Here is a 112,401-nt window from a genome sequence, read left to right on the forward strand (position 1 = left end):
GGCGCCGCTGGGATGCGCAGACACCGACATGGGACGTGCTGCATACCTACGGGTCGGACTACAAGTGCATCTTCGTGGGCGACGCCTCGATGAGCCCCTACGAGATCGCCTATCCCGGCGGAGCGAACGAGCACTGGAATGCCGAGGCGGGATCGGTCTGGTTGACGCGCGCACGCGAGCAATGGCCCGACAGCATCTGGATCAACCCCCTGCCCGAGCGGCACTGGCAATACACCCATTCGGTGCAGATGATCCGGGAAATATTTGCCGACCAGATGTTCCCGATGACGCTCGGGGGCATCGGCGCGGCGATGCGGGCACTGGGGCGCTGAGCCGCCCCGCAGCGCGTCAGGTGACCAGATGCGGCACGTTGTTGGGGCCGAAGACGATGCGCTGAGGCGCGGCTTCCATCCGCGCGAGCATCTCCTGAATTGGCAGGCGCACCGGGTTTTCCAGCACCAGTGTCGGCGGTTTCACCGGCTGCGTGCGCGCCTTGCTGCGCAGGATGATGGGCCCGTCCGCATTGGCATGGACGGGCGTGTTGCCCAGGCTCCGAAGCGCCCGCAACATCCGCCGCAACGCGGAAATCTCCCGCGTCATCTGCGCGAGCATATGGGAATATTCTTCCACTCGACCCTCTAAACGACAGCGCGGTTTCGCCGGCTTTGTATCGAATCTATCAACGATCGGCACTTTCGGCAACGGTTGCCCGCGCGGATCGGCGGGAGACAGCTTGCGCTTGCCGGGACGGACGCGCTGGCCCATATCTTTACCATGCTGAAATTGACCCCGATCCTGCTGGCGGTGCTCTACGGGCTGGCGATGTACGTGTTCTCGGCTTGGCGCACGACGCGCCAGCTCGACGCGCGGTCCACGGAACTGGCCGATGCGCGCCTGCGCGAGTTGTCGCTCGACATGGCCGCGGCGCTCGACCTGCCGACGATCAAGGTCAATATATACGAGATCGACCCGGTCAACGGCCTGGCATCGCCGGACGGGCGCATCTTCATCACCCGCGGATTCTACAACAAGTACCGCGTGGGCGAGGTCAGCGCCGAGGAGATGGCCAGCGTCATCGCGCATGAGCTGGGCCATGTCGCATTGGGCCACACCAAACGTCGGATGATCGACTTTTCCGGCCAGAACGCGATGCGCGTGGCACTTGGCGCGGTGCTCAGCCGCATCCTGCCCGGTGCGGGCGTCTGGATCGCCAATGCCCTGACCAGCCTGCTGGCCGCGCGGCTGTCGCGCCAGGACGAATACGAGGCCGACGCCTATGCCTCGGCGCTGCTGGTCAAGGCCGGGATCGGCACCGGGCCGCAAAAATCGCTATTCCGCAAACTCGACGGGCTGGCATCGGGCGGCGCACCGATGCCGGCCTGGCTGATGAGCCATCCCAGGACCGAGGACCGGATCGCCGCAATCGAGGCGCGCGAGGCGAAATGGCGGATCGGCGGCTGAGGCCGCTCAGCCCGCAAGCGCCTTGGCCAGCCGTGGCAGCCGCGCCTTCTTGAGAAGCGCGCGCAGAGGCTGGGGTTGTCCGGAAATGGCCTCGGCGCGGGCGCGCACGGCCGCGGCCACCTGTGCCATGCGATCGGGCGCGTCGTCGTGAAAACCGCGCAACAGCCCGTCAGGATCGCGCCGCATGAGCCTGTGCGCGGCCAGCGCGAGGGTGGGGAAATCCTGAAGGTTCAGCGTGCAGAGTATCTCCGCGCGTCCCGCGATGGCGGCGGCCAGAACATGAATGTCGTCGGGGTCGGGCAGGCTCAGCCCCAACGCCGCGCCATCCTGCGGCGTCACCTCCGCGTCGGGCCAGCGGTCGCGCAGCACCGCGATCTCGGCGCGGGCCACGGCCATGCCTTCCGGCCCCAACTTTGCCGTGGCGCGGGCCCATTCCTCCAGGATCCGCGGCGACCAGAGCGGCGTGAAGAACCCCGCCGCCGCCGCGCCCAACAGCACCTCGCGCATCACCGTGGGGTAAAGCACGCAGGCGTCCAGCAGCACCCGCATCAGCCGTCCCGACGGAAGAAGAGCGCCTTGAGATAGCCGGTCTCCGCCAGGGCGGGATGCTGCGGATGGTCCGGCCCGGCAAAGCCGGTATGCAGGAGTTGCGCGGCGCGCCCGGCCCGGCCGATGCCGCGCAGGCAGGCGGCGCGGAACTTGGCAAGCTCCGCCGCGTGCGAGCAGGAACAGAGCACCAGGAACCCGCCCGGCGCGACCAGCGGCGCGGCCATGAAGGCCACCCGTTCATAGGCGCGCAGGCCCTTTTCCAGCGCGGCGCGCGTGGGCGCGAAGGCCGGCGGATCCGCCACTACGAGGTCGAAATTCGCGCCCTCCTCCCGCAGCGCCGCAAGCGTATCGAAAGCGTCGCCCCGCCGGGTGGCGAAGCGAGCCGCCATTCCGCCTGCCTCGGCACCCTCCTGCGCCAGGGCCAGCGCGGCGGCGGAACTGTCCACCGAGAGCGCGCTTTCCGCCCCGCCCGCCAGCGCGGCCAGCGCGAAGCCACCCACATGCGAGAAGAGGTCGAGCACGCGCGCGCGCCCGGCGAGGCGCGCGGCGAAGGCGTGATTGGGGCGCTGGTCGTAGAAAAGTCCGGTCTTCTGCCCCCCGGTCACGTCGGCCATGTAGGTCGCGCCGTTCATCGTAACCGGCACCGGGCCGTCCACCGTGCCGCGGAGCAGCCGCGTTTCCTCGGCCAGGCCTTCCTGCACGCGGGCGCGGCCGGTGCCGTTCAGCACCACCACGCCGACGCCCGTGACCGCGACCAGCGCCTCGGCGATCTCCCCGGCGCGCAGATCCGCCCAGGCGGCGTTGGGCTGCATCACCGCGACATCGCCGAACCGGTCGATGACCAGCCCCGGCATCCCGTCGCCCTCGGCATGGACCAGCCGGTAGAAGGGTGCATCGTAGAGCCGCGCGCGCAGCCCCAGCGCCCGCTCCAGCCGCGCGGCCAACCAGTCGGGGCCGATCCGCGCCGCCGGATCGCGGTCGAGGATCCGCGCGACGATCCGGGAGGCCGGGTTGACCGCGACGACTCCCAGCGGGGCGCGGTCATTGTCCTCCAGAACCGCGACGGAGCCGGGGGCCAGGGCGCGGGTGCGGCGGTCGAGCACCAGTTCGTCGGCAAAGACCCAGGGCGCGCCATGCCGGATGCGGCGTGCATCGGCCTTGGGCTTCAGACGGATCACGGGCGGGGGCGCGGATATGTCGTTCATGCCGCCCTCCTAGCGCGAAACGCCGGGGCCGGAAAGCCCGTATCCCACGGTGCCGCGCATGGCAAAAGGGGGCGGCTTCGCACCGCCCCCTCGGACCGCTCCCGCCCCTCGCGCGGCTGTCTATTCCGCTTCGGCCGGCCGCGGCATGGCTCCACGCGCACCGGCATGGCCGAATTTCTGCTGCATCACCGCCGCAACATGGCGGGTGACGCGCCGTTTCTGCGTCTCGCCCGACTGCTCGGCCTCGATGGCCCGTTTGCCGCCATAGGCTTCCAGTTCCGTCTTGATAAGCGTCGGCCCGTTGAGAACCGCACCCGTGACGGCGTCCACCACGCGCATGCGGAACCGGATCGAATGGGTGCCGCCGACACTATAGCGGGTCTTTTCGGTCACGGAATGGAACCGCTCAACCTCCACATCGACGAAGACCGGCTGCGACCCGCGAAGATGCGCGGTGCCATCCGTCACGGCGGCGTCGATGATCGCGGCAACCTGCGCGTAACGGTCGCCGCGCGGCTCTCCCCGCCAGACGATATCGGCCAGGGGGTAAAAGAGATTCGCCTCGGACACACTCAGCGTCTTGGGCACGGTCACGCGCACGTCCTGCACCCGCCACATCGCGCTCTGGCTGTTAAGAACCGGTGCTTTGGCCGGCGTGTCGCGCGACACGGTGTCGGTGGAAGCGCAGGCTCCGAGCGCCGCGGCAAGCCCCAGCGCAATGGCGTTCTTCCAGATACCCATCCTTGAACCCTCCGGGCGGAGTCCGCCCTGCTGTTCTTGTTGCGGCGTTGATATCTAGGAACGAATTGGGACCGAAATGGGGTAATTACCGCGCCATTTAGGGATAATGCGCAGATCGTGAACAATCGGATTTGCCACAATCGCGGCCCCGCCGACTGGCGGGGCCGTTGATTTTTCAGGACAGATAGCCGGGCAGACTGTCTTTCGCACCGGCAGTGGAGAGCCAGGTGAACATGTATTCGCCGACCGACCGGAAGCACACGAGATCGAAACAATCGGTGTCCGAGAGCCAGAAGGCCGCCGCCACCTGCCCCACCCGGCTGCGCCGGATCGTCCCCGCGCCGAAGGCGTCGGGCGACAGGTCGACGGGCGCGCCCTTGGCCAGCACCTCCCGAACGCCAGCGCCGGAGATGCGGAAATGAGCGCGCGCATCCGACACGTTCACGACCAGCGCATGGGCCTTGCCCGGCGCCTTCTCCATCGCCGTGACGGCCTTTTCCGCCTCGGCATAGGGGACCAGGATCAGCAACTCGTCGGGCGACATCCAGGCCGCGCCCTTGTCCCCGTCGAGCCCGATCTCGCGTTCACCCGGCACGGCGCCGAGCCCGGTCGCCGCCTTGACCGCCTTGGCCACCGCGTCCGATCCCAGGTCGCCGCGCAGGGTGATCATGCCGGTCGGGCCGACCTCCCGCACCGTGACCGCTCCGCGAAATTCCGCGCCGCCCACGGCACTGACTGCATCTGCCATTGTTCCGCGCTCCTTATGTCTTCACGAAGACCGGCTCGACGATCTTCGCCTTGATCGTGTCGCCGCCCGTGGTGGTGAAGTTCAGCGTCTCGCCCATGCGCTCGGCCCCGCGCTCCACAAGGCCCATCGCGATGGAGCGGCCCAGCGTCGGCGAGAAATAGGTCGAGGTCACGCGCCCGGTGGTCCGCTTGATACCGGTGGGCAGGACGCGGCCATCGGCGGCATAGGCGCCGTCGGGCAGCACACGCTGCGGATCCTCGGTTTCCAGCCCCACGAGCGTCCAGCGGTCGGCCCGCGTCAGGTCGCTGCGTTCCTGCGCGCGCTTGCCGATGAAGTCGTCCTTCTTCTTGCTCACCGCCCAGTGCAGGTTGAGGTCCTGCGGCGTCACGGTGCCGTCGGTCTCGTCCCCGATCATGATGAAGCCGACCTCCGCGCGCATCACGTGCAGCGCCTCGGTGCCATAGGGCATGGCGTTGTATTCCTTGCCCGCGGCCAGCAGCATGTCCCAGAGTTCCCGTCCGTGCCCGGCGGGCACCGAAACCTCGTAACTGAGCTCGCCCGAGAAGGAGATGCGGAAGATGCGCGCCGGCAGCCCGCCCAGCTCGCCCGTGGCCCAGGACATGAAGGGCAGCGCCTCCTCCGAGACGTCCATGCCGCCCAGCTTCTCCAGCACATCGCGCGCGCGGGGGCCGACGACGGCGATCTGCGCCCATTGCTCGGTCACATTGGCGGTGTAGACCTTCCAGTCCCACCATTCGGTCTGGAGCCACTCCTCCATATGGCCGTGGACAGTGTCCGATCCGCCTGTGGTGGTGTGGCAAAGGAACGTGTCCTCGTCCAGCCGCGCCACGACGCCGTCATCCATCAGGAAGCCGTTCTCGTTGCACATCAGGCCATAGCGGCAGCGCCCCGGTTTCAGGCTGGACATCATGTTCGTGTACATCATGTCCAGGAAGCGGCCCGCATCCGGGCCCTTGACGATGATCTTGCCCAGCGTGGAGGCGTCCAGCAGACCCAGCCCGGTGCGCGCGTTGCGCACCTCGCGATGGACCGCATTCTCGATCGTCTCGCCCGCGCGCTGATAGCAATAGGGCCGCCGCCAGTCGCCCACCGGCTCCCAATAGGTGCCGTTGCCGGCGTGCCAGGCATCGACCGGCGTCTTGCGCGTCGGCTTGAAGAGCGCATCGCGCGCCTCGCCGGCCAGCGCGCCGATGGAGACCGGCGTGTAGGGCGGGCGGAAGGTCGTGGTGCCGACCTGCGGGATGGGGCTGGCCAGCGAATTGGCCAGAACGGCCAGGCCGTTGATATTGCTCAGCTTGCCCTGATCGGTGGCCATGCCCAGCGTGGTGTAGCGCTTGGTGTGCTCGACACTCTCGTAGCCCTCGCGCGCGGCAAGTTCCACGTCCGAGACTTTCACGTCATTCTGGTAGTCGAGCCACATCTTCATCTTCAACTCGACCGGCGCGCCCTGCGGCATGGTCCAGACTGGCTCCAGCGGTTTCTCCTCGGGCGCCTCGGCCTTGGCTGCGGCGAGCCTCCCGCCCGTCTTGCCCAGCGCCTTGGCCGCGGCCTTGCCCTGGGCATGCGCATCGGCCAGCACCTCGGCGGCGTGGAGCGCACCGTTCGCCGCGCCCGCGGCCAGCAGGAAACCCGCGCCATCCGTTCCGGTAGGCGCACGCTTGGGGTCGGGGCGGAACATCGCCCGCTCCTCGTCCCAGGTCAGCTTGCCCCCGCAATGGGACCACAGATGCACGACCGGCGACCAGCCGCCCGACATCGCCACCGCGTCGCAGGCGATCGTCTCCAGCACCGAGCCCTCGCCCGCTTGCGGGCAGACCGCGACACCCTCGACCTTGCGCGCGCCCTTGATCTTCGAGATGCCGTGGCCGGTTTCCACCCGGATGCCCAGCGCCCGCGCGCGTTCCGGCAACTCGCCGGTCGCAGCGGTGCGTGCGTCGATCACCGCCGGCACGTCGAGCCCGGCTTCCTTGAGCGCGATCGCGGTGCGGTAGGCATCGTCGTTATTGGTCACGACCACGGTGCGGTCGCCGGGGCTCACACCCCAGTTCACAACATAGTCGCGCACCGCCGAGGCCAGCATCACGCCCGGCACGTCGTTGCCCGCGAAGGCGATGGGACGCTCCAGCGCGCCGGTCGCCGTAATGGTCTGGCCCGCGCGAACCCGCCACAGCCGGTGGCGCGGCCGTCCGTCGCCCGGCGTATGGTCGGCCACCCGCTCGTAGACGGTGACATAGCCGTGGTCGTAGACGCCCGTGCCCATCATGCGCGGGCGCAGGGTGACGTTGTCCATCGCCTCCAGCTCGGCCACGGTTCCGGCCACCCAGTCCCCAGCCGGTTTGCCGTCGATCACGTCGCCATCGACCACGGCGCGGCCGCCCCAATGCGCGGTCTGCTCCACCACAAGCACCCTGGCGCCGCCGCGCGCCGCGGCACGTGCCGCCGCCAGGCCGGCGACACCGCCGCCGATCACCAGCACATCGACGAAGGCGTAGAAATACTCGTAGCGGTCGACATCCTTCTCGGTCGGCGCCTTGCCCAGACCGGCGGAATGCCGAATGAAGGGCTCGTAGACATGTTTCCAGAAGGCGCGCGGCTGGATGAAGGTCTTGTAGTAGAAGCCCGCCGGGAAGAACCGCGCGAGCTTGGCGTTGACCACGCCCACGTCGAATTCCAGGCTCGGCCAGTGGTTCTGGCTGGTGGCCTTGAGCCCGTCGAAAAGCTCGGTCGTGGTGGTGCGCTGGTTCGGCTCGAACCGCGCGCCTTCGCCCAGATTGACCAGCGCGTTCGGTTCTTCCGCGCCGCTGGCCACGATGCCGCGCGGACGGTGATACTTGAACGACCGGCCGACCAGCGTCTGACCATTGGCCAGCAGCGCCGAGGCCAGCGTGTCGCCGGCATGGCCGCGCATCCGCTTGCCGTTGAAGGTGAACTCGATCGGCGTGGAGCGGTCGATCAGCCGCCCGCCCTTGGCGAGACGTATGCTCATTCGTAGCCCTCCCAGTCGGGGCGTTTCGTCTTGATGGCGTCGATAATGTGCGCCGGCGGCTCGGTGGTCTGCGCGGAATAGGTGCCGAAGACCTCCAGCGTGACGGTGCAGCGCGCGGCGTGGAACCACTTGCCGCAGCCATAGGCATGGCGCCAGCGCTCGAAATGCACGCCTTTGGGGTTCTTGCGCTCGAAGAGATAGCCGGTGAAGGCCTCGTCATCGGAGCCCGGACCGAAACGCTTCAGATGCGCCTCGCCGCCGGGGGTGAACTCCGTCTCCTCGCCGGAGACGCCGCAATTCGGACAGGTCAGGATCAGCATGGGACGCTCCGGTTTTCAACGGGAGGGAAGAGGGGATTGCGGGCGGATGCCGTGGGCACGGTAAAGGCGGGCGCGCGAACGCGCCCGCCGCAAGCGCAATCTGCGAAATCCGGCCTACTGGCCGCCAGTCGCCTGGTTCTGTTCGGTCGCCGTACCGAGCGTTCCCGCCCCGAGGCCATCGGTTCCGGACATTCCGAGTTCGTTCGTGGCAGGGGCCGTGGTCTCCGCGGCCGGATCGACCGGCAGGGTAACAGGCGGGGCCCCGGCACCGCCAGGATGTGTGACGGTTGTCCTGCCAACGCCCGAGATGATGATGAACAGAAGCACACCGACGACAGCCGCGGCCGCAAGCAACCAGATGACTCCGCTACCAGTCCGGGGACTGCCGGCATATCTCGGGTAGTCGTGATGATGGGAATGCGAATGATCAGACATGGCGTGTCCTCCTCTCTGCAAGAGAAAGATATAGGGCACGCAGAAGACGTTTGCGCCGGTGCGCCTTCACCGCCGAGTGTCGGTCGGCCAAGTCTGGCGCATTGATATTTTGCTGTTCGGCCAGTTCCCGCCAAAACCTCGATGCCGTCATTGCTCTCTGTGACCTGCCGCACAATAGGGCGTGATATTGTGCGCTGATGCACCAAAGCCTCCATGGGAGAACCGGCGCGCCATACGCAACCGCCGTTCGGGCGGGATCCGACCGACGCAGCCCTGTGGCGCCGCCGTGCACGCAATGCATTCGGCCCAGCTGACCTGGCCCCCGCCGTCGGACGCCCCGGCCAGTCGCGTGCGGCCATCCGGATGTTTCGAATTCCGCCCATCAATGCGCCACCGCCGCGGCGACTGACTCGTCGATCATCCGGCCCTCGGCGAAACGGTCCAGCCCGAAGGGCGCGGCCAGGTCGCCCGGCTCGCCCTTGGCCACCATCTCGGCCGTGGCCCAGCCGGAGCCGGGGATGGACTTGAACCCGCCTGTCCCCCATCCGCAGTTCATGAAGACCCCCTCCACCGGGGTCTTCGAGATGATCGGCGAGCGGTCGCCGGTCATGTCCACGATTCCGCCCCATTGCCGCAGCATCTTCAGGCGCGAGATGACCGGGAAGGTTTCCACCAGGGCACGGATCGTCTCCTCCACATGCTGGAAGGAGCCGCGCTGTGTATAGTTGTTGAACCCGTCCGCGCCGCCGCCGATCACCATCTCGCCCTTGTCGGACTGGCTCATGTAGCCATGCACTGTGTTGGCCATCACCACGATGTCCATGCAGGGTTTGATCGGCTCGCTGACCAGCGCCTGGAGCGCCACCGATTCCACCGGCAGCCGGAAGCCCGCCATCTCGGCCAGTTGGCCGGAGTGGCCGGCGACCACGATGCAGACCTTCTTGGTCTCGACCGTGCCGCGCGTGGTCTCAACCCCGGTCACGCGCCCGGCCTCGCGGCGGATGCCCGTCACCTCGGTTCTCTGGATGATATCCATGCCCATGCCCGCGCAGGCCCGCGCATAGCCCCAGGCCACGGCGTCGTGTCGCGCGGTGCCGCCCCGCGCCTGCCAGAGCCCGCCCAGCACCGGGTAGCGCGGCCCGTCGATATTGATGATCGGGCAGATCTCCTTGACCCGGCCGGGGCCGACCCATTCGGTCTGGATGCCCTGCAGCGCATTCGCGTGCGCGGTGCGCTTATAGGCGCGGGCCTCGTGCTGGGTCTGGCCAAGCATCATCACGCCGCGCGGGCTGAACATGATGTTATAGTTCAGATCCTGGCTGAGGCTCTCGTAGAGCGACCGGGATTTCTCGTAGATCGCCGCCGAGGGGTCGCGCAGGTAGTTCGACCGGATGATCGTCGTATTGCGCCCGGTATTGCCGCCGCCCAGCCAGCCCTTCTCGATCACCGCGACATTGGTGATGCCGTGGTTCTTGCCCAGGTAATAGGCGGTGGCGAGCCCGTGACCACCCGCGCCGACGATCACGACGTCATAGGAGGATTTGAGTTCCGGCGAACCCCAGGCGCGCTCCCATCCGCTGTGATAGCGCAGGGCTTCGCGGGCGATGGCAAAGGCGGAATAGCGTTTCATGGATCTCCCGACTCGGTTCGGCTGCCGGCACGTCCCGCAGCAGGTTGCTTTTGCGCCCTCTGGCGGAAAAGAGGATACTCACGACGACCCAACTCATATCAATAGCGACATCCGCGTGTCCATGCGCCGCGCGCCCCTGTGACGGAATGTGGCTTTCCCCGGGGGAGCACAGGGATTACATGCCCCCTGACGGGTTTTCCAACCGAGGGCACATGGTTTTCTGGCTCACATCCATCGGACTTGCCGCGATCTGCGCCGGCTTCCTGGTGTATGCGCTGCTGCGCCCACGCGGCGGCGCCACGCCGGCGGCGGCCTATGACCTGCAGGTCTACCGCGACCAGTTGGCGGAGGTGGAGCGCGACGCAGCGCGCGGGCTGCTGGCCCCCGAGGATGCCGAGCGCGCCCGTATCGAGGTCAAGCGCCGCATCCTGGAGGCCGACCGCGTGCTCAGCGCCGCCGGTCCGCGCGGCGGCGCGCCCGCGGTCGGTTCGCGGGCGCTCGCGGGCCTGACAGCGCTGGCGGTGATCGGCGGCGCGGCGGTGCTCTACAGCGCCCTCGGCCAGCCCGGCGCGCGCGACCTTCCGCTCCAGACCCGGCTGGCCGCGATCGAGGCCGCCCGCGAGGGCCGCCCGACCCAGGCCGAGGCGGAGGCCGGCATCCCCGAAGCCCCGGCCGCCCCCGAAGGCGCGGATCCGGGCTATCTGGAACTGGTCGAACGGCTGCGCGAGACGGTCGCGAGCCGCCCAGCCGACATTCAGGGCAACGCTCTCCTGGCGCGTCACGAGGCCGCGCTGGGCCGCTACCGTGCGGCCTATGCCGCGCAGGAGCGCCTGATCGCGGCGCGCGGCGGGGATGCGGATGCGGCGGATTACGCGCAGCTTGCGGAACTGATGATCGCGGCGGCGCGCGGCTATGTCTCGCCGGAAGCCGAGGCCGCGCTGCGCGCCACGCTGGCCCGCGATCCCGCGAACGGCACCGCGCGCTACTATTCGGGCGTCATGTTCGCCCAGGCGGGCCGCTACGACCGCGCCTTCGAGCTTTGGCGCGGGCTTCTGGCCGAGGGCCGCGAAGGCGCGCCGTGGATGGAGCCCGTGCGCCGTCAGATCGGGCAGGTCGCGCAACTGGCCGGCCGGCGGCTCGACCCGGCCCTCCTGCGCCCGCGAACGGGCCCCACCGCCGGCGATGTCGCCGCCGCCGGGGAGATGAGCGCGGAGGACCGCACCGGGATGATCGGCGGCATGGTCGCCCGTCTGGCCGAACGCCTGGAACGCGAAGGCGGCAGCCCGGCCGAATGGGCGCAACTCATCAACGCCTATGGCGTGCTGGGGCGGACCGGCGAGGCCCGCGCGGCGCTGGCGCGCGCCGAGGCGGCCCATGCCGGCGACCGCGACGCGCTGGCGCACCTGCGCGACGCGGCCATCGAGGCGGGGATCGGCGAATGAACGCGGAGGCCGACGCCATCGCCGCTTTCCGTGACACGCTCGCGCCGATGCGCGCGGTGATGGGGCTCGACCTGGGCGAGAAGACCATCGGCATCGCCGTCTCCGACCGGATGCTGTCGGTCGCGACCCCGCTCGAGACGCTGCGGCGGCGCAAATTCGCGCAGGACGCGGCACGCCTGCTGGAGATCGCCACGGCGCGCGAGATCGGCGGCATCGTCCTGGGCCTGCCGCGCAACATGGACGGCTCCGAAGGCCCGCGCTGCCAGTCCACCCGCGCCTTCGCGCGCAATCTCTCCCGGCTGACCGACCTGCCGATCGCCTTCTGGGACGAGCGACTCTCGACAGTGGCCGCCGAACGCGCGCTGCTGGAGGCGGATGCGACACGCAAACGTCGCTCCGAGGTGATCGACCATGTCGCCGCTTCCTATATCCTCCAGGGCGTACTCGACCGTATCGCACATCTCAGGCAGGCCGACACATGAGCGACGAGATCTGGAAGCGCGAGGAGATCGAAAGCCCCTGCGTCAAGCTCTGCACGATCCACCCCGAGACCCGGCTCTGCATCGGCTGCCACCGCAGCATCGACGAGATCACCGCCTGGTCGCGGCTCTCGTCCGAGGCCCGGCGCGCCATCATGGCCGAACTTCCCGACCGCGCCGCCGCACAACGCAAACGCCGGGGCGGCCGCAAGGCCCGAGTCAACCGCTGACCCGTCGGGCACCCGCCCGAACGGCATTCTTCTTGCCACAAGTATCCCCGCCGGAGGCCCCGCGCCCGCCCCCGGGCGGGCGCAAACGCAAGGACCTGCGCCGCAGGCGCGCGATCAGGGATCGGTCAGCCAGGCGCGCGGCCCGCGTCCTGCATCGAGCCGGAAATAGGCGATCATGCGCCCCTCCGGCGGGGCTGCCGCCCCCGGCTGCCAGGGCGCCACGCCATGCAGCGCCAGCCGGTGCACGAGATAGGCCTCGCCCGGCCGCGCATGGAGCGCGATGCGCGGGCAGGTCTCGAAGATGCGCCGGCGCGTCTGCTGATAGATATCGGTCACGTCCACCCCGCCCCAGTCCTGCGGCGCGATCCCCTCGAACGCATCAGAAAATGCCGTGCGGATGATCTCATGGCTGCCCTCCCAGACCACCAGGGGTGCCGCCCCCGGCCCGGTCTCGCAAAGCGGCAGCCCGAGTATGAAGCCATGGTGCTCGCGCAGCCGGCGCCGGCGCCCCGGCGCCTCGCGCAGCAACCCGTCGAGATGCGCCGCATCGCGGTCTCGGCGAAAGCGGAAGGCGGCCTCGCTCTCGCCCGCCCAGGGTTGCGGATAGCCGGGATAGCAGACCGAGATCTGGCCCGCGTCCCAGGCGAACTCCTCCAGCCCCAGCCCGTCGCGGATGAAATCGACCGGCGCACCGGCAAGCGGGCCCGAGCCCGCCACCGATCCGTCCGCAGCGTTGTCCAGCATGTTGACCCCGGCGAACCAGGTCCCGCCGCAGCGCAGCCATGCCGCCTGTGCCTTGGGATCGGCGGCGATGGCGCGGGCCTTGGGCGCGGCATGGGCCACCCAGTCGGCAATGCGCGGATCGGTGGGAAATCGCAGCCAGCCCCGCCGGCGGTAGAGCGTCAGCGCCTCCGCTGCCTCATCCGCGCCGCCCTGCCCGGTCCCGCGCATCACGAGGCCCGCGCGTGCAAGGTTCCGGCGATCCCGGCCAGCGCCGCCGCTACCAGTTCCGGCCCCGCGCCAGGCCGTGCGGCCCCGTCCGAGAGCATCCGCCGCCACTGCCGCGCACCGGGACGGCCCGCGAATAGCCCCAGCATGTGGCGGGTGATCTGGTTGAGCCTGCCGCCCTGCGCGAGGTGATCCTCGATATAGGGCAGCATGGCGCGGACGGCATCTTCGGGCGTGCTGTCGGGTTCCATCGCGCCGAAAATCCGGCGATCCGCGGCGCACAGGATATCGGCGGGCCGGTGATAGGCCGCGCGCCCCACCATCACCCCGTCGAGCCCCGCGGCAAGAAAGCCCTCGGCCTCGTCGAGCGATTCGATGCCGCCATTCACGCTGATATGGAGCGCCGGGAACAGCCCTTTCATCCGCAGTACCAGATCATGGTCGAGCGGCGGGATATCGCGGTTTTCCTTCGGGCTGAGGCCCTCCAGCCAGGCCTTGCGCGCATGGATGGCGAAGCGGCCCACCCCCGTCGCGGCGACGCGCGCGATGAATTCGGGCAGCACCGTCTCGGGATCCTGGTCGTCAACCCCGATCCGGCATTTCACCGTCACCTCCACCGGCTGCGCCGCGATCATGGCCGCGCAGCATTCGGCCACCAGCCCCGGCTCCTTCATCAGCACCGCGCCGAACGTGCCCGACTGCACCCGGTCCGACGGGCAGCCGACATTAAGGTTGATCTCGTCATAGCCCGCCTCGGCCCCCAGCCGCGCCGCCTCCGCCAGCTCCGTCGGGTCCGAGCCGCCCAGTTGCAGAGCGACGGGATGTTCCCCCGGCGAGTGTTCGAGCAGATGCACGGCATGACCCCGCACCAGCGCCGGCGCCGTCACCATCTCGGTGTAGAGCAACGCCCGCCGGCTCAGGAGCCGGTGCAGAAGCCGGCAGTGCCTGTCCGTCCAGTCCATCATAGGCGCGACGCTTAAACGGGACGCATCGAGAATACTGTATTTTTTATCTTTATCAGCCATTTATCGCTCGGCCATCCAGCCCGTTCTTTTCTCATCGGTGCTCATTTGCGCCCGTGACCTGACGCGCAAGCGTCGAAACCGGCCGCTGCATCTGACGCCTCACGATATAGCCCAGCCCCGCCAGAATAAAGGTCGCAAGCGAGTTGCCCATGCAGAGAAACATCAGCGCACGGCGGCGTTCGCTTTGCAGGTCGGTCACATCGAGATCAGTGACGCATTACTCGACAGTCCGTCCCTGATAAACGAGGGGCGAAATGGAGACGGACGGCCTTGTCGGTTGCCCCGACCGATAGCTGACCGAGCGTCACAGCCCCCTCCGCCGTTTCCGCGATCGCGCGGTCAACCTGCGCAGAACGCGGAATCGTCGCGGCCGGTTCGCGCAGCCGGGCGTCCTGCACGCATTGCTGCGCTGCCGCCTTCCTTGAATTTCACGCGGATCGGCCATCGGCCCATGCGCCCGATGCCGGGTTAAATGCGCTTGCGCGTGAAGACGTAACCGCCCGTCCATCCTGAGAAAAGAAGAGCCGTAGCCGCCATCCTGACTTTACCGAATGAGATCCGCATCGATCCAATCCGCCGCCCGCCGGCCGGCAAGACTGCCGAACTTGAACATTCGGCCGCTACAGCCGGTGATGGCGAAGGCACGATTGAACGCCTCAAAGACGAACTCCTTGTCCGGCGTGTCGGCATAGTAGCCCGCGGCGGCGCCCGACACGGCGTAACGCCCCGGCCGCTTCAGATGGTCTCGGAATGCAGCCAGCGTGGCGCCGGCGTCACCTTCGCAGACGGGAACAGGCAACCGCGGCGTCTCGGACCGCAGGACCGGGGCACCGCCAAATTTAAGCCCGGTTCCTGAAACCGGCGGCAATGCGTAGAGATGCGCTTGCCTGGTCGCGAGGAAGAGCGCCGGTGCCTTGCGCCATTGCGACAAATCGGACAACTCGGCGGCGATGTAGGCGGCGGTAGACCTCACGGGCGTGACGCGCCGCGCAAGCCGAGGCAGCAGGTGCGGGGTCCATGCCCCCGCCGCGACAACGATCCGATCCGCACAGATCACCTCGCCGGTGTCGAGGGTCACGGAAGCCGTGTCGGCATCGACCCGCACCGCCCGGCTGTGCGGGATCAGCGTTGCACCGGACATTTCAAGCCAGGCCGAAAGGCCGTCCAGGATGCGGTCTGCGAGCAGCACGCCGGCATGCGGCGCAAAGAGGCCCCGCGCGGCGGACGGCAACGCGAGAAACGGCGCGTGCTCCTGGATGCGGCGCCGTGACCAGTGGTCGTGCGCAGTCCCTGTCTCGCGCAGGGAACGTGCCGTCATCCCCATCCATCCGGTGTCGCCGAGATCGATCGCCAGCACGCCTGTGGGAACGAAATGCACCTCACCGAGATCGGCCCACAACTCGTCCCAGGTCGCCAGTGCGTCGCGAACCATCGCCGTGTAATGGGCCTGCGGGCCGTATTGCGGCCGAATCATGCGATGTTCGTCGAATGAAGCCGATCCCGGATTAGGGATCGCCCCCTGCTCGAGGACAACCACCTCATGGCCGCGACGGACCAGTTGCCAGGCAGCCGAAAGGCCCACGATGCCGGCACCAACGACGATGACCTTCATCGGTCTCCCCCAATCAGCCCGGAACGCAGGCTAGCAGCCGGGAAAGGTGCGATTGCCGGCGCTCCACGAACCGCTCGAGGTCTTCCGCGTAATCCGATTGGACCGCGTCGCGCACCGAAGACCGCGCGGTGAGCGCCTCACGCCAGGATGCGACTTTCGGCAGATCATGGAGAATCCCGAAATCTCCGATCCGGTCGAAGCCGTCGAAATAGCGGAAAACCGGCCCGAAGACCGCGTCGACCAGGCTGAATCCGTCGCCCGCAAAATACGGGCCATCGCCCAGATGCCGCTCCAGCAGCTTGAAACGCGCCCGCAGAGCAGCGGTCTTGCTCTCGAAGGTAGCGGCATCGGGGGCCGAGTAGAACCCGGCGATATCCGACAGCGCGGCCGAACCGAACTCGATCCACGCCCGGTGTCGCGCACGCTGGACAGGGTCGGCCGGGTGCAACGGCCGGGGTTGGGTCTCTTCGAGGTATTCGAGGATCGCAGCCGACTCGAATATCGCGTCCTCCCCGACCTGCAGGACGGGCGTCTTCCCAAGAAGCGTGATGCGCAGGAACCAGTCAGGCTTGTCGGCCAGATCGACATAGCGGCGTTCACAGGGAAGCCGTTTCTCGGTCATCGCGATGGCGGCGCGCTGGACATAGGGGCAAAGCGTGTGGCTGACGAGTGTCAGGGGTGCGGACATGGTTCGGTCTCCTTAGACCCTGGGCTTGCGCGGCGGCCCCGGACGGGCCGACGCGGTCGGTTGCAGTCAACTTGGCGGTACGACCCGAATGCGGCCTGTCATGTGCCGATGGAAGGCGCAGACATAACGGTACTCGCCCGGTGCTTCGAAGATCATCCGTGCGGTCTCGCCGCCAGGGATCTCTCCGGTGTTCCACGCACCGTCCAGTGCTGTGGCGGTATGCGGCGCGACATCGGCATTCTCCCAGACGACAGTGTCGCCGGGCTCGATGGTCAGATCACCGGGCCGGAAGGCAAATCCCTGAATGCGGACGTCGAGGGTGCGCGGGCGGGCATGGGCCGGGGCCGGCCGGCCGGAAACCGCCAAGGCAACGGACAACGCCGCGCCCTGGCCGAATTTGCGCCGGGTGAGGGTCAGCCGCACTGCAACCCCTCGACCATGTGCTCGGCATGCGCCTCATGTGCCCGGAACGTCTCCAGCGCATCGGCGAGCAGGTCACGCAGCGGCTCGACCGTAACCGCCGGAATGAAGCTTTCCGCGACGGTCTTGTTGACCAGTTGGTGATAGCCGAGTTCATTGGTGGCGTAGGCGCAGTCGAAGGAATGCCCACTGAGCGCGGCGAACTCCGCCCGCTTCGCCGCCGCTCCTTCGACCAGAGCCTGGCTCAACGGGTTGTCCTGCGGGACGACCTTAAGTTCAGCGATAAGGTTGCCGGCGGCGGCGTTGACCGCAGCGTGATCGCGGATCATGGTCTCCGCGAACTGCCGCACCGCGTCATTCTCGGACAACGCCAGGGCCAGATGGGCATAGCGGATGTCGAGTTGACCGGCGGTGTAAGCCGTGTGGGCAATCTCGAGATCGTTCATCGGTTCATCGGCAAATGCCGCACCGCTCATCGCGGTTGTGATGGTGGCAGCGAGTGTAATCGTCTTCATTGGTCGGTCCTCTTTCATTGGTTTGCACGCCGGTAAGAAAGCGCGGCGGGGTCGATCCGTGAATGCGAGATCGGACGGGTTCCATGCTCATCCGTTCAGGATTTCGGACGCTTCCGGGTGGAAAGGGGCTCTCTTCGGCCTGCTCTGCCATCCGTGACATCCCAGCCCGGTCATTTCCGGATCGCCGGATAGCCCTGCAGATAGATCAGCCCCTGATCGCGCGCCGGTTCGTGGCAGGCGATGCAATCGGTCCCGTAGTCCCGGGTGACGGTCACGCTGGTTTCCGAACCTTCGAAGAACGCCCATCCCCAGCCGTCGCCAAACCGCGCGCCGGTCCCGAGGGTTCCGTCCGAATCCCTCACCATGACGAAGCGTCCCTGGAGTTCGTCCACATAACTTGCCGTGCCGGTGGTCAGTTCTTCCGTCCGCGCGGACCAAACCTCCTTGACGATTTTCGTTCCGTCGGCGAAATCCCCGTTGCCGAGATAGGTCTCGAGCGCGGACTTCTCGACATAGACGGTGTGAATCTGATGCGCACCGTCGGCGGGATCGTCCGCCAGCAGGGAAAAGGCTCCGATCTGAACCCAATGCGTGCGGTAATCCTCGGCGGGGACGCGGAGCGCCGACTCGACTTCGATGGGCTCTGCCTGCGTCGTCATTTGCGCGAGCGCCGGCGCAGTGACGGCCGTTGCAAGAAGCGCAATTAAACAGCGTTTCATGTCAGTTCATCCTTGTCTCGGTTTTCAGGTTGCTGGTGTTTCCGGCATGGCAAACGCCATGTTCTTCAGTCGGTATCGCCCATCTCGCACCGGATGGACGCCGCTCCAGAATCCAGAAATCATGCGAACTCTGAATGCCAGTTTGTCCGCAATCCGTGCGGGATCGTTCAGGGCTCTGGATGTTTCGGAAATCTCGGGTAACATCGCGATCATGTTGGATCTGCTCAGCGATATCCTCACCCGCCTCTCACTTCGCGGCACGCTCTATTTCCGAACGAGCTTTTCCGAGCCTTGGGGGGTCCGTGTCCCGGCCTTCCGCGATGTTGCGCGGTTTCATTTTGCCCATCGAGGCGAGGCATTGGTGCGGGTCGGCGACCAGCGCGCGCCGGTGCATCTGGCGCAGGGAGATCTCATCATCATTCCCCATGGCGCGGAGCATGTCCTGTCCTGCCGCCATACCGGCCCGGAGGAAGCCCTCCCGCTCGACGATGTGCTCAAACGCTCCGGTTTCGACGGAGAGGGCGCGCTGGTCTGGGGTGGCGACGAGGCCCTGCGCGATACGCAGCTCATCTGCGGGCATTTCGCACTTGCCGAAGGGTCGCGCCATCTGCTCTTCGATCGCCTGCCTCCCTACATTCACCTGCGCGGATATGGCGACGAGGCCGGGCCGTGGCTGGAGGCCAGTCTTCGCGTCATCGGCGCCGAGGCGGGGCGGGCACGCCTGGGCGGCGATCTGATCGCGCTCAAGATGTCCGAAGCGATCTTCGCCCAGGCGATCCGGGCTTTTATCGAGCAGTCGCAGGACGGCGTGACCGGGATCGCCGGTTTTTCCGATCCCCACCTCGCCCGCGCAATGACCGCCTTTCACCGCGATCCCACCGCGGACTGGACCGTGGCCGCGCTTGCGCGTGAGGCAGGACTGTCCCGGACGGGTTTCGCGGAGCGATTTTCGGCACGTCTCGGCGTCACGCCGATGGGCTACGTCACGTCATGGCGCATGCAGATCGCGCGCGAGGCCATCGCCTCACGCGGGCTAAGTGTTGCCGAAGCGGCCGAGGTGTCGGGTTATGCGTCGGAATCGGCCTTCAGCCGCGTGTTCAAGAAAGAGATCGGTGTGTCGCCCGCGGCCTTCCGGCAAGCCGCGCGCGGGACGGAGACGGCGAATGCGGCCTAGCCGTGCGGGATGACCGTGAGGTGACCCGTAGGGCGCGCGTTCCACAGGTGCCGCAATGGCTGGCCAACCCCGAATGAAGAAGCGGCTGGCGATCTGGAACCCCATTTGACAGGCACATTACGCGACTGGTCATCTGCACATGTGCGCGGGTCGTGCTGTAACCGTCCACCGACCCCGGCCAGAAGAAATCCACATTGCGCTAAAAATCGAATGCTCCGCACCTCGCGGACGATCGAGCATGAATTCGGGATTTCCTGAAATTCATAATCCACCAAATCCGCGCCAGATGTACCGGGCGGCGTATTGCTTACGCCGTTTCAATCCACTGGACACGAAAGGACTAAAGCGATGCCACGCTTTGTCACCAAGACCATTCATGCACGGCTCGACTATCCGGTTGCGCTGGCGCTCATGGGGTTGCCGTTCCTGCTCGGGCTCGGAGAGTCCAATCCGCTGGCGCTGTCGATCTCTCCGCTGGTCGGGCTGGCGGCACTACTGTTGACGATATTCACCGACCACCATCTCGGTGTCTTTCGCATGCTGCCGTACAAGCTGCACCTCGCCGTGGACCTGGCGGTCGGCCTGTTGTTCATCGTCCTGCCCTTCGCGCTGAATTTCTCCGGAATTGACGCGATCTATTACTGGGTGAACGGCGCCGCGGTCGTGGCCGTCATTGCTCTGTCCAAGCCTGAAGCCGGCGCGCTTCCCGTTTGATCCTTCAATCCACAAGTTAAAGGAGTTCCCCCTGTGGCACGCATCACCCAACTCTCCGAAACCGACGCCAACCCCAAGGCCGTGGCACTGTTCACTGTGATCAAGAGCAAACTCGGCATGGTCCCCAACCTGTACCGCGTGGCCGCGAACCAGCCCGCGGTCCTCTCAGGCATGCTCGGCCTCAACGAGGCGCTCTCCGGTGGCGGCTTCGACGCCCGCACCCGCGAGGCGATTGCTCTGGCCGTTGCCGGTACCAATGGCTGCGACTACTGCGCCTCGGCGCATTCCGCGATCTCGGCCGGTCTGAATGTCGCGCCCCTGACCGTTGAGGCCCATCTCTCCGGCCGTTCCGAAGATCCGCGGATGGCTGCGATTCTGAGGCTCTCAGTGGCCATCGAGCAGATGCGCGGCCTGGTGGGGGACGCCGACCTGGCTGCCGCGCGCGATGCCGGCCTTTCCGAGGCCGATATCGTCGAGACGGTCGGAAACGTCGTCGCGAACATCTTCACCAACTATCTCAACCATGTTGCAGCGACCGACATCGACTTCCCGATCGTGAATACCGGCACGGCCGCGGCCTGACCCCTGACCCGAGTGGCGGCCGGGCCGTTCCCGGCCGCCCCAATCCGACAACCACGCGGCACGCCGGGCGAGCGGACAAGCGTCAATTGCCGGACGGAAACCCTCGCAACGCAATCACCCAAATCAGCGGCATAAGTGCCCGACGCAAAAGGCGGAACGAAGGATGAATTCGAAATTCTCTGCAGATGCGGCGCCCATAACGCTCTACCGGCATGAAAAATCCGGACATTGCCACCGGGTTGAGCTGATGATGGCCCTTCTCGACCTTCCCTATGAGACGGTTGAACTCGATATGGCGAACGGCGCGCACAAGATGCCGGCGTTCCTGAAGCTGAGCCCGTTCGGTCTGGTGCCGGCCATCGAAGACAACGGCATCACACTATCCGACTCGAACGCAATCCTGGTCTATCTGGCGCGCAGGTATTCCGCCGGTATTGAGTGGCTGCCCGAAGACCCCCTCGCCGCGGCCGAAGTCCAGGCGTGGCTCAGCGTCGCCGCCGGAGAAATTGCCAACGGCCCCTGTGCCGCGCGCCTCGTCACGGTCTTCGGCGCATCGCTTGACCACGAGGACGCGGTCGAGAAATCACACAATCTCTTCCGGGTGATCGACCGGATACTCTCTGCCCGCGCCTTTCTTGCCGGGGATGCGATCACGATCGCCGACGTGGCGGGCTACAGCTACATCGCGCATGCACCGGAAGGTGGCGTCAGTCTTGACCCCTATCCCGCCATTCGCACCTGGCTGTCCCGGATCGAAGCCTTGCCGAACTTCCGCGGCATGGCGCGCTCGCCGCTGCCCGCGGGGATCGGAAATCGGGCCGGCAATCAGATATGAATCGCATGTCCTGGGTTCTCGTTGCCGTCAAGGCAGGACTGGCCGCCCGGTCCGGCTCAGGATGCGCGTTGGAGGGACGCCCTCCCGAACGAACTCAACGAGCTTTCGGCAATGCATTGCACCGCAGCGGGGCGTCTGGCGATCTCAAGAACTTTCTCGACGGTGGATGGCGTGACGCCGCTGACCGTTGCCCCCGCGATCGAGATGATTTCCCCGGCGGTAGCCGCATCTATGATGCAATCCGTCACCGGAGCCGCGTTCACGCCGGGAAATCTGTTTGCGACCACTGAGTTCACGACCGTCTTGGCCCGGTCGCGTGCAAGCCTGTCGGCAACAGTGTTGCCCGCAGTGCAGGCCCCGAGGATGAGCGCGGAGATCAATAACAAACCACGCATGATAACCCTCCCGTTCCCGGCCACCAGACACGGACCAACCACTGACCCAGGCTTCAATGCGTCTGGGTCATGCGTCCAGACATAACACGGAGGCTCCGCCGGACAAATGAGATGCGGCCTGAACGGACCATGGATGCGGCACTCAGATTGCTTTGGTAGCCGAAATGCCGGGTTCACTATGAAAGGCGATGAGTCGAACGATGAGAACCGAGTCCGGAAACCATGTCGGCCATTGCGCCACCCGGTTTCAAGACCCAGACGGGACCAATCAGCGGTGTCCGGGCATTTTCTTTCGTCTCCTGCCCGCGAGAATACCCGATTCCTCGATGATGCTGGAGACAAGATGCTCGCGCCGGTAAGCCATCAGATGCACGCCTGAAACGCCCTTGATCTGCCTGACCTGCTGGAGCAGTTCGATGCAGATCCGCTTGCCCTCCTCCGACGGTTTCTCGGCCTTTTCGAGCCGCTCGATGACCGGGTCGGGAATGTGGATGCCCGGCACGTTGCTGCGCATCCAGCGCGCGGCACGGGCCGAGGCGAGTGGGCCGACCCCGGCGATGAGGAATACTTTCTCGTCCAACCCCTCGTCACGGATCCGCTGCATGAATGTCTCGAAAAGCGGGATATCGAAGATATAGTTGGTCTGGATGAAATCCGCCCCGGCCGCGATCTTCTTGGCGAGCCGGTTCGGACGCCATTCGTAGGGCGGGATGCAGGGGTTTTCGGCAGCCCCGATGAAAAGTTTCGGCCGACTCGTGATCTTTCTGCCCGACAGAAAAGCGCCGTCGTCGCGCATTGTCCGTATTGTGCGGATCAAGGTCATCGAGTCAAAATCGAAGACCGGCTTCGCCCCCGGCTGGTCGCCCACGCCCACGCCGTCGCCGGTCAGGCAGAGCACGTTCTGCACCCCCAGCGCCGCCGCCCCGAGCACGTCGCCCTGGATGGCGATCCGGTTCCGGTCGCGGCAGGAAATCTGGTAGACCGGCGAATAGCCCGCACGCGTCAGCAGGGCGCAGATGCCGATCGACGACATGTGGCAATTGGCACCGGAGGCGTCGGTCGCGTTGATTGCATCGGCGACCTCGCCCAGCGGCTGCGCCGCCTCGTAGACATCCGCCGGGTCGGCGCTGTCGGGCGGGTTCAATTCCGCGGTGACGGCGAAGCGGCCCGAGCGCAGCACCCGTTCCAGCCGGCTGTGCGAGACATGGCCTTCGGGCGGCGGCGCGTCGGGAGGCATCTGTCCGACAATATTCAGCGGATCGCTCATCTGCCCTGCCCCCGAGGGGTTGCATTGGGCGGTTCGTCCGCAAGCGGCGCGGAGACCGGTTCATGCCGGCGTGCCTCGGGGAACGCCATGGCGAGCGCCCGCCGCGCTTCATCCTTCGCCTTCCGGCGTTCTCCCGCCTTTTCCCGGCTCACCCGAAGCCACGAGGAGGAGCCTTTCAGGGTGTGGTCGAGCGGCGGCAGGATATCGGTGATCCGCGTCGGGCCGTCCTTCATCCGGCTGGCTCCGTCCCAGGCAAGCACCCAGACGCATTTCATCTGAGGCTTCACCTCGCAGTACCCGCCCGGGCGCACGCCGCCGCAGGGCCCGTTGCGGAGCGTCTTGGGACAGTTCATCGGGCAGGACATGCCGGTGGAGGAGAGAACGCATTGCCCGCACATCCGGCAATCGAACAGAACGGTCTTCACGCCCTTCTCCACCAGCGCAATGGGCCGCTCGACGCGGTTGTAGCCGATCTTGGCGAACACCGGGTCGAGAAGGATCATGACCTGCTCGACGCGTTTGTAGACCCATTCGAAGAAGCGTGCTTGACGGACGGCAAACAGTCGGACGCGGTACAAGATTTGCTCCTTTCACCGGACACAACGCGTTCAGCGTAACGCGTGGCTGGAGAATTTGCGAGAGAGGTGACGCCCGGATCCGTTTTTTTCACTTCCGTAGGATGAAGCTGACGCTGCGATAGCCGTCGCACAGCACGCGGACCGACAGGACTGCGCCATTCGTGAAAGTCGCCAGTATGCCCCGCTGCCGGCTGCACTCGAGCCGCTGGTTTCCGCCGGGCTGGAATTGCACATCTCAGAACGCGCGGAACTGGCCCCGCGGCCGGCTAGACCGTCTGCGCCGCGGCGACGGCGCGGCCCCAGGCGGCGTATTTCACCTCGCGGCCCGCCGCCGGCATCTGCGGCGTGAACTGCCGGTCGAGCGCCCAAGCACCGGCAAACTCCTCCATGCCGGGGTAGAGCCCGACGGCCATGCCCGCCAGCCAGGCCGCGCCCAGCGCCGTCGTCTCGGTCAGGGCGGGCCGGTCGACCGGCGCGCCGATGATGTCGGCCAGGAACTGCATGGTCCAGTCCGACCGGCTCATCCCGCCGTCGACGCGCAGCGTGGCGATCGCGCCCTTCGTGCCGTCCGCGCCCCAGTCGGCCTGCATCGCCTCGACCAGGTCGCGGGTCTGGAAGCCCACGCTTTCCAGCGCGGCGCGCGCGAATTCCGCCGGGCCGGTGCTGCGCGTCAGCCCGAAAACCGCGCCGCGGCAGTCGGCGTTCCAGTAGGGCGCGCCCAGCCCGGTGAAGGCGGGCACCATGACGATGGGCTGATCGGGGTCCGAAGCCTCGGCCAGCGCCTGCGTCTCGCCGGCCTCGCGGATCAGCTTCAGCCCGTCGCGCAGCCATTGCACCACAGCCCCGGCAATGAAGATCGAGCCTTCCAGCGCGTAGGTGCTGCGCCCGTCCAGCCGGTAGGCCACCGTGGTCAGCAGCCGGTTGCGCGAGGCGACGGCCTCCGCCCCCGTATTGAGCAGTGCGAAACAGCCCGTGCCATAGGTCGATTTGACCATGCCGGGCGCAAAGCAGGCCTGCCCGATCGCCGCCGCCTGCTGATCGCCCGCCACGCCGCGGATCGGTAGCGCCGCGCCCAGCAGATCGGCCCGCGCGGCGCCGAAATCCGCAGCGCAGTCGCGCACCTCCGGCAGCATCGCCGCGGGGATGTCCAGCAGGTCACAGATCGTCCGGCTCCACCGCGCCTCATGGATGTCGTAAAGCAGCGTTCGCGCAGCGTTGGTGGCGTCCGTGGCGTGAACCGCGCCGCCGGTGAGCTTCCAGATCAGGTAGCAGTCCACCGTCCCGAAGAGCAGATCGCCGGCCTCGGCGCGGGCCCGCGCGCCTTCGACATTGTCGAGGATCCATTTGAGCTTGGTGCCCGAAAAATACGGGTCCAGTAGCAACCCCGTGCGGGCGGTTATCATCGCCTCGTGGCCCGCCTCGCGCAGTGCACGGCAGGTTTCGGCGGTGCGCCGGTCCTGCCAGACGATGGCGTTGTGGACCGGCTTCCCGGTCTTGCGGTCCCAGACCAGCGTCGTCTCGCGCTGGTTGGTGATGCCGATGGCCGCGATATCGGCAACGCGCAGCCCGGCGCGTTCGATGGCCGCCCGGCAGGTGCCCGCGGTGGAGGACCAGATATCGCTCGGGTCGTGCTCCACCCAGCCGGGACGCGGGAAATGCTGGGGAAATTCCTCCTGCGCGACGGCGACGGGCCGCATCCGCGCATCGAAGACGATGGCCCGGCTGGAGGTGGTGCCCTGGTCAATCGCGAGGATATGGGTCATCGGGGTTCCGTTCCGCACTGCCGTCGGGCCCCGAGCCTAGCACAGCGCGGCGAAGGTGCCAGCGGGGTCTTGCCGCTCAAACGCTCCGCCGCGCCGCCATCCACTCCTCCAGCCGGGCGGTCTGCGCCGCGTCGAACCTGAGGCCCAGCTTGCTGCGCCGCCAGAGCACGTCCTCGGCGGTGCGGGCGAATTCGTGCTCCATCAGCCAGGCGACCTCGCGCGCGGTCAACCCGGCGCCGAAATCAGGGCCCAGATCCTCGGGCCGTGCGGCCTCGCCCAGCATCCCGGCGGCGTCGGCGCCATAGGCACGCAGCAGCCGTTCCGCCCCGACCGCGTCCAGGAACGGGTAGCCGCGGCGCAGTGCGGCCAGTTGCTCCGCCACGCCCTCCACCGGAAAATCGCCGCCGGGCAGTGGCGCGCCCGCGGTCCAGTCCCCGCCCGTGCCGGGCAGCACCGCGCCGATCCGGCCCAGCGCCTGTTCGGCCAGCTTGCGGTAGGTGGTGATCTTGCCGCCGAAAACATTGAGCAGTGGCGCCCCGGCGCCGGTTTCCAGCGCCAGAACGTAGTCCCGCGTGGCCGCCGTGGCCGAGGCCGCACCGTCGTCATAGAGCGGACGGACGCCGGAGAAGCGCCAGACGATATCCTGCGCCGTGACCGGGTTGCGAAAATAACGGGCCACGAAGTCCAGCAGATAGGCCTCCTCCGCCGCGGTGCAGACCGGCGGTGCGTCCGGGTCGTCATGGGGCGCCTCGGTCGTGCCGATCAGCGTGAAGTCGCGCTCATAGGGGATGGTGAAGACGATCCGCCCGTCGGGACCTTGCAGAACATAGCTGCGGTCGTGCTCAAAAAGTCTGCGGGTGACGATATGGCTGCCCCGCACCAGCCTGAGCGCGGCGCGCGGCGGCGGGGCGCCGATCCCCTCCAGCACCTCCGCCACCCAGGGGCCGGCGGCGTTGACCAGCACCCGCGCCCGCACCTCGCGCGTCGCGCCCGTCTCCGCGTCGCTGATCGTCACCGTCCAGACGCCGCCTTCCGCCCGCGCCGCCGTGACCGCAGAGCGCGTGGCGATCACCGCGCCCCGCGCGGCCGCGTCACGGGCGTTGAGGGCCACCAGCCGCGCGTCATCCACCCAGCAGTCGGAATATTCAAAGGCGCGTGCAAATCGCTCCTGCAAGGGCGCACCGGCGGGGTCGCGCCGCAGGTCCAGCACCCGCGTGCCCGGCAGCCTTCGCCGCCCGCCCAGATGGTCGTAGGCGAAGAGGCCCGCGCGGATCATCCAGGCCGGGCGGCGCCCCCGCGTCCAGGGCATCAGCCGGGCGACCAGCCGCGAGGCGGGCGTTTCGGCCTCCAGGCGCAGCGCCGGGTCATGCGGCAGCACGAAGCGCATCGGCCAGCTTATATGCGGCATGGCGGCGAGCAGCGTCTCGCGTTCGCGCAGCGCCTCGCGCACCAGCCGCAGCTCGAAATATTCCAGGTAGCGCAACCCGCCGTGGAAGAGCTTGGTGGAGGCCGAGGAGGTGCCGCAGGCGAGATCGCCGCGTTCGGCCAGTTCCACCGAGAGCCTGCGACCGGCCGCGTCCCGCGCGATGCCGCAGCCATTGACGCCGCCGCCGATAACGAGGATGTCGCGCAGCGGGGGCGCCCCCTCCGCGCCGCGCGGGGCTCTGATCGGTGGCATGGGAACGGGTACTCCTGAAACCGCCGGCCGGGCATGGACCGCGGCCAGCGTCTCGCGCCGGACCGGGCTTGTCAAACCCCCGCGGGGGCTTGATCGGGATCAGGCCGCGCGCGATGCTGGGGCGCAGCCTGCGACCCGATGAAGGAGAGACGAGATGACCCGCGCGCCTGCGCCCGGCATGGACCTGCCCGGATGAGTGACCTCGTCCCCGGCCACGCGCCGGTGCTTCTGGTGATGGGGCTTGTCGCGCTGGTCGCGGTGCCGCTGCGCGCGCTTTTCCAGCGGCTCGGCCTGCCGCCGATGATCGGCTTCATCGCGCTGGGCGTAGCGCTGTCGCTGGCGGGCTCGGCCTGGGGCGTGCTGGACGCGGAACTGGCCCGCAGCATCCGGTTCCTGGCGGAAATCGGCATCGTAGTCCTGCTTTTCCGCATCGGGCTGGAGAGCAATCTCGACGCGCTTCTGGGCCAGTTAGGCCGGGCCGCGCTGATCTGGCTGCCAAATATGGGGCTTGCGGCGCTGGCGGCCTTCCTGCTGGTCTGGTTCTGGCCCGGCCTGGGGCTGCTGCCCGCGCTCTATGCGGCGGTGGCGGCCAGCGCGACGAGCATCGGCGTCTCGATTGCAGTCTGGGACGACGCGGGTGCGCTCGACAGCCCCTCAGGCGCGCTGCTGCTCGACGTGGCGGAACTCGACGACATCTCCGCCGTGGTGCTGCTGGGCGTGCTTTTCGCCGTCGCGCCCCTGCTGGGACAGGCGGGCAACGGCGATCTTTTCATGCGCGCGCTGGCCGCCGGGGGCTGGCAGCTTCTGCTGCTGATGGTCTTCTGCGCGGCCTGCTACCTCTTCTCGCGCTGGCTGGAGAAGCCGGTCTCGGACGCATTCGCGCGGCTGTCACCGGGGCTGGGGCCGATCGTCTTCGCTGCCGGGGCGGTCTTCGTGATCGCCGGCTGCGCAGGGTTCCTGGGCTTCTCGGTGGCCATTGGGGCGCTTTTCGCCGGACTCGCCTTCAGCCGCGATCCGGCTGAACACAGCATCGACGACGCCTTCGCGGTTCTGCTGGCGCTGTTCGGGCCGTTCTTCTTCGTGGCCATCGGCCTGTCGGTGGATGCCGGGCTGCTGGGCGGCGCGCTGGGCCTGGCGGCGGCGCTGTCCGCGGCGGCGGTTCTGGGCAAGCTCGCCGGGGCGGGGCTGCCGGCGGCGTGGCTGCTCGACCGGCGCGAGGGCTGGCTGATCGGCGCGTCGATGGTGCCGCGTGCCGAGATCTTCCTGCTGGTCATGCTGCACGGGCTGACGCTGGGGCCCTTCGCGGTGCCCCAGACGCTCTACAATGCCGCGGTGCTGACCAGCCTGGCCACCTGCCTTCTGGGTCCGTTGATCGTCGAGCGCGCGCTCAGGCGTCGCGGAAATGCGCGTTCAGCGCGTTGAAATCCTCGACCGTGTCCAGCTCGTTCCAGCGCCGCCCCTCGATGGAGAAGGCCGCGACCTTGCCAGTGGTGGAGGCGATGGCGTCGATGGCCTTGAGGAACCAGGACGACACGCCATCGCCGGTGCGCATCATCTGTTCGAGCTTCTCGCGGTAGAGCGCGGGCCCCTCGCCCATGAAGCGCAGCATGCCGATGGATTCGGCATCCGCATGGTAGAGCGTCTTGCCGATCGCCGTCAGCCGCGCGCCGTCCAGCGTCACCTTCATGTCGTCGTCGTCATAGGCGGCCTTGCGGTCTATCGTCACCTGGATCGGCTGCGCGGGGCTCGCCAGTACGTCTCGCAGAAGCGCCGCCTCGAAGAGCGTGTCGCCGTTGATCAGCAGGAAATCCCCGTTCATATGCGCGCGCGCCATCCAGCAGCTCGCCAGGTTGTCGGCGATCTGGAAGAACGGGTTGAAGAAGGGCGTGACCCGCATCGGACCGTTGCGTGCCGCGACCTCCTCCTCCACCAGCGCGGTCATGAAGCCGGTCACGACCACCGCCTCGGCCACGCCGGCGGCCTCCAACGTGTCGAGCTGGCGTCCCAGCACGGTGGTTCCGCCCACCGGAAGCAGGCATTTCGGCCGGGTCTCGGTAAGCGGCAACAGGCGCGAGCCGCGGCCCGCGCTCAGGATAATGGCTTTCATGCGGATCTGCTCCGGTCGGTTTGGGAAACGTCTTGCGGGCGGCCGTAATCGACGACCTCCAGCCCGTGTTCGGCCGCCGCGCGCGCCAGCGCGGGCGAAGGGTTGACGGCGATGCCGCGCTCGGCCTCCAGCAGCATCGCAAGGTCCGAGACGTGGTCGCTATAGGCGGCGACGGGTGGGGGAAACGGCCCCGCATCGGCAATCCGGCGCAGCTTCTCGGCACCGTAGCAATTGGCCCCGGCCAGGCGCGGCGCACCGCCCGACCAGTCGAGCCGGGTGGCGATCACCAGGTCGAAACCCAGCGCGCGGCCAAGCGGATCGGCGATCAGGTCTACCGCCGCCGTGGCCATTACCAGCCGGTCACCGGCGGCGCGGTGCGCCTCGATGGCCGCGCGCGCGCCGGGGCGCAGGTTTCCCGCCAACTCGCGCGCCACGAATTCCTCCGCTACGCGCTCCAGCGCCGTCCGGTCCATGCCGCGCAGGCAGCCCAGGCTCGCCGCCTTGATCGCATCCCGGTCGTTCACGCCCAGCCGGTAGCCGGCCGCGCGCAGGGCGACCATTGGCGCCCGCAGCCAGGCACCCGGCCGTCCGCCCGCCGCGAAGACCAGGAAGCGCGTCCAGGTGGGCGCGTCCGTGACCGTGCGGTCGAGATCGAAGATTGCGGTGCCGGGCATCGCGGCTCAGCCCTCCATCCAGGAAGTAACGGTGCCGCGTGCGGCGCGGGCCTGCCCCAGCCGCGCGGCGTGGAAGACCAGCCAGAAGAGTGTCCAGCCCGCGACGGCAACGAGCCCCCAGCCGGGTGCGCCCAGCAGGACGGCGACCGTGAAGATCACCATGTTGGGATTGCGCCGCGCCGTGATCTCGCGCGCGAAGGAATCGAGCGGCCGCCAGACATGAATGTGGAAGCCGAACCATTTGATGAAGAGTCCCTCCTCCACCCGGTTGAGCACATAGCCCGCCAGGATCACGGCCAGCGCCGCGTCGAGCCAGCCCTGCGCCGGGCCTCCCGGCTGCGCGCTGACGCCCTGCCAGATCGCCCAGTACCAGAAGGGCGGATGGATCAGGTCGATGCCGTGGTCGTAGATGTCGCCCCATCTGGAATAGCTCATCGTGGTACGCGCCAGCTTGCCGTCCACGGTGTCGAGAAAGGTCATCGCCCAGGCCGCGACGATGCCCGGCAGCCAGGCCCCGGTCCAGAAGAGCCAGAAGGCCACGCCAACGAGTACCAGGCTGGCCGTCGTCACCGTGTTGGGCGAGATGCCAAGAACGGCGCAGGCGCGGGTGGCGTGGAAGGCAGGCCAGGGCCAGGCGTATTTCGTGACCAGGTCGGTCACGCCCTTGTAGGAACCCCTGAAGAGCCGCGCCTCGACAGCCCGCGTGCCCGCGCGGCCCAGCGACAGCGCATAGGGGGCCTCGCGCTTGCGCAGCGCCGCGTCGTAGTCGCCGGCGAAATCGGTCACGCCGCCGACCCGGCAGCCCGCATCGCTCAGCCGCGCGGCATCCGGATCGTCCTGCCCGACCATTGCGGCGAGCGCATCGTCATCTGTCACGCCGTCCGGCAAGTGCAGCGCCACCAGCCGGCGCACGCCCGCCTCCTCGACCATCAGCGCCGCGCCGGGCTCGGCCAGCAGCGCGCGTTGCAGCGCGGGCGAAAGCACCCGGTCGGCCTCCAGCACCAGTCGGCCCCGGTCGCGGTCGAGCCCCGAAGCCCCGGCCTTGGTCCAGGCGCGGCGCTGCCATTCGGCCATTTCCATGCCCCAGAGCCGCTGCGGCGCCTCGCCGATCAGACGCAGGCTTACGTCTTTTGTCATACTGCCAATCCACCTATGCTTGCCACCGCCGCGCAGACAGAAGCTGTCTGCTGCGCCCATAGCACCCAGCGACGGAGACCGCCATGCCGCAAAATCCCGACGAATACGCCCGCAACGCGACGTTCGAGACCTTCGGCGGCGCCGAAACGCTGATCGCGGATTACCGGTTCTGGAGCGTCCAGGCCCGCCCCAAACAGGCGACGCTGGGCGCTATGATCCTGCTGGCCCACGGCCCGGCGCAGAGCTTCGCGGAACTCGCCCCAGGCACCCATGCAGAGCTTTCGCGGATCACGGCCGATATCGAGTCGGTCGCCTACGGGCGCTTCGGATGCGCGAAGATGAATTATCTGATGCTGATGATGGTCGATCCGCATGTGCATTTCCACGTCCTGCCGCGTTACGAGGCCCGCGTGGAACTGGACGGCATCGCCTTCGACGATCCAGGCTGGCCGGGCCCGCCCGACCTGGCCGCCGCGCCCGACGCTCCCGAGGCCGCCGCCCGCGTGACGGCTGCGCTGCGGGCCGCCTGGCCGGCTTGAGCGAGAAGTGGCGCGCTCATGCGGCGCGCTCCGCCACGATGCCGCGCACCAGTTCCAGATCGCCCGGCGTGTCCACGTCGATCGCCGCTTCGGCATAGGGCAGGATCACCGGGCGCACGTCGGCGCCGACGCGGCGTGACAGCAGCGCAAAGGTTACTTCCGGCGTGGGCCGGAAGAGAAGGATGCGCAGCGCGGTCAGCGGGCCGAAGCGCCACAGGATACGCCAGGGGCGCTTGCGGTCCTGTTCCGCCGCGCGCCAGAAGCGCAGCACGTCGAGCGCGCGAGGCCCAGCGAGGTAGAAGAGATTGCAGCCCGACAGGTCCGCCCCCCGGAACCGCAGATAGGTCCGCCGGGTGCGGGGATAGGCCGCCTCGATGGTGGCACGGCTGGCGAAGCCCACGCAGAGATCCGCGCCGCTGGCGTACGCGCCTTCCAGAAAGCTGTCGATCATCGCGGGCGTCAGCAGCGCGTGATCGCAGGTCGTCACCAGCGCGGGCAGGTCCGCGCCGTTCTCCAGCGCTGCCAGCAGGCTGGCCGCGGGCCCCTGCCCGCCTGCGCGGCGCGCCGTGCAGGGATGCCCGCCCGCCGCCTCCGCCAGCGCCGCGTCCTCCAGCCCGATGACGCCCGGCGCGAGCCCTGCGGCGCGGCTGCCCGCCAGCGCGCCCAGCACGCGCGCCAGCATCGGCTGCCCGCCGATCTCGATCACCGCCTTGCTGGCCACGCCCTCGGCCTGGCAGAGCGGATCGCCACCGGCCCGCGCCCCGGCCAGAACCAGAACACACAACCTGTGCTCCCCGGAACCGCTCACAGCGCCTTCCCGTAGATGCGGTAGGTCTTGTAGCGCGGTGCCTCGTAGAGATTGACGAGGTTGAGCAGATCGCGGTTCGTCTCGAGTATCCACGACGCCTCGATTTCGCGCATGCCGCGGGCATGGGCGGCGGCAAAGGCCGCCTCGCAGCTTCCCGTCATCGCCAGCATGCCGCGCCGGGTCTTGTGGTAGCGCCGCCGCAGCCCGGCGAGCGGCAACCGCCCGCGCCGGGTGCCGCGCACCTTGAGCCCCCAAATCAGTTGCGCCCAGCCGAAGGGCAGCAGGTGCCCGTCCAAGCCGTCGATCACTTCGTTGAGGTCAGGCAGGATCAGCGTAAACCCCGCCGCCTCGCCTTCGATCATCGCGATCCAGAGCGCATCGGCGCGCACCAGCGGCTTGAGTTCCTGCGCCAGATGCCCGATCTGATCTGCAGTGAAGGGAACGAAGCCCCAGTTCTGCGACCAGGCGTCGTTGAAGATGTCGAGCACCGTCTCGATCTCGCCGCGGTAATTCTTCATGTCGAGCGGCCGGATCTCCAGCGCCGGGTCACGCAGGAACCCGTCCTTCATGCGCTGCACCGCGGGCGGCACATGGTAGCTGTCGGCAAAGCGGCACATGTAGGCGTACATGTCCATCTGCTTGGCGAAGCCCAGCGCCTCCAGGGTCGGCGCATAGTCCGGGCGGCCATGCGGCATCATCATCACCGGCGGCGTGTCGAAGCCGTCGACCAGCAGGCCGCATTCCTCGTTGACCGAGAAGTTGAACGGCCCCGCGATCCGCTCCATCCCCCGCGCGCCGAGCCACGCGCCAGCCGCTTCGGTCAGCGCCGCCACCGCCTCGGAATCGGGACCCAGCGTGTCGAGAAAGCCGAAATGGCCGGTCGCGTCGCCATGCCGGTCCAGATGCGCGGGATTGACCAGCGCCGCGATCCGGCCCACCACCTCGCCGCCGCGCCAGGCCAGCATCAGTTCATGCTCCATCCGGGCCAGCGCCGGGTTGCGCTTCGGGTCGATCTGCGCCGCCCGCTCAAAACGCAAAGGCGGCCGCCAGGCGTCCATTCCGCCATAGGCACGGTAGGGCAGGTCGAGAAAAGCCCGGCGGTCGGCCCGGCCGGATACCGGGCGCACGCTGAGCGCCGCCGATCCCGCGGCGGACGGTGCGGCCGCGGGGCGCGCAGGTGCGGAGGCTGCGGTCATCGGCTCTGCAACTCCAGACGCACGACGCCGCCGTTCTCGCCCACGCGGAAGGCGGCGTCCTCGAATTTCGGGAAACCGAACTTCAGCGGTTCGTTGTTGGAAAGCGCGAAAGGCTCGGCCGGCATACCATTCCAGCGCTGGTCGAGATCGCGGTCCGCATCCACGTCGTGATAGGCCGCCAGCGCATAGACCCCCGCGCCGGGCAGATCGAAACAAACGGTCTGTTCACCCGATCCGGCAGGAACGCGGATGCGGTGAATTCGCGAGGCCTTGCGCAGGAAATCCTTCTTCGACGGGCGGTAGAGTTCCACCGCCAGGATGCCCTGTGGCGTCACGCCCGAGACGGTGACGTAAAGCTGCGGCGCGTGCGCGCCGCATTCCGCGCCGGCCTCGTAGGGACGGATATCGAGCTTGGCCTGCGCCGGGGCAGCACCGGCGGCGGCGATCAGAAACAGCAGTGCGGGCAAAGCGCCTGGAAAACGCATTTGGCTTCTCCATGCATGTACGAGCAGGTTACAGTCATCTATCCGTGATGTTAGGGTATCGGCGCTATCAGGAAAAGGCTGCGGCCGCTATCACAACCGAACGTGACACCCTACATGTTCGATCAACTTCGCGAGGGGCTGCGCCTGGAATGATCGTCGAGCTCGACCGGTATCTGCTGAGAAACAATCTCGGGCTTTTCGCCGCGCTTACGGGGCTGGCGCTGGCGATCCTGCTGCTGGAACGGCTGATCCGGATCACCGACCTGATCTCGACCTCCGACCACGCGGTCGTCTCGGCTGTGCGGATGATTGCCAACCTGGTGCCGCACTACCTGGAAATGGCGCTTCCCGGCGCGCTGCTGATCGCCACGATCATCACCATCGGGCGACTCAGCCGCTCGGGCGAGATCGTGGGAATGATGTCGAGCGGCGTGTCGCTCTACCGGATCGTGCGGCCCTATATGGCGATGGCCGTGCTGCTGGCGCTGGTCTCGATCCTGGTCACCGGCTACCTGCAACCCGTATCGCGCTACAATTACCGCGAAATCGTGCATGAACTGAAACAGGACGCCGTCGTGGCGGCCTTTCAGGAACGCAAGTTCGTGCAGTTCGACGACTGGGTGGTCTGGACCGACGCCGTGGACCGCGAAGGCCGCAAGATGGGCGAGACCTTCATCGTCGAGACCGGCCCCGACGGCAGCCGCCGTTTCCTCACCGGAAGTAGCGGCGCGCTGCTGGAGGACGAGGAAGGCGCCTGGGCGATCACCCTCGCTGACGGCATGGCCGGCCGTATCGCCGGGCGGGTCGAAAGCGGACAGGGCGACCGGCTGACAATCGACCGCGTCTCCTGGCGGCTGCCGCATTCGGCGCCGGGGTTCCGCAGCCGCGGAGCGGATCAGCGCGAACTGACCCTGACCGAGCTGATCGCGGGCGATTTCGCGGCCGGCGGGCGCGATATCGACCCGGTGGTGGCGATGTCGGACCTGCATGACCGGATCAGCCGCGCGGCACTTCTGGTGGTGCTGCCGCTGGTTGGCGTGATCCTGGGGCTGAACCTGGGCCGCAAGATGCGCTCGGGCGGGGTGGCGATCGGCATCCTGCTGCTGCTGGTCGTTCAGAAACTGCTGGAATACGGGCTGCTGATGGCCGAACGCGGCGCGGTGCCGCCCTGGGCAGGACTCTGGCCCGTGGTGCTGACCGTGGCCGTCGGATCGGTGTTCTTCTTTCACCGGCTGGCGGAGGGCCGGCCGCTGCTTTCGGTTCGCCGCCCGGTCCCGGCGCAACCGGTGGCCGGCGCGGGCGCGGCGCGATCATGATGCATCTCGACCGCTACCTGTCCGCCATTTTCCTGAAATGGCTGCTGATCACCGTCTTCGCGATGACCACGCTGCTGGGGGTCCTGGACGCGCTCGGCAATGCCGATCTGCTGCCCGCAGGCGCGGGTTTCGTGGGGCAGATGCGCTACATGGTGCTACGCCTGCCGATGCTCTTCGATCGCATCCTTCTCTTTGCCCTGCTGCTGTCGCTGCTGCTGAGTTATTCCACGCTGATCCGCCGCAACGAGCTTGTGCCGCTCGCCAATGCCGGGCTGTCGGTCTTCGCCCAGATCCGCGCCCTGCTGCCGGCGGTGATCCTGGCCAGCGCGGTGTCGGCGCTCTTCATCGACCAGGTGAGCCCAGTCGCCCACCGCGCGCTGGAACGCTGGCTGGGGGCGGGCGTGCTGCGCGACGACAGCCGCACGCCCGAGACGCTCTGGCTCTCGGACGCACGCCGGCTGGTGGAGGTCGAAGGGTTGGTCGGCGACACGATCACCGGCGTGACGCTCTACGAGCGCGGCGACAAGGGCCGGATCGCCGCGGTGACCCGCGCCGCCAGCGCCAGCCCGCTGCCCGATGGATGGGCGCTGGAGGATGTCTCGCAAATCCGCTTTGACGGCAGCCCCCCGAAGCCGCCCCTGACGTGGCAAAGCCCGCAGACGCCCGAGACCCTGCGCCTGCTGATGGCCGCGCCGCGCGACCTGGCGCTCGGCGATCTCTACCGGCTGTCGCGGATGACCGGCTCGGGCAGCCAGCCGGCCAGCGCCTACCTCGTCTGGCTCTTCAACCGCCTGTCGCTGCCCTTCGCCGCGACCGGCCTGCTGTTGCTGGCGGTGCCCCTCATGCAGCGTTTCGGACGCCGTGAAAACAGCGACCTGGCGCTGGCGGGCGGCGCTGCGATCGGATTCGTTTTCATGGTCGCCGACGGAGTACTGAAGACGATGGCCGAGAAGGGCACGATCTCGGCCGTCGCCGCGGTCGTCCTGCCGGTGCTCGCGCTCATCGCGCTGGGGCTGACGCTGGCCCTTCGCCGCCGGACCCTGCGATGACCGACGGACGGCTCGGCCTCGTGCTGAACCCGCGCGGGCACATGGTGGCGCGCAAGGGCTCGGTCCTGGAAACCGCCGCGCAGGCCCTGCCCGGCGTGCCGTTCCTGCGCATCGAGGATTTCAGCGAGCTTTCCACCGGGCTGGCGCAGATGGCCCGCGCCGGGGTGGATCGGCTGGCCGTGGAGGGCGGCGACGGCACCGTGCTGGCGGTCCTGTCGCATTGCATGGACCCGGCCACGGGGTTCGCTCGGATGCCCGCGCTTTCGATCCTGCCCGGCGGCAGCACCAACCTGGCCTGGGAGGCCTGCGGCATGATGCGGCGGGACCGCGCCGGCACCATCGAACGGCTGCGCGAGCTTGATACGGCCGCTGACCCCGGCCCCAACGTCCGGCAGCGCGCGCTCCATGTCGCCTGCGCCCACCTGCCGCGCGCCGAGGTGGGTTTCCTGCTCTCCACCGGAACGCTGGCGCGCGCCATGCGCTACACCCAGCGCAATTTCCACGGCGAAGGGCGGCGTGGCGCGGTCGACGTGGCCCGTGCGGTGGCGCATTTCGTGCTGACGCCGCACCGCTACCGCGACGGCGACGGGCTGCCGCTTCTGCGCGCCTCCGATCTCGATGCGGTACTGGACGGGCGCGCGCTGACCGGCAGCCACGCGCTGAGCCTGATGAGCACGCTGCCGCGGCTCAGCCTCGGGCTCCGGCCCTTCTGGGGCGCGGGCGACGCGCCCATCGCGCTGACCCATGCCGCCTGGCCGATCCGGGGCTTCCGCAGGGCGGTCCTGAAAATCCTGCTGCACCGAACCGGCCCGGCACTGTCGCGCCACGGCTTGACGAGCTACCGCGCCGGGCGCGTCACGCTGCACCATGACGGGCCGATCATGATCGACGGCGAATGGCTGTCGCTGCCCGCGGGGGCCGAGCTGACCGTCACCGCGACCGAGCCGCTGGAGTTCCTGCAATGAGCCGCCTGCCGCCGCCCCTGCCCGCGCTGCGCGCTCTGGTGGAGGCCGACCAGCGCCCCCTGACGGGTGCCGCGCTGGCGATGGCCGAGGCAATCCGGGCCCGCCATGGCGACGCGGTGCGCGCGCTGATCTTCTATGGCTCGGCCCTGCGCGAGGGCGAGGCGGCCGCCAAGATGCTGGATTTCTACGTGATTGTAGGCAGTTACCGCGCCGTTCATGGCACCGGTCTCCGGGCATTCGCGACCTGGATCCTGCCGCCCAGCGTGCATTTCCTGCAGATCGACGGGCCGGAGGGCCGGAAGTTGCGCAGCAAATACGCGATCATCTCGGAACGCGCCTTCCACCGGCGCGCGGGCGGCGGGGTACTGGAGTCGATGCTCTGGGCACGGTTCACCCAGCCGGCGACGGTGCAGTGCGACGATCCGGCGACGCGCGCGGCGTTGCTCGACACGCTGGCCCGCGCGCCCGCGCATTTCGCCCGGCAGACGCGGCCGCTTCTGGACGGGCGGATCGGACCGGGCGATCTCTGGGTGCGGGGACTGGCCGAAAGCTACCGGACCGAGTTGCGCCCCGAACGCCCCCTGCCCCGTGCCACCGAGATTGTGGAGCGCGCCCCGGACCGCTACGCGCGGCTTTCCGACATATTGCTGGAACGCGATGCGGCCGGCCATCTCTGCCTGCCCGATCCGGGAAGGGCCGCGCGGCTGGCCTGCAAGGCGCGCTGGCTGGCGCGGCGGGTGGCGGGCAAGCCGCTGGGCGCGCTCCGGGTGCTCAAGGCCGCGACAACCTTCGATGCCGGGCTCGACTATATCCTGGAGAAGATCGAGAGCCATTCGGGCGTGCGGATGGAACCCACCGAGGCCGAACGCCGCCACCCGGTGCTCAACGCTCCGCGCCTGGCCTGGCGGCTCTGGCGCGCGGGCGCGTTCCGCTGACCGGTGCGGGCGGCCGGTCCGGTCAGGCGGCCAGCGCCGACAATTGCCGGAAGGCGCCGATGATCTGGTCGATCTCCGCCTCGCTATGGGCGGCCGATACGCTGAGCCGCAGCAGCGAGCGCGCCTGCGGCGTTGCCGGCGGCACGGCGATGTTGACATAGATCCCCGCCCGCAGCAGCGCGTTCCACTCGCGCACCGCGGTCAACTCGTCGGGCCGCGGCACGGCGATGATCGGTCCCGTCGGCGAGGCGGGCTCGAACCCGGCATCGACAAGCCCCGCATGGAGTTGATGCGCCCGCGCCCAGAGGCTCTCCATCCGGCTCGTATCCTCCGCCATCACCGAAAGCGCGGCATGCGCGGCGGCGACGTTGGCGGGTGACCCGGACGCGGTGAAGAGATAGGGCCGGCTGACCAGACGCACGTATTCGAACGCCGCATGGCGCGAGACGCAGAACCCGCCGATCGAGGCGAAGCTTTTGGAAAAGGTGCCGGAGAGGAAATCCACCTTGTCCAGCACGCCCTGCGCATCGGCCACGCCGCGGCCGTTGGTGCCGTAGCAGCCGATGGAATGCGCCTCGTCCACGAAGATCATCGCGTCATGGGCATGGGCAACGTCGACGAACTCGGCCACCGGCGCCACGTCACCCAGCATCGAATAGAGCCCCTCGATCACCACCAGACGCGCGCCCTCGGCGGGCAGGCGTGACAGGCGTTTGGCCAGATCTTCGGGGCTGTTATGGCGGAAGCGGATGGTTTCGGCGTCGCTCAGCCGGCAGGCGTCGTAGATACAGGCATGGCTGTCGGCGTCGATCAGCAGATGGTCGCCGCGCCCGGCCAGAGCGCTGATCGAGGCGAGATTGGCCTGGTAGCCCGTGGTGCAGACCAGCGCCGAAGCGGCACCGAAGAAGTCACGCAGCGCGGACTCCAGGTCGACATGATCGCTATAGGTGCCATTGGCCAGACGGCTGCCGGTGGTCGCCGTGCCCTGCCGGTCGATCGCGTCCTTCGCCGCGGACATGCAGCGCGGATCATAGGTCAGCCCAAGGTAATTGTTGGTCCCGGCCAGCACGACCTCGGCATTTCCCACCCGCGCGCGGGTGGGCGAGAGCATCGCGTCGAAGGTCATACCGAAGGGCTGGCGGCCCAGGGTCGAGACGGCCTCGGCCCGCTTGGCGAGCGGGGCGAATTTTGCGAAGATGCCGTTCTTCTTGGAGTCGATGTCAAACATCTGTCAGCCGTCCGATCGTGTCCACCAATGATTGCACGCTATCAATATCAGACGCCTCCTCGATCGGGAAGCTGATATCATAGGCGTCCTCGATCTCCATCACGATGTCGAACATCTCCACCGAGTCGATGGCCAGATCGGCGGCGATCCGCGTCTCCGGCGTGATCGGCGTGTCGGTCTTGGCATGGGCGCTGAGGATCTTGCTGATCTGGTCGAAGATCGCAGAGGTATCGGATGTCATTTCGGGCTCCGGTGGCTGTCGGGCACATCGCGCCCGGTATCGGCATAGTCGGGATCGAGGCAGAACTTCAAGGTCAGTTCCAGCGGAACCGGGTCTTCGACCGGCGTATCGCCGATCCAGTCGCCGGCGCACATTTCGGCCAGCTTGCCGGTGGAGAAGACCTGCGGGCGCCCGGTCAGCCGGGCAATCATGTCGGTGGCGCGCGCCGCGGCCGCCATGACGGGCGGCGGCAAGACGAGATGGCGCACCCGGCGTCCGGTGGCGCATGTGGCGGCCTCGGCCATGTCCGACCAGCCCAGTGCACGGTGGCCGTATGGCGCGCTGACCGGCGGCGGGGCGGTCTCCGCCAGCGCGGCATCGCGGATCAGCGCGGCCAGGTCGCGCACGTCGATCAGCGAGAACCGCGCGTCCCGCGCCGCCCCGCCCGGCACTGGCAGCCAACCCCGCGCCATCGCCGCCAGGAGCGGCGCGGTGGCCGCGTCCCCCGGTCCGATCACCGCCGGTGCGCGCAGCACGATCAGTTCCATCCCGCCCGCCTCGCCGCGCGCGGCCGTCTCTCCCAGCGACTTGGAGGCCGCGTAGTCGGAAATGCCGGGCCGCGTGACCGCGAGCGATGACAGCAGCGCGACACGCCGCAGCCCGGCCTGCCGCGCCGCGCGCACGACCTGCATCGTGCCTTCCGCATTGATCCGGTGGAATTCCGCGCCGTCGCGCGCCTTGGTGGCCCCGGCGAGGTGGATCGCCACTTCCGCCCCGCGCATCAGCGCGGCCAGCGCTTCGGTGTCGTTCAGGCTCCCCGCCACCCAATCGAGGCCCGGAAACTCCGGCAGGGCGCGCCCCGCGCGCGGCCGAGCCAGCGCCGAAATCCCTCCCGCGCCAGCAGCCAGCGGGGCCAGGAGATGCCGTCCGATGAAGCCTGTCGCGCCCGTCAGCGCGATGCGCGGCCGCTCGATCAGACCGGGCATCGCCCGGCGATCAGCTTGTCTGGCCGGGGACGGCCAGCGCCGGCGCTCTGGAAGGGTCGGCCTGCACCACTTCGGCGAAACCGCCGGCCAGGAAACGCGCCCGTGCCGCCGCGCGGCTGAGCTTGCCGGAACTGGTCATCGGCAGGGATCGCACGCCGACCAGTTCCACCGAGACCGGCGCGCCGCAGGAGGCCCGCGTCGCCGCGGCAATCTCGCGCATCAGATCGGCACGGGTCCCGGCGTCGCGCGACCAGCATTCCGCCAGCAGCATGATCCGGCTCCCGCCATCGGCGTCCTGCACATCGAAGGCCGCCGCACGCGCCATGTTGCGTCCACCGGTCTGCTGGGCCACCCATTCGATATCCTGTGGCCAGATGTTGCGACCGTTCCACAGGATCAGGTCCTTGGAGCGGCCGGTAATCACCAGCTCTCCGTCCAGCCAGTAGCCCAGATCGCCGGTATCGAGCCAGCCATCGGCGTCCGTCACGGGTTGAAGCGGCTCGCCCGCGCGGAAATAGCCGGAGGCCACGGATGGCCCCTTGACCATGATCCGCCCGACCCTGCGCGGACCAAGCTCGTTGTTGTCGCGGTCCAGGATGCGCACATCGAGCGTCGTCACGGGACGACCGCAGGCGACGAAGCTGCGCACCTGCCCGGCACGTTCCATCTCGGCCTCGGGGATCGCCCGGCCCGAGGTCTGCATCCGGCCCGAATCCACGCGGTCGATCCGCAGCCCCTTGCCCAGCGGCGCGAAGGAGACGGCGAGCGTGGCCTCGGCCAGCCCGTAGCTCGACACGAAAGCGGCGGGGTCGAATCCGCTGCGTCCGAAGACCTCCACGAAGGCGCCCAGAACCTCGGCCCGCACCATGTCGCCGCCGATCCCCGCCCCGCGCCAGCAGGACAGGTCCAGTTCTTCGCCGCGGTAGCGCCGGGTGCAGAGCTCGTAGCCGAAGCTGGGGCTATAGGAAAGCGTGCCGCGATTGTCGCTGATCAGCTTCAGCCAGGTGCCCGGACGCCGTGCGAAGGAGGTCGGCGAGATGTAGTCGACCGAGAGCTGCGAATAGAGCGGGGCCATGAAGAAGCCGACCATGCCCATGTCGTGATAGAGCGGCAGCCAGGACACGGCACGGTCGCCAGGGACCACCTGAAGCCCGTCGCGGATGATCGCCAGACAGTTCGCTGACACGCTGGCCTGGGTGGCAACGATGCCCTTGGGCGCGCTGGTGCTGCCGGAGGAAAACTGGATGTATGCCGGCCCGTCGGCGCCGTGGGGCACGGTCGGGACGCTGTCCTGCGGCAGGTCCGCGCCGGAGAGAGCCAGCACCGGCACACCCGTCTGCGCCATCGCCTTCTCCAGCAGCCCGCGCAGCGCATCCGGGGCGAAAACCGCCGCGAGATCAGCGGTCTGCGCCATCCGCGAGAGCTGCCATTCATAGGCTTCGCGCCCGCCGAACGCCGCGGGAAGGGTCAGCGACGCAGGCACCAGCCCGGCATATTGGCAGGCCATGAAGGCGATCAGAAACTCGTCCGAAGTGTCGGCCACAAGGCCGATGCGCGACAGCCGCTCGAACCGCGCCGCCAGACGCCCGGCCAGCATCCGCGCGGCGTCGCGCAAATCGGCATAGCTGAGCGTCGAGACGAGGCTGGCGTCGGCGGCATAGAAATTGACGCCACTGCGTCCGGTCGCGGCGTAATCCAGTGCATCGGTCAGGGAAGAGAAATTTCCGCGGCGCAAAGCAACGCCACTCTCCGTCGCGGTAATGCCCGCCATGCTCGACCTCTGTCCTTGCCCGGTTTTCTAAATGCGGTATGCACCGACATGCCACGAACGGCTTGGACGGACACATCACATTATTGTCACGGTCGGTCAAGCCGCGGGGGCTTGCCAAGGCGCTGCTTGAGAAAAATAGGCCGGTTTGGCGTGCAGAATGCCCCTACTGTGTCAAAACCGAAACAAAAACGTGAATTTAAGGATATTTTCCAAATGCGGAAATCCGCCGTTTTCAGCATCTTGACGGGAAAAGGGAATTCACCGAAGGCTGCGAACCATCCCGCCGCCGCCCGTATGAAGGAGAGGGCATGACCCGTTTCGATCCCTGCCATTTCACCCATGCGATTACCCGCGGCCCCGCCGCCAGTATCGCCCGCGGGCTGCGCGCCGGTGCCGGCGAAGACCCCGATCCGGCCACGTTCGCGCGCGAGCATACCGCCTATGTCGAAGCGTTGCGCGCGGCAGGCGCGGAGGTGATCGAGTTGGAGCCGCTCGACGCCCACCCGGACTCGGTCTTCGTGGAAGACCCGGCACTTTGCCTGGGCGATACCGCCATCCTGTTGCGCCCCGGCGCACCCAGCCGTTTCGGCGAGCGCGACGCGATCCGCCCGACGCTGGAGGCGCTCTTCGAGACCGTGATCGACCTGCCCGAAGGCGGCTTTGTCGATGGCGGCGACATCCTGACGACCGGCGCGGAGGTTCTGGTCGGACGCTCGGCGCGCACCGATGCCGCCGGCGTGGCGGCGCTGGCGCCGCTGACCGCCGCGCTCGGCCTGCCGCTGCGCGTCGTCCAGACCCCGCCCGAGATCCTGCATTTCAAGACCGAATGCGGGCTGCTGGATCGTGATTGCGTCTTCGCAACGCGGGCCATTGCCGAGACAGGCTGTTTCGAGAGCTATCGCGTGATCCTCGCGCCGGAGGGCGAGGAAGCCGCCGCCAACCTGATCCGCTTCAACGACAAGGTTTTCGTCAGCGCGGGCTACCCAAAAACCGCGGCCCTGCTGCGTGCCGAGGGCTTCGACGTGGCGGAGATCGCCACCTCGCAGGCCGCCCGCGTCGATGGCGGGCTCTCCTGCATGTCGCTGCGCTGCACGATCAGTCGCTGAGTTTTTCCAGGTTCTCGTCGGCCCGCCGTGTGGCGGCCTCGAACCGCGCCTCGAAATCGGCCAGGTTCTTCTTGGGCTCCTGATAGAAGGCGGTGAACTTCATCAGACCGAGCATGATGCGGTTGAGCATCCGCCCACGCCAGGACATCGGCCGGTCGAAATCGAAGAGCAGGATCACCCGCTCCTCGTCGGTGTCGTTCCAGACCTCGTGCTCGTAGGTGTCGTCGAGCACGATCACCTTGCCGGCTTCCCAGGCGCGGATCTCGTCATCCACGCGGATGCGGCATTTCTCGCGCTCCGTCGGGATGATCAGCCCCAGATGGGCACGCAGGATGCCCTTGGTCACACCGGTATGGGCCGGGATGTGATAACCGGGCGCGAGGATCGAGAACCAGGCGGTCTGGACATTGGGCACGCGGCTCAGGATCTCGGCGGTCACCGGGGCCTGGCGCGCATTCTTTTCCAGCCGCTGCCCGAAGCCGTAGAGCACGAAGGTCTTCCATTTCTGCGACTGCGCGATGCGGTACTGGTCGGGCGAGACTTCCTCGAAACCGGGGATCGCCTCGCGGTGCCTGAGTATCCCGCGCACCTCGTCGCGCATGGCATCCCACTTGTCCTCGAACTCCGCCAGGAAGGGGAAATGATCGGTTTCCACGAAGGGCGTGTCGGGCACGAGGCTCGCCCGGCTCTGGACCCGCGACGCCCAGCGCATCGCGCGCTTGCCGCGCTTCTTGACGAATTTGCGCAGTGGGCGGTTGAGCGTCTTGGGCTTGGTCGGGGTCGTGTTCTCGGTGCTCGCCATCTCTCCGGGTCCGTAGTGGATATCGCGGACGCACTCTAGAACCCGCCGCCGCCCGTGTCGATTGCACATCTGCGCGACTTTAGGCCACGCGTCACGTGGACCTGCCCGGCACGGCGCCTGTCCGGTCAGAAAATCCCGTTCGCCTTCTGCACGCGGCGGATGAAGGCCACGATCGCCTTCACCTCGGCATCGGTGATGCCCTTGACCGGCGGCATGTTTCCGAACCGCCAGTGATGCGATCGCACTCCATTCCGGGCGGCCAGCAGGAACGCCATGTCGCCGTGATGTCCCGGCTCGTAGATCTTGTGGATCAGCGGCGGTCCGGCGCCGTCGCGCCCGGCCCCGTTGCTGCCGTGGCATTTCGCGCATTTGGCCTCGAAGGCCCGCGCGCCGATTTCCGCATTATCGTCCAGGTCGGGCAGCGTGACCGCAACCATCGCATCCCCCGCGGCGGCCGGGGCAACGGCCTGTGGCGGCGCGTCGCCCGTCGCCAACCAGTAAAAGCCGGCCGCTGCAACTGCCGCGACGCCGAGCGTCAGGATGACACGCCCCGATACCATGCTCGTCCTCCGACTTGACCTATGCCGAAACGGTCTGCCGCCTTCCCGCGCGGGAACGTCAAGTCCGAATGCGTCAGACCGCGCGCGCCATCCGCTCGCCCCGCGACCAGCGGTGGACCGCCGCGCCGAACGCCTCAAAAAGCGGCCGCGAGACCGGGTCGTTGGCGGCGTTCCATTCCGGGTGCCACTGGACCGAGAGCGTGAAGCCCGGCGCGTCGCGCACATGGAGCGCCTCGGGCGTGCCGTCGGGTGCGAAGCCCTCGATCACGACGCGCGGTCCCGGCATCTCGATGCCCTGACCATGCAGGGAGTTGACCATCACCTCGTCGGCGCCGAAGACGCGCGAGAAGACGCCACCCGGTTCCAGCCGTATGTTGTGGCGCAGCGCGAACTGTTCCTCCACCGTGCCGTCGGGCGGCATCCGGTGGTTCATCCGGCCCGGTAACTCGCGGATTTCAGGGTGCAGCGTGCCGCCCATGGCGACATTGACCTCCTGAAAGCCGCGGCAGATGCCCAGGAAGGGCTGGCCGCGTTCCACGCAGGCGCGCACCAGCCCCAGCGCGATCGTGTCGCGGGCGCGGTCGAACGCCCCATGCGCGTCGGTGGGCTCCTGCCCGTACTCCTCGGGATGCACGTTTGGCCGTCCACCGGGCAGCACGAAGCCGTCGAACCGTTCCAGCAGATCGGCCACCGAGACGAAACGCGGGTCGGTCGGCACGATCACCGGCAGCGCGCCGGAAACCTCGGCGACCGCGGCGCTGTTGAGCATGCCGCCGCCATGCGTCCAGTAGCGGTCGTCGATCAGATAGCTGTTGCCGAGAATGGCGACAACGGGGCGGGTCATGGCACCTCCGCGGAGTATCGGGCCTTATGGCTGGCCTCAATCTAGCCCTGCGGCGCGCCGGGGTGAAGGGGCTGCGCACGCGCCCCGCCCCGCGCGGATCAGTAGGCCGAAACGGCCTCATCCCCGCCGGGCCGGTCGCCGATCTTTCTCGCGCCCAACCGGCGTGCCTGGAGTTCGGTTCCCTTTTCACGGCTTGCAACCAGGGTTCAGATCGCCATTGTCGAAGACGGATTCCCACTCCGCGCCCCCAAGGAGCCCCGATGAGAGACGCCGCCCCGCAGACGATCCGGCTTGCCGATTACACCCCGCCCGCATGGCTGGTCGAGAAGGTCGATCTGACCTTCCGGCTGGACCCGGAGGCGACGCACGTGATCTCTCGCATCGCGTTCCGGGCCAATCCCGCCCATGGCGGGCGCGGCGATCTGCGGCTCGACGGCGAGGGGCTGCGCCTGATCCGCGCGGCGCTGGACGGCATCCCGTTGGCGGCGGGCAATTTCGGGACCGACTCCACCGGGCTGACCGTGCCCGCGGAAGCTCTGCCCGGCGACGCATTCACCTGGGAGGCGGAGGTGGAAATCGCCCCGGCCGGCAACACCGCGCTGGAGGGGCTTTACCTGTCGGGCGGGATGTTTTGCACACAGTGCGAGGCCGAGGGCTTCCGCAAGATCACCTATTACCCGGACCGCCCCGACGTGATGGCGCCTTTCAGCGTGCGTATCGAATCCGAGATGCCGGTCCTGCTGTCGAACGGCAATCCTGTCGCCTCCGGCGCCGGCTGGGCGGAATGGCACGACCCCTGGCCGAAGCCGTCCTATCTCTTCGCGCTGGTCGCGGGGGATCTGGTGGCGCATCGCGACACCTTCACCACGGCCTCGGGCCGGCCGGTCGCTCTCAATGTCTGGGTGCGCCGCGGCGACGAGGACAGATGCGCCTATGCGATGGATGCACTCAAGCGCGCGATGCGCTGGGATGAGCAGGTCTATAGCCGCGAATACGACCTCGACGTCTTCAACATCGTCGCCGTGGACGACTTCAACATGGGCGCGATGGAGAACAAGGGCCTCAACATCTTCAACTCCAAATACGTGCTGGCCAGTCCCGAGACCGCGACGGATCTCGATTTCGAGCGGATCGAGGGCATCGTGGCGCATGAGTATTTCCACAATTGGACAGGAAACAGAATAACTTGTCGCGACTGGTTCCAGCTTTGCCTGAAGGAGGGGCTCACCGTCTATCGCGACCAACAGTTTTCCGGCGACATGCGCAGCCACGCGGTCAAACGCATCGAGGACGTGCTGCAACTCCGCGCCCGGCAGTTCCGCGAGGATAACGGCCCGCTGGCTCATCCGGTGCGGCCAGAAAGCTATATCGAGATCAACAATTTCTACACCGCCACGGTCTACGAGAAGGGCGCCGAGTTGATCGGGATGCTACGCCGCCTGGCGGGCGACGAAGGCTATGCACGGGCGCTCGATCTCTATTTCTCGCGCCATGACGGGGAGGCCGCGACGATCGAGGACTGGCTCAAGGTCTTCGAGGACGCCACCGGGCGCGACCTGGGGCAGTTCAAGCTCTGGTACAGCCAGCCGGGAACCCCGCGGCTGCATGTGAGCGAAGACTTCAAGAACGGCACGTATACCCTTCATTTCAGGCAGGAAACGCCGCCCACGGCCAGACAGCCGGAGAAGCGGCCGCTGGTGCTGCCCATTGCGGTGGGGCTGCTGGCGCCCGACGGCCGCGAGGTCCATCCCACCACCGTCCTGGAGATGACCGAACCCGAGCAGAGCTTTTCCTTCGACGGACTGGACGCACGCCCGGTCCCGTCGCTGCTGCGCAGTTTCTCGGCGCCCGTCATCCTGGTGCGGGAGACGAGCACCGAGGAGCGCGCCTTCCTGCTTGCCCATGACACCGACCCGTTCAACCGCTGGGAAGCCGGGCGGGCGTTGGCCAAGGACGTGCTTACCCGGATGATCACCGACCGCGCCGATCCCGGCCCCGCCTATCTCGACGCGCTGGCGGCGATGGCTGGCGACGAGTCGCTGGACCCGGCCTTCCGCGCCTACGGCCTGGCGCTGCCGTCCGAAGACGACATGGCGCAGACGCTGCATGACGCGGGCGTGGTGCCGGACCCGCTGGCGATCCACGCCGCGCGCGAGCGGCTGACGCTGGCGGTCGCGCGGCATCTGTCGAGCCTTCTGCCCGGCCTCTATGCGAGCATGGAGACCCCCGGCCCCTTCACCCCGGACGCCGCCGCCGCCGGGCGGCGCAGCCTGCGAGGCGCGGTGCTGCGTCTGCTTACCCGGCTCGATCTGGGCGCGGTCGCGGAACGGCAATTCGCAGATGCCGACAACATGACCGAACAGCTCGCCGCCCTGGGCTGCCTGCTCGACGCGGAAACCGGCGCGGGGCAGGACGCGCTGGCGCGGTTCGCCCGGCAATGGGGCCACGACCGGCTGGTGATGGACAAGTGGTTCACTCTCCAGATCGCCCATGCGGCGCCGGAGCGCGCTGTGGCGGTAACCGATGGGCTGACCGGGCACCGCGATTTCGACTGGCTCAACCCCAACCGTTTTCGCGCCGTGATCGGTGCGCTGCCGATGCTGAACCCGGCCGGCTTCCACGATCCGTCCGGCGCGGGCTACCGGCTTGTGACGGATTGGCTCCTGCGGCTCGACGCGCGCAATCCGCAAACCACGGCGCGGCTCTGCTCGGTCTTCGAGACCTGGGGCCGCTACGACACCGACCGCAAGGCGATGATCGAGGGCGAATTGCGCCGCATCCTGGACACCGAGGGCCTGTCGCGCGACACGACCGAAATGGTGGGCCGGATCCTGGGCGCGTGACGGAACCGGGCGTGGACCGCCGCGTTGGGCTGGGACATTCAACGCGAACGGAGGTCCGCAATGCCCGCGATCAACGAGGCACGCATTCTCATCATGGCCACACACGGCTTCGAGCAGTCGGAACTGGAAGCACCGCGCGACAAACTGAAATCGACCGGCGCGACGGTCCACCTGGCGACCCCCGGAGGTGAGGACATTCGCGGCTGGAACAAGGGCGACTGGGGCGCACAGGCCCCCCATGACCGCGCACTGGGCGAGATCGACGCAGCGGATTACGACGCGCTGGTGCTGCCCGGCGGGCAGATCAACCCCGACATCCTGCGCACCGACGAAACCGCAGTGCAGCTGGTGCGCGATTTCGTCGATGCCGGCAAGATCGTGGCCGCTATCTGTCACGCCCCCTGGATGCTGGTGGAGGCGGACGCGGCCCGCGGCCGGCGCCTGACCTCCTATCCGTCGATCCGCACGGATGTGGTCAATGCCGGCGCCGAGTGGGTGGATGAAGCGGTGGTCGTCGACAATGGTATCATTACCAGTCGCAATCCCGGCGATCTGGACGCCTTCGTGACGAAAATCATCGAGGAAGTGCAGGAAGGCCCGCATCCGCGCGCCGCCTGAGGGCGAATTGAAGGAAGGTTGTCGCTTTCGTACATCCCGGTCGCGCCGGGACGGGCGCGGCCCACATTTCGGCGCAGACTTCCCAACCGGGAGGAGCTTGCGGCCATGCGGAGATCCGAGACCACAGCGCCGCTGGCGCACCTGCTGACCGCGCTTGCCGCGCTTTACGTCGCCGAACCGCGTGACGGAGGTCTGGCGGCAGCCGCGGCGTTGCGGGAGGCGGCGGACGGGCCGTTGCCCGCGCCCTGCAACGTTCCGGCCCCGCTGGCCGCGGGGCTGGCGCAGGTTCTTACGGGCGCGGATGCGTCCCTGGCCGCCGCGATTCGCGCCGCCCTGCCCTGGATCGTTTGGGAGTTGAGCCGCCATGACGGGCGCATCTGCGATGAGTATGCGCTTCACATGATGACGGCGGAAATCCTGGGGCCCGACGGTATCCTGCATCACGACAACCTCCGGGTCGGGCTCTTCCTGCAATCGGGCGGGCTGGCCTATCCGACCCGCGCCCATGCCGCAGAGGAAACTTTCATCATGCTGGCCGGACAGGGGCTCTGGCAGGCCGGCGATGGGCCGGCGCTGTTGCATGGCGCAGGGGTGCTGATCCACCATCCCGGCATGGTGCCGCATTCCAGCACCACCCTGCCGGGTCAGCCGCTGCTGGCCGCCTGGCGATGGAGCGGCGATATCGGTTTCGACAGCTACCTTCTGACGGGCTGAGCGCGGACCGACAGGCAGATTGAATACGCCCGGTGGGCCGTTCTCGTGGCGTAACCCATCCCATGACGCATTCCTTCCGAGCCGGAAAACCAGGGCCGCCCGTGCCGGGAACGCGACAAGGTTCCGAAGGCCGCGTGGAATTTTCACCGCCGGAGACATTCTCCGGCAGCCTGACGATACCGTGCCGGGGATTCAGATCGGCTTGCGGCAGTAGCTCTGGCTTGCGGTCCAGTGGGCCATGTCCGCGCGTTTGGAGGACCAGGCGAAGGGCCCCCAGTCGGCGGCGACGCCACCGCCGCCCGCCGCGACCACGCCGTCGCGCGGCACCGTATGGGCCATGATCCGCACGGCACAGCTCAGGTTGGCGCCGCCGTCCTGAAGCGCCGCGCCCGAACGCGCCTTGCAGCCATAGCCGCGCGCGGTGGCCGGTGCGATCTGCACCAGCCCGAACCAGCGACCGCCGCCTCCCACCGCATCGGGCCGCCAGGTACTCTCGTGCTTGGCCAGCGCCGAGAGCAGCCCCGACCAGAAGGCCCGCCGCGCCGTGGGCGAGGCCTCGCGATAGGCCGGGCACCAGGTGTCGATATCCGCGGGCTCGGTCTGCGCCAGGGCCGCGCCATGCGAGGTCAGCGCGCTCATTGTCGCACTGGTCCAGATATCGGCCTCGGGCCGGTGGTCCCAACGCATCGCGGGCACAATGGCGGCGGTGCTGGCGCGCGGCGCACCGTTGCCGTCGCATCCCGTCAGAACCATCAGCGCCGCCGCGGCGGCCAGCAGGGGTCTGGTCATTCCATACTCTCCCTCGAAAGACGCCGGATCATGCGCGCGGCACGATGGCCACGTCCAGTGCCAGACCGCCGCATCGGCGGAGAGCCGCTAGGTGCGCGGCCGGCACCCGCCCACTTGCCCCCCGCCGGGGCCTGTCATAGAACGCGGGGGCGCGACGATCTGACAGGACGCCCCCCATGCTCGACCTTGCCTATACCGACCCCGCCCCCAAACGCATCTCCGGCGCGACCGGCGACTGGGAACTCGTGATCGGGCTGGAGGTGCATGCGCAGGTGGCCTCGAAGGCTAAACTCTTCTCCGGTGCCTCGACCCGTTTCGGAGCCGAGCCCAATTCCAACGTCGCCTTTGTCGATGCCGCCATGCCAGGCATGCTTCCGGTCATCAACGAATTCTGCATCGAGCAGGCGGTGCGCACCGGCCTGGGGCTGAAGGCGGCGATCAACCTGCGCTCGGCTTTCGACCGCAAGAACTACTTCTATCCCGACCTGCCGCAGGGCTACCAGATCAGCCAGCTCTACCATCCGCTGGTCGGCGAGGGCGAAGTGCTGGTCGATATGGAGCCCGGCGTGGCGCGGCGCGTCCGGATCGAGCGCATCCATGTCGAACAGGATGCGGGCAAGTCGATCCACGACATGGACCCCAACATGTCCTTCGTGGATCTCAACCGCACCGGCGTCGCGCTGATGGAGATCGTGAGCCGTCCCGACATCCGCGGACCGGAGGAGGCGGCGGCCTATGTCGTCAAGCTCAGGCAGATCATGCGCTATCTGGGCACCTGCGACGGCAACATGCAGAACGGCAACCTGCGCGCAGACGTGAATGTGTCGGTCTGCCGCCCCGGCGATTACGAGAGATACCAGGCGACCGGCGACCATTCCGTGCTGGGCACGCGCTGCGAGATCAAGAACATGAACTCGATGCGCTTCATCCAGCAGGCGATCGAGTACGAGGCCCGCCGCCAGATCGCAATCCTCGAGGATGACGGCAGCGTCGATCAGGAAACCCGGCTCTTCGACCCCGACCGCGGCGAGACCCGCACCATGCGTTCCAAGGAGGAGGCGCATGACTACCGCTACTTCCCTTGCCCCGACCTGTTGCCGCTGGAGATCGAGCAGGACTGGGTGGACGCGATCCGCGACAACCTGCCGGAACTCCCCGATGCCAAGAAGGCGCGTTTCGTGCTGGAATTCGGGCTCAGCGAGTACGACGCCAGCGTGCTGACGGCGGATGTCGAGTCGGCGGCCTTCTTCGAGCAGGTGGCCGAAGGGCGCGACGGCAAGATGGCCGCGAACTGGGTCATCAACGAGCTGTTCGGGCGACTCAAGAAGGACGATCTGGACATCACCGCAAGCCCGGTCAGCCCGGCGCAGATCGGCGGGATCGTCGATCTGATCGGCAAGGGCGACATTTCGGGCAAGATCGCCAAGGGGCTTTTCGAGATCGTCTATACCGAAGGCGGCGAGCCGGCGCAGATCGTCGAGGCGCGCGGCATGCGCCAGGTCACCGATACCGGCGCGATCGAGGCCGCGGTGGACGCGGTGATCGCCGCCAACCCCGCGCAGGTGGAGAAGGCGCAGGCCAACCCCAAGCTCGCGGGCTGGTTCGTGGGCCAGGTGATGAAGGCCACCGGCGGCAAGGCCAACCCCAAGGCCGTGAACGAGATCGTCAGCGCCCGGCTGGGGCTGTAGCTGATGTTGCTTGGAAGATCAGTTAAATTCATCCTGTTCGGCCTAAACTTCGTATGCGTCATCGCGGCGGCAAGCGCAGCGCTCGCGCAAGACGAATACAAGAACGGTTGCGACCCTCTCAACGCCTACCAATGCTATGAAATCGCCGAGGCTTACGCCAGCCACTCGAGCGATCCAATCCCTTTCGATTTGACCCGCTCCGCGGCGCTCGCCGATATGGCCCGCAAAGCAGCGGACGAAGGCTGCCGTGAAGGACGAACAGGCGATTGCATTGTTCTGATCGACGTGACTTTTGGAACTATTATTCTGCCCGCCGCGCAGATTGAGCGGCAAGCGGAAGCATTGAAAACACTGGAGGCCACGGCAGGATTCGGATGCATAGCGGGTTCACCAATTGAGTGCGGGCTCTATCAACAGATCCTTCCAAACAAATTGAGTATTGAATTGGCAGCCAGTCACCGAACAGGACGGACACCCGCCTCCATTATTGAAGATTTCAAGACTAATACGGACCTCGCACAGCGCATGTACCGGATGGTTGCCCTGCAAGCTATTCCAGGTTCTCGAAGGCAATGCGAGAACGGGGATGCGAGGGTCTGCGGGCAACTCGCGGATTTACTTCGGTCTACCGGCGATAGCGCACCATTTTCGGAACTCATCGATATGTATTTGAAGGCGTGCATTGCAGGCTTTCAGTCAGACTGTGATAGTGCTGAGAGCCTAATCCTCTCTCCGCGCCGTTCAGCCAGCGACGATCAAGAAGTCGTCGCAAGCGTGCAGGAACAGATTGCAGAAGTTGTTTCGCTTTGCAGTCGAGGACATGCACCGGTCTGCCTGATCGCAGAGCACGTTGTCGAACCAAGCACTTCATCTCGCGGGTATCGCGAGAAAGCCTGCGATCTAGGATATGCGCTGGCATGTCGTGAAAGCGGCGCAAAGCATTTTCGCCGCTACAGAAAGACATCCTCTACCGATGAAATGGACCAAGCCATCCACTATCTTACCCGAGCCTGCAAATTGGACGACATCTATGCGTGTCACATATTGGAACATGCACGAGAATCATGACACGACCAACTGCGCCAACCCCAAGGCCGTGAACGAGGTCGTCAGCGCCCGGCTGGGGCTCTGACGGCGCCGGCGCATCTTGGGCATGGACCCGGTCCCGCGGGCTCTGCTAGGCTAGGCCGGTCCGTAACCTCGTGAAGCAGCCGACCGGGGGCAGAGCAGATGCAGAGCTACGAATACAAGGTGGTGCCCGCGCCGCGGCGCGCCGAGGCGGTCAAGGGGCTGCGCAAGACCGATGCGCGCTTCGCCCATACATTGGCGAAGCTGATGAACGAATTGGGCGCCGAGGGCTGGGAATATGTCCGCGCCGACGCGTTGCCGGTGGAGGAACGCTCCGGCCTGACCTCCCGCGTGACGATCTACCAGAACATGTTGGTCTTCCGCCGCCCGAAGGCCACGGCGACTGCCGCCCCGGCGGAGCGGAACGCGCCGCAGGTGAAGGCCACGCCACGCCCGGCGCGCGAGGGCGACGCGGCAGCGAAAGAACCGCGCCTGCGCGCCGTCCCTTCCGAGCCCGAGACCAAAGCCGGCATCGCCAGCTCCGACAAGGCGGCCGAGTAACCCGCACGGCTCAAACGTCGATATCGAGCGCCAGCGCGTGAATGCGCGCCACGAGCGCCGGCGTGAGCGCGGCATGCACCGCGCGGTGCCGCGCGAGCCGCGTCATGCCCTTGAACGCCTCCGCCCGGATCATCACATTGAAATGCGTCTGCCCGCCCTCGCGCCAGCCGGCATGACCGCGATGGCGCTCGCTGTCATCCGTCACCTCCAGCAGGCGCGGCGCGAAGGCATGTTCCAGCCGGTCACGGATTTCATCCTCGATGTGCAAGAGTTTTTCCGCCTCCGGCGTCAGATTGCACTTGGTTCGCACGCACAGAAGACTAAAATGACCGGCCCGAGTCGAGAAGAGATGCGCATTCATGGCTGACCGTCCCCCCTTCGAGTTCGACATGCGGGTTTCCGCAGACAAGAAGAAGCGCACGCGCGGCCGGCGCGGCATGTCTGGCGCCTTCGAGACCTCGCAGCGGGTCTGCGAACATCCCGCCTGCGACAAGCCGGGCCAGTACCGCGCCCCGAAATCGCCCGACCAGCTCGACGAGTTCTACTGGTTCTGCCTGGAGCATGTGCGCGAGTACAATCTGAAATGGAACTTCTTCTCGGCCCAGAGCGAGGAGGAGATGGCCGAACAGTTGCGCGAGGACCGGGTGTGGGAACGTCCCACCCGCCCGATGACCGACAGCGAGCAGCGCGCCTGGGCGCGGCTGGGCGTGGACGACCCGATGCAGATCCTGGGCGAGAACGCTACCCGCAATCCCGGCAAGCGGGTCGCGGGCTCCCGCCGCCTGCCTCCCACCGAACGCCGCGCCATCGAGATCCTAGACGCCCGCGACAACTGGACCAAGACCGAGATCCGCAAGCAGTACAAATCGCTTATCAAGGACCTGCATCCGGACATGAACGGCGGCAACCGCGCCGACGAGGACCGCCTGCAGGAGGTCGTCTGGGCCTGGGACCAGATCAAGGCGAGCCGCAGCTTCAAGGACTGAGGCGCGCGGGGCTAGGGTTCGCGATCCACGCTCCTGGCAAGTCCGCCCGGATGGTTGTGCCGCCAGCGCCGCGCGATGAGATGTACCGCGACCATCATCACCAGCCAGAGGAGCGGCAGCCAAAGATACTGGGTCGCCCATACCAAAACTAAGACCACGCCGAAAGCAGCAGCCGGAAAGAGCAGGTCGAGCGACCCGCTTGGCCCGGCCTGCCCGCCCTCCAACGCCATCAACACCCCTACACAAGAGAACAATGCCCCGCCGAGCGCCCCTCCGACCAGGGTTGTCACGGGCGCAGCCACCAGCACGGCAAGCCACCCGTAGATACCTGGGGCGCCAAAATGACTGGCGAAAAAATATCCCGCCAACCCGGCACCCCCGGCAGCAATACCCGACTGAAGCATCAGGGTCCCGGCAGAGGGGACGGCCAGCATGGCCCCCTCCGCCAGATGGGCAGCATTCGGCGCGTGGGCATAAGCCACACCAACCACCGCCAGCAACATCGCAATACGCAGCCGCAACACCAAAGGCAGGTGCAGAGGGCGCCCGGCATGGAACGGTATCGGATCGGGCGGTGGCATGGCGCTCCTTGCTGACAGCAATCGCCACGCACCCTGAGGCAACCGCGCCGAGCCGTCAAGAACGTGCCGACCGGGCCACAGATCCCCGCCCTTTTCCTTGCCTCCGCCAGCGATATGTTCCACACAACCCGAATTAAGACCACGGCCCGCCGCGCGGGCACAGACGACAGGAATGGCGAGAGACATGGCGGACGGCAGCACGGAAATGGCCCAGCAGCCCACGAAACGCATTTCGGTGCGCGACGTGTTCGGCATCGACACGGATATGGAGGTCTATGCCTTCGCCGAGCGCTCGGATCGCGTGCCGGATGAAGATGCGACCTACAAGTTCGACCCGGACACGACGCTGGCGATCCTGGCGGGGTTTTCCCATAACCGGCGGGTGATGATCCAGGGCTATCACGGCACCGGCAAGTCCACCCATATCGAACAGGTGGCCAGCCGGCTGAACTGGCCCTGCGTGCGGGTCAACCTGGACAGCCATATCAGCCGGATCGACCTGATCGGCAAGGATGCGATCAAGCTCAGGGACGGCATGCAGGTGACCGAATTCCAGGAAGGCATCCTGCCCTGGGCACTGCGCAATCCGACCGCGATCGTCTTCGACGAATACGATGCGGGCCGCGCGGATGTGATGTTCGTGATCCAGCGGGTGCTGGAGGTGGACGGCAAGCTGACGCTTCTCGACCAGAACGAGGTGATCACGCCGCATCCCTATTTCCGGCTTTTTGCCACCGCCAACACAGTCGGGTTGGGTGACACAACCGGGCTCTATCACGGCACCCAGCAGATCAACCAGGGCCAGATGGACCGCTGGTCGATGGTGGCGACGCTGAACTATCTCTCCCACGACGCGGAGACGGCGATCGTGCTGTCGAAGAACCCGCATTACAACACCGAGAAGGGCCGCAAGAAGATCAGCCAGATGGTGACGGTGGCCGACCTGTCGCGCACCGCCTTCATGAATGGCGATCTCTCGACGGTGATGAGCCCGCGGACGGTCATCAACTGGGCGCAGAATGCCGAGATATTCCGGGATCTGGGATATGCGTTCCGGGTGACGTTCCTGAACAAATGCGACGAGCTGGAACGCCAGACCGTGGCCGAATTCTACCAGCGCTGCTTCGACGAGGAGCTTCCCGAAAGCGCGGCAAGCGTGAGTTTGGGGTGAGGACACTGACGTGGCAAAAATGGTCGTTTGGACATTTGTTACGCTCACTATTGCCCTCATTAGTTACAATTTTGGCTTTAAATCAGGTCGAGAAACCGCGCCTGATTCAATAGCATATGAACGCGAAAGAGATGCAAAGCTGGATCGTGATCTGGACGTTTTGTTGAAGGAACCGACAGCCGAGGAGTGCCTGCAGTTCGTTAGTGGTTTTGATGGGGACATCGAACAAATCTGCAGCAATTGGTATACTGACGAGCAAGAGCGGCGCCACGAAATGTACCAGGGACGCGATCCCGACTATCGGGGCCGTAATTGATGACCAAACCCACCGACAACCCCGCCGATCCGTTCAAGAAGGCGCTGGCCGAGGCCACCAAGACCATGGCCGACGACCCGGAGATGACGGTCAGCTATTCGGTCGATCCGCCGGGCATGGCCGGGGACGCGATGCGCCTGCCGCAGGTCAGCCGCCGGATGACCCGCGACGAGGTGATGCTGGCGCGCGGCACAGCGGATGCGCTGGCGCTGCGCCGGCGCTTCCATAACGAGCGCACGGCGGCGAAATACGAACCCCAGGGCGAAGCCGCGCGCGCGCTCTACCACGCGATGGAAACCGCCCGCTGCGAGGCGATGGGCGCCCGCGTCATGCCCGGCACCGCGGTCAATATCGACGCGCGCATCGCCCATGAGGCCGCCCGCAAGGGCTATGGCGAGATCACCCAACCGGGCGAGGTGCCGCTTGCCGTGGCGGCGGGCTACCTGCTGCGCCACCTGGCCACCGGGCGCGAACTGCCGCCGGACGCGGGCAATGTGATGGACCTCTGGCGCGGCTTCATCGAGGGCCAGGCCGGGGAGACGTTGCAGGATGTCGGCGAGGTTCTCTCCGACCAGGCGGAATTCGCCCGGCTCGCGCGGCGGGTCATCAGCGATCTGGGCTATGGCGATCAGCTCGGCGACGACCCCGACGCGCAGGACGACGACCGCGACGAGACCGCGGAGGAGGACGAGGAGCAGGAGCAGCAGGAAGACGACGAGAGCCAGACCGACGAGCAGTCCTCGGAGGATCAGGACGCCCCGCCCGACGACAGCGAGACCGAAGAGACCGATCAGTCCCAGGCCGAGGTGGCGATGGACGAGTTGTCGGACGAGGACATGTCCGACGAGGCCGAACTGCCGCAGGGCGAACCGCCGATGGAGCCGCCCCCGCCCGCGCCCCATTCCGAGGCCGACCCGGATTACGCGGTCTACTCCACCTTGCAGGACGAGGAGATCCGGGCCGAGGACCTGGCCGAGCCGGCCGAGCTGGAGCGTCTGCGCGCCTATCTCGACCAGCAGCTCGATCCGTTGAAAGGCGCGGTGAGCCGGCTGGCCAACAAGCTCCAGCGTCGGTTGCAGGCGCAACAGAACCGCAGTTGGGAGTTCGACCTGGAGGAGGGCATCCTCGATGCCGGGCGGCTGGCACGCGTGGTTGCCAACCCGACGACTCCGCTCAGCTTCAAGCAGGAAAAGGATACCGAGTTCCGCGACACGGTGGTGACGTTGCTGCTGGACAATTCCGGCTCGATGCGCGGGCGGCCGATCTCGATCGCGGCGATCTGCGCCGATATTCTGGCGCGCACCCTCGAACGTTGCCAGGTGAAGACCGAGATCCTGGGCTTCACCACCCGCGCCTGGAAGGGCGGGCAGGCGCGCGAGGCCTGGCTGGCGGCGGGACGCCCGGCCACGCCCGGCCGTCTCAACGATCTGCGCCACATCATCTACAAGGGCGCCGACACGCCCTGGCGCCGCGCCCGGCCCAGTCTGGGACTGATGATGAAGGAAGGGTTGCTGAAGGAAAACATCGACGGCGAGGCGCTGGAATGGGCGCATCGGCGAACGGTGGGCCGGCCGGAGGCGCGCAGGATCCTGATGGTGATCTCGGACGGCGCGCCGGTGGACGACAGCACCCTGTCGGTCAACCCGGCGAATTACCTGGAGAAGCACCTGCGCGACGTGATCGCGATGGTGGAGCGCCGCCGCGCGGTGGAACTGATCGCCATCGGCATCGGACATGACGTGACGCGTTACTACAATCGCGCGGTCACGATCACGGATGTCGAGCAGCTCGCCGGCGCGATGACGGAACAGCTCGCCGCGCTCTTCGATATCGACCCGAAGGCCTCGCAGCGCGCCATGCGCGTGTCGCTGAAACGGGCCGGGTGATGTTCCAGAGTTTCACCGTCACCGCCCGCCCCGAACAGGGGCCGCCGCGGCTGGAACGGCTGCGCGCGGCGATGGCGGAGACCGGGCTGGACGGGTTCCTTGTGCCCCGCGCCGACGCCCATCAGGGCGAGTATGTGGCGCCGCGCGATGAGCGGCTCGCCTGGCTGACCGGCTTCACAGGCTCGGCGGGTTTCGCGGCGGTGACGGCCACGCGCGCCGGAATCTTCATCGACGGGCGCTACCGGGTACAGGTCCGCGCGCAGGTCGATACCGATGCCTTCACCCCGGTGCACTGGCCGGAGACGAAACTGGCCGACTGGCTGAGGGAGGCGCTGCCGGGGGGCGGCCGCGTCGGTTTCGACCCTTGGCTCCACACCCAGAAGCAGCGCGCCGATCTGGACGCCGCCCTGCAGGGCATTGGGATCGCACTGGAGCCCTGCGCGAACCTGATCGACGCCTGCTGGGCAGACCAGCCCGCCCCGCCGCAAGGCCCTGTCACCGCCTATCCCGTCGACCTGGCCGGCGAATCCAGCGCCGCCAAGCGCGCCCGGCTGGCCGGGACACTTACCGCCGAAGGGGTCCGCGCCGCCGTGCTGACCCTGCCCGACAGCATCGCCTGGTTGCTCAACATCCGCGGCGCGGACGTGCCGCGCAATCCGGTGCCGCACGGCTTCGCCGTCCTCGCCGACAATGGCGGGGTGCAGCTTTTCACCGATCCGGCAAAGCTGAGCGAAGGAGTGGAGACGCATCTGGGCGTGGATGTGCGCCTGGCCGCGCCGGCGGAATTCGAGGCGGCGCTGGATGCGCTGGAGGGGCCGGTCCGGCTCCACGCCGAGAGCGTGCCAGTCGCGGTGGCCGAGCGGCTGGACGCGCGCGGCACCGCGATCGACTGGGGGGCGGAGCCCTGCATCCTGCCCAAGGCGCGCAAGAACGCGACCGAGATCGCCGGCGCGGTGGAGGCGCATCTGCGCGACGGCGCGGCGGTGGCGGAGTTCCTTTGCTGGCTCGACCGGACCGCGCCGGGCGATCTGACCGAGATCGCGGTGGTGCGCGCACTGGAAGGTTTCCGGCGGGCCACCGGCGCGCTGCGCGACATCAGCTTCGAGACCATCGCCGGGGCCGGACCGCACGGCGCCATCGTGCACTACCGCGTGACCGAAGAGACCGACCGCGCGCTCGCCTCGGGCGCGTTGCTGCTGGTCGACTCGGGTGGGCAGTATCTGGACGGCACCACCGACATCACCCGCACCATCGCCATCGGCGCGCCCGGCGCGGCGGAGCGCGACGCCTTCACCCGCGTGCTGCGCGGCATGATCGCGATTTCGCGCACACGCTGGCCGCGCGGGCTGGCGGGGCGCGACCTGGACGTGCTGGCGCGCTGGCATCTCTGGCAGGCGGGCCAGGATTACGACCACGGCACCGGGCACGGCGTGGGCGCCTATCTGAGCGTACACGAGGGTCCGCAGCGCCTGTCGCGGCTGGGCGAGACGGCGCTGGAGCCGGGCATGATCCTGTCCAACGAGCCGGGCTATTACCGCGAAGGCGCCTTCGGCATCCGGATCGAGAACCTCGTCGTGGTGGAGGAGGCCCCCGCCCTGCCCGGCGGCGACGACCGGCCGATGCTGCAATTCCGCACATTGACCTTCGCCCCGATTGACACACGGCTGGTGGATGTGGCTATGTTAGCGCTCGCCGAGCGGGACTGGCTGAACGCCTATCACGCCGAAACATACAGGAAAATCGCGCCGCGTTGCGGTGGCGAGACCCGCGACTGGCTCGCGACAAGCACCGCGCCGATCTGACACGCTTCTGTCACCGGGATTTCTGTATACTCCATGTGTAGTGGAAAGGGGGACCGATGAACGAGAAGAAAATCCATATCCGCCCGGCCGATGGCCATTGGGTCGTCCGCGCCGGCGGCGCGGTGATCGGGGAAAGCCACGAGGCCCTGGAACTGACGGAGGGCGACTATCCGCCCGTCATCTATTTCCCGCGCGGCGATATCGGCATGGCCTTTCTCGACACTTCGGACACCACCACGCAATGCCCGCACAAGGGACAGGCGAGCTATTTCAGCATCCAGACGAAGAGCAAGCTCATCAAGGATGCCGCCTGGTCCTACGAAGACCCGATCGAGAGTGCGGCGCGCATCGCCGGGCATCTGGCCTTCGACCCAGAAAAAGTCACGGTCGAACAACTCTGACGCGCGGGATCAGGCTGCGATCAACCCTGGCTGGGTCGTGTCCTCGCCGGACGCGGCGGGATTGCGGGTCCGGCCGGTCAGCCGCCTCGCCTCGCATACCCTGAAATCCCGGCGCGCGGTGACCATGCCCTGCGCCGTTCCTGCAGGACGGCTGCGGGCGATCTCGGCGGTCATGTGGCACGCCGCACCACGCATAATGATGCTCTCGCAGAGCGCCCCCCTCCGCCTGCGTCAATTCGTGCCCCTATCCGCTGTTCACGTTTGCCCCGGTTGCGACCGCGAATTCGTTGTCGAACGCCTCGAATATGGTGGCCATGTCCTGTCCCGGCAGTTGGACGGCCAGCCTCGCCCGATGGACTTACCGCACACTTAGAGCGCGCCGTAGCGTGGACGGGAAGTTGCACGGGATTTATCTCAGATCTTCAGGAATGTTCTTCCTCGGCGGTCGCCGCGAGCGCCCGGTTTAGTGCCTTGAGCGCATCGACCTGGAAGACCGCGCCCCAGAGTACGGTCGGCGCATCCTCATACGCGCGGCTGACCACGGGCAAGAAATCGGGGTTCTTCTCGTCGAAGACCGGCATCGCCGATTCCAGCGTCGCGCCGCGGTCGATGAAGAGTCCCTCCTCGACCATCTCCCAGCACCGCGCCTCGTCGGCCGCGCGCTGGCTGTCCCGAGGCCGCATCACCAGCGAGACCGGCACCGTCGCCAGAAGGTAGGCCTGCGGCCCCGCCGCCAGATGCCGGTTGCGCCGCTCGAGTTGTGTCAGGAAGAAGCTGCGATCCACCATCCGGCTGGCCAGCGCGGTGGAAAGCGAGACCGAGACCATGACCGCCAGCCCCGTCTGCCAGTCGCCGGTCAACTCGAAGACGATGAGCGTGGTGGAGATGGGCGCGCCCAGCACCGCGGCCGCGACCGCCCCCATGCCCGCCAGCGCATAGAGCGTCTGCGAGCCCGAGACGGTGGGAAAGACCGCCGTCGCCACCAGCCCGAACGCCAGCCCGGTCAGCGCGCCGACCATCAGCGAGGGCGAGAACATGCCGCCCCCCATGCGGCCCGCCATCGTCACGGCGACCGCGAAGACCTTGACCGCGGCGAAGACCACCGCGTTCCAGAGCAGCAATTCGCCGGTCAGCGCGTGCGATGTCGTCTCGTAGCCGACACCGATGATATGCGGAAACCAGATCGCGACGCCGCCCAGGATCAACCCGGCCAGGGCCGGGCGCAGCCACGCGGGCATGCCGGTGGCGCGCTGAAACTCGTTGCCGATATCCTCGGCCCAGAAGACACCGCGCATCAGGACCACCGCGACCAGTCCGCAGACCAGGCCCAGAAGCAGGAAGGCGGGCAGTTCGACATAGAAGCCCAGGACGCTCTCATCGGGCAGGCGGAACTCGGTCACGTTGCCGAACTCCAGCCGGCTGACCACGGTGCCCGCGACCGACGCAATGACGATCGGCGCGAAGGCGTGCACGGCGAAATGCCGGAGCACCACTTCCAGCGCGAAGAGCGCCCCCGCGATCGGCGCATTGAACGAGGCCGAGACCGCTGCGGCCACGGCGCAGCCCAGCAGGTCGCGCCCGTTGATCGCATCGGCGTGGATACGGTCGGACACCCAGGTGGAGATCACGCCGGCCAGATGCACGACCGGCCCTTCGCGCCCCGTCGAGCCGCCGGTGGAGAGCGTCACCAGCGAGGCCAGCGCCGAGGCCAGCCCCTCCTTAACCTCGACCCGGCCCTCGCGCATGGCGGCGCCGTCGATCACGTCGGCCACGCCGCGCGCCGTCCTGTTGGCGGTGAAGACATGCAGGATGATCCCCACCGCCAGCCCGCCGGCCACCGGCACCGCGAGCACCACATACCAGGGCAGCGTGTCCAGGTGGCTGGCCAGCATCACGTCATCGGTGCCGTAGATCAGCGTCTGCAACCCGGCGATACCTTTGCGAAAGCCAAGCGCCGCGAACCCCGCCGCGATGCCGATCAGGAGTGCGATGATCCAGAATTGCACCTTGCCGGGCCCGCGCACGCGCAATGTATGCCAGCCCTGCCGCACGCTGTCCGCGCCGCGCGCCAACTCGCGGTCTAGGAACTCTCCAACAGGGTTCGACACGTCTGCTGTCCGCCTCCGCAGGTCGGGAACCGGCTTTCGCCCGCCGCACACAAGGCCTAGACTCCCGGCGACGGAAGGAGGCCCGGATGGCACATGAGCAGGCAATCGCCGCGATACGCGAAACCCTAGGCGATCGGATCACCACGTCCAAGTCCGATCTGGACCTGCACGGCGCGAACGAGACCCATTTCGCGCCGATGCCCCCCGACGCCGTTGCCTATCCCGAATCCACCGCGGAGGTCGCGGCGATCGTGCGGGCCTGCGCGGCGCATGGCTGCCCAGTGGTGGCCTGGGGCACGGGCACCTCGCTGGAAGGCCATGCGCTGGCCCGCCACGGCGGCGTGACGATCGACTTCCAGCGGATGAAGAGGCTCCTTCGGGTCAGCCCGGAGGACATGGACTGCACCGTCGAGCCCGGCCTGACGCGCGAGGAACTGAATACCGAGTTGCGGGCCACCGGGCTCTTCTTCCCGGTCGATCCGGGGGCCAATGCCTCGCTGGGCGGGATGGCGGCGACGCGGGCCTCGGGCACCACCGCGGTGCGCTATGGCACGATGCGCGACAACGTCCTGGCGCTTGAGGTGGTGCTGGCCGACGGGCGCGTGATCCATACCGGCTCGCGGGCGCGGAAATCCTCGGCCGGCTACGACCTGACGCGGCTCTTCATCGGGTCGGAGGGCACGCTGGGCATCATCACCGGCCTGACGCTGCGGCTTCAGGGCCAGCCCGAAGCCGTGTCGGCCGGGATCTGCGCCTTCGACGACGTGGGCGCGGCGGTCAGCACGGTGATCGCGACAATCCAGATGGGCATCCCGATGGCGCGCATCGAACTGGTGGACGCGGCCACGGCGGCGGCCTTCAACGCCTATGCCGATGCCGAGATGCCCGAGAAGCCGCATCTGCTGGTGGAGTTTCACGGCTCCGAGGCCGGCGTCGCCGAGCAGGCCGAGCGTTTTGGCGAGATCGTGGCCGAGATGGGCGGCTCCCCCTTCGAATGGTCGCAGCAGACCGAAGAGCGCAACCGGCTCTGGAAGATGCGCCACAATGCCTATTACGCCTGTCTGGCCTCCCGCCCCGGCGCGACCGCCCTGGTCACCGATGTCTGCGTGCCGATCTCGCGCCTGGCCGAGGCGGTGGAGGAGACCGCCGCCGACATCGCGGCCAGCCCGATACCGGGGCCGATTCTGGGTCATGTGGGCGACGGGAATTTCCATGCCGCGCTTCTGATCGAGCCCGGCAATGCCGAGGAACTCGCAATCGCGCAGGCGCTTTCGCACCGGATGGTGGAGCGGGCACTGAAGCTGGGTGGCACCGCGACCGGCGAACACGGCGTAGGCATGGGGAAGACCGCCTATATGGAGGCCGAGCATGGCGCGGGATGGGAGGTCATGAGCGCGATCAAGCAGGCGCTCGACCCCGAAAACCTGCTCAACCCCGGCAAGCTCCTGCGCGGCAACTGAGGCGGCGCGCAACGCCAGAACAGGGGCGTGGTCGCACCAACGCCCCCGATTCCATTCGATGCAGCCCCGTGCGGGGCACGCGCGCCTGTCAGGTAACGGCCATCCCGGCCAGGATGAAGCCTGCGAAGATCAGGGCGTAGACGCCCAGAAGCGCCGGCCAGGAGGCGGCATTCGTGCGGTGCTCGCGAATCCATTGATCCATGTTCATGGCTACGCCTCCATCGGTCTTGCACGCCCTCGCGCGCTGCGGTCGATCCGTGTCCGAAACCGGGTGGCCGAGCGCCATCCGCCTTCACCGCCCACTTAATGAAGGCGGATCGAAAAACAAGCGGAATGTGGAAAAATATCAATGCAAATTTTGCAGAGCCCAAAGTCGCTCGGTGCATAGCTATGCGCACACGCTTCAAGCTACTGATTTTACGATTTTTTCAGCGCCAAGCCGTCATCCCGGCAGCAACGCGCGGGCGGCGGCGCGTGCCTCTTCGGTCACAGTATCGCCGGCCAGCATGCGTGCGATCTCGTCCACACGGGCCGCCGCATCCAGCGCCGTCACGGCCGAGGTCGTGACATTGCCGCGCACCCGCTTCTCCACCCGCCAGTGATGCGCGCCGAGCGCGGCGACCTGCGGCGAGTGGGTCACGACCAGCAACTGCGCGCCCTCGGCCAGCGCCGCCAGCCTGCGGCCCACCGCATCCGCCGTCGCGCCACCGACGCCGCGGTCGATCTCGTCGAAGATCATGGTCAGGCCCGGCGCGTCCGCGGTCAGGCAGACCTTGAGCGCCAGCAGAAAGCGCGACAGTTCCCCGCCCGAGGCGATGCGCGCCAGCGGCCCGGCGGGCGCGCCGGGATTGGTCGCCACCAGGAAAGCCACGGCGTCGCGCCCGTCCGGCCCGCCCTCCGCCTCCGCGACATCGGTGCTGAAAAGCGCGCGCTCCATCTTGAGCGGGGCAAGCTCGGCGGCCATCGCCGCGTCGAGTCGCGCCGCCGCCGCCCGCCGCGCCGCGCTCAGCGCTCCGGCGGCGGCATCATAGTCCGACTGCGCGCCGGCGAGCGACGCCTCCAGCGCGGCGATATTGTCGGCCCCCGCATCGAGCGCCGTGAGACGCGCGCGCAGATCGTCCGCGAAGGCGCCCAGATCGTCGGGAAGGACATCGTGTTTGCGCGCCAGCCCGCGGATAGCGAAGAGCCGCTCCTCCAGACGTTCCAGGTCGTGCGGGTTGAAATCCAGCGCCTCAAGGCAGGTCTCGACGCCCTGCGCGGCCTCGCCCAGTTCGGTGAGCGCGCGGCCGAGTGCCGCCAGCGGCGCGTCGAGCCGGCCATCGGCGCGGTCGGCCACGCCTTCAAGCCAGCGCAGCGCGTCGCCCATCCGGCCCTCGGCGCCCTCGCCGCCCAGCGCGGCGGCGGCGCGGGCGACATCCTCGCGGATACGCTCCGCCCCCTGCATCAGGCGCCGCTCGGCATCGAGCGCGGCCTCCTCGCCGGGCTGCGGGTCGAGCGCGTCGAGCTCGGCGACAGCGTGGCGCAGGAAATCCTCCTCCCGCGCTGCGGCCTCCAGATCGGCGCGCGCGGCCTCCAGCGCCTTGCGCGCCGCGGCCAGCGCGCGCCATGCGCCGCGCACTGCGCCCAACTCGTCCGAGAGTCCGCCATAGGCGTCCAGCAGAACCCGGTGCCCGCGCGGATTCAGAAGGCCCCGGTCATCTTGCTGGCCATGCAGTTCCACCAGCGTGTCCGACAGCGCCCGCAGCACCTCGCCCGAACAGCGCCGGTCGTTGACCCAGGCCGTCTTGCGCCCGTCGCGGCGGTTGACGCGCCTGAGGATCAACTCCTCCCCGCGCGGCAGGCCGGCCTCTTCAAGTACGGCATGGGCGGCATGGCCGGATCCGAGGTCGAAGACCGCCGTCACCTCGCCTTCCTCTGCGCCGGCGCGCACAAGTTCGGCCCGCCCGCGCCAGCCCAGCACGAATCCCAGCGCGTCAAGCAGGATCGACTTTCCCGCGCCGGTCTCTCCCGTCAGCACGTTGAGGCCCGGCTGAAATTCCAGTTCCAGCCGGTCGATGATCAGCATGTCCCGGATATCGAGACTTCGGAGCATGGCGCGGTCCCGGCTCAGAGCCACTCGCCGCGGATCGTCCGGCGATAGACCGAGGCCAGCCAGCCCCGGCTGCGCGCCTCGGGCGCGAGGCCCTTGCCCTTCAGAAGGCGGAAACTGTCCTCGTAGAAGGGGCTGCCGCGGAAATTGTGGCCCAGGATCGCCGCAGAGGTCTGCGCCTCGCCCACCAGTCCCAGCGCCACGTAGGATTCTGTCAGCCGGTGCAGCGCCTCGGCCGTGTGGCTGGTGGTCTGAAACTCCTCGACCACGACGCGGAAACGATTGATTGCCGCAACGTAATGCCCTCGTTTGAGGTAAAAGCGGCCGATCTCCATCTCCTTGGCCGCCAGGTGATCGAAGGCGAGGTCAAACTTGAGCCGCGCGGTGGAGGCGTATTCGCTGTCCGGATAGCGTTCGATCACCGTGCGCAGCGCCTGGAGGGCCTGGAATGTCATGCCCTGGTCGCGGCCGACCTGGTCGATCTGGTCATAATAGCTGAGCGCCAGAAGATACTGCGCATAGGCGGCATCCTCGTCAGCGGGGAAGAAGTCGATATAGCGCTGCGCGGCGGCGCGGCTTTCCTCGTAATTCTGGTCCTGATGCCAGGCGAAGGCCGACATGATCAGGCCGCGCTTGGCCCAGGCCGAATAGGGATAGAGCCGCTCCACCTCGGTGAAGCTCTTGGCGGCCTCCTCGGCCTTGCCACGCTCGAGTTGTGCCTCGGCCCGGTGATAGAGTTCCTCGGCCGAAAATGTCTCCAGCGGGACATCGTCCTTCTTGTTGCCGCATGCGGCCAGAACACCCAGAAGGCAAAGAACGCCCACGGTTTTTGCCACTCTTCCGCCAAATGCCATGAACACCCAGTCCCGTTCCGTTCCGCCCGCGGGGGCTCGCGGCCCCGCGCCTCTGGCATCTCCTAGCACATTACCGCGAAAGGAAAAACGGATTCCGACCCGCCGTTGCCCGGCCTGCCGATCACGCTCAGGCGACGTGGCGGAGGTCGTCGAAAGACAGGCCAACGCCCGGAAGCCTGGCCACCGTTCCGGCGTCGCAGATCACCAGTTCATAGGACATCGGCGCCGCGAAGAGCTTGCGCAGCAAGGCGTTGGTCATCGCGTGGCCGGCGCGGATGCCGGTGTAGCAGCCCAGAATCGGAAGCCCGGCCAGCGCCAGGTCGCCCACCGCGTCAAGCATCTTGTGGCGAACGCATTCATCGGGATGGCGCATGCCGCCCGGCGTCACGATCCGCGCGCCATCGACCACGACCGCATTGTCGAGCGTACCGCCCAGCGCGAGCCCGGCGGCGCGCATCGCATCGACATCGCTCTGCCGGCAGAAGGTGCGGCTGTCGCAAAGCTCGCGCACGAAGGCGCCATTGGCCAGGTCGAGCCGCAGCGCCTGCCGCCCGATCGCCACGTCCTCGAAGGCGATCTCGTAGTCCATCTCGAACCCCGCGCAGGGGCTCAGCCGCGCGACGCTCTCGCCCTGCATGATCTCGACCGGCTCGAGAATGCGCAGCGCCCGCACGGGCGAGTCAAGGCGGCGCAGGCCACGCGCAAGTATCTCACGGACAAAGCGCGACGCGCTGCCGTCGAGCACCGGAATCTCCGGGCCGTCAATGTCGATCAGCGCATTGTGGACACCACAGCCCGCCAGCGCCGCCATCAGGTGCTCAATGGTTGAGACGCCGACGCCGTCGGCATTGAAAATCTTGGTGCAAAGCCGCGCATTCGACACGGCGTCGAACCGCGCCGGGATCATGTTGTCGCGGTCGGTCACGTCGGTCCGCCGGAACCAGATGCCATGCTCCGCCGAGGCCGGGTACACGCTCATCCGCGCAGGCTGCCCGGTATGCAGACCGGTGCCCAGCAGTGTGAAGGATGATTTCAGTGTCGTCTGCACGGCGTGACCTCTGGGTATTCAGGGCAGGGGTTGTTGGGATACCCTGTCGCCACGATCAACTAATCGTGTGCCTGCTCAAGCTCAACTCAAACATTGTGACGCCTTGAAACATCCGCGGCGGGATCTGGCATCTTTCTGCCGAGGCCCTGAATGATTCCGGATATGCACCTGACAATAAACATAAAAAAGGCCGGCAGCGCCGGCCCTTTCTGGTAATAAGTGACTGGCGTCAATTCGCCTGTCGCCGCAGGAAAGCGGGAATCTCGATGCGCTCCTGCTCGGGGTCCATCTCGTCTTCCTCGGGTGCGGAGGACTGGACCGGCGGCTGCCGCCGCGTCATCGGGGCGGGCGGCGCGCTGCGCTGCGGGGACGGCTGGGCCTCGCCGCCATGCCCCGTCATCCGGTTGATGAGCGAGTTGATCCCGAAGAGCTTGCGGTCACCCGACTGCGCATCGCGTGCCGCGGCGGCGGAACCGGGCGTCGCACCATGACGGGCCGGCGCGGAGCCCGGATTGCGCTCCACCGCGGCCCGCAGGCGGGCCATCGCATCGGGGGAGGCGGCCCCCGGCGCATTCGGCTTGGGCGCGACGAAGTGGTCGGCCTCGGCAGCCTCGGCCTGGCGCGGCGCGCGCTCTTCCTCGACCGGGTCGGGCCGGTAGGCCGGTGGCGGCAGGTCGTCGTCGCGGCTGTCAGCGAAGATCGATTCCGTCTCCTCGTTGTCGTCATGCGCGTCGCCGTCAATATCGCCGAAGAGCGAAGGCTCCTCCACGCGCTCTTCGTCCTCGGGTGCGGCATGAGCGGCCGTTTGGGCCTCCTCGGCCACATCCTCGGCGGACACCGCATCGGCCAGGCGGCGGCGCGGCAGAGGCGCTTCGGATTGCACGGCCAGCGCGTCGATGCCGGTGGCTACAACCGAGACCCGCATCCGGCCTTCCATATCCGGATCGAGCGTCGAGCCGACGATGATATTGGCGTCGGGATCGACCTCCTCGCGGATGCGGTTGGCGGCCTCGTCCAACTCAAACAGCGTCAGGTCGTAAGCGCCTGTGATATTTATCAGAACGCCCTTCGCACCTTTCAGGCTGATTTCATCAAGGAGCGGGTTGGCGATGGCTTTCTCGGCGGCCTGGATGGCGCGGTCCTCACCCTCGGCCTCGCCGGTGCCCATCATCGCCTTGCCCATCTCGTCCATCACCGCCCGGACATCGGCGAAGTCGAGGTTGATGAGGCCCGGACGCACCATCAGGTCGGTCACGCCCTTGACGCCCTGGTAGAGCACGTCGTCGGCCATCGAGAAAGCTTCGGTGAAGGTGGTTTTCTCGTTGGCCAGGCGGAACAGGTTCTGGTTGGGAATGATGATGAGCGTATCGACGACCTTCTGAAGCGCCTCGACGCCGTCCTCGGCCTGGCGCATGCGTTTCACGCCCTCGAACTGGAAAGGCTTGGTCACGACGCCCACGGTCAGCACACCGAGCTCGCGCGCCGCCTGCGCGATGATCGGCGCCGCGCCGGTCCCGGTGCCCCCACCCATACCGGCCGTGATGAAGCACATATGCGCGCCGGCAAGGTGGTCCACGATCTCCTCGATGGTTTCCTCGGCCGCGGCGGCGCCGACCGACGGGCGCGCACCGGCGCCCAGCCCCTCGGTCACCTTGACGCCCAACTGAACCTTCGAACCAGCGCGCGATTGCGACAGCGCCTGCGCATCGGTGTTGGCCGTCACGAATTCAACGCCGTCGAGATTCTTCTCGATCATGTTGTTGACCGCGTTGCCGCCTGCCCCGCCGACTCCGAAAACGGTGATCCGCGGCTTCAGATCGTTATGCTCTGGCATTCTCAGGTTCAAAGTCATTTTCGTACATCCGCCTGTTCTACGCTCCCGGCATCCGGCCGGTTCCACCTTTTGATTCCTTAGCGTAACCAAACGGGCCGTTTCGGTCACCAAGAAATCGCGATTTTGCCACAATATATTGGGATCTTGTCGCGCCTGCCGGCGGCATTTCGCCTAGGTGCCCAGATATTGCGGTTTAGCTTTTGCATCTTACCAGTTGTCCTTAAACCATTTCACCGCGCGGCGCAGCGAGCGGGCCGGATACCGTTCCGCCGGAATCTCGAAATCCCACCACTCGTCCTGCGGGTGCGCGGCGAAAAGGCAGAGCCCGACACAGGCCGCGAAGGCGGGCCCGGTGGCCGCCTGTGGCAGCCCGTGAACGCGGAGCGGCCGGCCCAGGCGTACGTTCTGGCCCAGGATGCGCCCCGCCAGTCCGTCGAGGCCCGGTATCTGACTCGCGCCGCCGGTCAGCACGATGCGCTGGCCGGGCAGGTTGTCGAAACCCGCCGCGTCGAGCCGGCTGCGGGCCTCTTCGAGGATCTCCTCGACCCGCGGGCGCATCACGCCGATCAGTTCGGCGCGGCTTACGCTGCGGCGGTCGTGTTCCCAGTCGCCGGTATCGCCGCCGGTCTCGATCGTCTCGCGATCGTCCATGCCGGTGGCGACGACCCCGCCATAAAAGGTCTTGATGCGTTCGGCCGTGGCAATCGGCACCTGCAACCCCTTGGAGATATCCGCCGTCACATGGTCTCCGCCCAGACGCACGCTGTCGGCGATAATCATGTGTTTCTTCATGAAAACCGAAATGCCGGTGGACCCGCCGCCCATGTCGATGCAGGCCGCGCCCAGTTCCTGTTCGTCCTCCACCATCGCGGAGATCCCCGCGGCATATGCCGAGGAGGCGATCCCGGCCAGTTCCAGATCGCAGCGCTTGATACAGTAAAGCAGGTTCTCGACGGCGGCGCGGTCCACCGTCAGCAGATGCATGTCGGCGGCCAGCCGGTTGCCGATCTGCCCGCGCGGATCGCCGAGGCCGGATCGGTGGTCGATGGCGAAGTTGACCGGCTGCGCGTGCAGCGCCTCTCGGTCGGTGCCGTAATCGGGCACCTCACAGGCCGCGAGCACCCGCGCGACGTCGCATTCCGTCACGCCGCCGCCGGCCTCCAACTCCACCTCGCCGGCCAGCCCGTAGCTGCGCGGCCGCGCGCCGGAGAAGCTGGCGATCACGTGATCCACCCGGACATTCGCCATCTTCTGGGCGCCCTGAACGGCGGTGCGGATCGCGCGCTCGGTCTCCTGCATGGCGTCGATCTCACCGAAGCGCACCCCGCGCGAGCGCGTCGTCGCCGCCCCGATCACGCGGAAGCGCGACTGCCCCGCCATCGGCCCAACGCCATCCACGGTCTTCTCGGTCTGCAGCCCGTCGAAACGCAGCACGAGGCAGGCGATCTTGGACGTGCCGACATCCAGAATGGCGACGACGCCCCTCTGCATGGCGGCCTGCCGCTTGTGGCGCATCGCGCGTTGAGACTGGTACAACTGCGTCATCAGGCGTCCTCTCCCCTCTTGCCGTCCAGAGCGCGCAGCCGGCGCAACTCCTCCATCGCCTCGGCGGTCAGCCGCAGGATCGGGCGGCGCCCGTCGCGCATGTCGACCACGGTCACGTCGCGGGCCAGCACGTCGGACGCGGAATTGTCGAGCGCGATCACCCGCTCGAGCGCGGCGATCGGCGCGTGCTCAGGCAGCATGATCCGCTGGTCGCGGTCGAGCACCACATCCCAGCGCCGCTCGCCGATGCGCCTGAGCCCGCGCAGCCGGTCGGAGATCGGCGCCGCCGCCGCGATCAGCTCCAGCGCCTCGGGCACCGCGCGTTCGGCCCCTTCGCCCGCGACGAGTGGCAGTTCGGGCGCATCCCCGCGCCGTTCCAGCGCCGCGACGCGGTGACCCTCCGCGTCCAGCAGTTCCAGCCCCCGGCGCGACCGCCAGACCACCGCCGGCAGGCGTTCGGTCACCCGTACCATCAGCACCCCGCCGGAGACGACGCGCAGTTCCGCCCCGGCGACCGCATCGAGCCCGCTGATTTCGCCACGCATATGATCGAGATCCAGATCGAAGCTGCTGAGCGGCAGGTCTAGCGGCATGATCTCGCGAATGTCCCCGGACAGTTCCGGTGAGGCGCCCTCGATCTTCATCAGCCGCACCATGAACTCCGGCCGCTCCTCGATCGAGCGGCGCAGATCGTCGGCCCAGATCTGCAGCGCCTCCAACCGCTCGGCGTCGGTCACATACCAGCCGATGGCGAAGAGCAGCAGGAAAACGGGCAGCCCCTTGCGCAACAGGCCACGGTAGAGCGGTGTCAGCCACATGCGCTGTATGCGGTATGACCAGCGGCTGGGCGCCGGATCGCGGGCCAGGGGCATCAGCGGTTGCATGATGCGTCCTCCACCATCCAGGCGCAGAGCGCACCGAACCCGATGCCGCAATGCTCGGCCTGTTCCGGGCTGAGCGAGGTCGGCGTCATGCCCGGCTGCGTGTTCGTCTCCAGCAGGTAAAGCCCATCCTGCCCGCGTGTCTCGTCCCAGCGGAAATCCGTGCGGCTGAGGCCCCGGCAGCCCAGCGCGTCATGAGCGCGACGGGCATAGTCCAGGCAGGCGTCGAATATCTCGCCGGGCAGATCGGCGGGCAGCACGTGGCGCGAGCCTCCGTGCTTGTACTTGGCGTCGTAGTCGTACCAGCCGTCGGTGATGATATCGGTGACGGTCAGCGCCCGGTCGCCCATGACCGTCACGGTCAGTTCGCGGCCCGGCACATAGGCCTCCACCATTACCGTCTCGGGCATGGTCGCGGGTAGCTTCGGCGGCGCGTTGGCGCCCTCGGCCACCAGGTAGATGCCGACCGAGGAGCCTTCGTTGTTGGGCTTGATGACATAGGGCGGGTCCATCGCATGCACCCGCGAGGCCACGTCGCGCTCGGTCAGGAGGCTCTCCACCACCGGCAACCCGGCGGCGCGGTAGACCGCCTTGGTGCGCTCCTTGTCCATCGCCAGCGCCGAGGACAGTACCCCGGAATGGGTGTAGGGCAGCCCGATCCATTCCAGCAGACCCTGCACGCAGCCATCCTCGCCCCAGCGGCCATGCAGCGCGTTGAAGGCGACATCGGGGCGCAACTCGTCCAGACGGGCGGCCAGATCCGGCCCGGCGTCCAGCTCGATCACCTGAAATCCTTCGCCCCGAAGTGCATTGGCGCATTCCCGGCCCGACGAGAGCGACACTTCGCGCTCGGCGGACGGGCCGCCCATCAGTACTGCCACTACGGGGGCTGTCCTGCTCGACATGCCCGCCTCGTCTACCGCTCTGGAACCGTGTTTCGGCCCCTTGCCTTATTCTTTGTTTTCTTTGCCTTTATCCGGGGCCGGTTCGCCGACCCTCATGATTTCCCACTCTAGCGAAATTCCGCTGTGCTGCAAAACCCTTTTTCGCACCGCCTCGCCCAATCCTTCCAGATCGGCGGCCGTAGCACCGCCGGCATTGGTCAGGAAATTCGGGTGCATCTCGTTCATCACCGCCCCGCCCCGGCGCGCGCCGCGCATCCCGGCGGCGTCGATCACCCGCCAGGCCTTGAGATCGTGCACATCGTCGGCCCGCCCGGTGGAGGAATACCCGGCCGGGTTGCGGAAGGTGGAGCCCGCGGTGCGGTCGCGCACGGGCTGCGTGGCATCACGCCGGGCAAGCTGCTCGGCCATCGCGGCCTCCAGCGCCTCAGGCGCGCCGGAGGGGCCTTGCAGCACCGCCTCGGTGATCACCCATCCATCCGGCAAGGCACTGTAACGATAGGAAAAATCAAGATCGCCGGGGGTCAGCGTCACGACCTCGCCAGCCCGCGTGACGGCGCGGGCCTCGACCAGCACATCGGCCATGTAGCGCCCGTAGCAGCCGGCATTCATCCGCAGCGCGCCGCCGATGGCGCCCGGAATGGTGCGCAGGAAGCCCAGGTCGATCCCCGCCGCCGCAGCCTTGCGTGCCACATGTGCGTCGAGCGCCGCCGCCCCGGTGCGCACCCGTCCGTCCTCGACCGTGATCGCGTTGAAGCCGCGCCCCAGCCGGATCACCACGCCGCGCAGGCCGCCGTCGCGCACGATGAGGTTGGAGCCCACGCCGATGGGAAAGATCGGCATCTCGGCCGGCAGGGCCTTCAGGAATGCCGCCAGATCGTCGGTATCGGCGGGCTGGAAGAGCCACTCGGCCGGTCCGCCCACCCGCAGCCAGGTCAGATCGGCCAGCGGCCGCCCCGGCGTCAGCGCGCCGCGCGTCCGGGGCATCGTATGGGGTATCGTCCGGGTCATGCCCCGGCTTTTGCCCCGATCCGGGCCGCAGGTAAAGCCCCGCGGCTCAGCGCGAGAGCCACCGCACCACCCACCGGCCCAGATAGATCACCGGCCAGCGCAGCACCGAGGCGCCCGCGGCCATGACCAACAGCCCCACCCAGGGGCCGTTCTGGTAGGTCACCCAGCCCAGCAGCGGAATGCCCAGCGCGATCATCGCGTAGGCGAAGCGCCAGTGGTGGTCGCGGCTGGGAAAGAGCGCCGCGACATTGGCGACCAGCGCCCAGAGGCAGGCCAGGCCCAGCGAGACGGTCATGCCGCCCCCGCAAGCGCAACCGCCAGCGCACCCAGCGCCGCGATCAGCCCCGCCTGCGGCACCCAGCCCGGCACGCGGAACGGCGCCTCCGGCACACGGCGCTTGAGCGCGATCAGCGCCGCGTTGACGGTCACGAAGACCGCCAGCAGCACGACCGAGGTCATGCCCGCCAGCGCGGCCACCGGCAACAGGAGGGCGGCCATGATCACCGCCGCCCCCACCAGCAGCGTCGCCGCGACCGGCGTGCCGAACCGGGGATGCGCGCGGTGGAAGACCGCCAGCCTCGGCGTGCGCTTGCCCAGCCCGAAGAGCACTCGGCTGGCCATCACGATCTGCGCCAGAACGCCGTTCATCGCCGCCGCCACCGCGATCAGCGACAGGAAACGCGCACCGCGCCCGGTGGCCGTCTCCCAGACCAGCGCGAGCGGCTGTTCGCTGCCCCCCAGCGCGGCCAGCGGAACCGCCCGCACGGCCGCGAAGCTGACCAGCGCATAAAGCGCCGTTGTGATCGCCAGAGACAGAAGGATCGCGCGCGGCAGCGTGTATTCGGGGCGGCGCACCTCCTCGGCCATGTTGACGATGTCCTCGAAGCCGATGAAGGCGAAGAAGGCCAGTACAGCCGCCGTGCCCAGCCCGGTCCAGGGCACCGCGCCGCCCGCCAGCCAGTCGGGTGAGGGCGCGCCGGCGGCCAAGCCGGCCCAGCTTACCATGCCCAGCCCCGCCACCTCGGCCAGGGTGAAGGCGGTGGCCAGCGCCAGGCTCTCCAGCACGCCCAGAACCGCCACCGCGACCAGCGCGCCGCCGGCCAGCAGGATGGCGAGCCAGGGCGCCAAGTCGATCACCGATGTCAGGTAACCCACCCCGCCGCGCAGCACCGCCGCGGCCGAGACCGTGCCCGCCACCACGATGCCCAACCCGACGAGCACTGCGAGCCAGTGCAGGCGCAGCCCCTTCTCGATGAAGGCGGCCTCGCCCGCGGCTTCGGGGATGCGGGTGGAAAGCTCGGCATAGGAAAGCGCGGAAGGTGCCGCCACCAGCCCCGCGAGGCCGAAGGCGAGCGGCGCCCAGATGCCGGCCTGCGCCGCGACCGCGCCCACGAGCACATAGATGCCGGCGCCCACCATGACACCCACGCCATAGCCGGTGAGCAGGCCCAGCCCGATACGCCGGCGCAGCGCCCCGGCCATCGGGTCAGGCCGCCTTGCCGGCCACGAGCCCATGTGCCCAGGCCGAGATCGTGCCGGCGCCGAGGCAAACCACGATATCGCCGGGCCGCGCGGTGGCCTGCACCAAGCGGGCGAGGTCGGCCTCGCCCTCCAGCGCAACAGCTTGGCGATGCCCGTGCCGTGTCAGCCCGGCCACCAGATCGTCACGCGAGGCGCCCGGAACCGGGTCCTCTCCAGCGGCGAAGACCTCGGCGATGCCCACCACGTCGGCATCGTTGAAACAGGCGCAGAAATCCTCGAACAGGTTGGAGAGCCGCGAATAGCGGTGCGGCTGATGCACCGCAATGACGCGCCCGCCGCCCTCGCCCACGGCCTGCCGCGCGGCGCGCAGCACCGCGGCGATCTCCACCGGGTGGTGGCCGTAATCGTCGATGACAGCAGCCCCGTTGACCTCGCCCACTCGGGTGAAGCGCCGGTTGACACCGCCGAAGCCCGCCAGCGCGGCGCGGATCTCGGCGCGCTTCATGCCCAGATGCCGCGCCACCGCCACCGCGGCCAGCGCGTTGGAGATATTGTGGTCGCCCGGCATCGGCAGGCTGCAGCCCTCGATCCGCGCGCCTTCCGCATTCAGCGCGATGTCGAAATGCGCCACCCCGGCCTTGTAGTGCAGGTTCTCGGCCCGCACGTCGGCCTGCGCGTTGAAGCCGAAGGTCACGACGCGGCGGTCACGGATGCGGCCGACCAGCGCCTGCACTTCCGGGTGGTCGGTGCAGAGTACCGCAAGCCCGTAGAAGGGGATATTGGAGACGAAATCGGTAAAGCCCTGCCGGAGCTTCTCGAAACTGCCCCAATGCTCCATGTGCTCGGGGTCGATATTGGTGACGATCGCGATCGTGGCGGGCAGCCGGTTGAACGTGCCATCGCTCTCGTCGGCTTCCACCACCATCCATTCGCCCGCCCCCATCCGCGCGTTGGAGCCATAGGCGTGGATGATGCCGCCATTGACCACCGTGGGGTCGAACCCGCCGGCCACCATCAGTTCCGCCATCATCGTGGTGGTGGTGGTCTTGCCGTGGGTGCCGGCCACCGCGATATTGGACTTGAGCCGCATAAGCTCGGCCAGCATCTCGGCCCGGCGCACCACCGGCAGACCGCGACGGCGGGCCTCCTCCAGCTCGGGGTTGCCGTCCTTGATCGCGCTGGAAATCACCACGACCTCGGCCTCGGCCAGGTTCTCGGGCGCCTGCCCGATGAAGACCGTGGCGCCCAGTTTCTCCAGCCGCTCGGTGATCTTCGACGCCTTCAGGTCCGAGCCCTGAACCGTGTAGTCGTGGTTGAGCAGCACCTCCGCGATGCCGGACATGCCGATGCCGCCGATGCCGGTGAAATGGATCGGGCCAAGCTCGATCGGCAGCTTCGTCGCGGCGGCGTTCATGAGGTGCTCCTTCTCGCCAGGTTCTCGACCATCTCCACCAGCGCCTCGGTGGCGTCCGGACGCCCCGCCGCGAGCGCCGCATGGGCCATTTTCACGGCGGCCTCGGGATTCGTCAGGATCGCGGCTATCTGCTCCGAAAGTGTGCCGGGTTCAAGCCGCGATTCCGGGATCAGGACCGACGCCCCGGCCTCGACCAGGCCATGTGCGTTCGCGGTCTGATGGTCACCCGTCGCGGCGGCGAAGGGCACAAGGATCGACGGCCGGCCGATAACCGTGAGGTCCGCCACGGACGAGGCCCCGGCGCGGCTGACAACAAGCTGCGCCTCGCTGATGCGCCGCGGGATATCGGTGAAGAAGGTTTCCACCTCGGCGCCCAGCCCGATCCCGTCATAGGCGGTACGCACCCGCTCGACATCCTCCTCGCGCGCCTGATGCGCGACGCGGATGCGCGCGCGCAGTTCGTCCGGCAGCGCGGCGACCGCCGCCGGCACCACGTCCGACAGGATCCGCGCGCCCTGCGAGCCGCCCATGACCAGCAGGCTCAGCGGATAATCGCCCGGCGGGATATAGGGCGCGCCCGCGCGTTCCATCACCGCCACGCGCACCGGGTTGCCGGTATGGACCCCCTCCACGCCGTCCGGCAGCGCGGTGGGCCAGGTGCCGCAGGCCACCGCATCGACGCGCGGGGCGAAATGCGTGTTGACCCGGCCAAGTACGCCGTTCTGCTCGTGGATCATGCGCGGCAGACGCAGGAGCCGGGCCGCGGCCAGCGCAGGGATCGACGGATAGCCGCCGAAGCCCGCCACCACGTCCGGCCGGTCGCGCAACATGGAAAGCGCCGCCTTGGCGATGCCGTCGGCGATCCGGAACGGCGCCAGCGCGCGCGCCAACAGCCCGCCGCGCGCGAAGGTCGCCGAGGGGATCACGTCGACCTCGACCACATGCGGAAAGCCACCGGTGTAGCGCGCGCCGCGCGCGTCGGTCGAAAGCCGCACCCGCCAGCCGCGCCGCAGCATCGCCTCGGCCAGCGCCTGGGCCGGGAACATGTGTCCGCCGGTCCCGCCGGCCGCGAGGATCAGCAATGGCGCGTGTCCGGTCATGCCCTTGTTCCGTCTCCTCTCGTCACTGCCAGCGACGCCGCAGGATGTCGCTCATCTCGCCCTGCGGGCGGGTGCGCGTGAAGGCCAGCAGCATGCCCAGCGCGATACCCCCCGCGATCAGCGAGGAGCCGCCATAGCTCACGAAGGGCAGCGTCATGCCCTTGGCCGGCAGGAGCCGCACCGCCACACCCATGTTGATGAAGGCCTGCAGGCCGAAAAGGCAAGCGATCCCGGTGCCCGCCAGGCGAATGAAGGGCTCACGCTCGCGCATCAGCCGCAGGAGCGAGCGCACCGTGATCAGCGCGTAAAGCCCGATGATGCAGAGCACCAGGACCAGACCGTATTCCTCGGCCGCAACGGCGATGATGAAATCGGTATGGGCATCGGGCAACGACCACTTGACCGACCCCTCACCGACGCCGACGCCGAAGAAACCGCCCTCGCGGATCGCGTTGGTGGCATACCCGATCTGCGTGGTCGGATCGACCTCCGGCGTCAGGAAACCGTCGATGCGCCGGGCGAAATGTTCCGAATTGCGGTAGGCCAGCGTGCCCAGGAAAACCGTGCTGCCGGCGATGGCAAACAGCAGCAGCAGCGGCGCCCCCGCCACGAAGTACATAACCCCCCAGCCGAAGAGGATCAGCACCGCCTGCCCGAAATCCGGCTGCAGCGCCAGGAAACCGGCGATGACGGTCGCGATGGCCAGCGATATGGTCTTTCCCGGTGGGCCGTTGATCTCGGCGGCGGCGGCGATCAGCCAGGCGCCCAGCACGACGAAGCCGGGCTTCAGGAACTCCGAAGGCTGCACCGACCCGAAGCCCAGCGAATACCACCGGACCGCGCCCTTGCCGAAATCCGTGCCGAAGACCGGCAGCATGACCAGCCCGGCAAAGGCCGCGAAGAAGCCAAGCACGCCCAGGCGGCGCACCAGTTGCGGCGACATCATCGAGGTGACGAACATCGCCACCAGCGCCAGGCCGCCGAAGAGCGCCTGTTTCTTGACATAGAAGAAGGGTTCGTAGCCGTTCTTGGCCGCCAGCGGGGGCGAGGCCGCCAACCCCAGCAGGATCCCGATCCCGAAAAGCAGAAGCACCGCGGACATCGTCCAGCGGTCCACGGTCCGCCACCAGCGCGGAAGAACGGGATCACCCGGCTGCGCAGCAACCGTGCCATAGACCATTTCAGTCATGGAATACCGCCTCTATGCCTCATGTACCGCCCGTTTTCCGGGTCTGGGCGGCAGTCTAGCGCGAAACGCGCCGCCGCGCCAGATGTGACTTGCCAGCCCCGCGCATCCATGCTCAGAGGCGGCGATGGCGGCACGGCAGGCAACCCGATACGACACCGTGATCCTCGGCGCGGGCGCGGCGGGGATGTTCTGCGCGGCCCATGCGGGGGCGACGGGCGGGCGCGTGCTGGTCATCGACCACGCCCGCGCGCCGGGCGAGAAGATCCGCATCTCCGGCGGCGGGCGCTGCAATTTCACCAATCTGCATTGCGGCCCGGAGAATTTCCTGTCGGCCAATCCGCATTTCGCGCGCTCCGCGCTGGCCCGCTACACGCAATGGGATTTCATCGAACTGGTGGAGCGCCACGCGATCGGATGGCACGAAAAGACGCTGGGCCAGCTCTTCTGCGACCGCTCGGCCAGGGACATCATCGCCATGCTGCTCGACGAACAGGCGCGCGCCGGGGCGGAGTTGAGCCTGGGTACCACACTGGAACGTGTCGAACCGGGCGGCGCAGGCTTTGCGCTGCACCTCGCAGGCGCGCGGACGGACCGGGTGGAGTGCCGCAACCTCGTGATCGCCTGCGGCGGCAAGTCGATCCCCAAGATGGGCGCCACCGGGCACGGCTACAGCATCGCGCGGCAATTCGGCCATGCGGTGACCGAAACCCGGCCCGCGCTGGTGCCGCTCACCTTCTCGGCCGATACACTGGAACGCTGCCGTGCGCTGGCCGGCACAGCGGCGCCCGCGCGCGTCACCGCCGGCGGCACCGGCTTCGAGGAAGCGCTGCTCTTCACCCATCGCGGCTTGTCCGGCCCGGCAGTACTCCAGGCCTCCTCCTATTGGCGGGAGGGCGCGGAGATCGAGATATCGCTCTGCCCCGGCCGCGACGCGCTCGACTGGCTCCGGGCGGAGCGGGCGCAGTCCGGCCGGCGCGCGCCGGCCACGGTGCTGGCCGAGTTGCTGCCCCGGCGCCTTGCCGCGGAGATCGCGCAGGAAACGGGGCTCGAGGGCAATCTCGCCGACCAGTCCGACGCCGCACTAGCCAAGCTGGCCGCGCGGCTGGAACGCTGGACCCTCACCCCCACCGGCACCGAGGGCTACCGCACCGCCGAAATCACGCTGGGCGGCGTCGATACCGCCGCGCTGGAGGCGCGCAGCCTGGCGTCGCGGCATGTGCCGGGCCTCTATTTCATCGGCGAGGTCGTGGACGTCACGGGCTGGCTCGGCGGCTACAACTTTCAATGGGCGTGGTCGTCGGGCTGGGCGGCGGGCACGGCCATCGCGGCGGGCTAGCGCCTGTCGCGTTTAAACGGAGCCCCCGCCCCGGACTTGATCCGGGGCCGCGCCCACTCGGACGCCGGGGCGGGCCTTAATCCGAATTGGCGCGATACGCTATTACCGTTGGCGAGTCTGGGACAAGCCGCGGGTTCGCCAGACCGCGGGATGGCGATCCGACGAATGAGCGGGAGGGTGGTTTATCCCTGCCACATCCGAGCAAAATCGAGGCTTTGCACGGGTGTCATCAGATCGCCAGCCCGTCGGCGCGGTCTGGTGACTGCGCGGCGGCCTGCGGCCTTGCTCCCGCGCGGGGGCATTACGAGGCTTCGCTCCGGGCCAACGTCACCCGTTCGGCTTTTCAGGATCTGGCCCCCGGCCCGCCCCGGCGCTTATGGGGGAGACCCCCCCCCCCTGGCGCGGCACGCACCGCCGCGGGGTCAGGACCGGTCCAGGACCCGCGCGACCTGGGCCATGAAATCCTCGCCCCGCGCCTCGAAATCCTTGTACTGGTCGAAACTCGCCGCCGCCGGGGCCAGAAGAACGGTATCGCCCGGCTCGGCCTCGGCGGCGGCACGCGCCACGGCCTCGGCCATCGTGCTGCAGACCTCATGCGCCGTGTCGGGAAGCTGGGCCGCGAAATCATGCGCGGAATGGCCGATCAGGTAGGCCTTCACCACCGCCCCCAGATGCGGGCCGAGCGGCGCGATGCCGCCCTCCTTGCCCAACCCGCCCGCGATCCAGCGGATCCGCGCGAAGGCCTGCAGCGCCTGCGCCGCGCTCTCGGCATTGGTGGCCTTGCTGTCGTTGACGAAGCGCACGCCGCCGGCCTCGGCCACCAGCTGGCTGCGATGCGGCAGGCCCGCGAAGCCCCTGAGCCCCGCCTCGATCTCGCGCGGGCCGAGCCCGAGCGCGCGCATAACCGCCCAGGCCGCGCAGGCGTTCTGGTGGTTATGCGCGCCCGGCAGCCCCGGCATCTCGCGCAGATCGCAGGAGCCCACCTGCGCACCCTTGCGCCATTCCGCCAGGAATCCCTTGCGCGCATGGACAGACCAGCCCGGTCCTCCCAGCTTGCGCCCGGCGGAGATGCGGATCACCCGCAGATCGCCCGGCGCCTCGGCAAGCTGGCCGGCCAGGAAACAGCCCTCCGGCTCATCGACGCCGATCACCGCGCGGTCCGGCCCGCCCTCGGCGAAGAGCCGCCGCTTGGCCGCGAAATATCCGCCCAACCCGCCATGCCGGTCCAGATGGTCGGGCGTTAGGTTCAGGAAGACCGCGATATCGGGGGTCAGCGCGCGGGCCAGCTCGATCTGGTAGCTCGACAGTTCCAGCACGATGACCTCGCCATCGCAGGGCGGGTCCAGATCGAAGACGCCGCGCCCGATATTTCCCGCAAGCTGCACCGGGCGGCCCGCGCTTTCCAGCAGGTGCGCGATCAGCGCCGAGGTGGTGGACTTGCCGTTCGAGCCGGTCACCGCCACCACCCGTGGCGGCTGGTCGAACGCGGCCCAGTCGCCGCTGCCCAGCGACGCGAAAAAGAGCCCGATATCGTTGTCCACGGGCACGCCCGCCTCCTGCGCGGCGGCCACGATCCGGTTGGGCGCGGGGTAGAGATGCGGGATGCCGGGGCTGACGATCAGCCGGTCCACCCCCTCCCACGCCTTGGCGCGCGAGAGGTCGTGCAGGAAGAAGCCCTGATCGTCGGCACGGGCGCGGGCCTCGGCGCTGTCGTCCCACAGCAGCGGCACCGCGCCGCCGGCTTCCAGCGCGCGCGCGACCGCCAGGCCCGAGCGTCCGAGCCCCAGCACCGCGACCCGCCGACCGTCATATCCCGCCACAGGTATCATGCCGCTCCCTCTTTCGCGTCTCCGGCGCCGGGGCGCCGCGGGCCTTCCGCCGGCCCGCTCAGCGCACCTTCAGCGTCGCCAGCCCGATCAGCGCCAGGATCAGCGCGATGATCCAGAACCGCACCACGATCTGGCTCTCGGCCCAGCCTTTCTTCTCGAAGTGATGGTGGATCGGCGCCATCAGGAAGACGCGCTTGCCGGTGCGCTTGAAATAGAGCACCTGGATGATGACCGACAGCGCCTCGACCACGAAGAGCCCGCCGACGATGGCCAGCACGATCTCGTGCTTTGTGACCACAGCGATGGCGCCCAGCGCGCCGCCCAGCGCCAGCGACCCGGTGTCGCCCATGAAGACGGCGGCAGGCGGTGCGTTGTACCACAGAAATCCCAGCCCCCCGCCGATCAGCCCGGCCGAGAAGATCAGCAACTCGCCCGTGCCAGGCACGTAATGCACGTCGAGGTATTCCGAGAAGTCGACGCGCCCCACCGCATAGGCGATCACACCCAGTGTGCCGGCGGCGATCATCACCGGCATGATCGCCAGCCCGTCGAGCCCGTCAGTCAGGTTCACCGCATTGGCCGCGCCCACGATCACGATCATCGCGAAGGGCACGAAGAATATCCCGAGATTGATCAGCACGTCCTTGAAGACCGGCAGGGCGAGCTGGTTTGTCAGTTCCCCCGGATGCACCTGTGTCGCCGCGATGCCCGCGAAGGCGGCGAGCAGGAAGCCCACGCCCAGCCGCACCCTGCCGGACACGCCCTTGTGGTTGTTCTGGGTGACTTTCCGGTAATCGTCCACGAAACCGATCAGCCCGAAGCCCGCGGTCACGAAGAGGGTGATCCAGACATAGGGGTTGTCGAGCCGGGTCCACAGAAGGGTCGAGACGACCAGCGCGCCGAGGATCAGCACCCCGCCCATGGTGGGCGTGCCGGCCTTGGTCAGCATGTGGCTCTCGGGCCCGTCGTCGCGGATCGGCTGGCCATTCGATTGCCTGCGGCGCAGCAGGTCGATCAGCGGCCGCCCGAATAGAAAGCCGAAGCAGAGCGCGGTGAAGAACGCCCCGCCGGCGCGGAAGGTGATGTAGCGGAACAGGTTGAAGAAATCGCCCCCATCCGACAGTTCCGTAAGCAGATAGAGCATTCAGCCCGTCCCCCGTTCTTGTTCCGCACCCGCCTGCCCCAGCCGGCGCAGCGCATCGACCACCAGGCTCACGCGGGAGCCCTTGGAGCCCTTGACCAGCACCACGTCTCCGGGATCGACCAGCGCATGGGCGCGCGCGGCCAATGCCTCGGCGTCGTCGGCCCGTTCGCCGCGCCGTTCGGGCGGCAGAGCCTCCCAGAGCGCGGCCATGCGCGGGCCCACGCAATGCACCCGCGTGATCGTCTGCATGGCCGGGTCGTCGGCCAGCGCGGCGTGGAGCGCGGCCTCCCGCGGGCCCAGTTCCAGCATGTCGCCCAGGACGGCGATGCGCCGCCCGCGCGCGATCCGGCCGACGTCATGCACCGGCTCGGCGGCCGCCAGCACCGCCAGCGCCGCCGCCATCGAGGCGGGATTGGCGTTGAAGGCGTCGTCGATCAGTTCGATTCCCGCGCCGGGCTCGACCCCGTCGAGCTGCACCCAGCCGCGCGTGCCCCGCCCCGCGGGCGGTGCCCATCCGGCCAGGCCAAGTGCCGCCAGCGCGCAATCGGCGCCCAGCGCCTGCACGACTGCCATGACACCCAGCGCGTTCATCGCGAAGTGCCGCCCCGCCGCGCCGATCTTGAAGACCAGCGGCGCCCGCGCGACATCGGCCTTCACGACCGTCGCCTGCGCCGAGAGCGTGACCGAGAGCGCCCGGACATCGGCCTCCACGTCCTCGCCGAAGCGTAGCACGTGCGCCCCGCCCGCCATCGCGCGCAGGATCGGAAAGGTAGCGATATCGGCGTTGAGCACCATGGTGCCGCCGGGTTCCAGCCCCTCGGCCAGCGCACCCTTCTCCCGCGCGATCGCCTCCAGCCCATCGAAGGCTTCCAGATGCGCCGCGGCGACCGTGGTGATCAACCCGACATGGGGCCGCGCGAGCCGCGAAAGCGGCGCGATCTCGCCCGGATGGTTCATGCCGATCTCGATCACCGCGAAATCGGCGTCCTCGGGCAACCGCGCCAGCGTCAGCGGCACGCCCCAGTGGTTGTTGAAGCTCTTCTCGGCCGCATGGACGCGGCCCTGCCCTTCGAGCGCGGCAACCAGCATCTCCTTGGTGGAGGTCTTGCCAACCGAGCCGGTGACGCCGACGACCTTTGCCTGGCTGCGGGCGCGCCCGGCGCGGCCCAGTGCCTCCAGCGCGGCCAGCACATCGGGCACGATCAGGAGCGGCGCGTCCTCCGCAACATCTTCCGGCACCCGGCTGACCAGCGCGGCGGCAGCTCCGGCGGCCAGAGCCTTGGCTACGAAATCGTGGCCGTCACGCCGGTCGGTCAACGCCACGAAAAGATCGCCGGGCCGCAGGCTACGCGTGTCGATCGAAACACCCAGCGCCACCCAGTCGCCCCGCACCTGCCCGCCCGTCGCGGCCACGGCCGCGGCGGATGTCCAGAGCGCCGTCATGCCACCCGCCCGTCGAGCGCGGCGACTGCCACGCTGGCCTGTTCCACATCATCAAACGGGTAAACGTCGTCGCCCACGGTCTGGCCGGTCTCGTGCCCCTTGCCCGCGATCAGCAGCGCATCGCCCGGACCCAACGCGTCGACCCCCCTCAGGATCGCCTCGGCGCGGTCATTGACCTCCGTCGCCCCGGAACATTCTTGCATTATTTCCGCACGAATTGCCCCCGGATCCTCTGATCTCGGGTTATCGTCTGTCACAAATACAACATCCGCGTGTTTTGCCGCCGCCTGCCCCATCAGCGGGCGCTTGCCCCGGTCCCGGTTGCCGCCGGCGCCGAAAACCACCACCAGCCGTCCCATCACATGGGGCCGGAGCGCGGTCAGCGCGGTCTCCAGCGCGCCGGGAGTATGGGCGAAGTCCACGAAGACCGTCGCGCCGTTGCCGCGCGTAGCGGCAAGCTCCATCCGGCCGCGCACGGTGGAGAGGCTGGACAGCGCCGCAAAGACCGCATCGGGCGCCTCGGCCGACGCGATGGCCAGCCCGGCAGCCGCCAGCGCGTTGGCGGCCTGAAACCCGCCGATCAGGTCAAGCCGGACCTGTCGGACCGCCCCCTGCCAGCGGAAACGCAATTCCTGCCCGGTGGCGTCGAACCGCTGCCCCTCGATACGCAGATCGGCGTTGTCGGCGCGGCCCACCGTCAGCAGCCGCTGCCCGCGCGAGCGCGCCAGCGCGGCCATCACCGGCCCCTTGGGATCGTCGAGATTGATCACTGCGCCGCCGTCATCGGGCAGAACCCGCGTGAAGAGCCCCGCCTTGGCGGCGAAATACTCCTCGAAGCTGGCATGGTAGTCGAGATGGTCCTGGCTGAAATTGGTGAAGGCGGCGGCCGCCAGATGGACGCCGTCCACCCGACGCTGCGCCAGCCCGTGGCTCGACGCCTCCATCGCGACATGGGTAACGCCCGCATCGGTCATGCCCGCCAGCACCCGGTGGAGCGTGATCGGCTCGGGCGTGGTGTGCGCCAGCCGCGTCGTCCAGGCGCCTTCAACCCCCGTGGTGCCGATATTGCAGGCCGCATGGCCCAGTGCCGTCCAGATCTGCCGGGTGAAGGTCGCGACCGACGTCTTGCCGTTGGTGCCGGTAACGGCCACCGCCACCTCGGGCTGGCGGTCATACCAGCGCGCGGCGGCGCGGGCCAGCGCCAGGCGAGGCTCCTCGGCAATCACCAGCGTGGCGTCGTGACGGGCCAGATCCTGCGCGGCGATGGCAGCCCCCTCGGTGTCGGTCAGCACGGCGGCGGCGCCCATGCGCAGCGCATAGGAGATGAATTCCGCGCCATGTACCCGCGTGCCGGGCATCGCGCAGAAGAGATGGCCGGGCTTCACATCGCGGCTGTCGACCGAAAGCCCGGTGACGCGGCGTGTGCCACCCTCCCCCAGCCCCAGCGCGCGGAGTGTCCTGGTCTCATCCCGTTGGCTGGTCATGGCGGTTCCGTCCCGGTCTTTCGCTCAGTTGCCCGTCAGCCTTACCCCGAACCCGTCACCGGGTTCAATCTCGGGTCGCATGTCCAGCAGCGGGGCGACGCGGCGGATGATCTCGGCGCTCACCGGCACCGCCGTCCAGCCCGCGGTCCGGCGGGTTTCGCCCAGAGCGGTGATGTTGGGCTCGTCGAGTGTGACTACCAGCACATAGGCCGGATCATGCGCGGGAAAGACCGAGGCGAATGTCGCGATCACCTTGTCCTCGTAATAGCCGCCCTGGGGGCGGGGCTTGTCGGCCGAGCCCGTCTTGCCGCCCACCGCGTAGCCCGGCACCTCGGCGAAACTGGCAGTACCACGTTGAACGACCTGGCGCAGCATGCCGCGCACCACCCGCGAGGTCTCCGCCGAGATTACCCGCTCGCCCGGCACCGCGCGCCCGGCTTCATGCAATAGCGTCGGCGTGACCCGCGTGCCGCCATTGACGAGCGCGGCATAGGCCGCGGCGAGATGCAGCGGACTAGCCGAGAGCCCGTGCCCGTAGGAAATGGTCATCGCCGAAAGCTCCGACCAGTTGCCCGGCAGCAGCGGGTGGATCGCCGGGGCCTCCACCAGTTCCACCGGGACAGGCTGCAAGAGACCAAGGCGGTCGAGGAAGGCGCGCTGACGCGTCGCCCCGATCTGCTGGGCCAGACGCGCGGTGCCGATGTTGGAGCTTTTCACGATCACTTCGGTGACGCTCAACTCCTTGCCGAAATTGTGGAAATCGTTGATCCGGTATTTGCCCCAGCGCAGCGGCCCCTGGGTGGAGACCATGGTCTGCGGCGTGGCGATGCCTTCCTCCAGCGCCTGCGCGACGGCGAATATCTTGAAGGTCGAGCCCAACTCGTAGCGCCCCTGCACGGCGCGGTTGAAGAGCGGGCTGTCGGACGGATCGCCCTTGAGCAGCGGCACCGGGCGGTCGTTGGGGTCGAAATCGGGCAGCGACACCAGGCTGACCAGCTCGCCCGTGCGCACATCCATCAGGATCGCCGTGGCCCCCTTGGCGTTCATGATCTTCATGCCGCCCTCCAGCACCCGGCGCGCCGCCGCCTGCACCGTCAGATCCAGGGAAAGCCGCAGCGGCGTGCCACCGCGAGCGGGATCGCGTAACTGCACATCGAGCGCCTTTTCGATCCCGGCCACCCCGATCACCTCGGCCGAATGCACGCCTTCGCGCCCGAATCCCGCGCCGCCCAGCACATGCGCGGCCAGCCGCCCATTCGGATAGAGCCGCATCTCGCGCGGTCCGAAAAGCAGCCCAGGCTCGCCGATGTCATGCACGCCCTGTTGCTGCTCGGGCGAGAGTTTCTTCTTGATCCACAGGAACTTGCGTTTGCCGGTGAACTGCTTGCGCAGGGTCTCTTCCTCGAGATCCGGGAAGATTTCGGCCAACTCGCGCGCGGCCCGCTCGGGGTCGATCATCAGCGGCGGCTGGGCATAGAGCGAACTGGTGACGAGATTGGTCGCCAGGATGCGCCCGTTACGGTCGGTGATGTCGGCACGCGTGGCCAGGATCGCCGGGCCGACGCCGCCGGCGCGCGGTTCCTCGGCCTCGGTGGAGGCCAGCACCGCCATGCGCGCGCCCGCCGCGCCGAACATCATCACGAAGGCCAGCGCCAGCACCACCAGCCGGCTTTCGGCGCGCAGCCGCATCCGGTCGCGCATGCGTTCGTGCCGGATGCGGATGTTCTCGCGTTCGATCGCGTCAGGGTTCTCGCCACGGGCACGGGCCTGGAGGATACGCGCCAGCGGACGCAGGGGGGTGCGTGTCATCGGGTGGCCTCCTCGGCTGCTGCGGCGGCGGTGGACACATCCATGGTCCGGTTCAACTCGAACCGCGTGACCGGGCGCGGATAGGCGACCTGCGAGACATCGCCAAAATGTTCCGGGGCGAGCGGCATGAGTTGCAACCGCTCGAAATTCAGCTCCGCCAGGTCGCGCAGGCGCTCGGGCCGGTTGAGATAGGCCCATTCGGCGCGCAGCACACCAAGCTGCTCGCGTGCGCTGCCGATCTGGCGCTGCAACTGCTTCACCTCGCGCAGCGCCTGCTGGGTCTGGTAGTTTTCATGATAGGCCCAGAAGGCCAGGGCCATGACCACAAGCGCCGAGACAACATAGAAAAATCCGCGCATCACGCATTCCCCTTACTGACCAGCCCCGGCAGCCCCAGCGCCGCCCGGTCCTGACGGCCGACCGGTGCGGACGTGCGCCGCGCCACGCGCAGCTTCGCTGACCGCGCCCGCGGGTTCGCAGCGACCTCGGCGGCATCCGCCGTCACCGCCTTCTTCGTCACCATCTCGAAACGTGGCGCGGGCGCATCCGCCGCCGGGGCATGGCGGCTGCCGCCCCCGGCCCAGCCCGCGCGCATCTGGAAGAAGCGCTTCACGATCCGGTCCTCCAGCGAATGGAAGGTCACCACCGCCAGCAGGCCGCCCGCCACCAGCACGCGCTCCGCCGCCTCCAGCCCGGCGATCAGTTCGCCCAACTCGTCATTGACCGCGATGCGCAGCGCCTGGAAACTGCGCGTGGCCGGGTTGATCTGGCCCGGTTTGGCGCGCGGCAGACAGCCGGCGATGATCTCGGCCAGCCGGCCGGTCGTCGTGATCGGTGCCTCGGCGCGGGCCGCGACGATGGCGCGCGCGATCCGGCGCGAGGCGCGCTCCTCGCCATACTGAAACAGGATGTCGGCCAGTTCCGCCTCGTCCAGCCGCGCCACCAGATCCGCGGCGCTGGGGCCGCTCCGGCTCATCCGCATGTCGAGCGGGCCATCCTTCGCGAAGGAGAACCCGCGCTCGGGCTGGTCGATCTGCATCGAGGAGACGCCGATATCCAGCACCACCCCGTCGAGCGGCCCGCCGGCATGGCGGTCGAGGTCGCCGAAGGTTCCTTCGACCAGGCGCAGCCGGTCGCCGTAGTCCGCCGCCCAATCGCGGGCGCGCGCGAAGACCTCCGGGTCGCGGTCCACCGCGATCACCCGCGCCGCGCCCGCCTCCAGCAGTGCGCGCGTGTAGCCGCCCGCCCCGAACGTGCCGTCGAGCCAGGTGCCCGAAACCGGCGAGACGGCCGCGATCAGCGGGCCGATCAAAACCGGGATATGCGGGGGATCATGGGGAGAGTTGCGCGCCCCGGTCGCCATGGCTATTCCCCTGCCGGGCCGGGCCCGTCGAGCAGTTCGAGCGGATCGAAATCCTCGTCATAGTCGTCATACCAGCGATCGACCTCCGCCTCGTGCTTCGCATAGGCGCCGGGCTCCCAGATCTGGAACGTATCGCCGGTGGCGATGAAATAGGCCTCGGTCGTCACGCCGATCTTGTCGCGCAGCTTGGCGGGCAGAACCAGCCGGCCGGTTTCGTCCACCTGCGTCGGGTGGGACTGGCCGTTGAACAGTTTTTCCAGAAGTTTCCGCGCCTTGGAGCCGCGCGGCAGCTTGGCGATCTTGGCATCCACCTCGGCGATGGCTTCCATGTGGTAGCCTTCCAGATAATCGCGCCGGTGGTCACCGTAGACGATGACGAGATTGGGGCTCAGCCCTTCGGTGTATTCGGGGTCGCAATCCTGGAGCACGCGGCGAAACGAGGCCGGGATGGACACCCGCCCCTTGCTGTCCACCTTGTGGACGCTTTCGCCTCTGAACGTCCGCGCCACGGCGTCGTCCCTCCACTGCCCCCTTAAAACGAAACGGCGGACCGAGCCGCTGCCATTGGCCCAATCCGCCGCCCTCGTCCCATCTCTGGGCTGTTCGGCTGCGCTGCCACCTGGGGGGATGTCTGCTCGCTAGCGCGCCGAATCTCTTCGTTCGATGAAAGCGGGGCCTGTATGAAACCTGACTTTGTAACTTCCGGGTCTTGCTGCCCGTTTGTTCCCGTCTTCATCTGCAATTAGGGATGCCACGGGATATCATGGAAATCAACACCATTTTGTGGGAACCACTGGTATTTTCTGCGGAACTTCCCGGAATGCGACTATCCGGCACGCTGCATCGCGCTGACTCGAGAGACGTGGTTGTGTGGATGGCTGTCAGAGACACCACATCTAGTACGAAAACGGGAAATCGCATGGATTCCCACGAATTCCCGAAATTTTCCTGCACTTAGAGGATCAAAACAGGAACATTATTGCCGGGCGTCAAAATCGTGGACGAATCACGCGGGATTTCATGGGAAAACCGGGGCGATTCGGCCGCTCAGGCCATGCCGCCGCCCACCAGACGCGCCGCAAGATGGGCGAAGGCGTCTGCCATCGGCCCCTCGCCCGCCGCGATCGGCGTGCCGCTGTCGCCCGCGATGCGTGTCTCCAGCGACAGCGGGATCTCACCCAGGAAGGGCAGGCCCAGCGCCTCGGCCTCGGCGCGAACGCCGCCATGCCCGAAGAGATGCGCCTCGTGCCCGCAATCGGGACAGACATAGGACGACATGTTCTCGATGAGCCCCAGGATCGGCGTCTTGAGTTTCACGCACATGTCCATCGCCTTGCGTGCGTCCAGAAGCGCGACATCCTGCGGGGTGGAGACGACCAGCATTCCGGTCACATGCGACCGCTGGCAGAGCGTCATCTGCACGTCGCCCGTGCCCGGCGGCAGATCGACGATCAGAACGTCCAACTTCCCCCATTGCACCTGTCCCAGCATCTGCTGTAGCGCGCCCATCAGCATCGGCCCGCGCCAGACGACGGCCTCGCCCTCCTTCAGCATCAGTCCGATCGACATCATCGTGACGCCATGCGCCCGGAGCGGGACGATGGTCTTACCGTCGGGCGAGGCGGGTTTCTGGCTCACCCCCATCATGCGCGGCAGAGACGGACCGTGAATATCGGCGTCGAGCAACCCCACGCGACGGCCCTGCCGGGCGAGCGCCACCGCGAGGTTGGAGGCGACCGTGGACTTGCCCACACCGCCCTTGCCCGAGGCCACCGCCAAAATACGATCCACGCCCGCGATGCGCTGCGGCCCCTGGCTTTTCGTCGGATGCCCGCCGATCCTGAGCGCCGGCGCCTCGCCCGCCGGTTTCGGCTTGGGCGCCGGACCATGCGCCGTCATCGCCACGCTGGCCTGCTCCACGCCCGCCAGTGCGGCAACGGCGCGCTGCGCTTCGGCCCGGGCGGGCTCCATCGCGGCGGCGGCGTCTGCCTCCACCTCGATGACGAAACGCACCGTGCCGCCGTCGATGTCGAGCGCGCGGATCATGTCGCGCGAGATCAGATCGCCGCCATCGGGCAGTTCGATGGTCTTGAGCACAGTCAGAATATCGTCGCGACTGGCGGGCATGGGGCCTCCGGCATCGGGCGTTACGCTCTCTGCCCCTTACTTGTTCCGATCGTGGACCGGCGCAAGGGGCGCGCAGAGAGGGCGCAAGCGGCGCGAATCTCTCTGCACTGCAGCATTGCCTTGCTGGAGCCCGGAACCAGGGTGCCGCACCTTCCCGCATTTCTGGAAGCGATGAGTTACGCTACGTAAAGCACCATTGTGGCTCATTTAATCAAAAACAAGTCAACAAATATGCATCTTTGCCGCCGGACTGTGCAGCCTGTGGATAGGGGTTGCACTTTCTGCATAGCAGCATTGATCATTCTCCGGATTGCGGCGACGCAGCAAAATCCTAGATGATGATCACAACGCGGAACACACCGCTCCCGACACACTGACCGAAAGACCGAATCCATGGCCGTCGCAATCCAGACCCCGCTGAGCACTCATATGGCCGAGCTCCTCTCCGACGCGCTGCTGCACGCCCCGCGCGCGGTTGGCGATGTCATCCGTTTCCGCCGCACCCGCAAGGCGCTGGCGGCGCTCGACAACAAGACCCTGGCCGATCTCGGCCTGGCCCGGTCGGAGATCGACCGCGCCGCGCATGAGGCCGTCTACGGCACGCGGCTCTGAGACACTGAGTTCAGAAAGCCCTCCTCCTCCTCCCTGGGTTTTCTGTTACCTCGCGGCGGTGCCCTCCTCCTCCCTGGCACCGCCGCCCTTTATTCCGGCCCCCGCGCCGGCACGGTCCGCAGGTCGGACCGGGCGCGCCGGGCCAGCCGAGTTCAGGAGATCCGCCTCCTCCCTGGATCTTCTGTTACCTTGCGGCGGCGCCTCTCCTCCTCCCGGGCGCCGCCGTTTTTCTTTTTCGGCAAGCGCGCGCCCACGGGGCCCTTTTCTAATGCAGCCGCCGCCGCACACGCGGGCAGCCGCGCCGCACTGGGCGCATGAACGCCGCGCGCGCCGCATCGCGCAGGCAGTCGCGGAAAAGCTCCTGGGCCAGCGACAGGCACGGTTGCGCCGGGAGCCGCCGCAGCGCCGCCCCCGCCGCCTGGCGCATATCCGTTCCCGCCGGCTGAGACAGCAACCAGTGCAGGAAAGCCTGCCGCGCCATACGCTCCGCGTTTTCGTCCGCGACCGGGCGCTGCGAGAGCCCGTCGATGATCTGCGCCAGGGTCAAACCTCCACCTCGACGCGCCCGATCGGATGCGAGCAGCAGGCCAGGATGAAGCCCGCGTCGATGTCGGCCTGGCTGATGCCGCCATTGTGGACCATGTGGACCTCGCCCGCGGATTTGCGCACCTTGCAGGTGCCGCAGACCCCGAAGGTGCAGCCCGACGGGATGTTGAGGCCCGAGGATTTCGCGACCGAAAGCACGGTGTCGGTCTCCATGCAGGGCGCGGTGACGCCGGAGGCGGCGAAGACCAGTTCCGCCGCCGCATCCCCCTGCGGCACCACGTCGTTATGCACCGGCGCGTCGGCCTTGCTCTCGACCGGGGCCTGGAAACTCTCCTGGTGATAACGGCCCATGTCGAAGCCCATGCCGATCAGCATGTCCCGAACCGCCTGCATGAAGGGTTCGGGGCCGCAGCAGAACACCTCGCGCTCCAGATAGTCCTGCGCCATCATCCCCAGCATGAGCTGGCTGAGCTGCCCGCGATAGCCGGTCCAGACGTCGAACGGATCGTCCTCGCCCACCACCAGGTGCAGCCGGATGCCCGGCGCGCGGCGCGCCATGCTTTCCAGCCGGCGCCGGAAGATCAACTCCGACGGGCGCCGCGCGCAGGTGACGAAGCAGATATCCGGCGCCTCACCCAGATCGAAGAGGAACTCGGTCATCGACATCATCGGCGTGATGCCGGAGCCAGCGGAAATGAAGAGATACTTTCGCGACGCGGTGCGCGGCAGGGTGAAGATACCCGCCGGCCCGATGGCCCGCAGCCGCATGCCGGGTTTGAGGTTGTCCATCATCCAGCGCGTGCCCACGCTGTCGGGCTGTGCCTTGGCGGTGATCGTCAGAGAAAGCGGCCGCGACGGGCTGGAGGAGATCGTGTAGGTCCGGTGCACCGGCCCGCCGGGCACCGGGATCTCCAGCGTGACGAACTGCCCCGCGCGATAGCGGAACCAGGCGCCCGACGACGCCCGGAACGTGAAGGAAAAGACATTGGGCGCCTCGGGCACGACCATCGTGCATTCCAGCGCCTCCTCGTCGGACCAGGCGGCGGCTTCGTCGAGCTGCGGAAACTGGGTCTGGATCGTCATCGCGCCTACTCCGCCGCCACCAGCCCGCGTCCGGTCAGGCCGCGCAGCATCGTCTCGCGGTACCAGTCGAGGAACTGCATCACCCCGGCCTCCTGGACCGCCGAATAGGGTCCGGGCACATAGGCCGGTGAATTGATCCCGATCTGGTTCTCCTCGACCACCCGGCGGTCCTCGTCATTGGTGTGGGTCCAGACCTCGGTCAGCCGTTTGAGGTCGTAATCCACGCCCTCCACCGCGTCCTTGTGGACCAGCCATTTCGTGGTCACTTCGGTCGTCGTTGGGGTCAGCGGCGTGACCCGGAAGACCACCGCATGGTCGGACAGGAAGTGGTTCCAGGTGTTGGGGTAATGGAAAAGCAGAAGCGTACCCGCGTCACGGATCGGCACCTCGCCCAGCGGCCGTTTCACGGCCACCTGCCCGTCCATCGTGAAGCTCTCGGCCCGGCCCATCAGCGGCATCCGCGCCAACCGCCAGCCGGCATCGGGCCCAAGCACGAAGGTCGAGGGCAAACCGGCCGCCTCGCAGCGCACCCAGTGCTCGGAGACCGCGGCCGGCATCTCGCCGCCAGAGCCGGTGATCAGCGGATCGTCGGAATAGGTGCGGCAGAGCGACGGATGCGAGCCCGCGCAGTGATAGCATTCGCGGTTGTTCTCGATCACCAGCTTCCAGTTGCCGTTCTCCACGATCGTGCTTTCATGCGCGATCCTGGCATCCGCCAGCCGGTGCGGGGCCAGATAGCGCGCGACCTGCTCCCCGAAGGCGTCGAAGGCCGGTGGCGTGTCGGCCAGACAGATGAAGACGAGCCCGCCCGCCTCGCGGCAATGGACCGGGTGCAGCCCATGCCGTGCGGGGTCGAAATCGGGACCCATGTCGCGCGCCCAGAGCAACCGCCCGTCCAGCTCGTAGGTCCATTGGTGATAGGGGCAGACCAGCTTGGGGTTGCTGCCGCGCCGCACCGAACAGAGCCGCGACCCCCGGTGCCGACAGGAATTGTGGAAGGCGCGGATCGCCCCGTCGGCGCCGCGCACAACGATCACGCCCCAGTCGCCGATCTGGAGCGTGACGAAATCGCCCGCCCCGGCGATCTCGCAAGCGGGTGCCGCAAACAGCCATTCGCGGCCGAAAATCCGCTCCATCTCGATCCGGAAGAGACCGGAATCGGTGTAGCAGGCGCGGGACAGCGAATATCCCGTCCGTTCGGTCATCAGGAGGGAGAGCGCATCGGCTTCGCGCATCATGTGTCGTCCTCGTCTCGGGCCGCGTGCCCCGCGGCCGGGTGGTGAAGGACGGATGACAGATACGGGCAAAGCCCACGCAGCCGGTCAGACGCCCCGGCCCCGCGACCCGCCCGCACCGCCACCCGCGGCTTGGCGTGACACAAGGCTGGTTTCCGGGCTCGGAGAGGGGTCATTCGACCGGCATGGGCGCCTTCCCGGGGGGCGTCACCCCAGTGGCATCTCGCTCATGCTCAACCCTCCCACACCGTTGCGGGGGCAGCGCCGGGCTCTCACCGGCTTCCCAATTCTCCACCCCTTTCGGGGGCGGCACCTTGCTGCGCGATCCATACCGCGATGCGCGTCGCGCCCGCATCACAAAAACGACCAAAGCGATCCGGTTCGAGACAGCGCCCGGCCCGCCGCACGGGGCTCGCGCAGCCGGTATCCCCGGCAAGGATCTTGCGCCGCAAGCGCGCGCCGGGATCGGCTCAGAAGGGCACGTCGTCGGGCGCGGTGACGAAGCGCGCCACGACCTTTTTCACGCCCGCCTTTTCGAAGGCGATCTCCAGCTTGTCGCCTTCCACGCCGGTGACATGGCCATAGCCGAATTTCTGGTGGAAGACCCGGTCGCCCTGCGCGAATCGCGCCACCGCCTCAAGGTCGATGACCGGGCTGCGGCTCTCGCGCGGCTGGCTCAGCCCGCGTTCGCCGGCGCGCGCCTGCATCCGCCGCCAGCCGGGCGAGTTGTAGACATTGGCCTGCGCCGCGCGGTCCTCCAGGTCCGAGCCGCGCATCGCCGCCGCCGCGCCGAAGCCCCCGCCATAGAGCCCCGGTGGGGTCAGCACCTCGACATGGGCCTCCGGCAACTCGTCGATGAAGCGCGAGGGCAGCGCCGATTGCCATTGTCCGAAAACCCGGCGATTGGCGGCGAATGAGATGGTACAGACTTCCTCGGCGCGGGTAATCCCGACATAGGCCAGGCGACGCTCCTCCTCCACGGCCTTGAGGCCGGTCTCGTCCATCGCGCGCTGCGACGGAAAGAGCCCGTCCTCCCAGCCCGGCAGGAAGACGGCGGGAAACTCGAGCCCCTTGGCGGCGTGCAGCGTCATGATCGAGACCTTGGCGCCGCCCTGCTCGGTCTCGTTGTCCATGATCAGCGCCACATGCTCCAGGAATCCGCCGAGATTCTCGAACTCTTCCAGCGCCTTGACGAGTTCCTTGAGGTTCTCCAGCCGGCCGGGCGCTTCGGGCGTCTTGTCGGCCTTCCACATCTCCGTGTAGCCAGATTCGTCGAGGATCTGCTCAGCCAGTTCGACATGGTTCAATCGGCCCTCGCGGTTAAGCGCGCCCCAGCGGGCGAGCCCCTCCAGCAGCACGTGCAGCGCCTTGCCCCCCTTGCCGCCGATCGCACCGGCTTCCAGCGCCAGCGCCGCGCCCTCTACCAGCGACACGCCATGCGCCCGCGCCTCGGCCTGTATCTTCTGCTGCGCCACGTCGCCCAGCCCGCGTTTGGGTGTGTTGACGATCCGCTCGAACGCCAGGTCGTCTTCGGGGCTGACCACGAGGCGGAAATAGGCCATCGCATCGCGGATCTCGAGCCGTTCGTAGAATCGCGGGCCGCCAATAACGCGGTAAGGCAGCCCGATGGTCAGGAACCGGTCCTCGAAGGCGCGCATCTGGTGGCTGGCGCGCACGAGGATCGCCATGTCGTCGAGGCTCATCGGCGACATGCCGCGGGTTCCGCGGCTCATCGCCTCGATCTCCTCGCCGATCCAGCGGGCCTCCTCCTCGCCGTCCCAATGGCCGATCAGGCGCAGCTTCTCGCCGCCCTCCGCCTCGGTCCAGAGCGTCTTGCCCAGCCGTTTCTCGTTGGCCGCGATCACGCCCGAGGCGGCGGCCAGGATATGCGGGGTGGAGCGGTAATTCTGTTCCAGCCGCACCACATGGGCGCCGGGAAAGTCCTTCTCGAAGCGCAGGATGTTGCCCACCTCCGCGCCGCGCCAGCCATAGATCGACTGGTCGTCGTCGCCCACGCAGCAGATGTTGGAATGGCCCTGCGCCAGCAGCCTGAGCCAGAGATACTGCGCCACGTTGGTATCCTGGTACTCGTCCACCAGGATGTAGCGGAACCAGCGTTGATACTGGGCCAGCACGTCCGGATGAGCCTGGAAAATCGTCACCACATGCAGCAGCAGATCGCCGAAATCCACGGCGTTGAGCGTGCGCAGCCGCTCCTGGTAGGCGGCGTAGAACTCGGTGCCGCGGTTGTTGAACGCGGCGGCATCGGCGGCGGGCACCTTCTCGGGCGTCAGTGCGCGGTTCTTCCAGCCGTCGATGAGATGCGCAAGCTGGCGTGCCGGCCAGCGCTTGTCGTCGATATTCTCGGCGCGCAACAGTTGCTTGAGCAGTCGGAGTTGGTCATCGGTGTCGAGAATGGTGAAATTCGATTTCAGCCCCGCCAGTTCCGCGTGGCGGCGCAGGATTTTCGCTGAAAGTGCATGGAAGGTGCCCATCCACTTTATTGGAGACCTCAGGTCAAAAGGCGTTCTTGATAGCCGATCTTTCATCTCGCGGGCAGCTTTGTTGGTGAAAGTCACGGCGAGGATCTCGTCTGACTCCGCGCGGCGAGTCGTTACAATATGCGCCACACGTGCCATCAGCGCCTTGGTCTTGCCGGTGCCCGCGCCCGCCAGCATCAGCACCGGCCCGTCGAGCCGCTCCACCGCATCGCGCTGCGCCGGGTTGAGATCGTCGAGATAGGGCGCCCCCCGCGCCGCCATCGCGCGCGCGGCCAGCCCGCCTGATGCTGCGCCCGCCGGGGGGCTGTTTTCATCCGTGTCGCTCATGCCGGCCAATCTAGCCCGGTCCGGTGGGGAGTTAAAGATTTGTTCGCAGATTGTTCCCGACTTTCCGCCACCGCCGCGTTGCCCTAGTCTACGTCCCTCAGCCTAGGGACCGGAGGCCGCCCTGTCGGAACTCGCACAAGCCATGCTCCTGTCGCTACTGGCTGGAGCCGCCATTCCGGCCGGTGCCGCACTGGCAATGCGCGAGGATATCCAGTCCGATTGGCTGGAGGCCGAATTCCGCCACGGCGTCATCGCCTTCGGCGGCGGCATTCTGCTGGCTGCGGTGGCTTTCGTACTGGTGCCCGACGGAACTGCCAAGCTGCCGGTCTGGGCCGCGATGGCCGCACTGGGGCTCGGCGGGGTAGGATTCGCGCTGCTCGACCGGCTGATCGAGACGCGCCTGGGCCAGATGGCGCAGCTCGTGGCGATGCTGGCCGATTTCCTGCCCGAAGCCCTGGCGCTGGGGGCGCTCTTTGCCAGCGGCTCGTCGAGCGCACCGCTCCTGGCGCTGATGATCGGGCTCCAGAACCTGCCCGAGGGCTTCAACTCCTGCCGCGAGCTGTCGGCCGCAGGGCTGATGAAGGCGCCGGCGCGGGTGCTGCTGCTCTTCGCCGGTTTCGCTTTTCTGGGTCCGCTGGCGGCGCTGGGCGGGCACCTTTGGCTGGTGGACTATCCGCAGGCGCTGGGCGCGCTCATGCTCTTCGCTGCGGGCGGCATCCTCTACCTGATCTTCTAGGACATCGCCCCGCAGACGCCGCTGGAACGCCACTGGGGCCCACCGCTGGGCGCCGTGGCGGGCTTCATGGCGGGGCTGCTGGGGCATCTGCTGATCGGCGGATAGCGACGCAGCCCCTTCCCGATCCGCCCGCCCCCGCCTAGAAAAGGCTCATGGATCTCGATCAGACCTATCCAGCGCTCTCAGACCTGGCCGCAGCCTGCCGCAGGCGGGTGCCGCATTTCGTCTGGGAATATCTCGACAGCGCCACCGGCACGGAATCGGTCAAGGCGCGCAACCGCGCGGCGCTCGACGCGGTGCTCTTCCGCCCCGCGATCCTGACCGGCGAGGCGACGCCGCGGCTGGAGACCGATCTGATGGGGCGCAGCTACGCGCGCCCTTTCGGCGTCGCGCCCGTGGGCATGGCGGGGCTGGTTCATCCCGGCGCCGAAGTGGCTCTGGCGCGGGCCTCGCGCGCGGCCCGCATGCCCTATTGCCTCTCGACCGTCGCCACCCGCCTGCCCGAGGAGATCGGGCCGGAGGCAGGCGAAATGGGCTGGTTTCAGCTCTACACACCCAGGGATCACGACATCCGCCGCGACATCCTGCGCCGCGCCCGCGCGGCGGGTTTCCATACGCTGGTGCTGACCGCCGACCTGCCCGGCCCGTCCCGGCGCGAACGGGAGCGCCGCGCGCAGATCAGCTTCCCGGCGCGGCTGACGCCCCGGATGCTGGCGCAGATCGCGCTGCGACCGCGCTGGGCGATGGCCACGTTGCGCCACGGCATCCCGCGGCTGAAGCTCATGGAAAGCTACGCGCCCAAGGCCGCCGGCCCAGCCGCGCCGGTTGCCCATATCGGCTATCAGCTTCGCGAGGCCCCCGACTGGGACACGCTGGCGGAAATCCGCGACGAATGGCAGGGTGCACTCGTGGTCAAGGGCGTGCTTGACCCGCAGGACGCGCCGCGCCTGATCGCGGCGGGCGCGGACGCGATCTGGGTATCGAACCACGGCGGCCGCCAGTTCGACGCGGCCCCGGCCAGCCTCGACGCACTGCCCGCGCTGCGCACCGCCGTCGGGCCGGATTATCCGCTTCTGATGGATGGCGGCATCGCGTCGGGGCTCGACATCATGCGCGCCTTGGCGCTGGGCGCCGACATGGTTATGCTGGGACGCGGCTTCCACTATGCGCTTGGGGCCTGCGGCACAGCCGGCGCGGCGCATCTGGTACATCTGCTGACCGAGGATCTGACCGCCGGCATGGTCCAGATCGGCGCGCGGAGCCGCGGCGATCTGGCAGCCCGGCTGATCGTCCCCGCGCCCGCCTGAGGCCCGCGCCGTTTCGCATCGGCGAAGTCAGGTCTTATCATGCGCGCCAAATGTCGCTTCCGGCGCTTCATTGCCCGGTCTTACGCGTTTACTGCAATGCAGCATTGTCGTAGATACATGCCACCGATCCGCAGGAGGGATGCCATGGCCGAATTCAAGAAGATCCTTGTCGCCAACCGCGGGGAGATCGCGATCCGCATCCTGCGCGCCGCGAACGAGCTGGGCAAGAAGACCGTCGCGGTCTATGCCGAGGAAGACAAGCTGGGCCTGCACCGCTTCAAGGCCGATGAGGCCTACCGGATCGGCGAGGGTCTGGGCCCCGTAGCCGCCTATCTCTCGATCCCCGAGATCATCCGCGTGGCCCGGATGTCCGGCGCCGACGCGATCCATCCGGGCTATGGCCTGCTGTCGGAGAACCCCGAATTCGTCGATGCCTGCGACCGCGCGGGCATCGCCTTCATCGGCCCGACCGCCGACACGATGCGCGCGCTGGGCGACAAGGCCAGCGCCCGTCGGGTGGCGATCGAGGCCGGCGTGCCGGTCATCCCCGCCACCGAAGTGCTGGGCGACGACATGGCCGAGGTGCGCCGCATGGCCGCCGAGGTCGGCTATCCGATGATGCTCAAGGCGAGCTGGGGCGGCGGCGGCCGCGGCATGCGCCCGATCCTGTCGGAGGATGAGCTGGAGGAGAAGGTGCGCGAGGGCCGCCGCGAGGCCGAGGCCGCTTTCGGCAACGGCGAGGGCTACCTCGAGAAGATGATCCAGCGCGCGCGCCATGTCGAAGTGCAGATCATCGGCGACGCCTACGGCTCGATCTACCATCTTTTTGAGCGCGACTGCACCGTGCAGCGGCGCAACCAGAAGGTCGTCGAGCGCGCGCCCGCCCCTTATCTGACCGAGGAGCAGCGCGGCGAGGTTTGCGAGCTCGGCCTGCGCATCGCCCGGCAGGTCGGCTATCGCAATGCCGGCACCGTCGAGTTCCTGATGGATATGGATGACGGGCAGTTCTACTTCATCGAGGTCAATCCCCGCGTACAGGTGGAACACACCGTGACCGAGGAGGTGACGGGCATCGACATCGTGCGCGCGCAGATCCGCATCGCCGAGGGCGCGACCCTGGCCGAGGCCACCGGCACGCCGTCGCAGCAACAGGTGCAACTGCGCGGCCACGCGCTGCAATGCCGGGTGACGACCGAGGATCCGCAGAACAACTTCATCCCTGATTACGGCCGCCTGGCGGCCTATCGTTCGGCCACCGGCATGGGCATCCGGCTCGATGGCGGCACCGCCTATGCCGGTGGGGTCATCACCCGTTATTATGACAGCCTGCTGGTCAAGGTCACCGCCTGGGCGCCCACGCCCGAAGAGGCCATCGCGCGCATGGACCGGGCGCTGCGCGAGTTCCGTATCCGTGGTGTTGCCACCAACATCGCCTTCGTCGAGAACCTGCTCAGGCACCCGACCTTCCTCGACAATACCTACACGACCAAGTTCATCGACACGACGCCGGAGCTCTTCAATTTCCGCAAGCGCCGCGACCGGGCGACGAAAATCCTGACCTATCTGGCCGACATCACCGTGAACGGCCATCCCGAGACCGCCGGCAAGCCGCGGCCGCCATCCCATGCCAAGCCGCCGCGCACGCCCGCCAACCGCGCCGAGACGCCCGCGCCCGGCACCCGCAACCTGCTGGAGGAGAAGGGCCCGCAGGCGGTGGCCGACTGGCTGGCCGCGCAGGAACAGGTGCTCCTGACCGACACCACGATGCGCGACGGCCCGCAATCGCTCCTGGCCACGCGGATGCGCTCCATCGACATGATCAATGTGGCTGATGCCTACGCGCGTAACCTGCCGCAGCTCTTCTCGGTGGAATGCTGGGGCGGGGCCACCTTCGACGTGGCCTACAGGTTCCTCCAGGAATGCCCCTGGCAGCGTCTGCGCGACCTGCGCAAGCGGATGCCCAACATCATGACGCAGATGCTGCTGCGGTCGTCCAACGGGGTGGGTTACACCAATTATCCCGACAACGTGGTGCAGGAGTTCGTCCGCCAGTCCGCGGTCACCGGCATCGACGTGTTCCGTGTCTTCGACGCGCTGAACTGGGTCGAGAACATGCGCGTCGCGATGGATGCGGTGATCGAGAACGACAAGGTCTGCGAGGCCGCGATCTGCTATACCGGCGACATCCTCGACCCCGACCGCGCCAAGTACGATCTGAAATACTATGTCGGCATGGCCAAGGAACTGCGCGACGCGGGCGCGCATATCCTGGGGCTCAAGGACATGGCCGGGCTCCTCAAGCCGCGCGCGGCCAGCGTGCTGTTCAAGGCGCTGAAGGAAGAGGTCGGCCTGCCGATCCATTTCCACACCCACGACACGTCGGGGCTGGGCGCGGGCACCGTGCTGGCCGCCGTCGATGCCGGGGTGGACGCGGTCGATGCCGCGATGGACGCCTTCTCGGGCGGTACTTCGCAGCCCTGCCTGGGCTCCATCGTCGCGGCCCTGGCCCATACCGAACGCGACACCGGGCTCGACATCGACGCGATCCGCGAGATCTCCAACTACTGGGAACAGGTGCGCATCCAGTACCGGGCCTTTGAATCGGGCCTGCCCGCGCCCGCCTCCGAGGTCTGGCTGCACGAGATGCCGGGCGGCCAGTTCACCAATCTCAAGGCGCAGGCGCGCTCCATGGGGCTGGAGGAACGCTGGCCCGAGATCGCGCGCACCTATGCCGATGTGAACCAGATGTTCGGCGACATCACCAAGGTCACGCCATCCTCCAAGGTGGTGGGCGACATGGCGCTGATGATGGTCAGCCAGGGCCTGACCCGCGCCCAGGTCGAGGACCCGGAGGCGGATGTCTCCTTCCCCGACTCGGTGATCGACATGATGAAGGGCAATCTCGGCCATCCGCCGGGCGGCTTCCCCGAGAAGATCGTCAAGAAGGTGCTGAAGGGCGAGAAGCCGCTGACCGACCGGCCCGGCAAACACCTGCCGCCGGTCGATCTGGAGGCCACGCGCAAGGACCTCATCCGCCAGCTCGAAGGCTTCAAGGTCGATGACGAGGACCTGAACGGCTATCTCATGTATCCCAAGGTCTTCCTCGACTACATGGGGCGCCACCGCATCTACGGCCCGGTGCGCACCTTGCCCACCCCGGCCTTCTTCTATGGCATGGAGCCGGGCGAGGAGATCACCGCCGAGATCGACCCCGGCAAGACCCTGGAAATCCGGCTTCAGACGGTGGGCGAGACCAGTGACGACGGCGACGTGAAGGTGTTCTTCGAGCTGAACGGCCAGCCCCGTGTCATCCGGGTGCCGAACCGCATCGTCAAGGCCACCACGGCGCAGCGCCCCAAGGCCGAGGACGGCAACCCGGACCACATCGGCGCGCCGATGCCCGGCGTCGTCGCCTCGGTCTCCGCGCAGCCGGGGGCGAAGGTCAAGAAGGGCGATCTGCTGCTGACCATCGAGGCGATGAAGATGGAGACCGGCATCCATGCCGAGCGGGACGCGACCGTGAAGACCGTGCATGCCCAGGTGGGCGGCCAGATCGACGCCAAGGACCTGCTGGTGGAGCTGGAGGCGTAGCGGCGCAGGCCGCCCGTCGCGCGGTCCGGACCCCGGCCCGCGCGGCCCGGCCGATTTTCCGCCGGGCGTCGATTTTTCCTCTTGCAGCCAAGGGCGGGCTTGGATACATCACGCCTCACCCAAGGACGCGGGCGTAGCTCAGGGGTAGAGCACAACCTTGCCAAGGTTGGGGTCGTGAGTTCGAATCTCATCGCCCGCTCCAATTTAACTTCTTATACCTTCTCACCATTTCTCTAAAGCACTGAAATAAAGCGCTTTTGCGGATGGCGTCATGAACGTGGCCGAACCTGCCTGACCATAGATTCGCTCCGAATTGTTGGACAGATGTTGGACAAGGGCGTTAGAATCTCACGCAAATGTTGGACAAGCTCTCTCTCGAGAGCGCACGTGGGAGTATAGTTCCTTGCCTCTGACTGACGCCGAAATTCGGGCATTTTCACCACAGAATCAACGCTTTCGCCGCTCTGACGGCGGCGGTCTATTCGTGGATGTAATGCCGTCCGGCAAGAAAGTCTTTCGTCTCGCCTATCGCAGTGGTGGGAAACAACGCACAGTGGTGATCGGCGAATATCCGTCGATACGCCTCGCCGACGCACGCCTCAATGCCGCTGCTTTCAAATCTGCACTGCGTGACGGTACGGACCCGAAATCGGTCGCAAAGGCAGAGGCGGAAGATACAGGCAAGTTGTCTGAACCTCCCGCCCCACTATGGGAAACTATTGCAAGCGAATACCTCATGCTCCGTCAACGAAGCGGGGCCGCGCCACGCACCATGACCAAACTCGACCGTCAGGTAGGTGTCACCATCAGAAAGCTTGGGCAACGGCCGATCAATCAGATCACAGCAGAAGACATCTTGGCCGTTGTGAACCCGATTGCCGAACGCGGCCAAGTCGAGAGCGCCCACGAGATTCGATCACGGTTCTCGCAGATATTTCGCTACGCAGCGGCGCGTGGCCTCATCGACAGCGATCCCGCTGCCTACACTATCGGAGCTATGGTCAAGCGCCGTCGCGGTGAGTTCGCCGGGGTGACCGATCCGGCGGCGATTGGCCAGATGATGCGAGCTATACATGAGTACCGAGAACGGCACATGATTGTGGGGTCGGCGCTGTTGCTTTCGGCCTACCTATTCCCTCGAAACACTGAATTGCGCGGCATGCGATGGAGCGAGCTCGATTGGGATCGGGCAATGTGGGAAGTGCCTGGTGAGCGAATGAAGATGAAGCGTGATCATCTGGTGCCGTTGCCGCCCCTAGCAGTCGCGGTGCTGCGTGAGCTACGTGAAATCGACTTCGGTTCGGCACTAGTCTTCCCGTCGCCTCGCGACCCTGCACGGATGCTCTCAGAAATGACCTTCAATGCGGCCCTCAGGCGCATGGGCTACACGCAAGACGTGCACGTTCACCACGGATTTCGGACCACGGCGAGCACCAATCTCAACGAGATGGGCTGGAACGCCGACTGGATTGAACGTCAGCTGGCCCATGTTCCAACAAACAAGGTACGGTCTTCGTACAATAAGGCGGAGTATCTCGATGGCCGTGTAGAGATGATGCAGTCTTACGCTGATTGGCTTGAAAATTTGCTGTAGCACTGTCGTTGGGAGGCAGGGTTCGGAGGTTCGAATCCTCTCTCTCCGACGAATTCGCGTCGTTAGCTAGTTGTGTGGTCGACCCTAATTGGTTTTAATCATGTGGCCTCTGGTTGCTAGCAGTCACGCTACGGCGACAGCTGACACATTACCTTGAGCTCCCTCGGTTCTTTCGCCGAAATGCACCAAGTGCTAGAATGAAAAAATGGATACTTTGCTTACGATAATTGAGTTTCTGGGCCTGGTTGGCACGATCTTCTCGGTAGTTTGGGTGATCCTCGTCGTGTACTGGACGATACGCGGGCTCCTTCCCGTATTGTATCGGCTTGGACATGGTCTCTGGCGTCGCCAAATTGGCATTGTGGCAGAGGGCGACCACTATCGGAACCTGGAAGAGCTTCTCAAAAAGTCGAAACTCTTCAACAACAAGAACATCTACGCTGTGCGTGGACTTGGAGAGCTGGAGAGTCTAAGCAAGGTTGAACTAGCTCTTATTAACTGGCCTGACTGCGCTGAGTACATTCAAGAAATTCTCAACGCCATTCCCGTCAATGCGGCATTGATTGTGTATGCCCCGCCAAGCGGTGGGCGAATTCCTGATGAAGTGATGCAGAGCCTGGAGTTGAGGCGGAATGTAATCGTCAATAATTTCCGTGGACGCCTAATGAATGATATTGTCACCAGCATGATTACGACGGCATATGAAAAAAGATGAAATCTGCTCAAAGCTGAGAACGTATGTGCGCGAAGAGTTGTCGCCGACGGCAAGCGAGAGGAAGCTAGTTTCTTCATTATACAAGTCTGTCTGTGACGTCCTTGGATCACCCGCTTGGCTCCAAATCGGTTCGTACCCAAGATACACAGCTATCCGACCTCTGCATGACCTCGATGTGTTGTATATCATTGGTGAGTGGAGCGCCGATGCCGACCCCAGTGAGACACTTACCGAGCTAAAGGCAGCACTCGACGAGGAGTTTGAGAACCCAACAGACTACACAGCAAAAATTACTCTCCAATCACATTCTGTGACAATTGCATTTGAAACAGAGGGTGAGGAAGTCTTCGCGGTTGATGTCGTTCCAGCCTACAAAGATGGAAAGAATGGTGATGGTGAAGACAAATATCAGGTGCCGGAGGTAATACGAAAGAACCGAGCCGAAAGGCGGGTTTTCGTCGAACAGCTCGAAAAGGCCGGGCAGTCTATGACCTGGATTCCAAGCGATCCGCGCGGCTACATAAATCAAGCTCGTGACGTGAACGGCGTAAACGGCGATTTTAGCAAGGCCGTTAAGTTAGTCAAGGCTTGGCGCTACTCGTGCAAAGAGCACAATGAAGACTTCCCATTGAAGTCTTTCCACCTGGAATTGCTGGTCACAGAGTTCTTCCGTAGATCTCCAGCGGCCAGTATCTTCGATGCAGTTTTTGACTTTTTCGTTCGCCTGCCTGAATACATTGCCGAACCACGTTTGCGCGACAAGGCGGACACTACACGCTTCGTGGATGCTTACGTTGCTGAGTTGACTGATAAAGAAAGAGATTTGGTTGCACGACTTCGCGATCACTTTCTGATCGCTCTAGAAAATATCGAAGAAGACTCGTCGGTCGCTGACCTCGTAGCTGCTGGGGAGAGACATCGAGCGAGTAACTCAGAACAATACCTCTTTGACCAGGGCATTCCGGTTCTCACGGAAGCAACTTTGACGATCATCGGCAATGTCCAGCAACGTGAAGGCGGGTTCCGAGCGCGAATCCTTGACGCACTTGGCGTGATCGAAGTTGACCGAAAGATTGATTTTCAACTTGGTCCACGTACTCCTGCTGCAGACGTATTCAAGTGGAAGGTCAAAAATGACGATAACAGTCCTCAGCCTCGGGGCGAAATAACTGACCACCGAACTCTCAGGTCACCTGAACACACGAAGTACAACGGACGCCACTTTGTGGAGTGTTTTGCAATTAGGAATGGTGTCTGTATTGCTAGGTCTCGTCAGAACGTAGTCTTGAGGGCTGAGTGAACCTATCGGCCAGAGCCATACCTTTGGTTGTTCGTATGCTTGCCTGATAGTCTGAACAGGGCATAATGAAATCATGGCTTTAAATAACGAAACCAAAATTAAGGACGGCATCAAGCAGGTCTTCGTTTTTGATGATGAAACCCCGGATGATCGCAAGCTTGCATATGAAATCGATGAGGCGAAATCGATAGTTACGTTTTACCCTCGTGATGGTGGTTATCCACTGAAACAAATAATTTTCGAAGGCTTCAAGAAGGCCCCGGATGTTCTGCACGAGAATGGATATCTGAGGAGTGGTGTGAGCTACTACCTCGGCCAGAAGCTCTCTGAAACGAACGTTTCGAGGCTGCACATAGTCAAGGACGGGGACCCTAAGATACGCAAGAAGGGCGATGGTCACACCATGGTGTTGCCATACGACGAGCTCGAGGGGTTGGGCGACAGGTTTCGATCCATAAGTGCGCAAGCAACACTTGATAGACGCATTGCTGCCGCCGAGATGTTTAGCGCCGCCTTTCCTAAAAAATACGAGCCTCTGGAAGCGTCAGACAGTGTTCGCCGCCATATCCTCCATTGCGGTCGCGGGCGACAACCTCGATCCCAGGGCGGGCCCGCAGCCAGGCCTCGACCGTGGCGGGTTCCCGATCCGGCAGTAGGTCGATCACCCGGTGCCGCTCCAGATCGCAGATCAAAGTGCCGAATCGCTGTCCTTTGCGCCATGCCCAGTCGTCGATGCCGATGACGCGGAGCTCGCTGGTCACGGCCTCGGTCGTATCTCGAACGCTGCGCAGGAAGGTATCTTTGCTGACGGGCAAAAGAAGCCGTCCGGCAAGCGCTTGTGCGGAACGTCCGCCGAGAGCCAGGCCCAGATGACGGACCAGCCCTTGCAGGCGTGACGTGCGCCGCGCATGTGGCCGGGTCACGGCAGGCGGAAACCGTTCAGCGAATATCTTGGCTGAGCAATGCATGGCTCGGCATCGAAATCGCCGGACCAACAAGATCAGCTCCACCTTCCGGCCGTGCGCAGGAAGATCGGCCGGGCGGCGTCGATACCTGCTGTGGACGTGGTGTGAAATCGTGCCACAGCGCGGACAGGCCGCGGCGGTTTTGGCGGAACGGGAGTGGACCCGGATTGTGTTTCCAGCCAGTTCGACCTGTTCGGCCTTGAGTCCCGCGGCAAAAAAATCCCTTCGCGAAAGCCATGCCGCCATCGGCAACCTCCTCCAAAGATTGCCGAAATATAGCGTTAAGTAGTAAGCGCCTTGCCGATCCCCTTCGCGGTCGCGTCATGCCGCGCCGCATAGCGGATCGGCAAGGCGCTTACATTAGGCATGCCGCAGCTGCACCAAATCTGCGTCAGCGCCACGATTGGATGCCGATTGACAAGCTAGACGCTTTCCAACAAAGCGGGTCAAGTCCAACTTCCCACAATATCGAACTTGTCTCACTCGTCATCCGTTCTTGCAACGCAAACCGCAGGCAGTTTACTAGTAGCCTAAGCGGTAGTTTCGGAGGACGGAGTGCGGCACACATCATCAAGGAACTCTTGGACAGCTGGCATTGGTTATGTGGCCGTTGGGGTCTTTTGCGCACTGTGCGGTTACCTGTTGTCAAGGTTCACCTCTAACACCTCTGCAGCTCTCCCGCCTGCTGACTCATTAGCACCGAATGCTCCAGACAAAGCCATTCTCGCCGCCGCGTTTTGGTATTTTCTCAGCCTGACCGGATTTATGCTAGTTCGTGAGCGAACGGTTGAAACAACCAAGGAATCGGATGAAGAACAATGGCATCATTGGTATTTCGGCGGGCTGGTGGGAATCGTTCTTGTCTCGGCCATCGCAATTATAACGATAGCTTTATTTGCAAGTGGTGAGGAAGTGTGGAGCGTCAGCATCTTTTTCCTCGCCTCCGTACTTCCAATTATTTACATAATGACAGAGTCCTTTCTCGTTTCTCTACGGAAAAATGAAACTGAAGTTGATGCGCTTCGCGCCTTTCCCAAAAGGATTTTCTTTCCAGCCATTACTACTTGCATGAGCAGTTTTCTAGTTGGATGGTTTGCCAGCACCCACGATGAGAAGTCCTGGTATTACTTTCTTGGCGTGTCCAGCCTCTACTGCCTCGTGATGTGGGCTTCTGGGCGTCAAGAGAGCAGTACTAGAAAATCAATATCACTATTCGTGATCATCCTATTCGCGGCGCCTCTTCTGACACGATTTGTTCACGGGCGAGGAGAGTTTGTCGCCATATTGCTGGCACTTTTTATTACGATGGCGCTTGGCGTTACCGAAGTCGCGAGCAGATTATATTACATAACCAACCCCAGGAGCGGATATAGGCTAGCAAACTCCGAGGATATTGAGTTCTATAGATCTGGCGCAAATTGGTCTGCGTACGTATTTATCCCAATGGTACCGATCCTAGCGCTTTTCTTGCCTACCCTGCCGATGTGGTTAATGTATCTGTATACGGCGGTTTTTTTAATTTTATGGATAAAAAACGAAAAAAAAGATGTTGCTAAATTTCGTTACTGCGCCCTCGCTTTTGGATTCTCGCTTCCGCTCTTGATTATTGGAGGGCTTTGGCTTGGGGTAAAGTTTCCTAGCACAATTTACCTAATTGGCTCTGCAGAAGGTGGGGGCGACGGATCGGGTCTTTCCGACCGCGTGACAACCATCCTCGGTGTATTGTTAACAATAATATTTGTCCTTCTACAATCCGAATATCAGGCGCTAATATCGAATAAAAATCGAACAGCGCTTTTCTCTGATTCGAAAAATTGCATGTTGCTTTATTTTATAGTAGCATCCTTTCTAAGTATTTACTCGTTGTTTGTGACATCTATTCTTAACAAAATCCTAAATTACCAAAGCATTATCGGCGTGAAAGTCGACGAGTTTCAGATCTGGTCTTTGTGTTTAATTGTTCTAGTTCTCATCCTATACATTTGGGACAGTAATGCTTCGAATGGTGATACAACGACAGGTGCCGGTGGCAACGACTTATCGCCTACGCGCGCGGGTACTAATCAGTCTCCAGATAAAGGGAATGCGATCAAACTTGCGCGGGAAACGTCTCGTCAGTTTGAACGTATTTCCAGGACAATTTGGAAGACATACAAACTTGCAAAGCTTGCAAAAGTCCTGGTTTCCGGCCTGGTGGGGCTTACAGTCGCCGTATTCGCTTTCCGCTTCGCCGGTGGGGATCTTGGCACGGCGTTACTTTCGGGCGCATCAATGGTGTTTGTAACCGCGTTTGCCTTCATAATTAACGACGTTTACGATTTTGAGAAGGACGAACTCGGCGGTCGAGTTGATAAGGTATTGGTTACAGGTGGAATCAAGCAAAGCACAGCTAGACATCTTGCCGCGTTTGCGGCCGTCGTCGGTGTGGGTCTTGCCGGAATAATTGGCTCTGAGGCGATGTCTTTGCAACTGACCACATGTGCGGCATTGGCTGTTTATTCTCCGTTTTCGATTCGCTTCCCGATTATGAAAGGTGTCTATTCGGCAGTTGTGTGTCTGGCGCCGATGTTGCTAATCAATACTATTGCCGGAAATGCGATATTTCCCACCGAGATACTATTGGTTGGTTTCATTTTCTTTGTGGGTAGAGAGCTGTTGGTTGATGTAAACGACATCGAGGCTGACATTCTCGCAGGTAAACAAACCCTGGCGGTCGTGTGCGGAAGAAGGAGTAGCACCGCCATAGGGGTATGCGTCATGATTGGTGCTCTTAGTATCGGAGCAACTTTCTTTGATGGGCCCGGTTTGGTGCTGATTTTAGTTGCTGCAGCGTCGATTGCAGCTATTGGTTGGTTTTCCCTGCATCGACGGATCGACAACGCGTCAGCCCTAAGGATTCCAGTTGCGCTTTGGGCTGTGGCGTTCCTGGTGTGAATTTGTCAAGCTACTCCTCTACAGGTAAACTGCGATGCCTCAGAGACGTTATTTATGATTGATGTAAATGGAGTTCTCCTGTCGGTCGGGGTGGCGGCGTTTTTGGATACCTTGTTCCTCACTGGCTATTTCACCTACGGCGGAGCAATTGTGGCAGCGGCAACAGCAGCGTATGTCGCCAGCATGTCTGC

The 112,401-nt window shown here is 66.8% G+C and carries 107 protein-coding genes, 1 tRNA gene and 1 riboswitch (2 of these 109 cut by a window edge); of the genes, 40 read left to right on the plus strand and 68 right to left on the minus strand.

Going from position 1 to position 112,401, the window contains the following annotated elements:
- Window positions 1–332 carry the final stretch of a VWA domain-containing protein gene (locus tag DDZ14_RS02160; protein ID WP_109423301.1) on the plus strand. Its footprint begins 853 nt before the window's first position, so 332 of the gene's 1,185 nt are visible here — the last part of the coding sequence; the start codon falls outside the window, past its left edge; it ends in the stop codon at window positions 330–332.
- 16 nt (window positions 333–348) lie between these two features.
- Here the strand turns inward: DDZ14_RS02160 and DDZ14_RS19245 are convergent, their stop codons facing one another.
- Complete coding sequence (locus DDZ14_RS19245) at window positions 349–765, minus strand: hypothetical protein (RefSeq protein ID WP_146193050.1); 417 nt, start codon at window positions 763–765, stop codon at window positions 349–351.
- A gap of 9 nt (window positions 766–774) precedes the next feature.
- Here DDZ14_RS19245 and DDZ14_RS02170 point away from each other — a divergent pair, with 9 nt between their 5' ends.
- Window positions 775–1,461: a M48 family metallopeptidase gene (locus DDZ14_RS02170; RefSeq protein WP_109423449.1), complete on the plus strand. Its 687-nt coding sequence runs from the start codon at window positions 775–777 to the stop codon at window positions 1,459–1,461.
- Window positions 1,462–1,467: 6 nt separating this feature from the next.
- On the opposite strand, the gene DDZ14_RS02175 is transcribed toward DDZ14_RS02170, so the two are convergent.
- The 8 genes from DDZ14_RS02175 to DDZ14_RS02210 all read right to left on the minus strand — a co-directional run bounded on the left by DDZ14_RS02175 (window position 1,468) and on the right by DDZ14_RS02210 (window position 10,096).
- Window positions 1,468–2,010, minus strand: coding sequence for an RSP_2648 family PIN domain-containing protein (locus DDZ14_RS02175; RefSeq protein WP_109423303.1), 543 nt, complete (start codon window positions 2,008–2,010; stop codon window positions 1,468–1,470).
- Window positions 2,010–3,215 (minus strand): RSP_2647 family RNA methyltransferase, encoded by a 1,206-nt coding sequence (locus DDZ14_RS02180; RefSeq protein ID WP_109423304.1) that lies wholly within the window; start codon window positions 3,213–3,215, stop codon window positions 2,010–2,012. Before DDZ14_RS02180 ends, DDZ14_RS02175 begins: the two co-directional genes overlap by 1 nt.
- 120 nt (window positions 3,216–3,335) lie before the next feature.
- Complete coding sequence (locus DDZ14_RS02185) at window positions 3,336–3,956, minus strand: DUF6778 family protein (RefSeq protein WP_109423305.1); 621 nt, start codon at window positions 3,954–3,956, stop codon at window positions 3,336–3,338.
- Window positions 3,957–4,131: 175 nt separating this feature from the next.
- Window positions 4,132–4,704, minus strand: a complete 573-nt coding sequence (locus tag DDZ14_RS02190; protein WP_109423306.1) for a sarcosine oxidase subunit gamma — start codon at window positions 4,702–4,704, stop codon at window positions 4,132–4,134.
- A gap of 13 nt (window positions 4,705–4,717) precedes the next feature.
- Window positions 4,718–7,711, minus strand: a complete 2,994-nt coding sequence (locus tag DDZ14_RS02195; RefSeq protein WP_109423307.1) for a sarcosine oxidase subunit alpha family protein — start codon at window positions 7,709–7,711, stop codon at window positions 4,718–4,720.
- Window positions 7,708–8,031, minus strand: a complete 324-nt coding sequence (locus DDZ14_RS02200; RefSeq protein ID WP_109423308.1) for a sarcosine oxidase subunit delta — start codon at window positions 8,029–8,031, stop codon at window positions 7,708–7,710. Before DDZ14_RS02200 ends, DDZ14_RS02195 begins: the two co-directional genes overlap by 4 nt.
- Window positions 8,032–8,145: 114 nt before the next feature.
- On the minus strand, window positions 8,146–8,466 hold the full coding sequence (locus DDZ14_RS02205) for a hypothetical protein (protein ID WP_146193051.1): 321 nt from the start codon (window positions 8,464–8,466) through the stop codon (window positions 8,146–8,148).
- 382 nt (window positions 8,467–8,848) lie between these two features.
- Complete coding sequence (locus DDZ14_RS02210; RefSeq protein ID WP_109423310.1) at window positions 8,849–10,096, minus strand: sarcosine oxidase subunit beta family protein; 1,248 nt, start codon at window positions 10,094–10,096, stop codon at window positions 8,849–8,851.
- Between the two features lie 212 nt (window positions 10,097–10,308).
- Between DDZ14_RS02210 and ccmI the strand changes: the two genes are divergently transcribed.
- From ccmI to DDZ14_RS02225, 3 genes are read left to right on the plus strand one after another with little or no spacing between them, the layout of a single operon-like run.
- Window positions 10,309–11,538 carry a c-type cytochrome biogenesis protein CcmI gene (ccmI, locus tag DDZ14_RS02215; protein WP_109423311.1) on the plus strand — a complete coding sequence of 410 codons (1,230 nt, stop codon included), beginning with the start codon at window positions 10,309–10,311 and terminating at the stop codon, window positions 11,536–11,538.
- The gene (gene ruvX / locus DDZ14_RS02220) at window positions 11,535–12,020 is read left to right on the plus strand and encodes a Holliday junction resolvase RuvX (RefSeq protein ID WP_109423312.1); all 486 of its coding nucleotides are present in this window, start codon (window positions 11,535–11,537) and stop codon (window positions 12,018–12,020) included. The genes ccmI and ruvX overlap by 4 nt, the downstream gene beginning before the upstream one ends.
- Window positions 12,017–12,247 (plus strand): DUF1289 domain-containing protein, encoded by a 231-nt coding sequence (locus DDZ14_RS02225; protein ID WP_109423313.1) that lies wholly within the window; start codon window positions 12,017–12,019, stop codon window positions 12,245–12,247. The genes ruvX and DDZ14_RS02225 overlap by 4 nt, the downstream gene beginning before the upstream one ends.
- A gap of 114 nt (window positions 12,248–12,361) precedes the next feature.
- On the opposite strand, the gene DDZ14_RS02230 is transcribed toward DDZ14_RS02225, so the two are convergent.
- From DDZ14_RS02230 to DDZ14_RS19250, 9 genes are all read right to left on the minus strand, one after another.
- Window positions 12,362–13,198 (minus strand): hypothetical protein, encoded by an 837-nt coding sequence (locus DDZ14_RS02230; RefSeq protein ID WP_109423314.1) that lies wholly within the window; start codon window positions 13,196–13,198, stop codon window positions 12,362–12,364.
- Window positions 13,198–14,220, minus strand: coding sequence for a tRNA dihydrouridine(20/20a) synthase DusA (gene dusA / locus DDZ14_RS02235; protein WP_109423315.1), 1,023 nt, complete (start codon window positions 14,218–14,220; stop codon window positions 13,198–13,200). The genes DDZ14_RS02230 and dusA overlap by 1 nt, the downstream gene beginning before the upstream one ends.
- A 31-nt stretch (window positions 14,221–14,251) precedes the next feature.
- Complete coding sequence (locus DDZ14_RS19615) at window positions 14,252–14,419, minus strand: hypothetical protein (protein ID WP_158275439.1); 168 nt, start codon at window positions 14,417–14,419, stop codon at window positions 14,252–14,254.
- Window positions 14,420–14,764: 345 nt separating this feature from the next.
- On the minus strand, window positions 14,765–15,832 hold the full coding sequence (locus DDZ14_RS02240) for an FAD-binding oxidoreductase (RefSeq protein ID WP_109423316.1): 1,068 nt from the start codon (window positions 15,830–15,832) through the stop codon (window positions 14,765–14,767).
- 13 nt (window positions 15,833–15,845) lie between these two features.
- Window positions 15,846–16,520, minus strand: coding sequence for a glutathione S-transferase family protein (locus DDZ14_RS02245; protein ID WP_109423317.1), 675 nt, complete (start codon window positions 16,518–16,520; stop codon window positions 15,846–15,848).
- A 66-nt stretch (window positions 16,521–16,586) separates the two neighbouring features.
- Window positions 16,587–16,943: a cupredoxin family copper-binding protein gene (locus tag DDZ14_RS02250; protein WP_109423318.1), complete on the minus strand. Its 357-nt coding sequence runs from the start codon at window positions 16,941–16,943 to the stop codon at window positions 16,587–16,589.
- Window positions 16,934–17,455 (minus strand): DUF4142 domain-containing protein, encoded by a 522-nt coding sequence (locus DDZ14_RS02255; protein WP_109423319.1) that lies wholly within the window; start codon window positions 17,453–17,455, stop codon window positions 16,934–16,936. Before DDZ14_RS02255 ends, DDZ14_RS02250 begins: the two co-directional genes overlap by 10 nt.
- Before the next feature lie 170 nt (window positions 17,456–17,625).
- Complete coding sequence (locus tag DDZ14_RS02260) at window positions 17,626–18,174, minus strand: cytochrome P460 family protein (RefSeq protein WP_109423320.1); 549 nt, start codon at window positions 18,172–18,174, stop codon at window positions 17,626–17,628.
- 24 nt (window positions 18,175–18,198) lie between these two features.
- Complete coding sequence (locus tag DDZ14_RS19250) at window positions 18,199–18,387, minus strand: hypothetical protein (protein ID WP_146193052.1); 189 nt, start codon at window positions 18,385–18,387, stop codon at window positions 18,199–18,201.
- Here DDZ14_RS19250 and DDZ14_RS02265 point away from each other — a divergent pair.
- From DDZ14_RS02265 to DDZ14_RS02280, 4 genes are all read left to right on the plus strand, one after another.
- Window positions 18,386–19,348 (plus strand): AraC family transcriptional regulator, encoded by a 963-nt coding sequence (locus DDZ14_RS02265; protein WP_109423321.1) that lies wholly within the window; start codon window positions 18,386–18,388, stop codon window positions 19,346–19,348. The genes DDZ14_RS19250 and DDZ14_RS02265 overlap by 2 nt on opposite strands.
- Window positions 19,349–19,696: 348 nt before the next feature.
- Entirely contained in the window at window positions 19,697–20,062 is a 366-nt protein-coding gene (locus DDZ14_RS02270) for a hypothetical protein (RefSeq protein ID WP_109423322.1), read from the plus strand.
- A gap of 33 nt (window positions 20,063–20,095) precedes the next feature.
- Window positions 20,096–20,644 (plus strand): carboxymuconolactone decarboxylase family protein, encoded by a 549-nt coding sequence (locus DDZ14_RS02275; protein ID WP_109423323.1) that lies wholly within the window; start codon window positions 20,096–20,098, stop codon window positions 20,642–20,644.
- 163 nt (window positions 20,645–20,807) lie between these two features.
- The gene (locus tag DDZ14_RS02280; protein ID WP_109423324.1) at window positions 20,808–21,479 is read left to right on the plus strand and encodes a glutathione S-transferase family protein; all 672 of its coding nucleotides are present in this window, start codon (window positions 20,808–20,810) and stop codon (window positions 21,477–21,479) included.
- Between the two features lie 56 nt (window positions 21,480–21,535).
- On the opposite strand, the gene DDZ14_RS02285 is transcribed toward DDZ14_RS02280, so the two are convergent.
- The 5 genes from DDZ14_RS02285 to glpD form a co-directional block, all read right to left on the minus strand.
- On the minus strand, window positions 21,536–21,874 hold the full coding sequence (locus tag DDZ14_RS02285) for a succinate dehydrogenase (RefSeq protein ID WP_109423450.1): 339 nt from the start codon (window positions 21,872–21,874) through the stop codon (window positions 21,536–21,538).
- A gap of 268 nt (window positions 21,875–22,142) precedes the next feature.
- Window positions 22,143–23,141 (minus strand): methylenetetrahydrofolate reductase, encoded by a 999-nt coding sequence (locus DDZ14_RS02290; protein ID WP_109423325.1) that lies wholly within the window; start codon window positions 23,139–23,141, stop codon window positions 22,143–22,145.
- Entirely contained in the window at window positions 23,138–23,719 is a 582-nt protein-coding gene (locus DDZ14_RS02295) for a methylenetetrahydrofolate reductase C-terminal domain-containing protein (RefSeq protein ID WP_109423326.1), read from the minus strand. Before DDZ14_RS02295 ends, DDZ14_RS02290 begins: the two co-directional genes overlap by 4 nt.
- A 266-nt stretch (window positions 23,720–23,985) precedes the next feature.
- Window positions 23,986–25,482, minus strand: coding sequence for a glycerol kinase GlpK (gene glpK / locus DDZ14_RS02300; RefSeq protein ID WP_109423327.1), 1,497 nt, complete (start codon window positions 25,480–25,482; stop codon window positions 23,986–23,988).
- Between the two features lie 76 nt (window positions 25,483–25,558).
- Entirely contained in the window at window positions 25,559–27,160 is a 1,602-nt protein-coding gene (glpD, locus tag DDZ14_RS02305) for a glycerol-3-phosphate dehydrogenase (protein WP_109423328.1), read from the minus strand.
- Between the two features lie 192 nt (window positions 27,161–27,352).
- Here glpD and DDZ14_RS02310 point away from each other — a divergent pair, with 192 nt between their 5' ends.
- The gene (locus tag DDZ14_RS02310) at window positions 27,353–28,582 is read left to right on the plus strand and encodes a cation:proton antiporter (RefSeq protein ID WP_158275440.1); all 1,230 of its coding nucleotides are present in this window, start codon (window positions 27,353–27,355) and stop codon (window positions 28,580–28,582) included.
- Here the strand turns inward: DDZ14_RS02310 and DDZ14_RS02315 are convergent.
- The 3 genes from DDZ14_RS02315 to DDZ14_RS02325 are packed head-to-tail and all read right to left on the minus strand — an operon-like array spanning window position 28,548 to window position 31,078.
- Window positions 28,548–29,267 carry an NTP transferase domain-containing protein gene (locus DDZ14_RS02315; RefSeq protein WP_109423330.1) on the minus strand — a complete coding sequence of 240 codons (720 nt, stop codon included), beginning with the start codon at window positions 29,265–29,267 and terminating at the stop codon, window positions 28,548–28,550. The genes DDZ14_RS02310 and DDZ14_RS02315 overlap by 35 nt on opposite strands.
- Window positions 29,264–29,941 carry an HAD family phosphatase gene (locus tag DDZ14_RS02320; protein ID WP_109423331.1) on the minus strand — a complete coding sequence of 226 codons (678 nt, stop codon included), beginning with the start codon at window positions 29,939–29,941 and terminating at the stop codon, window positions 29,264–29,266. Before DDZ14_RS02320 ends, DDZ14_RS02315 begins: the two co-directional genes overlap by 4 nt.
- A gap of 6 nt (window positions 29,942–29,947) precedes the next feature.
- Window positions 29,948–31,078: a CDP-alcohol phosphatidyltransferase family protein gene (locus DDZ14_RS02325; RefSeq protein WP_233252442.1), complete on the minus strand. Its 1,131-nt coding sequence runs from the start codon at window positions 31,076–31,078 to the stop codon at window positions 29,948–29,950.
- A gap of 83 nt (window positions 31,079–31,161) precedes the next feature.
- On the opposite strand from DDZ14_RS02325, the gene DDZ14_RS02330 reads away from it, so the two are divergent.
- Window positions 31,162–31,617 (plus strand): HIT family protein, encoded by a 456-nt coding sequence (locus tag DDZ14_RS02330; protein WP_109423333.1) that lies wholly within the window; start codon window positions 31,162–31,164, stop codon window positions 31,615–31,617.
- A gap of 16 nt (window positions 31,618–31,633) precedes the next feature.
- On the opposite strand, the gene DDZ14_RS02335 is transcribed toward DDZ14_RS02330, so the two are convergent.
- Genes DDZ14_RS02335 through DDZ14_RS02345 form a run of 3 tightly spaced genes read right to left on the minus strand, consistent with a single transcriptional unit; the run spans window position 31,634 to window position 34,106 of the window.
- A complete protein-coding gene (locus DDZ14_RS02335; protein WP_158275441.1) occupies window positions 31,634–32,425 on the minus strand; it encodes a nucleotidyltransferase family protein in 792 nt (263 codons plus the stop codon).
- The gene (locus tag DDZ14_RS02340) at window positions 32,422–33,621 is read right to left on the minus strand and encodes a hypothetical protein (RefSeq protein WP_233252443.1); all 1,200 of its coding nucleotides are present in this window, start codon (window positions 33,619–33,621) and stop codon (window positions 32,422–32,424) included. The genes DDZ14_RS02335 and DDZ14_RS02340 overlap by 4 nt, the downstream gene beginning before the upstream one ends.
- On the minus strand, window positions 33,618–34,106 hold the full coding sequence (locus tag DDZ14_RS02345; protein WP_109423335.1) for a DUF2141 domain-containing protein: 489 nt from the start codon (window positions 34,104–34,106) through the stop codon (window positions 33,618–33,620). The genes DDZ14_RS02340 and DDZ14_RS02345 overlap by 4 nt, the downstream gene beginning before the upstream one ends.
- A 149-nt stretch (window positions 34,107–34,255) precedes the next feature.
- Here DDZ14_RS02345 and DDZ14_RS02350 point away from each other — a divergent pair, with 149 nt between their 5' ends.
- The 4 genes from DDZ14_RS02350 to DDZ14_RS02365 are packed head-to-tail and all read left to right on the plus strand — an operon-like array spanning window position 34,256 to window position 38,371.
- A complete protein-coding gene (locus DDZ14_RS02350) occupies window positions 34,256–35,422 on the plus strand; it encodes an LptF/LptG family permease (protein ID WP_158275442.1) in 1,167 nt (388 codons plus the stop codon).
- The gene (locus DDZ14_RS02355) at window positions 35,419–36,471 is read left to right on the plus strand and encodes an LptF/LptG family permease (RefSeq protein WP_109423337.1); all 1,053 of its coding nucleotides are present in this window, start codon (window positions 35,419–35,421) and stop codon (window positions 36,469–36,471) included. The genes DDZ14_RS02350 and DDZ14_RS02355 overlap by 4 nt, the downstream gene beginning before the upstream one ends.
- Window positions 36,468–37,436 (plus strand): diacylglycerol kinase family protein, encoded by a 969-nt coding sequence (locus DDZ14_RS02360; protein WP_109423338.1) that lies wholly within the window; start codon window positions 36,468–36,470, stop codon window positions 37,434–37,436. The genes DDZ14_RS02355 and DDZ14_RS02360 overlap by 4 nt, the downstream gene beginning before the upstream one ends.
- Window positions 37,433–38,371, plus strand: a complete 939-nt coding sequence (locus DDZ14_RS02365) for a hypothetical protein (RefSeq protein WP_109423339.1) — start codon at window positions 37,433–37,435, stop codon at window positions 38,369–38,371. Before DDZ14_RS02360 ends, DDZ14_RS02365 begins: the two co-directional genes overlap by 4 nt.
- Before the next feature lie 22 nt (window positions 38,372–38,393).
- On the opposite strand, the gene DDZ14_RS02370 is transcribed toward DDZ14_RS02365, so the two are convergent.
- The 4 genes from DDZ14_RS02370 to DDZ14_RS02385 are packed head-to-tail and all read right to left on the minus strand — an operon-like array spanning window position 38,394 to window position 42,576.
- On the minus strand, window positions 38,394–39,599 hold the full coding sequence (locus DDZ14_RS02370) for an aminotransferase class I/II-fold pyridoxal phosphate-dependent enzyme (protein WP_109423340.1): 1,206 nt from the start codon (window positions 39,597–39,599) through the stop codon (window positions 38,394–38,396).
- Complete coding sequence (locus DDZ14_RS02375; RefSeq protein ID WP_109423341.1) at window positions 39,592–39,840, minus strand: acyl carrier protein; 249 nt, start codon at window positions 39,838–39,840, stop codon at window positions 39,592–39,594. Before DDZ14_RS02375 ends, DDZ14_RS02370 begins: the two co-directional genes overlap by 8 nt.
- A complete protein-coding gene (locus DDZ14_RS02380) occupies window positions 39,837–40,805 on the minus strand; it encodes an NAD(P)-dependent oxidoreductase (protein WP_109423342.1) in 969 nt (322 codons plus the stop codon). The genes DDZ14_RS02375 and DDZ14_RS02380 overlap by 4 nt, the downstream gene beginning before the upstream one ends.
- 10 nt (window positions 40,806–40,815) lie before the next feature.
- Window positions 40,816–42,576, minus strand: coding sequence for a fatty acyl-AMP ligase (locus tag DDZ14_RS02385; protein WP_109423343.1), 1,761 nt, complete (start codon window positions 42,574–42,576; stop codon window positions 40,816–40,818).
- A 308-nt stretch (window positions 42,577–42,884) separates the two neighbouring features.
- Here DDZ14_RS02385 and DDZ14_RS02390 point away from each other — a divergent pair, with 308 nt between their 5' ends.
- Entirely contained in the window at window positions 42,885–43,682 is a 798-nt protein-coding gene (locus DDZ14_RS02390) for a dimethylarginine dimethylaminohydrolase family protein (RefSeq protein ID WP_109423344.1), read from the plus strand.
- Here DDZ14_RS02390 and DDZ14_RS02395 read toward each other — a convergent pair.
- From DDZ14_RS02395 to DDZ14_RS02405, 3 genes are all read right to left on the minus strand, one after another.
- Window positions 43,672–44,484 carry an aspartyl/asparaginyl beta-hydroxylase domain-containing protein gene (locus tag DDZ14_RS02395; protein WP_158275443.1) on the minus strand — a complete coding sequence of 271 codons (813 nt, stop codon included), beginning with the start codon at window positions 44,482–44,484 and terminating at the stop codon, window positions 43,672–43,674. The two genes, DDZ14_RS02390 and DDZ14_RS02395, sit on opposite strands and share 11 nt — an antisense overlap.
- A 125-nt stretch (window positions 44,485–44,609) precedes the next feature.
- On the minus strand, window positions 44,610–45,044 hold the full coding sequence (locus DDZ14_RS02400; protein WP_109423346.1) for a cytochrome c: 435 nt from the start codon (window positions 45,042–45,044) through the stop codon (window positions 44,610–44,612).
- A gap of 73 nt (window positions 45,045–45,117) precedes the next feature.
- The gene (locus DDZ14_RS02405) at window positions 45,118–45,888 is read right to left on the minus strand and encodes a gamma-glutamyl-gamma-aminobutyrate hydrolase family protein (protein WP_109423347.1); all 771 of its coding nucleotides are present in this window, start codon (window positions 45,886–45,888) and stop codon (window positions 45,118–45,120) included.
- Window positions 45,889–46,148: 260 nt separating this feature from the next.
- On the opposite strand from DDZ14_RS02405, the gene pepN reads away from it, so the two are divergent.
- From pepN to DDZ14_RS02420, 3 genes are all read left to right on the plus strand, one after another.
- Window positions 46,149–48,731, plus strand: a complete 2,583-nt coding sequence (gene pepN, locus DDZ14_RS02410) for an aminopeptidase N (RefSeq protein WP_109423348.1) — start codon at window positions 46,149–46,151, stop codon at window positions 48,729–48,731.
- Window positions 48,732–48,791: 60 nt separating this feature from the next.
- Complete coding sequence (locus DDZ14_RS02415; RefSeq protein WP_109423349.1) at window positions 48,792–49,349, plus strand: type 1 glutamine amidotransferase domain-containing protein; 558 nt, start codon at window positions 48,792–48,794, stop codon at window positions 49,347–49,349.
- Between the two features lie 105 nt (window positions 49,350–49,454).
- Window positions 49,455–50,063 carry a dimethylsulfonioproprionate lyase family protein gene (locus DDZ14_RS02420; RefSeq protein WP_109423350.1) on the plus strand — a complete coding sequence of 203 codons (609 nt, stop codon included), beginning with the start codon at window positions 49,455–49,457 and terminating at the stop codon, window positions 50,061–50,063.
- A 192-nt stretch (window positions 50,064–50,255) separates the two neighbouring features.
- On the opposite strand, the gene DDZ14_RS02425 is transcribed toward DDZ14_RS02420, so the two are convergent.
- Window positions 50,256–50,852 (minus strand): transglycosylase SLT domain-containing protein, encoded by a 597-nt coding sequence (locus tag DDZ14_RS02425; protein ID WP_109423351.1) that lies wholly within the window; start codon window positions 50,850–50,852, stop codon window positions 50,256–50,258.
- A gap of 176 nt (window positions 50,853–51,028) precedes the next feature.
- On the opposite strand from DDZ14_RS02425, the gene gatB reads away from it, so the two are divergent.
- From gatB to DDZ14_RS02435, 3 genes are all read left to right on the plus strand, one after another.
- Complete coding sequence (gene gatB, locus DDZ14_RS02430; RefSeq protein ID WP_109423352.1) at window positions 51,029–52,540, plus strand: Asp-tRNA(Asn)/Glu-tRNA(Gln) amidotransferase subunit GatB; 1,512 nt, start codon at window positions 51,029–51,031, stop codon at window positions 52,538–52,540.
- 3 nt (window positions 52,541–52,543) lie between these two features.
- On the plus strand, window positions 52,544–53,608 hold the full coding sequence (locus DDZ14_RS19255; RefSeq protein WP_146193053.1) for a hypothetical protein: 1,065 nt from the start codon (window positions 52,544–52,546) through the stop codon (window positions 53,606–53,608).
- 162 nt (window positions 53,609–53,770) lie between these two features.
- Window positions 53,771–54,169 carry a DUF4177 domain-containing protein gene (locus DDZ14_RS02435; protein ID WP_109423353.1) on the plus strand — a complete coding sequence of 133 codons (399 nt, stop codon included), beginning with the start codon at window positions 53,771–53,773 and terminating at the stop codon, window positions 54,167–54,169.
- A gap of 10 nt (window positions 54,170–54,179) precedes the next feature.
- On the opposite strand, the gene DDZ14_RS02440 is transcribed toward DDZ14_RS02435, so the two are convergent.
- Window positions 54,180–54,437, minus strand: a complete 258-nt coding sequence (locus DDZ14_RS02440; protein WP_109423452.1) for a BolA family transcriptional regulator — start codon at window positions 54,435–54,437, stop codon at window positions 54,180–54,182.
- Between the two features lie 91 nt (window positions 54,438–54,528).
- On the opposite strand from DDZ14_RS02440, the gene DDZ14_RS02445 reads away from it, so the two are divergent.
- Window positions 54,529–55,155 carry a J domain-containing protein gene (locus tag DDZ14_RS02445; RefSeq protein ID WP_109423354.1) on the plus strand — a complete coding sequence of 209 codons (627 nt, stop codon included), beginning with the start codon at window positions 54,529–54,531 and terminating at the stop codon, window positions 55,153–55,155.
- 11 nt (window positions 55,156–55,166) lie between these two features.
- Here the strand turns inward: DDZ14_RS02445 and DDZ14_RS02450 are convergent, their stop codons facing one another.
- Window positions 55,167–55,736 (minus strand): hypothetical protein, encoded by a 570-nt coding sequence (locus DDZ14_RS02450; RefSeq protein WP_146193054.1) that lies wholly within the window; start codon window positions 55,734–55,736, stop codon window positions 55,167–55,169.
- A 184-nt stretch (window positions 55,737–55,920) separates the two neighbouring features.
- Between DDZ14_RS02450 and cobS the strand changes: the two genes are divergently transcribed.
- From cobS to DDZ14_RS02470, 5 genes are read left to right on the plus strand one after another with little or no spacing between them, the layout of a single operon-like run.
- A complete protein-coding gene (gene cobS / locus DDZ14_RS02455) occupies window positions 55,921–56,907 on the plus strand; it encodes a cobaltochelatase subunit CobS (RefSeq protein WP_109423356.1) in 987 nt (328 codons plus the stop codon).
- 10 nt (window positions 56,908–56,917) lie between these two features.
- A complete protein-coding gene (locus tag DDZ14_RS19260; protein ID WP_146193055.1) occupies window positions 56,918–57,223 on the plus strand; it encodes a hypothetical protein in 306 nt (101 codons plus the stop codon).
- On the plus strand, window positions 57,223–59,109 hold the full coding sequence (cobT, locus tag DDZ14_RS02460; protein ID WP_109423357.1) for a cobaltochelatase subunit CobT: 1,887 nt from the start codon (window positions 57,223–57,225) through the stop codon (window positions 59,107–59,109). Before DDZ14_RS19260 ends, cobT begins: the two co-directional genes overlap by 1 nt.
- A complete protein-coding gene (locus tag DDZ14_RS02465; RefSeq protein WP_109423358.1) occupies window positions 59,109–60,911 on the plus strand; it encodes an aminopeptidase P family protein in 1,803 nt (600 codons plus the stop codon). The genes cobT and DDZ14_RS02465 overlap by 1 nt, the downstream gene beginning before the upstream one ends.
- 56 nt (window positions 60,912–60,967) lie before the next feature.
- A complete protein-coding gene (locus DDZ14_RS02470) occupies window positions 60,968–61,312 on the plus strand; it encodes a DUF427 domain-containing protein (protein WP_109423359.1) in 345 nt (114 codons plus the stop codon).
- Between the two features lie 9 nt (window positions 61,313–61,321).
- On the opposite strand, the gene DDZ14_RS19620 is transcribed toward DDZ14_RS02470, so the two are convergent.
- Together DDZ14_RS19620 and DDZ14_RS02475 are read right to left on the minus strand one after the other, a co-directional pair.
- Complete coding sequence (locus DDZ14_RS19620) at window positions 61,322–61,486, minus strand: hypothetical protein (RefSeq protein WP_158275444.1); 165 nt, start codon at window positions 61,484–61,486, stop codon at window positions 61,322–61,324.
- A gap of 248 nt (window positions 61,487–61,734) precedes the next feature.
- Window positions 61,735–63,420: a chloride channel protein gene (locus tag DDZ14_RS02475; RefSeq protein ID WP_369914347.1), complete on the minus strand. Its 1,686-nt coding sequence runs from the start codon at window positions 63,418–63,420 to the stop codon at window positions 61,735–61,737.
- Between the two features lie 86 nt (window positions 63,421–63,506).
- Between DDZ14_RS02475 and DDZ14_RS02480 the strand changes: the two genes are divergently transcribed.
- A complete protein-coding gene (locus tag DDZ14_RS02480) occupies window positions 63,507–64,880 on the plus strand; it encodes an FAD-binding oxidoreductase (RefSeq protein ID WP_109423360.1) in 1,374 nt (457 codons plus the stop codon).
- 442 nt (window positions 64,881–65,322) lie between these two features.
- On the opposite strand, the gene recN is transcribed toward DDZ14_RS02480, so the two are convergent.
- The 13 genes from recN to DDZ14_RS02545 all read right to left on the minus strand — a co-directional run bounded on the left by recN (window position 65,323) and on the right by DDZ14_RS02545 (window position 80,229).
- Window positions 65,323–66,972 (minus strand): DNA repair protein RecN, encoded by a 1,650-nt coding sequence (gene recN / locus DDZ14_RS02485; RefSeq protein WP_109423361.1) that lies wholly within the window; start codon window positions 66,970–66,972, stop codon window positions 65,323–65,325.
- Window positions 66,973–66,986: 14 nt separating this feature from the next.
- Window positions 66,987–67,823: an outer membrane protein assembly factor BamD gene (locus DDZ14_RS02490; protein WP_109423362.1), complete on the minus strand. Its 837-nt coding sequence runs from the start codon at window positions 67,821–67,823 to the stop codon at window positions 66,987–66,989.
- Between the two features lie 127 nt (window positions 67,824–67,950).
- Window positions 67,951–68,871: a UDP-3-O-acyl-N-acetylglucosamine deacetylase gene (lpxC, locus tag DDZ14_RS02495; protein WP_109423363.1), complete on the minus strand. Its 921-nt coding sequence runs from the start codon at window positions 68,869–68,871 to the stop codon at window positions 67,951–67,953.
- 229 nt (window positions 68,872–69,100) lie between these two features.
- A complete protein-coding gene (gene ftsZ / locus DDZ14_RS02500) occupies window positions 69,101–70,723 on the minus strand; it encodes a cell division protein FtsZ (protein ID WP_109423364.1) in 1,623 nt (540 codons plus the stop codon).
- Window positions 70,724–70,912: 189 nt separating this feature from the next.
- Window positions 70,913–72,250: a cell division protein FtsA gene (gene ftsA, locus DDZ14_RS02505; RefSeq protein WP_109423365.1), complete on the minus strand. Its 1,338-nt coding sequence runs from the start codon at window positions 72,248–72,250 to the stop codon at window positions 70,913–70,915.
- Window positions 72,250–73,134: a cell division protein FtsQ/DivIB gene (locus DDZ14_RS02510; RefSeq protein ID WP_109423366.1), complete on the minus strand. Its 885-nt coding sequence runs from the start codon at window positions 73,132–73,134 to the stop codon at window positions 72,250–72,252. Before DDZ14_RS02510 ends, ftsA begins: the two co-directional genes overlap by 1 nt.
- On the minus strand, window positions 73,122–74,036 hold the full coding sequence (locus DDZ14_RS02515) for a D-alanine--D-alanine ligase (protein ID WP_109423367.1): 915 nt from the start codon (window positions 74,034–74,036) through the stop codon (window positions 73,122–73,124). The genes DDZ14_RS02510 and DDZ14_RS02515 overlap by 13 nt, the downstream gene beginning before the upstream one ends.
- 45 nt (window positions 74,037–74,081) lie before the next feature.
- Window positions 74,082–75,044, minus strand: coding sequence for a UDP-N-acetylmuramate dehydrogenase (murB, locus tag DDZ14_RS02520; RefSeq protein WP_233252444.1), 963 nt, complete (start codon window positions 75,042–75,044; stop codon window positions 74,082–74,084).
- Window positions 75,045–75,090: 46 nt separating this feature from the next.
- Window positions 75,091–75,339 carry a DUF2484 family protein gene (locus DDZ14_RS02525; protein WP_109423369.1) on the minus strand — a complete coding sequence of 83 codons (249 nt, stop codon included), beginning with the start codon at window positions 75,337–75,339 and terminating at the stop codon, window positions 75,091–75,093.
- Entirely contained in the window at window positions 75,336–76,526 is a 1,191-nt protein-coding gene (locus tag DDZ14_RS02530; RefSeq protein WP_109423370.1) for an APC family permease, read from the minus strand. The genes DDZ14_RS02525 and DDZ14_RS02530 overlap by 4 nt, the downstream gene beginning before the upstream one ends.
- A gap of 4 nt (window positions 76,527–76,530) precedes the next feature.
- Window positions 76,531–77,940: a UDP-N-acetylmuramate--L-alanine ligase gene (gene murC, locus DDZ14_RS02535; protein WP_109423371.1), complete on the minus strand. Its 1,410-nt coding sequence runs from the start codon at window positions 77,938–77,940 to the stop codon at window positions 76,531–76,533.
- The gene (locus DDZ14_RS02540) at window positions 77,937–79,040 is read right to left on the minus strand and encodes a UDP-N-acetylglucosamine--N-acetylmuramyl-(pentapeptide) pyrophosphoryl-undecaprenol N-acetylglucosamine transferase (RefSeq protein ID WP_109423372.1); all 1,104 of its coding nucleotides are present in this window, start codon (window positions 79,038–79,040) and stop codon (window positions 77,937–77,939) included. Before DDZ14_RS02540 ends, murC begins: the two co-directional genes overlap by 4 nt.
- 22 nt (window positions 79,041–79,062) lie before the next feature.
- A complete protein-coding gene (locus DDZ14_RS02545; protein WP_109423373.1) occupies window positions 79,063–80,229 on the minus strand; it encodes a putative peptidoglycan glycosyltransferase FtsW in 1,167 nt (388 codons plus the stop codon).
- Window positions 80,230–80,353: 124 nt separating this feature from the next.
- Here DDZ14_RS02545 and DDZ14_RS02550 point away from each other — a divergent pair, with 124 nt between their 5' ends.
- Window positions 80,354–81,565, plus strand: coding sequence for an NAD(P)/FAD-dependent oxidoreductase (locus DDZ14_RS02550; RefSeq protein ID WP_109423374.1), 1,212 nt, complete (start codon window positions 80,354–80,356; stop codon window positions 81,563–81,565).
- A 422-nt stretch (window positions 81,566–81,987) separates the two neighbouring features.
- Here DDZ14_RS02550 and murD read toward each other — a convergent pair whose 3' ends face one another.
- The 9 genes from murD to DDZ14_RS02595 form a co-directional block, all read right to left on the minus strand.
- Window positions 81,988–83,394, minus strand: a complete 1,407-nt coding sequence (gene murD, locus DDZ14_RS02555; RefSeq protein WP_109423375.1) for a UDP-N-acetylmuramoyl-L-alanine--D-glutamate ligase — start codon at window positions 83,392–83,394, stop codon at window positions 81,988–81,990.
- Between the two features lie 58 nt (window positions 83,395–83,452).
- A complete protein-coding gene (gene mraY / locus DDZ14_RS02560) occupies window positions 83,453–84,538 on the minus strand; it encodes a phospho-N-acetylmuramoyl-pentapeptide-transferase (RefSeq protein ID WP_109423376.1) in 1,086 nt (361 codons plus the stop codon).
- Window positions 84,539–85,981, minus strand: coding sequence for a UDP-N-acetylmuramoyl-tripeptide--D-alanyl-D-alanine ligase (gene murF / locus DDZ14_RS02565; protein WP_109423377.1), 1,443 nt, complete (start codon window positions 85,979–85,981; stop codon window positions 84,539–84,541). It abuts the gene before it with no gap.
- Window positions 85,978–87,465: a UDP-N-acetylmuramoyl-L-alanyl-D-glutamate--2,6-diaminopimelate ligase gene (locus DDZ14_RS02570; protein WP_109423378.1), complete on the minus strand. Its 1,488-nt coding sequence runs from the start codon at window positions 87,463–87,465 to the stop codon at window positions 85,978–85,980. Before DDZ14_RS02570 ends, murF begins: the two co-directional genes overlap by 4 nt.
- Window positions 87,466–87,489: 24 nt before the next feature.
- On the minus strand, window positions 87,490–89,274 hold the full coding sequence (locus tag DDZ14_RS02575) for a penicillin-binding protein 2 (RefSeq protein ID WP_109423379.1): 1,785 nt from the start codon (window positions 89,272–89,274) through the stop codon (window positions 87,490–87,492).
- The gene (locus DDZ14_RS02580) at window positions 89,271–89,633 is read right to left on the minus strand and encodes a cell division protein FtsL (protein WP_109423380.1); all 363 of its coding nucleotides are present in this window, start codon (window positions 89,631–89,633) and stop codon (window positions 89,271–89,273) included. The genes DDZ14_RS02575 and DDZ14_RS02580 overlap by 4 nt, the downstream gene beginning before the upstream one ends.
- Window positions 89,633–90,637: a 16S rRNA (cytosine(1402)-N(4))-methyltransferase RsmH gene (gene rsmH / locus DDZ14_RS02585; RefSeq protein WP_109423381.1), complete on the minus strand. Its 1,005-nt coding sequence runs from the start codon at window positions 90,635–90,637 to the stop codon at window positions 89,633–89,635. The genes DDZ14_RS02580 and rsmH overlap by 1 nt, the downstream gene beginning before the upstream one ends.
- Before the next feature lie 2 nt (window positions 90,638–90,639).
- Window positions 90,640–91,146 carry a division/cell wall cluster transcriptional repressor MraZ gene (gene mraZ, locus DDZ14_RS02590; protein WP_109423382.1) on the minus strand — a complete coding sequence of 169 codons (507 nt, stop codon included), beginning with the start codon at window positions 91,144–91,146 and terminating at the stop codon, window positions 90,640–90,642.
- A gap of 538 nt (window positions 91,147–91,684) precedes the next feature.
- Window positions 91,685–92,764, minus strand: a complete 1,080-nt coding sequence (locus DDZ14_RS02595) for an Mrp/NBP35 family ATP-binding protein (protein ID WP_109423383.1) — start codon at window positions 92,762–92,764, stop codon at window positions 91,685–91,687.
- Window positions 92,765–93,157: 393 nt separating this feature from the next.
- On the opposite strand from DDZ14_RS02595, the gene DDZ14_RS02600 reads away from it, so the two are divergent.
- On the plus strand, window positions 93,158–93,376 hold the full coding sequence (locus DDZ14_RS02600) for a DUF1127 domain-containing protein (RefSeq protein WP_109423384.1): 219 nt from the start codon (window positions 93,158–93,160) through the stop codon (window positions 93,374–93,376).
- 265 nt (window positions 93,377–93,641) lie between these two features.
- Here DDZ14_RS02600 and DDZ14_RS02605 read toward each other — a convergent pair whose 3' ends face one another.
- The 4 genes from DDZ14_RS02605 to DDZ14_RS02620 form a co-directional block, all read right to left on the minus strand.
- Window positions 93,642–93,923, minus strand: a complete 282-nt coding sequence (locus DDZ14_RS02605; protein ID WP_109423385.1) for a hypothetical protein — start codon at window positions 93,921–93,923, stop codon at window positions 93,642–93,644.
- Entirely contained in the window at window positions 93,920–95,005 is a 1,086-nt protein-coding gene (locus DDZ14_RS02610; protein ID WP_109423386.1) for a hybrid-cluster NAD(P)-dependent oxidoreductase, read from the minus strand. The genes DDZ14_RS02605 and DDZ14_RS02610 overlap by 4 nt, the downstream gene beginning before the upstream one ends.
- A 5-nt stretch (window positions 95,006–95,010) precedes the next feature.
- Window positions 95,011–96,243 (minus strand): aromatic ring-hydroxylating dioxygenase subunit alpha, encoded by a 1,233-nt coding sequence (locus DDZ14_RS02615; RefSeq protein ID WP_109423387.1) that lies wholly within the window; start codon window positions 96,241–96,243, stop codon window positions 95,011–95,013.
- A gap of 125 nt (window positions 96,244–96,368) precedes the next feature.
- A riboswitch (cobalamin riboswitch) is annotated at window positions 96,369–96,572 on the minus strand.
- A 138-nt stretch (window positions 96,573–96,710) separates the two neighbouring features.
- On the minus strand, window positions 96,711–99,068 hold the full coding sequence (locus DDZ14_RS02620) for an ATP-dependent helicase (RefSeq protein WP_109423388.1): 2,358 nt from the start codon (window positions 99,066–99,068) through the stop codon (window positions 96,711–96,713).
- A gap of 142 nt (window positions 99,069–99,210) precedes the next feature.
- Here DDZ14_RS02620 and DDZ14_RS02625 point away from each other — a divergent pair, with 142 nt between their 5' ends.
- The 7 genes from DDZ14_RS02625 (at window position 99,211) to DDZ14_RS19265 (ending at window position 108,311) form a co-directional block, all read left to right on the plus strand.
- Window positions 99,211–99,804: a ZIP family metal transporter gene (locus DDZ14_RS02625; RefSeq protein ID WP_233252445.1), complete on the plus strand. Its 594-nt coding sequence runs from the start codon at window positions 99,211–99,213 to the stop codon at window positions 99,802–99,804.
- 152 nt (window positions 99,805–99,956) lie between these two features.
- Entirely contained in the window at window positions 99,957–101,111 is a 1,155-nt protein-coding gene (locus tag DDZ14_RS02630; RefSeq protein WP_109423389.1) for an alpha-hydroxy acid oxidase, read from the plus strand.
- 144 nt (window positions 101,112–101,255) lie between these two features.
- Window positions 101,256–104,702, plus strand: a complete 3,447-nt coding sequence (locus tag DDZ14_RS02635; RefSeq protein WP_109423390.1) for a pyruvate carboxylase — start codon at window positions 101,256–101,258, stop codon at window positions 104,700–104,702.
- Window positions 104,703–104,829: 127 nt separating this feature from the next.
- Window positions 104,830–104,904: transfer RNA gene (locus DDZ14_RS02640), tRNA-Gly, on the plus strand.
- Between the two features lie 201 nt (window positions 104,905–105,105).
- The gene (locus DDZ14_RS02645) at window positions 105,106–106,296 is read left to right on the plus strand and encodes an integrase arm-type DNA-binding domain-containing protein (RefSeq protein ID WP_146193056.1); all 1,191 of its coding nucleotides are present in this window, start codon (window positions 105,106–105,108) and stop codon (window positions 106,294–106,296) included.
- A 205-nt stretch (window positions 106,297–106,501) separates the two neighbouring features.
- Entirely contained in the window at window positions 106,502–107,011 is a 510-nt protein-coding gene (locus DDZ14_RS02650) for a hypothetical protein (RefSeq protein ID WP_109423392.1), read from the plus strand.
- Window positions 106,998–108,311 carry a nucleotidyltransferase gene (locus tag DDZ14_RS19265; RefSeq protein ID WP_146193057.1) on the plus strand — a complete coding sequence of 438 codons (1,314 nt, stop codon included), beginning with the start codon at window positions 106,998–107,000 and terminating at the stop codon, window positions 108,309–108,311. Before DDZ14_RS02650 ends, DDZ14_RS19265 begins: the two co-directional genes overlap by 14 nt.
- Window positions 108,312–108,829: 518 nt before the next feature.
- Here the strand turns inward: DDZ14_RS19265 and DDZ14_RS02665 are convergent.
- Window positions 108,830–109,522 (minus strand): ISL3 family transposase, encoded by a 693-nt coding sequence (locus DDZ14_RS02665; RefSeq protein WP_233252446.1) that lies wholly within the window; start codon window positions 109,520–109,522, stop codon window positions 108,830–108,832.
- A gap of 309 nt (window positions 109,523–109,831) precedes the next feature.
- On the opposite strand from DDZ14_RS02665, the gene DDZ14_RS02670 reads away from it, so the two are divergent.
- Window positions 109,832–112,210: a UbiA family prenyltransferase gene (locus tag DDZ14_RS02670; RefSeq protein ID WP_146193058.1), complete on the plus strand. Its 2,379-nt coding sequence runs from the start codon at window positions 109,832–109,834 to the stop codon at window positions 112,208–112,210.
- Between the two features lie 54 nt (window positions 112,211–112,264).
- Window positions 112,265–112,401 carry the 5' portion of a hypothetical protein gene (locus DDZ14_RS19270; RefSeq protein WP_146193059.1) on the plus strand. Its footprint extends 388 nt past the window's final position, so only the first 137 of its 525 coding nucleotides appear in the window; its start codon is at window positions 112,265–112,267; its stop codon lies off the right edge, out of view.

Source organism: Maritimibacter sp. 55A14 (genome assembly GCF_003122205.1).
GTDB lineage: Bacteria > Pseudomonadota > Alphaproteobacteria > Rhodobacterales > Rhodobacteraceae > QEYE01.

Coding starts and splice junctions, on each gene's coding strand:
- DDZ14_RS02355 (WP_109423337.1), top strand. CDS start 35,419: ATGATGCATCTCGACCGCTACCTGTCCGCCATTTTCCTGAAATGGCTG.
- DDZ14_RS02510 (WP_109423366.1), bottom strand. CDS start 73,134: ATGCAACCGCTGATGCCCCTGGCCCGCGATCCGGCGCCCAGCCGCTGG.
- DDZ14_RS02575 (WP_109423379.1), bottom strand. CDS start 89,274: ATGACACGCACCCCCCTGCGTCCGCTGGCGCGTATCCTCCAGGCCCGT.
- DDZ14_RS02445 (WP_109423354.1), top strand. CDS start 54,529: ATGGCTGACCGTCCCCCCTTCGAGTTCGACATGCGGGTTTCCGCAGAC.
- DDZ14_RS02570 (WP_109423378.1), bottom strand. CDS start 87,465: ATGACCAGCCAACGGGATGAGACCAGGACACTCCGCGCGCTGGGGCTG.
- dusA (WP_109423315.1), bottom strand. CDS start 14,220: ATGGCTGATAAAGATAAAAAATACAGTATTCTCGATGCGTCCCGTTTA.
- ftsA (WP_109423365.1), bottom strand. CDS start 72,250: ATGACGCAGTTGTACCAGTCTCAACGCGCGATGCGCCACAAGCGGCAG.
- DDZ14_RS02550 (WP_109423374.1), top strand. CDS start 80,354: ATGGCGGCACGGCAGGCAACCCGATACGACACCGTGATCCTCGGCGCG.
- rsmH (WP_109423381.1), bottom strand. CDS start 90,637: ATGGCGACCGGGGCGCGCAACTCTCCCCATGATCCCCCGCATATCCCG.
- DDZ14_RS02630 (WP_109423389.1), top strand. CDS start 99,957: ATGGATCTCGATCAGACCTATCCAGCGCTCTCAGACCTGGCCGCAGCC.
- DDZ14_RS02205 (WP_146193051.1), bottom strand. CDS start 8,466: ATGTCTGATCATTCGCATTCCCATCATCACGACTACCCGAGATATGCC.
- DDZ14_RS02610 (WP_109423386.1), bottom strand. CDS start 95,005: ATGACGATCCAGACCCAGTTTCCGCAGCTCGACGAAGCCGCCGCCTGG.
- DDZ14_RS02580 (WP_109423380.1), bottom strand. CDS start 89,633: ATGCGCGGATTTTTCTATGTTGTCTCGGCGCTTGTGGTCATGGCCCTG.
- DDZ14_RS02255 (WP_109423319.1), bottom strand. CDS start 17,455: ATGAAGACGATTACACTCGCTGCCACCATCACAACCGCGATGAGCGGT.
- DDZ14_RS02415 (WP_109423349.1), top strand. CDS start 48,792: ATGCCCGCGATCAACGAGGCACGCATTCTCATCATGGCCACACACGGC.
- DDZ14_RS19250 (WP_146193052.1), bottom strand. CDS start 18,387: ATGATCGCGATGTTACCCGAGATTTCCGAAACATCCAGAGCCCTGAAC.
- DDZ14_RS02210 (WP_109423310.1), bottom strand. CDS start 10,096: ATGAAACGCTATTCCGCCTTTGCCATCGCCCGCGAAGCCCTGCGCTAT.
- DDZ14_RS02315 (WP_109423330.1), bottom strand. CDS start 29,267: ATGAAAGCCATTATCCTGAGCGCGGGCCGCGGCTCGCGCCTGTTGCCG.
- DDZ14_RS02260 (WP_109423320.1), bottom strand. CDS start 18,174: ATGAAACGCTGTTTAATTGCGCTTCTTGCAACGGCCGTCACTGCGCCG.
- DDZ14_RS02545 (WP_109423373.1), bottom strand. CDS start 80,229: ATGACTGAAATGGTCTATGGCACGGTTGCTGCGCAGCCGGGTGATCCC.
- DDZ14_RS02330 (WP_109423333.1), top strand. CDS start 31,162: ATGCCGCAAAATCCCGACGAATACGCCCGCAACGCGACGTTCGAGACC.
- DDZ14_RS02280 (WP_109423324.1), top strand. CDS start 20,808: ATGAATTCGAAATTCTCTGCAGATGCGGCGCCCATAACGCTCTACCGG.
- DDZ14_RS02375 (WP_109423341.1), bottom strand. CDS start 39,840: ATGACATCCGATACCTCTGCGATCTTCGACCAGATCAGCAAGATCCTC.
- DDZ14_RS02230 (WP_109423314.1), bottom strand. CDS start 13,198: ATGCGCGGGACCGGGCAGGGCGGCGCGGATGAGGCAGCGGAGGCGCTG.
- DDZ14_RS02515 (WP_109423367.1), bottom strand. CDS start 74,036: ATGTCGAGCAGGACAGCCCCCGTAGTGGCAGTACTGATGGGCGGCCCG.
- DDZ14_RS02190 (WP_109423306.1), bottom strand. CDS start 4,704: ATGGCAGATGCAGTCAGTGCCGTGGGCGGCGCGGAATTTCGCGGAGCG.
- DDZ14_RS02245 (WP_109423317.1), bottom strand. CDS start 16,520: ATGTCCGCACCCCTGACACTCGTCAGCCACACGCTTTGCCCCTATGTC.
- murC (WP_109423371.1), bottom strand. CDS start 77,940: ATGAACGCCGCCGCGACGAAGCTGCCGATCGAGCTTGGCCCGATCCAT.
- DDZ14_RS02480 (WP_109423360.1), top strand. CDS start 63,507: ATGGCACATGAGCAGGCAATCGCCGCGATACGCGAAACCCTAGGCGAT.
- glpK (WP_109423327.1), bottom strand. CDS start 25,482: ATGACCCATATCCTCGCGATTGACCAGGGCACCACCTCCAGCCGGGCC.
- DDZ14_RS02420 (WP_109423350.1), top strand. CDS start 49,455: ATGCGGAGATCCGAGACCACAGCGCCGCTGGCGCACCTGCTGACCGCG.
- ftsZ (WP_109423364.1), bottom strand. CDS start 70,723: ATGACTTTGAACCTGAGAATGCCAGAGCATAACGATCTGAAGCCGCGG.
- ccmI (WP_109423311.1), top strand. CDS start 10,309: ATGGTTTTCTGGCTCACATCCATCGGACTTGCCGCGATCTGCGCCGGC.
- pepN (WP_109423348.1), top strand. CDS start 46,149: ATGAGAGACGCCGCCCCGCAGACGATCCGGCTTGCCGATTACACCCCG.
- DDZ14_RS02635 (WP_109423390.1), top strand. CDS start 101,256: ATGGCCGAATTCAAGAAGATCCTTGTCGCCAACCGCGGGGAGATCGCG.
- DDZ14_RS02370 (WP_109423340.1), bottom strand. CDS start 39,599: ATGTTTGACATCGACTCCAAGAAGAACGGCATCTTCGCAAAATTCGCC.
- DDZ14_RS02180 (WP_109423304.1), bottom strand. CDS start 3,215: ATGAACGACATATCCGCGCCCCCGCCCGTGATCCGTCTGAAGCCCAAG.
- DDZ14_RS02325 (WP_233252442.1), bottom strand. CDS start 31,078: ATGACAAAAGACGTAAGCCTGCGTCTGATCGGCGAGGCGCCGCAGCGG.
- DDZ14_RS19620 (WP_158275444.1), bottom strand. CDS start 61,486: ATGACCGCCGAGATCGCCCGCAGCCGTCCTGCAGGAACGGCGCAGGGC.
- DDZ14_RS02665 (WP_233252446.1), bottom strand. CDS start 109,522: ATGGCGGCATGGCTTTCGCGAAGGGATTTTTTTGCCGCGGGACTCAAG.
- DDZ14_RS19245 (WP_146193050.1), bottom strand. CDS start 765: ATGGGCCAGCGCGTCCGTCCCGGCAAGCGCAAGCTGTCTCCCGCCGAT.
- DDZ14_RS02345 (WP_109423335.1), bottom strand. CDS start 34,106: ATGCGTTTTCCAGGCGCTTTGCCCGCACTGCTGTTTCTGATCGCCGCC.
- DDZ14_RS02340 (WP_233252443.1), bottom strand. CDS start 33,621: ATGACCGCAGCCTCCGCACCTGCGCGCCCCGCGGCCGCACCGTCCGCC.
- DDZ14_RS02265 (WP_109423321.1), top strand. CDS start 18,386: ATGTTGGATCTGCTCAGCGATATCCTCACCCGCCTCTCACTTCGCGGC.
- DDZ14_RS02290 (WP_109423325.1), bottom strand. CDS start 23,141: ATGAGCGATCCGCTGAATATTGTCGGACAGATGCCTCCCGACGCGCCG.
- DDZ14_RS02465 (WP_109423358.1), top strand. CDS start 59,109: ATGTTCCAGAGTTTCACCGTCACCGCCCGCCCCGAACAGGGGCCGCCG.
- murF (WP_109423377.1), bottom strand. CDS start 85,981: ATGACGGCGCTCTGGACATCCGCCGCGGCCGTGGCCGCGACGGGCGGG.
- DDZ14_RS02435 (WP_109423353.1), top strand. CDS start 53,771: ATGCAGAGCTACGAATACAAGGTGGTGCCCGCGCCGCGGCGCGCCGAG.
- DDZ14_RS02650 (WP_109423392.1), top strand. CDS start 106,502: ATGGATACTTTGCTTACGATAATTGAGTTTCTGGGCCTGGTTGGCACG.
- DDZ14_RS02390 (WP_109423344.1), top strand. CDS start 42,885: ATGACCCGTTTCGATCCCTGCCATTTCACCCATGCGATTACCCGCGGC.
- DDZ14_RS19255 (WP_146193053.1), top strand. CDS start 52,544: ATGTTGCTTGGAAGATCAGTTAAATTCATCCTGTTCGGCCTAAACTTC.
- DDZ14_RS02395 (WP_158275443.1), bottom strand. CDS start 44,484: ATGGCGAGCACCGAGAACACGACCCCGACCAAGCCCAAGACGCTCAAC.
- murB (WP_233252444.1), bottom strand. CDS start 75,044: ATGACCCGGACGATACCCCATACGATGCCCCGGACGCGCGGCGCGCTG.
- DDZ14_RS02175 (WP_109423303.1), bottom strand. CDS start 2,010: ATGCGGGTGCTGCTGGACGCCTGCGTGCTTTACCCCACGGTGATGCGC.
- cobT (WP_109423357.1), top strand. CDS start 57,223: ATGACCAAACCCACCGACAACCCCGCCGATCCGTTCAAGAAGGCGCTG.
- DDZ14_RS02540 (WP_109423372.1), bottom strand. CDS start 79,040: ATGACCGGACACGCGCCATTGCTGATCCTCGCGGCCGGCGGGACCGGC.
- DDZ14_RS02530 (WP_109423370.1), bottom strand. CDS start 76,526: ATGGCCGGGGCGCTGCGCCGGCGTATCGGGCTGGGCCTGCTCACCGGC.
- DDZ14_RS02385 (WP_109423343.1), bottom strand. CDS start 42,576: ATGGCGGGCATTACCGCGACGGAGAGTGGCGTTGCTTTGCGCCGCGGA.
- DDZ14_RS02365 (WP_109423339.1), top strand. CDS start 37,433: ATGAGCCGCCTGCCGCCGCCCCTGCCCGCGCTGCGCGCTCTGGTGGAG.
- DDZ14_RS02225 (WP_109423313.1), top strand. CDS start 12,017: ATGAGCGACGAGATCTGGAAGCGCGAGGAGATCGAAAGCCCCTGCGTC.
- DDZ14_RS19265 (WP_146193057.1), top strand. CDS start 106,998: ATGAAAAAAGATGAAATCTGCTCAAAGCTGAGAACGTATGTGCGCGAA.
- DDZ14_RS02525 (WP_109423369.1), bottom strand. CDS start 75,339: ATGACCGTCTCGCTGGGCCTGGCCTGCCTCTGGGCGCTGGTCGCCAAT.
- DDZ14_RS02595 (WP_109423383.1), bottom strand. CDS start 92,764: ATGCCCGCCAGTCGCGACGATATTCTGACTGTGCTCAAGACCATCGAA.
- glpD (WP_109423328.1), bottom strand. CDS start 27,160: ATGCCACCGATCAGAGCCCCGCGCGGCGCGGAGGGGGCGCCCCCGCTG.
- DDZ14_RS02400 (WP_109423346.1), bottom strand. CDS start 45,044: ATGGTATCGGGGCGTGTCATCCTGACGCTCGGCGTCGCGGCAGTTGCA.
- DDZ14_RS02350 (WP_158275442.1), top strand. CDS start 34,256: ATGATCGTCGAGCTCGACCGGTATCTGCTGAGAAACAATCTCGGGCTT.
- DDZ14_RS02285 (WP_109423450.1), bottom strand. CDS start 21,874: ATGCGTGGTTTGTTATTGATCTCCGCGCTCATCCTCGGGGCCTGCACT.
- DDZ14_RS02600 (WP_109423384.1), top strand. CDS start 93,158: ATGGCCGTCGCAATCCAGACCCCGCTGAGCACTCATATGGCCGAGCTC.
- DDZ14_RS02310 (WP_158275440.1), top strand. CDS start 27,353: ATGAGTGACCTCGTCCCCGGCCACGCGCCGGTGCTTCTGGTGATGGGG.
- DDZ14_RS02195 (WP_109423307.1), bottom strand. CDS start 7,711: ATGAGCATACGTCTCGCCAAGGGCGGGCGGCTGATCGACCGCTCCACG.
- gatB (WP_109423352.1), top strand. CDS start 51,029: ATGCTCGACCTTGCCTATACCGACCCCGCCCCCAAACGCATCTCCGGC.
- mraY (WP_109423376.1), bottom strand. CDS start 84,538: ATGCTCTATCTGCTTACGGAACTGTCGGATGGGGGCGATTTCTTCAAC.
- cobS (WP_109423356.1), top strand. CDS start 55,921: ATGGCGGACGGCAGCACGGAAATGGCCCAGCAGCCCACGAAACGCATT.
- DDZ14_RS02625 (WP_233252445.1), top strand. CDS start 99,211: ATGCTCCTGTCGCTACTGGCTGGAGCCGCCATTCCGGCCGGTGCCGCA.
- recN (WP_109423361.1), bottom strand. CDS start 66,972: ATGCTCCGAAGTCTCGATATCCGGGACATGCTGATCATCGACCGGCTG.
- ruvX (WP_109423312.1), top strand. CDS start 11,535: ATGAACGCGGAGGCCGACGCCATCGCCGCTTTCCGTGACACGCTCGCG.
- DDZ14_RS02320 (WP_109423331.1), bottom strand. CDS start 29,941: ATGCCCGGCACCGCAATCTTCGATCTCGACCGCACGGTCACGGACGCG.
- DDZ14_RS02490 (WP_109423362.1), bottom strand. CDS start 67,823: ATGGCATTTGGCGGAAGAGTGGCAAAAACCGTGGGCGTTCTTTGCCTT.
- DDZ14_RS02360 (WP_109423338.1), top strand. CDS start 36,468: ATGACCGACGGACGGCTCGGCCTCGTGCTGAACCCGCGCGGGCACATG.
- DDZ14_RS02470 (WP_109423359.1), top strand. CDS start 60,968: ATGAACGAGAAGAAAATCCATATCCGCCCGGCCGATGGCCATTGGGTC.
- DDZ14_RS02615 (WP_109423387.1), bottom strand. CDS start 96,243: ATGATGCGCGAAGCCGATGCGCTCTCCCTCCTGATGACCGAACGGACG.
- DDZ14_RS02620 (WP_109423388.1), bottom strand. CDS start 99,068: ATGAGCGACACGGATGAAAACAGCCCCCCGGCGGGCGCAGCATCAGGC.
- DDZ14_RS02270 (WP_109423322.1), top strand. CDS start 19,697: ATGCCACGCTTTGTCACCAAGACCATTCATGCACGGCTCGACTATCCG.
- murD (WP_109423375.1), bottom strand. CDS start 83,394: ATGATACCTGTGGCGGGATATGACGGTCGGCGGGTCGCGGTGCTGGGG.
- DDZ14_RS02200 (WP_109423308.1), bottom strand. CDS start 8,031: ATGCTGATCCTGACCTGTCCGAATTGCGGCGTCTCCGGCGAGGAGACG.
- DDZ14_RS02450 (WP_146193054.1), bottom strand. CDS start 55,736: ATGCCACCGCCCGATCCGATACCGTTCCATGCCGGGCGCCCTCTGCAC.
- DDZ14_RS02240 (WP_109423316.1), bottom strand. CDS start 15,832: ATGAAGGTCATCGTCGTTGGTGCCGGCATCGTGGGCCTTTCGGCTGCC.
- DDZ14_RS02425 (WP_109423351.1), bottom strand. CDS start 50,852: ATGACCAGACCCCTGCTGGCCGCCGCGGCGGCGCTGATGGTTCTGACG.
- DDZ14_RS02405 (WP_109423347.1), bottom strand. CDS start 45,888: ATGACCCGCCCCGTTGTCGCCATTCTCGGCAACAGCTATCTGATCGAC.
- DDZ14_RS02170 (WP_109423449.1), top strand. CDS start 775: ATGCTGAAATTGACCCCGATCCTGCTGGCGGTGCTCTACGGGCTGGCG.
- DDZ14_RS02380 (WP_109423342.1), bottom strand. CDS start 40,805: ATGCCCGGTCTGATCGAGCGGCCGCGCATCGCGCTGACGGGCGCGACA.
- DDZ14_RS02185 (WP_109423305.1), bottom strand. CDS start 3,956: ATGGGTATCTGGAAGAACGCCATTGCGCTGGGGCTTGCCGCGGCGCTC.